The sequence below is a fragment of the Phycicoccus sp. Soil802 genome (assembly GCF_001429605.1).
Taxonomy (GTDB): domain Bacteria; phylum Actinomycetota; class Actinomycetes; order Actinomycetales; family Dermatophilaceae; genus Pedococcus.
Map to the genome: position 1 here is coordinate 1 of NZ_LMSS01000007.1, position 112813 is coordinate 112813.

Annotated in this window: 110 protein-coding genes and 2 tRNA genes (1 of these 112 cut by a window edge); 47 read left to right on the forward strand and 65 right to left on the reverse strand. The window is 71.1% G+C overall.

The genetic code is table 11. The features are described 5' to 3' along the window. The first annotated feature begins 13 nt into the window (after positions 1-13). The gene (locus ASG91_RS21475) at positions 14-490 is read left to right on the forward strand and encodes a BTAD domain-containing putative transcriptional regulator (protein WP_371262068.1); all 477 of its coding nucleotides are present in this window, start codon (positions 14-16) and stop codon (positions 488-490) included. Between the two features lie 738 nt (positions 491-1228). Then, entirely contained in the window at positions 1229-1708 is a 480-nt protein-coding gene (locus ASG91_RS16925; protein WP_162257550.1) for a signal peptidase II, read from the forward strand. Positions 1709-2010: 302 nt separating this feature from the next. Here the strand turns inward: ASG91_RS16925 and ASG91_RS20790 are convergent. The 3 genes from ASG91_RS20790 to ASG91_RS16935 all read right to left on the reverse strand — a co-directional run bounded on the left by ASG91_RS20790 (position 2011) and on the right by ASG91_RS16935 (position 5586). Beyond that, positions 2011-2118 (reverse strand) — tRNA-Val (locus tag ASG91_RS20790). A gap of 203 nt (positions 2119-2321) precedes the next feature. Continuing rightward, positions 2322-2398, reverse strand: a tRNA-Met gene (locus tag ASG91_RS16930). Between the two features lie 101 nt (positions 2399-2499). Then, positions 2500-5586, reverse strand: coding sequence for a UPF0182 family protein (locus ASG91_RS16935; protein WP_082594278.1), 3087 nt, complete (start codon positions 5584-5586; stop codon positions 2500-2502). A 140-nt stretch (positions 5587-5726) separates the two neighbouring features. Here ASG91_RS16935 and ASG91_RS16940 point away from each other — a divergent pair, with 140 nt between their 5' ends. Continuing rightward, entirely contained in the window at positions 5727-6263 is a 537-nt protein-coding gene (locus tag ASG91_RS16940; RefSeq protein WP_056923846.1) for a PPA1309 family protein, read from the forward strand. A 53-nt stretch (positions 6264-6316) separates the two neighbouring features. Here ASG91_RS16940 and ASG91_RS16945 read toward each other — a convergent pair whose 3' ends face one another. The 3 genes from ASG91_RS16945 to ASG91_RS16955 are packed head-to-tail and all read right to left on the reverse strand — an operon-like array spanning position 6317 to position 9065. After that, entirely contained in the window at positions 6317-7459 is a 1143-nt protein-coding gene (locus tag ASG91_RS16945; RefSeq protein ID WP_235545732.1) for a PDZ domain-containing protein, read from the reverse strand. Beyond that, entirely contained in the window at positions 7456-7908 is a 453-nt protein-coding gene (locus tag ASG91_RS16950; RefSeq protein ID WP_056923847.1) for a molybdenum cofactor biosynthesis protein MoaE, read from the reverse strand. The genes ASG91_RS16945 and ASG91_RS16950 overlap by 4 nt, the downstream gene beginning before the upstream one ends. Further along, positions 7905-9065: an NAD-dependent epimerase/dehydratase family protein gene (locus ASG91_RS16955; RefSeq protein ID WP_082594279.1), complete on the reverse strand. Its 1161-nt coding sequence runs from the start codon at positions 9063-9065 to the stop codon at positions 7905-7907. Before ASG91_RS16955 ends, ASG91_RS16950 begins: the two co-directional genes overlap by 4 nt. Positions 9066-9126: 61 nt before the next feature. Here ASG91_RS16955 and ASG91_RS16960 point away from each other — a divergent pair, with 61 nt between their 5' ends. Then, entirely contained in the window at positions 9127-10617 is a 1491-nt protein-coding gene (locus ASG91_RS16960) for a zinc-dependent metalloprotease (protein WP_235545734.1), read from the forward strand. Then, entirely contained in the window at positions 10614-11207 is a 594-nt protein-coding gene (locus tag ASG91_RS16965) for an NUDIX hydrolase (RefSeq protein ID WP_056923849.1), read from the forward strand. The genes ASG91_RS16960 and ASG91_RS16965 overlap by 4 nt, the downstream gene beginning before the upstream one ends. A 19-nt stretch (positions 11208-11226) precedes the next feature. On the opposite strand, the gene ASG91_RS16970 is transcribed toward ASG91_RS16965, so the two are convergent. From ASG91_RS16970 to ASG91_RS16990, 5 genes are all read right to left on the reverse strand, one after another. Continuing rightward, on the reverse strand, positions 11227-11796 hold the full coding sequence (locus ASG91_RS16970) for a M48 family metallopeptidase (RefSeq protein WP_056923850.1): 570 nt from the start codon (positions 11794-11796) through the stop codon (positions 11227-11229). Positions 11797-11867: 71 nt separating this feature from the next. Next, on the reverse strand, positions 11868-12941 hold the full coding sequence (locus ASG91_RS16975; protein ID WP_056923851.1) for a phosphotransferase family protein: 1074 nt from the start codon (positions 12939-12941) through the stop codon (positions 11868-11870). Further along, positions 12938-13699, reverse strand: coding sequence for an SDR family NAD(P)-dependent oxidoreductase (locus tag ASG91_RS16980; RefSeq protein ID WP_056923852.1), 762 nt, complete (start codon positions 13697-13699; stop codon positions 12938-12940). The genes ASG91_RS16975 and ASG91_RS16980 overlap by 4 nt, the downstream gene beginning before the upstream one ends. Further along, the gene (locus ASG91_RS16985) at positions 13696-14946 is read right to left on the reverse strand and encodes an acyl-CoA dehydrogenase family protein (RefSeq protein WP_056923853.1); all 1251 of its coding nucleotides are present in this window, start codon (positions 14944-14946) and stop codon (positions 13696-13698) included. Before ASG91_RS16985 ends, ASG91_RS16980 begins: the two co-directional genes overlap by 4 nt. 20 nt (positions 14947-14966) lie before the next feature. Next, on the reverse strand, positions 14967-15791 hold the full coding sequence (locus ASG91_RS16990; protein ID WP_056923854.1) for an enoyl-CoA hydratase/isomerase family protein: 825 nt from the start codon (positions 15789-15791) through the stop codon (positions 14967-14969). 132 nt (positions 15792-15923) lie between these two features. On the opposite strand from ASG91_RS16990, the gene ASG91_RS21110 reads away from it, so the two are divergent. From ASG91_RS21110 to ASG91_RS17000, 3 genes are all read left to right on the forward strand, one after another. Next, entirely contained in the window at positions 15924-16082 is a 159-nt protein-coding gene (locus ASG91_RS21110) for a DUF5679 domain-containing protein (protein ID WP_091788997.1), read from the forward strand. A gap of 118 nt (positions 16083-16200) precedes the next feature. Beyond that, positions 16201-17154 carry a hypothetical protein gene (locus ASG91_RS16995; RefSeq protein ID WP_056923855.1) on the forward strand — a complete coding sequence of 318 codons (954 nt, stop codon included), beginning with the start codon at positions 16201-16203 and terminating at the stop codon, positions 17152-17154. After that, positions 17151-18488: an AarF/ABC1/UbiB kinase family protein gene (locus ASG91_RS17000; protein WP_056923856.1), complete on the forward strand. Its 1338-nt coding sequence runs from the start codon at positions 17151-17153 to the stop codon at positions 18486-18488. The genes ASG91_RS16995 and ASG91_RS17000 overlap by 4 nt, the downstream gene beginning before the upstream one ends. 7 nt (positions 18489-18495) lie before the next feature. Here the strand turns inward: ASG91_RS17000 and ASG91_RS20795 are convergent, their stop codons facing one another. From ASG91_RS20795 to ASG91_RS17030, 8 genes are all read right to left on the reverse strand, one after another. Further along, positions 18496-18690, reverse strand: a complete 195-nt coding sequence (locus ASG91_RS20795; RefSeq protein ID WP_157606410.1) for a hypothetical protein — start codon at positions 18688-18690, stop codon at positions 18496-18498. Positions 18691-18692: 2 nt separating this feature from the next. Continuing rightward, positions 18693-19286 carry an HhH-GPD-type base excision DNA repair protein gene (locus ASG91_RS17005; protein ID WP_056923857.1) on the reverse strand — a complete coding sequence of 198 codons (594 nt, stop codon included), beginning with the start codon at positions 19284-19286 and terminating at the stop codon, positions 18693-18695. Between the two features lie 97 nt (positions 19287-19383). Then, complete coding sequence (locus ASG91_RS17010) at positions 19384-20865, reverse strand: alkaline phosphatase family protein (RefSeq protein WP_056923858.1); 1482 nt, start codon at positions 20863-20865, stop codon at positions 19384-19386. Between the two features lie 105 nt (positions 20866-20970). Then, the gene (locus ASG91_RS21380) at positions 20971-21102 is read right to left on the reverse strand and encodes a hypothetical protein (RefSeq protein ID WP_255358335.1); all 132 of its coding nucleotides are present in this window, start codon (positions 21100-21102) and stop codon (positions 20971-20973) included. A gap of 149 nt (positions 21103-21251) precedes the next feature. Further along, positions 21252-21539, reverse strand: coding sequence for a WhiB family transcriptional regulator (locus ASG91_RS17015; protein ID WP_056923859.1), 288 nt, complete (start codon positions 21537-21539; stop codon positions 21252-21254). A 255-nt stretch (positions 21540-21794) separates the two neighbouring features. Further along, on the reverse strand, positions 21795-22031 hold the full coding sequence (locus tag ASG91_RS17020; RefSeq protein WP_056923860.1) for a hypothetical protein: 237 nt from the start codon (positions 22029-22031) through the stop codon (positions 21795-21797). A gap of 148 nt (positions 22032-22179) precedes the next feature. Further along, a complete protein-coding gene (locus ASG91_RS17025) occupies positions 22180-24369 on the reverse strand; it encodes an ATP-dependent DNA helicase UvrD2 (protein ID WP_056923861.1) in 2190 nt (729 codons plus the stop codon). Between the two features lie 34 nt (positions 24370-24403). After that, complete coding sequence (locus ASG91_RS17030; protein ID WP_056923862.1) at positions 24404-24871, reverse strand: PPOX class F420-dependent oxidoreductase; 468 nt, start codon at positions 24869-24871, stop codon at positions 24404-24406. Between the two features lie 99 nt (positions 24872-24970). On the opposite strand from ASG91_RS17030, the gene ASG91_RS17035 reads away from it, so the two are divergent. Beyond that, on the forward strand, positions 24971-25240 hold the full coding sequence (locus ASG91_RS17035) for a glutaredoxin domain-containing protein (protein ID WP_056923863.1): 270 nt from the start codon (positions 24971-24973) through the stop codon (positions 25238-25240). Between the two features lie 76 nt (positions 25241-25316). On the opposite strand, the gene nudC is transcribed toward ASG91_RS17035, so the two are convergent. Then, complete coding sequence (gene nudC, locus ASG91_RS17040; RefSeq protein WP_235545736.1) at positions 25317-26294, reverse strand: NAD(+) diphosphatase; 978 nt, start codon at positions 26292-26294, stop codon at positions 25317-25319. A 41-nt stretch (positions 26295-26335) separates the two neighbouring features. Here nudC and ASG91_RS20800 point away from each other — a divergent pair, with 41 nt between their 5' ends. Next, positions 26336-27859 (forward strand): phosphotransferase, encoded by a 1524-nt coding sequence (locus ASG91_RS20800; RefSeq protein ID WP_056923864.1) that lies wholly within the window; start codon positions 26336-26338, stop codon positions 27857-27859. Between the two features lie 45 nt (positions 27860-27904). Here the strand turns inward: ASG91_RS20800 and ASG91_RS17050 are convergent, their stop codons facing one another. From ASG91_RS17050 to moeB, 4 genes are all read right to left on the reverse strand, one after another. Next, complete coding sequence (locus ASG91_RS17050) at positions 27905-31333, reverse strand: ATP-dependent DNA helicase (protein ID WP_056923865.1); 3429 nt, start codon at positions 31331-31333, stop codon at positions 27905-27907. Further along, positions 31333-34527 (reverse strand): ATP-dependent DNA helicase, encoded by a 3195-nt coding sequence (locus tag ASG91_RS17055; protein WP_056923866.1) that lies wholly within the window; start codon positions 34525-34527, stop codon positions 31333-31335. Before ASG91_RS17055 ends, ASG91_RS17050 begins: the two co-directional genes overlap by 1 nt. A gap of 135 nt (positions 34528-34662) precedes the next feature. Continuing rightward, complete coding sequence (locus ASG91_RS17060; protein WP_235545738.1) at positions 34663-35004, reverse strand: MGMT family protein; 342 nt, start codon at positions 35002-35004, stop codon at positions 34663-34665. Positions 35005-35047: 43 nt separating this feature from the next. Continuing rightward, positions 35048-36256, reverse strand: a complete 1209-nt coding sequence (gene moeB / locus ASG91_RS17065) for a molybdopterin-synthase adenylyltransferase MoeB (protein WP_056923868.1) — start codon at positions 36254-36256, stop codon at positions 35048-35050. Positions 36257-36332: 76 nt separating this feature from the next. Between moeB and ASG91_RS17070 the strand changes: the two genes are divergently transcribed. From ASG91_RS17070 to ASG91_RS17080, 3 genes are all read left to right on the forward strand, one after another. Continuing rightward, the gene (locus ASG91_RS17070) at positions 36333-36974 is read left to right on the forward strand and encodes a TetR/AcrR family transcriptional regulator (protein WP_056923869.1); all 642 of its coding nucleotides are present in this window, start codon (positions 36333-36335) and stop codon (positions 36972-36974) included. A 123-nt stretch (positions 36975-37097) separates the two neighbouring features. After that, positions 37098-37319 (forward strand): DUF3107 domain-containing protein, encoded by a 222-nt coding sequence (locus tag ASG91_RS17075; RefSeq protein WP_056923870.1) that lies wholly within the window; start codon positions 37098-37100, stop codon positions 37317-37319. Between the two features lie 191 nt (positions 37320-37510). Further along, positions 37511-37780, forward strand: a complete 270-nt coding sequence (locus ASG91_RS17080; RefSeq protein ID WP_056923871.1) for a GlsB/YeaQ/YmgE family stress response membrane protein — start codon at positions 37511-37513, stop codon at positions 37778-37780. Positions 37781-37942: 162 nt separating this feature from the next. Here ASG91_RS17080 and ASG91_RS17085 read toward each other — a convergent pair whose 3' ends face one another. Next, the gene (locus ASG91_RS17085) at positions 37943-38635 is read right to left on the reverse strand and encodes a ferritin-like fold-containing protein (RefSeq protein WP_056924233.1); all 693 of its coding nucleotides are present in this window, start codon (positions 38633-38635) and stop codon (positions 37943-37945) included. 214 nt (positions 38636-38849) lie between these two features. Here ASG91_RS17085 and ASG91_RS17090 point away from each other — a divergent pair, with 214 nt between their 5' ends. From ASG91_RS17090 to ASG91_RS17100, 3 genes are all read left to right on the forward strand, one after another. Beyond that, the gene (locus ASG91_RS17090) at positions 38850-40391 is read left to right on the forward strand and encodes a DEAD/DEAH box helicase (RefSeq protein ID WP_056923872.1); all 1542 of its coding nucleotides are present in this window, start codon (positions 38850-38852) and stop codon (positions 40389-40391) included. A 127-nt stretch (positions 40392-40518) separates the two neighbouring features. Then, positions 40519-40713, forward strand: a complete 195-nt coding sequence (locus ASG91_RS17095) for a hypothetical protein (RefSeq protein ID WP_056923873.1) — start codon at positions 40519-40521, stop codon at positions 40711-40713. A gap of 84 nt (positions 40714-40797) precedes the next feature. Next, positions 40798-41076 (forward strand): hypothetical protein, encoded by a 279-nt coding sequence (locus ASG91_RS17100; protein ID WP_056923874.1) that lies wholly within the window; start codon positions 40798-40800, stop codon positions 41074-41076. 60 nt (positions 41077-41136) lie between these two features. Here the strand turns inward: ASG91_RS17100 and ASG91_RS17105 are convergent, their stop codons facing one another. From ASG91_RS17105 to ASG91_RS17115, 3 genes are all read right to left on the reverse strand, one after another. Then, positions 41137-42183: an NAD(P)-dependent alcohol dehydrogenase gene (locus ASG91_RS17105; protein WP_056923875.1), complete on the reverse strand. Its 1047-nt coding sequence runs from the start codon at positions 42181-42183 to the stop codon at positions 41137-41139. 94 nt (positions 42184-42277) lie between these two features. After that, positions 42278-43606, reverse strand: coding sequence for a peptidoglycan DD-metalloendopeptidase family protein (locus tag ASG91_RS17110; RefSeq protein ID WP_082594281.1), 1329 nt, complete (start codon positions 43604-43606; stop codon positions 42278-42280). A 197-nt stretch (positions 43607-43803) separates the two neighbouring features. Next, complete coding sequence (locus tag ASG91_RS17115; protein ID WP_235543930.1) at positions 43804-44583, reverse strand: ParA family protein; 780 nt, start codon at positions 44581-44583, stop codon at positions 43804-43806. A gap of 228 nt (positions 44584-44811) precedes the next feature. Between ASG91_RS17115 and ASG91_RS17120 the strand changes: the two genes are divergently transcribed. Continuing rightward, positions 44812-45735 carry a hypothetical protein gene (locus ASG91_RS17120; protein ID WP_157606411.1) on the forward strand — a complete coding sequence of 308 codons (924 nt, stop codon included), beginning with the start codon at positions 44812-44814 and terminating at the stop codon, positions 45733-45735. Positions 45736-45808: 73 nt separating this feature from the next. On the opposite strand, the gene ASG91_RS17125 is transcribed toward ASG91_RS17120, so the two are convergent. The 3 genes from ASG91_RS17125 to ASG91_RS17135 are packed head-to-tail and all read right to left on the reverse strand — an operon-like array spanning position 45809 to position 48196. Then, the gene (locus ASG91_RS17125) at positions 45809-46711 is read right to left on the reverse strand and encodes a PD-(D/E)XK nuclease family protein (RefSeq protein WP_235545740.1); all 903 of its coding nucleotides are present in this window, start codon (positions 46709-46711) and stop codon (positions 45809-45811) included. Between the two features lie 10 nt (positions 46712-46721). Beyond that, positions 46722-47339 carry a MarC family protein gene (locus tag ASG91_RS17130; protein ID WP_056923878.1) on the reverse strand — a complete coding sequence of 206 codons (618 nt, stop codon included), beginning with the start codon at positions 47337-47339 and terminating at the stop codon, positions 46722-46724. Beyond that, entirely contained in the window at positions 47336-48196 is an 861-nt protein-coding gene (locus ASG91_RS17135; RefSeq protein ID WP_056923879.1) for a PHP domain-containing protein, read from the reverse strand. The genes ASG91_RS17130 and ASG91_RS17135 overlap by 4 nt, the downstream gene beginning before the upstream one ends. 40 nt (positions 48197-48236) lie before the next feature. Between ASG91_RS17135 and ASG91_RS17140 the strand changes: the two genes are divergently transcribed. After that, positions 48237-49298: a hypothetical protein gene (locus tag ASG91_RS17140; RefSeq protein WP_056923880.1), complete on the forward strand. Its 1062-nt coding sequence runs from the start codon at positions 48237-48239 to the stop codon at positions 49296-49298. 95 nt (positions 49299-49393) lie between these two features. On the opposite strand, the gene ASG91_RS17145 is transcribed toward ASG91_RS17140, so the two are convergent. Continuing rightward, positions 49394-49768, reverse strand: a complete 375-nt coding sequence (locus ASG91_RS17145) for a YciI family protein (protein WP_056923881.1) — start codon at positions 49766-49768, stop codon at positions 49394-49396. Between the two features lie 196 nt (positions 49769-49964). On the opposite strand from ASG91_RS17145, the gene ASG91_RS17150 reads away from it, so the two are divergent. From ASG91_RS17150 to ASG91_RS17185, 8 genes are all read left to right on the forward strand, one after another. Further along, the gene (locus ASG91_RS17150) at positions 49965-50483 is read left to right on the forward strand and encodes a MaoC family dehydratase (protein WP_056923882.1); all 519 of its coding nucleotides are present in this window, start codon (positions 49965-49967) and stop codon (positions 50481-50483) included. 56 nt (positions 50484-50539) lie between these two features. Further along, positions 50540-52063, forward strand: coding sequence for a glycerol kinase GlpK (gene glpK / locus ASG91_RS17155; RefSeq protein WP_056923883.1), 1524 nt, complete (start codon positions 50540-50542; stop codon positions 52061-52063). 3 nt (positions 52064-52066) lie between these two features. Continuing rightward, a complete protein-coding gene (locus ASG91_RS17160; RefSeq protein WP_056923884.1) occupies positions 52067-53785 on the forward strand; it encodes a glycerol-3-phosphate dehydrogenase/oxidase in 1719 nt (572 codons plus the stop codon). A 131-nt stretch (positions 53786-53916) separates the two neighbouring features. Then, positions 53917-55317 (forward strand): deoxyribodipyrimidine photo-lyase, encoded by a 1401-nt coding sequence (locus tag ASG91_RS17165; protein WP_056923885.1) that lies wholly within the window; start codon positions 53917-53919, stop codon positions 55315-55317. Beyond that, entirely contained in the window at positions 55314-56087 is a 774-nt protein-coding gene (locus tag ASG91_RS17170) for a CPBP family intramembrane glutamic endopeptidase (protein WP_056923886.1), read from the forward strand. Before ASG91_RS17165 ends, ASG91_RS17170 begins: the two co-directional genes overlap by 4 nt. A gap of 3 nt (positions 56088-56090) precedes the next feature. Further along, complete coding sequence (locus ASG91_RS17175; protein ID WP_082594282.1) at positions 56091-57155, forward strand: NAD(P)H-binding protein; 1065 nt, start codon at positions 56091-56093, stop codon at positions 57153-57155. 140 nt (positions 57156-57295) lie between these two features. Continuing rightward, positions 57296-57724 carry an SRPBCC family protein gene (locus ASG91_RS17180; protein ID WP_056923887.1) on the forward strand — a complete coding sequence of 143 codons (429 nt, stop codon included), beginning with the start codon at positions 57296-57298 and terminating at the stop codon, positions 57722-57724. Between the two features lie 21 nt (positions 57725-57745). Next, positions 57746-58729, forward strand: a complete 984-nt coding sequence (locus ASG91_RS17185; RefSeq protein ID WP_235545742.1) for a DNA topoisomerase IB — start codon at positions 57746-57748, stop codon at positions 58727-58729. 49 nt (positions 58730-58778) lie between these two features. Here ASG91_RS17185 and ASG91_RS17190 read toward each other — a convergent pair whose 3' ends face one another. Beyond that, on the reverse strand, positions 58779-59597 hold the full coding sequence (locus tag ASG91_RS17190) for a hypothetical protein (RefSeq protein ID WP_056923889.1): 819 nt from the start codon (positions 59595-59597) through the stop codon (positions 58779-58781). Positions 59598-59677: 80 nt separating this feature from the next. Here ASG91_RS17190 and ASG91_RS17195 point away from each other — a divergent pair, with 80 nt between their 5' ends. Next, positions 59678-61180 carry an aminopeptidase P family protein gene (locus ASG91_RS17195; protein WP_056923890.1) on the forward strand — a complete coding sequence of 501 codons (1503 nt, stop codon included), beginning with the start codon at positions 59678-59680 and terminating at the stop codon, positions 61178-61180. Here the strand turns inward: ASG91_RS17195 and ASG91_RS17200 are convergent. The 3 genes from ASG91_RS17200 to ASG91_RS17210 all read right to left on the reverse strand — a co-directional run bounded on the left by ASG91_RS17200 (position 61177) and on the right by ASG91_RS17210 (position 64000). Continuing rightward, entirely contained in the window at positions 61177-61920 is a 744-nt protein-coding gene (locus ASG91_RS17200; RefSeq protein ID WP_056923891.1) for a PIG-L deacetylase family protein, read from the reverse strand. The genes ASG91_RS17195 and ASG91_RS17200 overlap by 4 nt on opposite strands. A 139-nt stretch (positions 61921-62059) precedes the next feature. Beyond that, a complete protein-coding gene (locus ASG91_RS17205; protein ID WP_056923892.1) occupies positions 62060-62653 on the reverse strand; it encodes a general stress protein in 594 nt (197 codons plus the stop codon). 135 nt (positions 62654-62788) lie between these two features. After that, positions 62789-64000 carry an acyl-CoA dehydrogenase family protein gene (locus ASG91_RS17210; protein ID WP_056923893.1) on the reverse strand — a complete coding sequence of 404 codons (1212 nt, stop codon included), beginning with the start codon at positions 63998-64000 and terminating at the stop codon, positions 62789-62791. A 400-nt stretch (positions 64001-64400) separates the two neighbouring features. On the opposite strand from ASG91_RS17210, the gene ASG91_RS17215 reads away from it, so the two are divergent. Both ASG91_RS17215 and ASG91_RS17220 read left to right on the forward strand, forming a co-directional pair. Then, positions 64401-65237, forward strand: coding sequence for a serine protein kinase RIO (locus tag ASG91_RS17215; protein ID WP_056923894.1), 837 nt, complete (start codon positions 64401-64403; stop codon positions 65235-65237). A gap of 105 nt (positions 65238-65342) precedes the next feature. Then, positions 65343-66134 (forward strand): alpha/beta fold hydrolase, encoded by a 792-nt coding sequence (locus ASG91_RS17220; protein ID WP_056923895.1) that lies wholly within the window; start codon positions 65343-65345, stop codon positions 66132-66134. Here ASG91_RS17220 and ASG91_RS17225 read toward each other — a convergent pair. The 3 genes from ASG91_RS17225 to ASG91_RS17235 form a co-directional block, all read right to left on the reverse strand. Beyond that, the gene (locus ASG91_RS17225) at positions 66128-67018 is read right to left on the reverse strand and encodes a L,D-transpeptidase family protein (protein ID WP_056923896.1); all 891 of its coding nucleotides are present in this window, start codon (positions 67016-67018) and stop codon (positions 66128-66130) included. The two genes, ASG91_RS17220 and ASG91_RS17225, sit on opposite strands and share 7 nt — an antisense overlap. A gap of 369 nt (positions 67019-67387) precedes the next feature. Beyond that, on the reverse strand, positions 67388-68287 hold the full coding sequence (locus tag ASG91_RS17230) for a CoA ester lyase (protein ID WP_371262060.1): 900 nt from the start codon (positions 68285-68287) through the stop codon (positions 67388-67390). Next, complete coding sequence (locus tag ASG91_RS17235; protein WP_056923897.1) at positions 68268-69359, reverse strand: CoA ester lyase; 1092 nt, start codon at positions 69357-69359, stop codon at positions 68268-68270. The genes ASG91_RS17230 and ASG91_RS17235 overlap by 20 nt, the downstream gene beginning before the upstream one ends. A 51-nt stretch (positions 69360-69410) precedes the next feature. Here ASG91_RS17235 and ASG91_RS17240 point away from each other — a divergent pair, with 51 nt between their 5' ends. Genes ASG91_RS17240 through ASG91_RS17255 form a run of 4 tightly spaced genes read left to right on the forward strand, consistent with a single transcriptional unit; the run spans position 69411 to position 73083 of the window. After that, on the forward strand, positions 69411-70013 hold the full coding sequence (locus tag ASG91_RS17240) for a hypothetical protein (RefSeq protein ID WP_056923898.1): 603 nt from the start codon (positions 69411-69413) through the stop codon (positions 70011-70013). Between the two features lie 21 nt (positions 70014-70034). After that, positions 70035-71309, forward strand: coding sequence for a magnesium transporter MgtE N-terminal domain-containing protein (locus ASG91_RS17245; RefSeq protein WP_056923899.1), 1275 nt, complete (start codon positions 70035-70037; stop codon positions 71307-71309). Further along, positions 71302-71871 (forward strand): DUF1003 domain-containing protein, encoded by a 570-nt coding sequence (locus ASG91_RS17250; protein ID WP_056923900.1) that lies wholly within the window; start codon positions 71302-71304, stop codon positions 71869-71871. The genes ASG91_RS17245 and ASG91_RS17250 overlap by 8 nt, the downstream gene beginning before the upstream one ends. 9 nt (positions 71872-71880) lie before the next feature. Next, a complete protein-coding gene (locus tag ASG91_RS17255; RefSeq protein WP_082594284.1) occupies positions 71881-73083 on the forward strand; it encodes an Mrp/NBP35 family ATP-binding protein in 1203 nt (400 codons plus the stop codon). A gap of 72 nt (positions 73084-73155) precedes the next feature. On the opposite strand, the gene ASG91_RS17260 is transcribed toward ASG91_RS17255, so the two are convergent. The 4 genes from ASG91_RS17260 to sigE are packed head-to-tail and all read right to left on the reverse strand — an operon-like array spanning position 73156 to position 76493. Then, entirely contained in the window at positions 73156-73506 is a 351-nt protein-coding gene (locus tag ASG91_RS17260) for a twin-arginine translocase TatA/TatE family subunit (RefSeq protein WP_056923901.1), read from the reverse strand. A 13-nt stretch (positions 73507-73519) separates the two neighbouring features. After that, on the reverse strand, positions 73520-75223 hold the full coding sequence (locus ASG91_RS17265) for a S1C family serine protease (protein ID WP_056923902.1): 1704 nt from the start codon (positions 75221-75223) through the stop codon (positions 73520-73522). Continuing rightward, a complete protein-coding gene (locus ASG91_RS17270) occupies positions 75220-75849 on the reverse strand; it encodes a hypothetical protein (protein WP_056923903.1) in 630 nt (209 codons plus the stop codon). The genes ASG91_RS17265 and ASG91_RS17270 overlap by 4 nt, the downstream gene beginning before the upstream one ends. Continuing rightward, positions 75846-76493, reverse strand: a complete 648-nt coding sequence (gene sigE, locus ASG91_RS17275) for an RNA polymerase sigma factor SigE (protein ID WP_200961368.1) — start codon at positions 76491-76493, stop codon at positions 75846-75848. The genes ASG91_RS17270 and sigE overlap by 4 nt, the downstream gene beginning before the upstream one ends. Positions 76494-76659: 166 nt before the next feature. Between sigE and ASG91_RS17280 the strand changes: the two genes are divergently transcribed. Continuing rightward, a complete protein-coding gene (locus ASG91_RS17280) occupies positions 76660-77292 on the forward strand; it encodes an O-methyltransferase (protein WP_056923904.1) in 633 nt (210 codons plus the stop codon). A gap of 87 nt (positions 77293-77379) precedes the next feature. On the opposite strand, the gene ASG91_RS17285 is transcribed toward ASG91_RS17280, so the two are convergent. The 3 genes from ASG91_RS17285 to ASG91_RS20370 all read right to left on the reverse strand — a co-directional run bounded on the left by ASG91_RS17285 (position 77380) and on the right by ASG91_RS20370 (position 79534). Further along, entirely contained in the window at positions 77380-77736 is a 357-nt protein-coding gene (locus tag ASG91_RS17285) for a hypothetical protein (protein ID WP_056923905.1), read from the reverse strand. Further along, positions 77733-79256 carry a M17 family metallopeptidase gene (locus ASG91_RS17290; protein ID WP_082594285.1) on the reverse strand — a complete coding sequence of 508 codons (1524 nt, stop codon included), beginning with the start codon at positions 79254-79256 and terminating at the stop codon, positions 77733-77735. Before ASG91_RS17290 ends, ASG91_RS17285 begins: the two co-directional genes overlap by 4 nt. A 104-nt stretch (positions 79257-79360) precedes the next feature. Next, complete coding sequence (locus ASG91_RS20370) at positions 79361-79534, reverse strand: DUF3117 domain-containing protein (RefSeq protein ID WP_082592686.1); 174 nt, start codon at positions 79532-79534, stop codon at positions 79361-79363. Positions 79535-79688: 154 nt separating this feature from the next. Here ASG91_RS20370 and ASG91_RS17295 point away from each other — a divergent pair, with 154 nt between their 5' ends. Continuing rightward, positions 79689-80510: an enoyl-CoA hydratase/isomerase family protein gene (locus ASG91_RS17295; protein ID WP_056923906.1), complete on the forward strand. Its 822-nt coding sequence runs from the start codon at positions 79689-79691 to the stop codon at positions 80508-80510. Positions 80511-80591: 81 nt separating this feature from the next. Here the strand turns inward: ASG91_RS17295 and ASG91_RS17300 are convergent, their stop codons facing one another. From ASG91_RS17300 to ASG91_RS17330, 7 genes are all read right to left on the reverse strand, one after another. Continuing rightward, positions 80592-81866 (reverse strand): hypothetical protein, encoded by a 1275-nt coding sequence (locus ASG91_RS17300; RefSeq protein ID WP_056923907.1) that lies wholly within the window; start codon positions 81864-81866, stop codon positions 80592-80594. After that, positions 81863-83053 (reverse strand): hypothetical protein, encoded by a 1191-nt coding sequence (locus ASG91_RS17305; RefSeq protein ID WP_157606412.1) that lies wholly within the window; start codon positions 83051-83053, stop codon positions 81863-81865. Before ASG91_RS17305 ends, ASG91_RS17300 begins: the two co-directional genes overlap by 4 nt. Continuing rightward, a complete protein-coding gene (locus ASG91_RS17310; protein ID WP_056923909.1) occupies positions 83053-83634 on the reverse strand; it encodes a DNA-3-methyladenine glycosylase I in 582 nt (193 codons plus the stop codon). Before ASG91_RS17310 ends, ASG91_RS17305 begins: the two co-directional genes overlap by 1 nt. Next, positions 83631-84110: an SRPBCC family protein gene (locus ASG91_RS17315; protein ID WP_056923910.1), complete on the reverse strand. Its 480-nt coding sequence runs from the start codon at positions 84108-84110 to the stop codon at positions 83631-83633. The genes ASG91_RS17310 and ASG91_RS17315 overlap by 4 nt, the downstream gene beginning before the upstream one ends. Positions 84111-84114: 4 nt before the next feature. Then, positions 84115-84384: a DivIVA domain-containing protein gene (locus ASG91_RS17320; RefSeq protein ID WP_056923911.1), complete on the reverse strand. Its 270-nt coding sequence runs from the start codon at positions 84382-84384 to the stop codon at positions 84115-84117. Positions 84385-84421: 37 nt separating this feature from the next. Then, entirely contained in the window at positions 84422-84667 is a 246-nt protein-coding gene (locus ASG91_RS17325; protein ID WP_056923912.1) for a hypothetical protein, read from the reverse strand. Between the two features lie 103 nt (positions 84668-84770). Then, positions 84771-85568 (reverse strand): TIGR00730 family Rossman fold protein, encoded by a 798-nt coding sequence (locus ASG91_RS17330; protein ID WP_082592688.1) that lies wholly within the window; start codon positions 85566-85568, stop codon positions 84771-84773. A gap of 64 nt (positions 85569-85632) precedes the next feature. Here ASG91_RS17330 and ASG91_RS17335 point away from each other — a divergent pair, with 64 nt between their 5' ends. After that, positions 85633-86985 carry a serine hydrolase gene (locus ASG91_RS17335; RefSeq protein WP_200961351.1) on the forward strand — a complete coding sequence of 451 codons (1353 nt, stop codon included), beginning with the start codon at positions 85633-85635 and terminating at the stop codon, positions 86983-86985. An 81-nt stretch (positions 86986-87066) separates the two neighbouring features. Here ASG91_RS17335 and dapE read toward each other — a convergent pair whose 3' ends face one another. Next, the gene (dapE, locus tag ASG91_RS17340) at positions 87067-88158 is read right to left on the reverse strand and encodes a succinyl-diaminopimelate desuccinylase (RefSeq protein WP_056923913.1); all 1092 of its coding nucleotides are present in this window, start codon (positions 88156-88158) and stop codon (positions 87067-87069) included. A gap of 87 nt (positions 88159-88245) precedes the next feature. On the opposite strand from dapE, the gene dapD reads away from it, so the two are divergent. From dapD to ASG91_RS17355, 3 genes are all read left to right on the forward strand, one after another. Next, positions 88246-89178, forward strand: a complete 933-nt coding sequence (gene dapD, locus ASG91_RS17345; protein WP_056923914.1) for a 2,3,4,5-tetrahydropyridine-2,6-dicarboxylate N-succinyltransferase — start codon at positions 88246-88248, stop codon at positions 89176-89178. Beyond that, positions 89165-90055: a hypothetical protein gene (locus tag ASG91_RS17350; protein ID WP_082594286.1), complete on the forward strand. Its 891-nt coding sequence runs from the start codon at positions 89165-89167 to the stop codon at positions 90053-90055. The genes dapD and ASG91_RS17350 overlap by 14 nt, the downstream gene beginning before the upstream one ends. Positions 90056-90180: 125 nt before the next feature. Further along, positions 90181-90951, forward strand: coding sequence for a DUF559 domain-containing protein (locus ASG91_RS17355; RefSeq protein WP_056923915.1), 771 nt, complete (start codon positions 90181-90183; stop codon positions 90949-90951). Between the two features lie 66 nt (positions 90952-91017). Here ASG91_RS17355 and ASG91_RS17360 read toward each other — a convergent pair whose 3' ends face one another. From ASG91_RS17360 to fdxA, 3 genes are all read right to left on the reverse strand, one after another. After that, a complete protein-coding gene (locus ASG91_RS17360) occupies positions 91018-92313 on the reverse strand; it encodes a citrate synthase (protein WP_056923916.1) in 1296 nt (431 codons plus the stop codon). Between the two features lie 111 nt (positions 92314-92424). After that, complete coding sequence (gene dapC / locus ASG91_RS17365) at positions 92425-93585, reverse strand: succinyldiaminopimelate transaminase (protein WP_157606413.1); 1161 nt, start codon at positions 93583-93585, stop codon at positions 92425-92427. Positions 93586-93590: 5 nt separating this feature from the next. Then, the gene (fdxA, locus tag ASG91_RS17370; protein WP_056924243.1) at positions 93591-93917 is read right to left on the reverse strand and encodes a ferredoxin; all 327 of its coding nucleotides are present in this window, start codon (positions 93915-93917) and stop codon (positions 93591-93593) included. 21 nt (positions 93918-93938) lie between these two features. Here fdxA and ASG91_RS17375 point away from each other — a divergent pair, with 21 nt between their 5' ends. Together ASG91_RS17375 and ASG91_RS17380 are read left to right on the forward strand one after the other, a co-directional pair. Continuing rightward, on the forward strand, positions 93939-94973 hold the full coding sequence (locus tag ASG91_RS17375) for a GNAT family N-acetyltransferase (protein ID WP_157582172.1): 1035 nt from the start codon (positions 93939-93941) through the stop codon (positions 94971-94973). 81 nt (positions 94974-95054) lie between these two features. After that, on the forward strand, positions 95055-95468 hold the full coding sequence (locus ASG91_RS17380; RefSeq protein ID WP_056923919.1) for a VOC family protein: 414 nt from the start codon (positions 95055-95057) through the stop codon (positions 95466-95468). A gap of 71 nt (positions 95469-95539) precedes the next feature. Here the strand turns inward: ASG91_RS17380 and ASG91_RS17385 are convergent, their stop codons facing one another. The 8 genes from ASG91_RS17385 to ASG91_RS17420 all read right to left on the reverse strand — a co-directional run bounded on the left by ASG91_RS17385 (position 95540) and on the right by ASG91_RS17420 (position 106244). After that, positions 95540-96727 carry a hypothetical protein gene (locus ASG91_RS17385; RefSeq protein ID WP_056923920.1) on the reverse strand — a complete coding sequence of 396 codons (1188 nt, stop codon included), beginning with the start codon at positions 96725-96727 and terminating at the stop codon, positions 95540-95542. A gap of 470 nt (positions 96728-97197) precedes the next feature. After that, positions 97198-98382, reverse strand: coding sequence for a hypothetical protein (locus ASG91_RS17390; RefSeq protein WP_157606414.1), 1185 nt, complete (start codon positions 98380-98382; stop codon positions 97198-97200). 443 nt (positions 98383-98825) lie between these two features. Then, positions 98826-100505: a VanW family protein gene (locus ASG91_RS17395; protein ID WP_056923922.1), complete on the reverse strand. Its 1680-nt coding sequence runs from the start codon at positions 100503-100505 to the stop codon at positions 98826-98828. 13 nt (positions 100506-100518) lie between these two features. Beyond that, on the reverse strand, positions 100519-101082 hold the full coding sequence (locus ASG91_RS17400) for a flavin reductase family protein (RefSeq protein ID WP_369820388.1): 564 nt from the start codon (positions 101080-101082) through the stop codon (positions 100519-100521). Further along, positions 101079-101981: an N-acetyl-1-D-myo-inositol-2-amino-2-deoxy-alpha-D-glucopyranoside deacetylase gene (gene mshB / locus ASG91_RS17405; RefSeq protein ID WP_056923923.1), complete on the reverse strand. Its 903-nt coding sequence runs from the start codon at positions 101979-101981 to the stop codon at positions 101079-101081. The genes ASG91_RS17400 and mshB overlap by 4 nt, the downstream gene beginning before the upstream one ends. A gap of 4 nt (positions 101982-101985) precedes the next feature. Further along, positions 101986-103680 (reverse strand): ABC transporter substrate-binding protein, encoded by a 1695-nt coding sequence (locus ASG91_RS17410; protein WP_056923924.1) that lies wholly within the window; start codon positions 103678-103680, stop codon positions 101986-101988. Between the two features lie 54 nt (positions 103681-103734). Further along, complete coding sequence (typA, locus tag ASG91_RS17415) at positions 103735-105618, reverse strand: translational GTPase TypA (protein ID WP_056924245.1); 1884 nt, start codon at positions 105616-105618, stop codon at positions 103735-103737. A gap of 185 nt (positions 105619-105803) precedes the next feature. Beyond that, complete coding sequence (locus ASG91_RS17420; protein ID WP_056923925.1) at positions 105804-106244, reverse strand: (deoxy)nucleoside triphosphate pyrophosphohydrolase; 441 nt, start codon at positions 106242-106244, stop codon at positions 105804-105806. Between the two features lie 178 nt (positions 106245-106422). Here ASG91_RS17420 and ASG91_RS17425 point away from each other — a divergent pair, with 178 nt between their 5' ends. The 6 genes from ASG91_RS17425 to ASG91_RS17450 all read left to right on the forward strand — a co-directional run. Further along, positions 106423-108099: an ABC transporter substrate-binding protein gene (locus ASG91_RS17425; RefSeq protein WP_056923926.1), complete on the forward strand. Its 1677-nt coding sequence runs from the start codon at positions 106423-106425 to the stop codon at positions 108097-108099. Between the two features lie 165 nt (positions 108100-108264). Then, entirely contained in the window at positions 108265-109275 is a 1011-nt protein-coding gene (locus ASG91_RS17430) for an ABC transporter permease (RefSeq protein WP_056923927.1), read from the forward strand. After that, positions 109272-110291 (forward strand): ABC transporter permease, encoded by a 1020-nt coding sequence (locus ASG91_RS17435; protein ID WP_056923928.1) that lies wholly within the window; start codon positions 109272-109274, stop codon positions 110289-110291. The genes ASG91_RS17430 and ASG91_RS17435 overlap by 4 nt, the downstream gene beginning before the upstream one ends. 7 nt (positions 110292-110298) lie before the next feature. After that, a complete protein-coding gene (locus tag ASG91_RS17440; RefSeq protein ID WP_056923929.1) occupies positions 110299-111318 on the forward strand; it encodes an ABC transporter ATP-binding protein in 1020 nt (339 codons plus the stop codon). Continuing rightward, complete coding sequence (locus tag ASG91_RS17445) at positions 111315-112436, forward strand: ABC transporter ATP-binding protein (RefSeq protein WP_056923930.1); 1122 nt, start codon at positions 111315-111317, stop codon at positions 112434-112436. Before ASG91_RS17440 ends, ASG91_RS17445 begins: the two co-directional genes overlap by 4 nt. Before the next feature lie 141 nt (positions 112437-112577). Then, positions 112578-112813, forward strand: partial view of a 4a-hydroxytetrahydrobiopterin dehydratase gene (locus ASG91_RS17450; RefSeq protein ID WP_056923931.1) — the 5' portion only. The gene runs 73 nt beyond the window's last position; the window shows 236 of its 309 coding nt (coding positions 1-236); its start codon is at positions 112578-112580; its stop codon lies beyond the right edge, outside the window.

Here is a 112813-nt window from a genome sequence, read left to right on the forward strand (position 1 = left end):
CTTCGAGCACCTCCTGACGCGGGCTCGCGAGCTGCTGGCGAACGACGAGCCGGAGCGGGCCCGCTACGTCACCGGGCAGGCCAGGGAGCTGTGGCGGGGGGAACCGCTCGTCGACCTCGCAGACTGGGGCCCGGGGCGGGTCGAGGCCGAGCGCCTGGTCGAGCTGTGGCGCGACGCCGACGACCTCCCTTCAGCAGTTCCACTCCACCGCGGGAGGCCCTCCCACGTCATCCCCTCAGATCGAGGAGTCACACTCCCTCAACCAACGTGCCCGGTCAGTACAGCTAGGCCTGCTCTCGCGCACACGGCTTCCCCGGCCGCACCCCAAGGACTTGCACCCTTGCGCCTTCAGCCGACCTTCAGCGCCGCCGCGCACTGTTGGGCCACCAACCCCTCATCGCTCGCGAACGAAAGGACCGACGATGCGACCCACACTCAAGTTCCGGGGCTGCCCCCTGACACGGGAGCAGGTCACCGGCACTGCGAATAGGCACTCCGGGCCCTCGATTCCGACCGCTGCATGCAGGGGCATGGGGACGCGCGTCCGCCGCGACGCACCACGGCTTGGCCCCGCAGCCCGAGCCTGCAGGCGTCACCCACGTCGGCCCATCGGGTGAGGAGACCTCGCCTCCAGAGGCGCCGAAAGAAGCCAACTGACCCACGAAGGGAGGTGCGCAATGACCAGCAAGCCACGGGTGATCACCATCGCCGCGTGCGTCCTGTGGTTCGTCATCCAGACGGCCGGCATGTGGCGCCCGTAGAACAAACTCCAGACCCATCCAAAACACATGCCCCACGTCACTCAGGAAGGAGGTGAAGCGTCATGACCACACTGCGCACCAAGGCCACCACCGCGTTCGTCCTGCTGTCCTCAGTGGCTTGGCTCGCCATCGAGACCGCTCCACGTGTCCACTACTGAGACGCAGGCCGCGCGGGCAAACCACCCGCTGTGACGACACCCGGCGAGTCCCAACCCACCCGCTGACCCACCCGCTAAGACAGCCACCCAGAGGAGGTGAAACGTCATGACCACACTGCGCACCAAGGCCACCACCGCGTTCGTCCTGCTGTCCTCAGTGGCCTGGCTCGCCATCGAGACCGCCCCACACGTCCGCTGGTGACACCCCAACTCGGGGTCACCCCTATGCCCCGAACAGACCACAACCCGCGCGAAGGAGAAGCCATGCCGTCCTCAAACCACACAACGCAGAGGGCATTTAGCAGGCGGATGGCCACCGGAATGGTGCTCGTGTCAGCCGCCCTCGTCGTCGTCGTTGACCTGTCGACCAAGCACCTCGCGGCAACCTACGCCCGGCCACACACCGCCGGAGACGTCGCAGCCGTCGGGTTGGTGCGACCAGTGACCAACCCTGCGTTCAGTTTGGGCCTAGTAGGCGCGGCGCCGACCTCCGCCGTGCTTCTCATGGCCTTGGTTCTCGCCGCGGGAATGGCCGCATCGGTCATCTACGTGCGCAGGGCGGCCGCACCCCCGTGGGCGGTGGGACTGACGCTCGGCGGAGCCGCCGCCAACACCATCGACCGAGCCCTTCACAGGGCAGTCCAAGACTTCATCGTGACCGGCCCTATCGTCATCAACCTGGCCGACCTCGCTGTGCTAGTCGGCCTGATCGCCCTCGTACGACACCGTCCACCCCGTGGCAAGGAGCGGCCGCGGCCGCTCCTTGCCGGAAGCCTCGAAAGGAGGTGAACACCATGACCAAGAAGCTGAACCGCGCGATCCTGCCAGCCCTGTACTCCCTCGCAGGCATCGCCTACGTCATCATCGAGACCGCCGGAGGCAAACTCCCCTAAGCCGTACTCAACGCCTCGCGGTCAGTGATCGCCGCCCTGGGTGACCATCCGAAGACCGGGCTTCCCATCCGCGGGGACGCGGTCCGCCAGGATCCCGGCCGGCAACTGTAGTCACTTAGGGGCAGCATCCGTCGGACTCTGGGGCACATAACGAAGGGACCTCTGACCTGCGTTTCCGCAGGTCAGAGGCCCTGTTGCTGGTGGGCGATACTGGGTTTGAACCAGTGACCTCTTCCATGTCAGGGAACGCGCTGGCAAGGGGAGCGAGCTCCGGACTCTGCGGTCTGCACTGACCTGCGATCGCCCGGACATCGACCCGGAGACACCCCGAAAGGGCATCCAAGCCCGGTCATCGCGACGTCTCATGTGTTTCTGCCTTGTCCCAGGCGGCCCGTCCCGTCCGTCCCGTTCAAGACCGTCTCAGCGCCGGTTGGTTACACATTTGGCTACATGTGCCAATGCCAGAGGCCCTCTCCGAGATGGGAAAGGGCCTCTGACCTGCTACTTCGTGGTAGCGGGGGCAGGATTTGAACCTGCGACCTCCGGGTTATGAGCCCGGCGAGCTACCGAGCTGCTCCACCCCGCGTCGGTAGACACCACCTTACGGGAAGCCCTGCGCGCGAACCAAATCGGTGCGCTCGCAGGGCTTCCGCAGCAGGTCAGGCGGTGGACGTCACCCGCACCGGGTCAGGGTGTGGACGTCGTGGTCGGCGTCGCCGTGGGGGTGGCGGTCGTGGTCGGCGACGGCTTGACCGTCACCGAACCACCCTTGGGCGCCGCAGCGACCGCACGCTGGATGGCCTCGCTGAGCTGCTTCTGCGCAGTGCCGTATGCCGCGAAGTCACCGGCCTTGAGCGCCTTCTGTCCCGCGTCGTAGGCGGCCTGGATGTCGGCCAGCGCCTTGGCGAGTGCAGCCGAGTCCGTGGGCGGCGGGGTGGTCGGGGTGCTACCCGGCGTCGTCGGGGTGGGGGTCGAGCCCGAGTCCCCCGCCGTGGCTCCGGAGTTGCCACCGAAGAGACCGTCCAGCGCGCCGTCGAGCGTGTAGGCCCAGGCCAGCTTGTCACCGAACGCGACCACCGTGGCCCGCTGGAGCGGGAACGCCGAGTCACCCTGGGCCCGCACGTAGATCGGCTGCACGTAGAGCAGGCCGCCACCGACGGGCAGCGTCAGCAGGTTGCCCAGCGTGACGCTCGACCCGCTCTGGCGAGCGTTGTTGAGGAACTGGCTCAGGTTGAGGGCAGAGTCCGGCGAGGTGGCGTTGGACGAGCCGATCTCGTTCTGCACCTGGCCCGGGCCGCTGACCTGGCTGTCCTTGGGCAGCGTGAGCAGCCGCATCGTGCCGTAGTCGCTGCTGCGCTGCCCCTTCGTCGACCCGGCGTCCGCGTCGACCGCGAGGAAGCCGGTCAGGATCTGCCGGTCACCCACGGGCTTGAACGTCGTCGTGATCGAGAAGCGGGCGGCGTCCTGGTCGGGCATCTTGAGGGTCAGGTAGTAAGGCGGCTGCACGACGCTCGCGTCCTGCGCCGGGTCCTCGGGGATCTGCCAGTAGTCCTGGCCGCCGTAGAACGACGCGGCGTCGGTCACGTGGTACTTCGCCAGCATCTGGCGCTGCACCTTGAAGAGGTCCTCGGGGTAGCGGATGTGCGACATCAGGTCTGCGCTCATGTCGCTCATCGGGAGCACGGTGTTGTCGAACGCCTTGCTCCAGGCCTTGAGCAGCGGGTCCTTGTCGTCCCACGCGTAGAGCTTCACCGACCCGTCATAGGCATCCACGGTGGCCTTCACGGAGTTGCGCATGTAGTTGACCTGACCGCTCCCGATCGTGGTCACGGCGACGGACCGCGCGGTCACGGAGTCGGAGGTCGCACTGTCGATGTCCGTCAGCCGCGAGTAGGGGTAGTCGGCCGACGTCGTGTAGCCGTCGATGATCCACTGCACCCGGCCGTCCACGACCGCGGGATAGGGGTTGCCGTCCGGAGTCAGCCACGGGGCGACCCGCTCCACCCGCTCGAGCGGCTGGCGGTGGTCGAGGATCCGGCTCTTGTCGTTGACGGCGTCGGACAGCAGGAGGTTGAGCTCGCGGTACTTCAGCGCGTAGGCGAGCTTGCGCGGCAGTGAGCCCAGCGCGACACCGCCCTTGCCGGTGTAGGTGCTGTTCTTCTGCCCCGCCGCGCTGTTGTCCGGGTAGTCGAACTCGCGCGGGTTGCTGCCCGAGGCCGCGCCGACGATGGAGTAGGACGGCGACTGCTCACCGAAGTAGATGCGCGGCTCGAAGTCGGGCAGCTCGCCGGCCTGCGGGATGTTGCGCTCGTAGAACACCGGCTGGCCGTCGGCGGTGCGCTGGTTGCCGAACGCGGCGACCAGGCCGAAGCCGTGGGTGTAGACGGTGTGGTCGTTGAGCCAGTTGCGCTGGTTGGCCGGGATGCCGTCCAGGTCGAGCTCACGCACCGCCAGCACGGTGTCGCGGACCTTGCCGTCCACCTTGTAGCGGTCGACGTCGAGGGCGTCCGGGAAGGCGTAGTAGGACTTCACCGACTGCAGCTGCTTGAACGTCGGCGAGACCACGATCGGGTCGACCAGGCGGATGCCGGGGATGGTCTCGGCGTCGTCGCGCAGCTGTCCCTGGGTCGCCTCGGTCGTCGCGGTGTAGCCCTCGGTCTTCACGTCCGCGATGCCGTAGGCAGCCCGGGTCGCCTTGATGTTGCGGTCGATGTAGATCTGCTCGCGGGACTTCTCCGACGGCTTGACGATGAACCGCTGGTAGAGCGCCGGGTAGATGCTGCCCACGACGATCGAGGTGATGAGCAGCAGGGCCACCCCCACGATCGGCAGCCGCCACGAGCGCGACCAGATCGAGGCGACGAACAGCCCGACCGTCATCAGCGCGGCGATCGCGAGGATCGCCTTGGCCGGCAGGACGGCGTGCGCGTCCGTGTAGCCGATGCCCGTCAGCAGGCGAGAGTCCTTGGTGGACAAGGCATACCGGTCGAACCAGTACGTCGCGGCGCGCACCAGGACGAGCGCGGCCACGAGGATGGCCAGGTGGGTCCGGGCGGCGCGCGAGGTGCGCTCGGCGCGCGACTGGATCTGCAGTCCGCCGTAGACGTAGTGCGTGAAGGCCGCGGCCAGCGTCGCCATCACCAGCGCCATGGTGAGGAAGCCCAGCAGGAACTGGATCCACGGCAGCGTGAACATGAAGAAGGACAGGTCCTTGCCGAACTGCGGGTCCTTCGTGCCGAACGGCACCCGGTTGAGCCACAGCAGGTAGGTCTTCCACTGCCCTGCGGCGCCCGTGCCCGCGAGCAGGCCCAGGATCGCCGGGATCGCGAAGATGGCGACCTTGCGCAGCGGTTCGATGGCCTCGCGGTACTGGTCGAGGTTCTGCTGCTGGGCGGTGACCGGTGCGTAGATCGGGCGGGTCCGGTAGGCGACGATGAGGCTCGACGCCACGACCGCCGCCGTCAGCACGAACGCGACGACGAAGAGCAGGACCTTGGTGGTCAGCTCGGTGACGAAGACCTGCTGGTAGCCGACCGAGCTGAACCACAGGATGTCGGTCCACAGCGAGGCCATCAGCGAAACCACGAAGCCCAGCACGACCAGCACGACGAGGGTCGGCACCAATGGTCCGCGGCGCCTGCCGAAGGTCAGCGTCGGGGGACGCCGGCCACCGGGGCCGGACCCCCGCGGGGTTCCCTCCGGTCGGGCGCCCTCGGCACCCGGCTCGCCCTGGCCGAACCATTCAGAGGAAGAACTCACGCCACGCCCGATCATCCGTGCGACCGCCCGCGGTGGTCGCCTGCTGTAGTGGGTCCAACTTACCGAGCGCCCCCGGGGTTCCCACGGCCGCCTTGGACACGGATTGGCACCACCTGTGCACCGACTGGGTATGCCGCATACGGCACCATGGGCGCGTGAGCCAGACCTCCCGCCCCGTCGCCGACCCGCTGTCCATCGCCGCCCTGGACACCGAACGCCACGTCGCCGCCGCCGGGTGGGACCAGAACCCGCGGCTGTTCGCCCTCGTGCCCACCGCCGAGCTGCTCGAGCGCGAGCCGCACCTGCGGGCCCAGATGCGCGGATCCGACCTGGCCGCGGGTGCGCTCAGCGCGATCGAGCAGGAGGACCTCCCCCGCACCTCCAACCTCGAGAGCCTGCTCGGCGGGATCGCCTGGCCCGACAGCGTCGTGGGGGCGGCGCTCGCGGTCGAGCGCATTGTCGTGCCGCCGGAGGCCGAGCGCGACCTGCCGGCCCACACCGAGTCGGCGGTCGACGCCCTGGCCGCGCACCCCGGGCGACAGGACGTGCGGCTGCTCGTCGCCGTGACCCGCGACGGCCAGAGCCGCTGCCTGTTGCGCCAGCGGGCCAACGACCGCGACGACAAGGTCGCCCTCGGCGACGAGATCGCCCCCGGCCTGGTCCACGCGCTCAAGGCGACGCTGCAGGCCTGAACCGGCCGCGCGGCATACCCCTTGCGGTGCGAAGGGGGTTTGGGGTTGACGTGTTATCGCGTGCAGGTGGGGAGCGAGTCGGTGCGCCTGTCGGCGATCGCCTCGACCGCGGACCTGGCCTCGTCGAACGTCGCGATCCGGACCACTCGCAGGCCGTCGGGCACGTGGCCGACGACCTCGTCGCAGTTGTCGGCAGGAGCCAGGAACCACTTCGCTCCCCCGTCGTGCGCGCCGACGAGCTTCTGGCGGATGCCACCGATCGGCCCCACCTGGCCCTTGGCGTTGATCGTCCCGGTGCCGGCGATCTTCTGGCCGCCGGTCAGCGGTCCGGGCGTCAGGGTGTCGTAGACGGCCAGCGAGAACATCGTGCCGGCCGAAGGGCCACCGACGTCGCCGGCGTTGATCTTGACGTCGATCGGGAACTCGAACCGGACCCCGAGGAAGACGCCGACCGTGGCACGGCCCTCGGCCGCGCGGGTCTTGGCCTCGACCGTCACGGGCTTGCCGTCGCGCACCAGACCCAGGGCCACGCTCTCCCCCGGCTTGTGGGCCCCGACGGCGTCGCGGACGCCGCTCGAGTCGCTGATCGCCTTGCCGTCGACCGAGACGATCTCGTCACCGGCCTTGATCAGGCTCGCGGACGGCGCGTCCTTGGCGACCTGCGCGATGACGATGTGCTCGGTCACCTTCTGGCCGACTGCCTTCAGCGCCACCGCGACCGCCTCCTGCTGGGAGTCGATCATCTCGGCGGCGCTCTGCTCCTCGACCTGCTTGTCCGTCACGCCCTTGGGGAAGTAGAGCTCCTCGTCGACGACGTCCTCGCTCGGACGGATCGCGGCGCTCAGGAGGTCCCAGACGGTGACCTTGTAGCCGGGCCCTCCGGAGATCCGCACGGTGGTGAAGTCGAGGGCGCCCTGGGTCGGGTAGGTCGGGGCGCCGGAGACGGTGATCAGCTGCTTGCCGGAGAGCTTGCCGAGGGTGTTCGTGATCGGGCCGGGCTTCATGATGACGTAGGGCAGGCCGACCATGACCGACAGTGCGCCGAGGGCGATCGCCAGGAAGAACCCGACCAGGCTCACGGTGGACTTGCGGCTGAGGCGGTAGGGGTCGCTGACCGCCGAGCCGGTCGCGCCCGCCGGGCCGGTCGCGCCCGCCGGGGCGGGATGGTCGCCCTGCTGATGAGGAGGCGTCGTCACGGCAGCCCCACCCACTCGTCGGTGCCGTCGGTGAACAGCTGGTGCTTCCAGATCGGGACCGTCCCCTTCAGGGTGTCGATGAGGTCGCGACAGGCGTCGAAGGCCTGTCCGCGGTGTGGCGCCGAGACGGCCGCCACGACGGCGATGTCACCGATCTCGAGGTGACCAACCCGGTGCACGGCGGCGACGCGCGCGACCTCGTGCCGGCCGGCGACGTGGGCGCAGACCCGGCTCAGGGTGTCCACGACGCTGGGGTGCGCGGTGTAGTCCAGGGCGGACACGTCGGCGCCGTGGTCGTGCTCGCGCACCACCCCGACGAACAGGGCGATGCCCCCGCACCGAGGGTGTTGCACCGCCTTGAGCACCTCGTCGACGCTCAGCGGCTCGTCCCGGACGTCGCTGAGCACCACCATCGGGTCGCTGTCCAGCTCCCTGACCGGATCGGTCATGCCGTTGAACCTTTCCTGCGGCGTCGCCGCATGATTGCCGCCGTTCCCACCAGGGCCACCGCGGCGCTGGCCGCTCCCAGAGCGGCATCCTTGCGGTCCAGTCTGCGTGCCGCCACCGCGTGCGACCCCCGGATCGCCTCCAGGAGCACGCCGAGACACGTCTCGTTGTCGTGGACCGGCACCCAGCCGCGATCCCGCATCGTGCGGGCGGAGACCGCCCAGGGGAATGCCACGAAGGCGAGGTCGCTGGCAGGGGCCGGCAACACCCCAACGCGGTGGAGGCGGTCCGCAGTTCCCATCGCTGCCCCGAGGCTGAGCTCGACCCGGCGCATGCCGGTCAGCCGTTCGAGGTCGCGCTGGGTCAGGTGGCCCTCTGCCCCGACGGTGACGGCGCCACCCACGCCCTGGGCCAGGACCAGCGCCACCGCGGTCCCGAGGTCGTCAACGTGGCAGAACTGCCAGGCGGGCTCGGCGCCGCGCAGGGTGAGCAGCCGCGGCGCCTCGAAGTGACGGGTCACCACCGTGTCGACGCCGTCGCCCACCAGCGCGGCCGGCCGGACGGCGGTGATGGTCAGGCCGGGGTGGACGTCGCGGGCCACCTCGATGAGCTGCTCGACGTCCATCAGGTCGCCGACCTGCCCCTCGTCGGAGGCGGCCCGCAGCGGCGCGTCGTCCTCGAGTGGGACCGGGTTGTCGGCCCGGGCGCCGTAGGTCTGTGCCGAGGTCACGACCACGAGGTGCCGCAGTCCCGCGGCGGCCGCCGAGGTGATGACGGTCTGGGCGACGCGCAGGTTGCGCTCACGACGGGCCCGGGCGCCGATGGCCAGGTCGCGTGCGAGGTTGGTGCTCGTCGCCACGTATGCCGCGGCGTGGGCTCCCGAGAGCGCCGCGGCCAGGCTGGGGTCACCGGGGTCGGCGTGGCGGAACTCGACTCCCCCGACCACCGGGGACTCGGTGCCCAGGGCCACGACCCTGCCGATCCGGGCCTCTCCTTCGGCGCCGCCGGGCTGCGCCGTGGTCGTGCCCCGCGCGGCGGCCGACACCAGGGCGCGCACCACCGCACGACTCGCCGGGTCGGCCGTGCCGATCACCGCGACGTCGATCGCGCTACGCCGCGAGCGAACGGCGCCCCGTCCAGCCCGCCCGGGGGAACTCACTGTGGCCTCCGCGTGGTTGTCTAGTGAGAGACCATCCTCTCAGGACCGCTGAGGAGCAGTTGTGCCCGACCTTCCCCGTGACCATGACGACCAGTCCGACGACCAGTCCGACGACCAGTCGGACGACCCGCGCGACGAGTCCGGGCGACCGTCCGACGACGCCCTCGGCGACGCCCTGTCCCCGGAGATCGCGGAGGTCCTGGCGCGGCTGACCGGTGGCGAGGTCGACCCCGACCTGGCCAAGGCCCTCAAGGACATGGGCATCGACCAGGTCGACCCGGCGATGCTCCAGATGATGGTCGGCCAGATGCAGTCGATGTTCGCCAGCACCGACACCGACGCGTTCAACCTCACCCTCGCCACCGACACGGCCCGCAAGACCGTGTCCGAGGCGGGCGACGCGGTGGTCGGCGAGGCCGCGCAACGCCAGCTCGACCAGGCGGTCCAGGTGGCCGAGCTCTGGCTCGACGAGGTGACCGCGTTCGAGGCCCCCGGCATCTCGACCCACGCGTGGAGCCGGGCCGAGTGGGTCGAGGCCACGATGGCCACCTGGGGCACGCTCGTGGAGCCGGTCGCCGAGGGCGTGGGCCGGGCCGTCGGCGACGCCATGCGCACCCAGCTCCAGCAGCTCGGCGAGAGCGGCCTGCCCGAGGGCCTCCTGCCGGCCGGCATGGACCCCGCGGCCATGCTCGGCCAGATGGAGCCGATGCTGGCCAAGATGAGCGGGGCGATGTTCGGGCTGCAGGTCGGCCAGGCCGTCGGGGCCCTCGCCACCGAGACGGTCAGCGGCACCGAGGTCGGCCTACCCCTGGTGGCCGACCGGTCGGTCGCGCTGCTGCCCGCCAACGTCGAGGCGTTCGCCGAGGGTCTCGGTGTCGACCTCGACCAGGTGCGCATCTACCTCGCCGTCCGCGAGGCCGCCCGCGTGCGGTTGTTCTCCGAGGTCCCGTGGATCGGGCCGCAGCTGGTCGCCGCCGTCCGCGACTACGCCCGCGACATCAGCATCGACACCGACCGGATCGAGAGCGCGCTGCAGTCGGTCGACGCCAGCGACGCGACCGCCCTCCAGTCCGCCCTCCAGGACCAGCTGTTCCGCCCCGACCCCAGCCCCGCCCAGCGCGCCGCGCTGGCCCGGCTCGAGACCTACCTCGCGCTGGTCGAGGGATGGGTCGACGTCGTGGCCGACCGTGCCACCCGTGAGCACCTGCCCCAGTCCGCCGCCCTCGGCGAGGCCGTGCGTCGCCGGCGGGCCACCGGCGGTCCCGCCGAGAAGGCCTTCGCCGGTCTCGTGGGCCTGGAGCTGCGCCCTCGTCGACTGCGCGACGCCGCCAACCTCTGGGCCGCCCTCGAGGCCAAGCACGGACCGGACGGGCGCGACGCCGGGTGGGGACACCCCGATGTCGCCCCCACCGGCGCCGACCTCGACGACCCGCTCGGCTACGTCGAGCGCTTCGGCACCTCCGAGAGCGCCGACCTCGACGCGGCTCTCGACCAGCTGCTCCGCGAGGGCGAGACCCCCGGGGACGACGAGACCGGCGCGGACGGCCGGTGACCGGCGCACCTGCCGTGCCCGCGGCATACCTCGCGCTGCGGGAGGACGCCCAGCGCGTCCTCGAGGGCTGGACGGCACCCGACGCAGGGCAGGAACGGCTGCGGGTCGAGCTGCTCGCGCACTGCGCCGAGCACCCCGACGCGCTGTTGAAGCAGGGGCCGCCAGCCCACCTCACCGCCAGCGCCCTGGTGCTGAACCGTTCGCTCGACAAGGTGCTGCTCACCCTGCACGCGAAGGCCGGCCTGTGGCTGCAGTTCGGAGGGCACTTCGAACCGGGCGACGAGTCGGTCCTGGCCGCGGCGACCCGCGAGGCGCGCGAGGAGTCCGGCATCGTCGACCTCGAGCTGCACCCCGAGCTGGCGCACCTCGACCGGCACGCGTTGCGCGCCTCGGGATTCGGTCGGTGCAGCGAGCACCTCGACCTGCGCTACGTCGGGGTCACCGACGACGAGGCCGGGTATGCCGTGAGCGAGGAGTCGCTCGACGTCGCCTGGTGGCCCGTGGACGCGCTCCCCGAGGCCAGCCGCAACGCGATCGCACCCCTCGCCGAGGCGGCCAGGCGGCTGCTCGCCTCGTCGCTGCTGCGGTGACCGAGCAGGTCGCGCGGGGTCAGTCGCTGGGACCGAAGTCGAGGGCGGCCTGGCCGAGCTCGTCGGACTCGGTCTCACCGTCGGACAGGTCGAGGCCGGCGGTCGCCGCGACGCCCTCGAGGTAGCCGCGCGCCCGCTCGAGCCGCGGGTAGCCCTCCAGCAGCCGCCAGAAGTCAGGACCGTGACCGGGCGAGAGCAGGTGGGCCAGCTCGTGGAGGATCACGTAGTCGAGCACGAAGGCCGGCATGCCCCTGACCCTCGTGGAGATGCGGATGGTGCCGTCGGAGGGTGTGCAGGAGCCCCAGCGGGAGTTCTGGTTGGTCACCCAGCGGATGCTCGTCGGCTTGGCCTGGCCCCCGAGGTAGCGCTGCGAGAGCTCGGCCGAACGGGTGCGCAGCTGGGCATCGCTGGGCCGTCGCTTCTTGTCACCCTTGGCCAGTCGCTCGAGCATCGTGTCGACCCACTGCTGCTCCTCGGCCTTGGTGAACCGCGCGGGGATGAGCACGATGGTGCGACCGCCCTCGCGGTAGGCGCTCACGGTGCGGCGGCGCTTGCGGCTGCGCCGGACCTCGATGTCTGGACTCCCCATGCCACCACGATAGGCGAGCCGACCGACATGGCCGGTGACCCGCGCCGCAACCTGGGCGCCTCCTGGGGCGCTCAGGTTGCGGAAAGCAGCTTGGCCAGCCTGCGGTCGAGCACCTGCACGGCGGGTCCGAAGGCGGCATACGCCTCGTTCGTGGTCTGGCCGTTGGCATAGCGGTAGTAGATCTGCTGGGCGATGACGGCGAGCCGGAAGACCCCGTAGGCCTGGTAGAACACCGCGGCGTCGGCGCTGACCTCACGGCCGGCCCGTTCGCAGTAGCCCGCGATGAGCTCGGCCCTGGTGAGCATGCCGGGCAGGTGGGTGGGCACCCGCCGGAAGCTCTGGAAGTCGGCGTCGTCGTCGGCCTGCACCCAGTAGGCCAGCGCAGCGCCGAGGTCCATCAGCGGGTCGCCGACCGTGGCCATCTCCCAGTCGAAGATCCCCACGATGCGGGTGGGGTCGTCGGCGGCGAGGACGAGGTTGTCGAGCTTGTAGTCGTTGTGGATCACACAGCTGCCGACGTCGGCGGGCTGGTGCTCGTCGAGCCACGCCATCGCCGCCTCGAGATCGGGCTGGCCGGTCGTGTGGGCCCGGCGGTAGCGGCTCGACCAGCCCTCGACCTGCCGGCGCACGTAGCCCTCGCCCTTGCCCAGCGTGTCGAGCCCGGCTGCGGCCGGGTCGACCGAGTGCAGCTCGACGAGGACGTCGAGCATCGACTCGCAGAGCCGGCTCGCCTGGTCGCTCGACAGGTCGACCGGCATCTCGCGACGCGGCACCGTGCCGACCAGGCGCTCCATCACGTAGAAGTCGCCACCCAGCACTGCCGGGTCGTCGCACATCGCGACCATCGTTGCGACATAAGGGAAAACGGGTCCCAGCGCCGCCTGGATGCGATGCTCGCGACCCATGTCGTGGGCGCCCCGGGCCTTCGTGCCGCTCGGCCCGCGTCGGAGCACAAGGTCGAGGCCGGGGAAGCGCAGGAGGTAGGTGAGGTTGGAGGCGCCGCCCGAGAACTGCCGGACCTCCGGCTCCCCCGCCAGCCCCGCGGCATACCGCTGGTCGGCGTGGGAGCGCAGCCAGGCCACCGCCCCGTCGACGTCGAAGGCGTCCTCGGCGCGCACCGGTCGGGCACCGGCGACCTCGCTCACCGCTCCTCCGCGAGCCGCGACGCCTGGTGGCGCATCAAGGCGTCGTATGCCGCGCGGTCACCCCACTTGAGCGCGTAGGCCTGGCGGGCCGGCTCGTCGGGGACGATCACCTCGTAGCCGTGCGCGATCCCCTCGAGCACCGCGGCAGCCACCTCGTCGGCCGTCACCGTCGCCCGCTCGATCAGGCCGGCAACGACCCGCCCGACCCGCTGGTCGGAGCCGCGCATCGAGCTGAGCAGGTTGGTCTTGAAGTAGGACGGGCAGACGACGGATGCCTTGACACCAAAGGGATGCAGCTCGTGTCCGGTCGTCTCCGTGAAGGCCACCACCGCCGCCTTGACCGCGTTGTAGGAGCCCATGCCGGCGGCGTGCACCAGCCCGGCGAGCGAGGCGACGTTGACCACGTGGCCGGACCCCTGCTGCTTGAACATCGGCGTGAAGGTGCGGGTGCCGCGCACGACACCGAGGAGGTTGACGTCGATGATCCGCTGCCACTCGTCGATGGTCGACAGCTCGATCCGGCCACCCCCGGCGATGCCGGCGTTGTTGACGAGGATGTCGAGGCCACCCCAGCCCTGTTCGACGTGGGCCAGGGCTGCGGCCCAGTCGTCGTCGGACGTGATGTCGAGGACGAGGTCGACCCCGTCGGCGTCGTGCACGTCGGTGACCAGGACCTCGTCACCGGCCGCGCGGAAGGCGCTGACGAGCGCAGCACCCAGCCCCGAGGCTCCGCCGGTCACGAGGACCCGCCGGCTCACTGGTGCTTCCCGAGCTCGATGCGGCCGACCACGCTGCGGTGGACCTCGTCGGGACCGTCGGCCAGGCGCAGGGACCGCGCGCCCACCCAGGCGGCGGCCAGCGGGAAGTCGCTCGTCATGCCCCCACCGCCGTGCAGCTGGATCGCGAGGTCGATGACGTCGAGGGCCATGGTGGGCACCTCGACCTTGATCTCGCTGACTGCCGACAAGGCCTCGCGCGAGCTGCCCTGGTCGAGCAGCCAGGCCGCATGCATGACCAGCAGGCGTGAGCGGTTGATGGCGATCCGGGCGTCGGCGATGCGCTCGAGGTTACCGCCCAGCTTCGCGATCGGCTTCCCGAAGGCGGTGCGCTCGAGGGCGCGCTGACAGGCCAGCTCGAGCGAACGCTCGGCGAGGCCGATGGCCCGCATGCAGTGGTGGACGCGCCCCGGTCCCAGCCGACCCTGCGCGATCTCGTAGGCCCGCCCGGGGCCGAGCAGGATGTTCGCGGTGGGCACCCGCACGTCGGTGAACGACACCTCGCCGTGGCCGAGCGGTTCGTCGTGGTAGCCCATCGTGGAGAGCATCCGCTCGACCTTGACGCCGGGGGCGTCGCGCGGCACGAGCACCATCGTGTGGCGGGAGTGTCGGTCGGCGTCAGGGTCTGACAGCCCCATGAAGACGAGGATCTTGCACTCGGGGTTGCCGATGCCGGTGGAGAACCACTTGCGGCCGTTGACGACCACCTCGTCACCGTCGACGACCGCGGTCGCTGCCATGTTGGTGGCGTCGGAGGAGGCCACCTCCGGCTCGGTCATGCAGAAGGCGCTGCGGATCCGCGCGTCGAGCATCGGCTCGAGCCACTCACGCTGCTGCTCGGGGGTGCCGTACTTGAGCAGCACCTCCATGTTGCCGGTGTCGGGCGCGTTGCTGTTGAACACCAACGGCGCGATGGCGGAACGGCCCATCACCTCGGCCACCGGCGCGTAGTCGACGTTCGAGAGGCCCTCGCCGCCGTCGGTGCCGAACTCCGCGGCATACCGTCCGGCGTGCTCCTTGGGCAGGAACAGGTTCCACAGACCCTGCGCCCGCGCCTTGGCCTGGAGCTCCTTGACGACCGGCGAGGGCGTCCACGGGTCGCCCCCGCTCTCGCGCCGGGTCTGGATCTCGGCGTCCAGCGCGGCCTCGACCGGCTCGATCTCGGTGTCGAGGAAGGCACGGACGCGGTCGCGTAGGTCGGTGGCACGCGGTGACAGGGAGAAGTCCATGCGCCCGACCCTAGTGAAGGTCAGCGGCCGTGGAAGGTCGGCCGGCGTTTGGCTGCCGCGGCCGCGATTCCCTCGTGCAGGTCCTCCGTCGCGAGGGTCACGGCCTGGGCCAGCGCCTCCCACTGCAGGGCGTCCTCGAAGGTCGCGTGGCCGCCGTCACGCAGCGCCTGCAGCGTCAGCCGGGTGGCGACGGGCGCTGCCGCCGCGATGCGTTCGGCGGCGGCGATCGCCTCGGGCAGCACGTCGTCGACGGGCAGGGCGCGCGACACCAGCCCGAGCTGCGCCGCCTCGGTGCCGCTGACGACGCGATCGGTGAGCAGCAGGTCTCGAGCCACCGCGTGGCCCGCGACGTTGGGCAGCGACCAGGTCGTCGCCATCCCCGGGTGCAGCCCCAGGGAGGTGAACGGCACGCCGACCTGGGCGTCCGCGGCGGCATACCGGAGGTCGCAGGCGAGCGCCACGGCGAACCCGGCCCCGATCGCCGCGCCGTTGACGGCCGCGATCGTGGGCACCTCGAGGTCGCGGATCGAGAGCCACGAGCGGTAGAAGGCGAGCATCCTCGTCCGTAGCTCGCTGACCGGCGCGTCGGGGTCCTGGACGATCCAGGAGAGGTCGCCACCAGCGCTGAACGCCGGCGCCGCTCCGGTCACCACGACGGCCGCGAGCGCCACATCCGTGCGCAGGAGCCCCATCAGCCTCACCCACGACGCCGTCATGGCCGTGCTCATCGAGTTGCGTCGATCCGGCAGGTCGAGCGTCACCACCGCGATCCGGCGTCCCGAGGCCTCCCGGGAAGCCACCCGCAGGTCCTCGAACTGGGTCTCCCACCACGGCTGCGTGCTCATGGGGCGAAGACTAGGGGTGGGCCCTGAGCACGACGCACAGGCCCCCCTTGCGCGATTTTGTGCTCAGCATGGTCTAAGTTTGGCCGAAGTCCGACGGCGCACCGTGTGCCGTGAACAAGAGGAGACATGGCGATGGCTGAAGAGACCTACAAGGGCGAGTTCTACTGCGTGAAGTGCAAGGAGAAGCGCGAGGCCGAGGGCCGTGTCGTGGAGACCAACGGTCGCCGCATGGCCAAGGGCGTGTGCCCCGTGTGTGGCACCAACCTCAACCGCATTCTCGGCAAGGCCTGACACCAGGCTTTCGCACCGCGAGGGGCGGCACCGACCACTGGTCGGTGCCGCCCCTCGCGGCGTCCGGGCCTGTGGATGGCGGGTCGGGTCGCGAGTGCGCTGTGCGAGATTGGGCCGCGTGACTGGACGCACCCTGTTCAAGGCCCTGTGGCCGGTCCTGCGCCGCGGCGCAGGAAGCGTGCAGTTCGGCACCGACCCCACCCGTGCGCGGGTGGTGGAGGGACTGCGCGCTGACGAGCTCGACGCCCTCCAGCTGCTCGACGGCGCCCATGAGCTCCCCGCGGCGCTGCAGACCCCGACCGGTCGTGACCTGCTCGACCTGCTCCTCGCTCACCGGCTGGTCGCCGATGCCGCCCAGCCGGTGCCGCAGCCGCCGCCCACGCGGGTCCTGCTCGCCCACGACACGCAGGCGGTGCTGCGCAGCGCCCCCACCCAGAGCCAGGCGTATGCCGCGTTGGCCGGCCGCCGGGCGGCGCACCTCCTGGTCGTCGGGCGGGGTGAGCTGCCGCGCGCCATCGCGGAGCTGCTGCGCCGCGCCGGGATCGGCTCCGTGCGGCAGGGCGCCGACGTGGCGGACGACTGGGAGCCGCCCGCGCTCGTCGTCCTGGTCGGCTGGGGCGCGGTCGACTCGGCAGCCGCCACGCCGTGGCGAGCCCGCGGCACACCGGTGCTGCCCGTGGTGCTGCACGGGCTGGAGGCCGTCGTCGGCCCGGTCGTCGTGCCGGACGGACCGTGCCTGCGCTGTCTCGACCTCGCCCGCGCCGACCTCGACCCGGCGTGGCCCGCCCTGCTCGGGCAGCTCGTCCCGGTCACGGTCGGAGCCGGACCCGAGGTCAGCGGGGAGACCACGCTGGTCGCGATGACCGCCTCGATGGCCGCGATGGTGGCGTTGGCGGTGCTCGACGGCCACTCGCTCCCGACCGGTCGGTCGCTCGAGGCCTCGCTGCCCTGGCCCGGGGTCCGACAGCGTCAGTGGGCGGCGCACCCGCGGTGCGGGTGCGGGACGCGATCCGACCCGTTCTGCCGACCCGCTGACGGCGAGGTTGCCCCGCAGGTCAGAATGGCCGGGTGAACGAACTCCCTCGCCGTGCCGTCAGCCGCACGGCCCGACTGGCGAGCCTGCCCCTCGGCTTCGCCGGGCGCACCGCGGTGGGGTTCGGCAAGCGCGTGGGCGGCAAGCCCGCCGAGGCGGTCGCCGCCGAGCTGCAGGCCCGCACGGCCGAGCAGCTCTTCAAGGTGCTGGGCGAGCTCAAGGGCGGAGCGATGAAGTTCGGCCAGGCCATGTCGGTCATGGAGGCAGCCCTCCCGGAGGAGATGGCCGGCCCCTACCGCGCCACCCTGACCAAGCTGCAGGAGGCAGCCCCTCCCCTGCCGGCTGCGACGGTGCACAAGGTGCTGGCCGAGGAGCTCGGGCCCCGGTGGCGGTCCTCGAAGTTCCAGTCGTTCGACGACACGCCCGCAGCAGCGGCCTCGATCGGCCAGGTCCACAAGGCGGTCTGGCGCGACGGTCGCGAGGTCGCCGTCAAGATCCAGTACCCCGGCGCGGGCAAGGCCCTGTTGTCCGACCTCAACCAGCTCGCCCGGGTGGCCCGGCTGGCCGGCGGGTGGATCCCCGGCATGGACATCAAGCCGATCACCGACGAGCTGAAGTCGCGGATGAGCGAGGAGCTCGACTACAACCTCGAGGCCGCCAGCCAGCGCACCTTCGCCAAGGCGTTCCGCGGCGACCCGCACTTCGCCGTGCCGGACGTGCTGGTCAACAGCGAGCACGTCATCGTGTCGGAGTGGATGGACGGCATCCCGCTGTCGCAGATCGTCGCGTCGGGCACACCCGAGCAGCGCAACGCCGCCTCCGAGCGCTACATGGCGTTCCTGCTGGTCGGCCCGGCCCGCGCCGGGCTGCTCCACGCCGACCCGCACCCCGGCAACTTCCGGTTGCTGCCCGACGGGCGGCTCGGGGTGATCGACTACGGGGCGGTCAACCGCCTGCCGTCAGGGCTGCCGCCCGCGATGGGCACCCTGGTCAGCGCGGCGCTGCGTGGCGAGGCCGCCGAGCTCGAGCGGGGCCTACGCTCCGAGGGGTTCATCAAGCCGTCGATGTCCCTCGATGCCGAGGCGCTGCTGCACTACCTCGGCCCGTTCATCGAGCCCCTGTCACACGCCGAGTTCACCTTCAGCCGGCCGTGGCTGCGGGGCGTGGCCGCGCACGTCAACGACATCCGCCGACCCGAGTTCCTCGTCGGCATGAAGCTCAACCTGCCGCCGTCCTACCTGCTCATCCACCGGGTCTGGCTCGGCGGGATCGGGGTGCTGTGCCAGCTGGGCGGGACCGTCTCGGCCCGGCAGATCGTGGTCGACCACATGCCCGGCATGCAGCTCCGGCACCTTCCCCCACCCCTCGACTGACGTCGGGTCACCACCAGGCGGAGTCGAGCTTGCCCTCGATGCTGCGCAGGTGCTCGCGGCTGCAGCGGTCGCAGGTCCAGACCTCGCGGCCGTTCTCGGTGCCGCGGGTCCAGGTGATCGCGGCCAGGGCCGGGTCACCGGCGACGGTGCCGCAGGTCGAGCACACCGGAGGTGTCTCTGACGGTCCAGCCTGGTCAGCCACGGCTACTTCTTCGTCAGCGCGGCGTCCTTGGCCTTCGCCGCGGCCTTCGCGGCCTGCTTGAACTCCCGCACCTTGGCCAGCGACGCGGCGTCGACGACGTCGGCCACCGAGCGGTAGGAGCCGTCCTCGGCGTAGGGGCCGATGGCCTCCTGCCACCCCGCCGGCCGCACCTCGAGCTGCTTGCCGACCAGGGCGGCGAAGATGCGGGCCTTCTGGTCGCCGAACCCGGGCAGCGCCTTGAGCCGCTCGATCAGGTCGCGGGTGTCCGCGGCCTCGGTCCAGATCGTCTCGGCCCGGCCGTCGTACTGGTCACGGACGACGGTGGCCAGCTGCTGCACCCGACCCGCCATCGACCGGCCGTACCGGTGGATGGCCGGCGGCGTGGCGCACAGGTCGGCGAAGGACTCCGCCTCGGCCGCCGCGATCGCGTCGGGGGCCAGCGTGCCGAACCGGTCGAGGATCTTCCACGGTCCGCGGAACGCGTGCTCCATGGGGTACTGCTGGTCGAGCAGCATCCCCACGAGCAGCGCGAACGGGTCGTTGCTCAGCACCTCGTCGGCGGCCTCGTCCTGGGCGATCCGGATCTGCGTAGCCATGCGGACCAGCCTAGCCTGCAGGTTTCGTTCCAATTGGAGGGAAACCTGCAGCGGGGCGGTCCCCCTCCTTGCCGCTGGGTGGGCCCGCCCGGTGGCCTCAGAGCAGGTAGACGAACCCCGGGCCCTCGTCGCGGTAGGGGATGCCGAGCGCCTCGAGGGCCGGCGTCCACGAGCCGGTCACGCTCGGGTCGGCGCCCTCGAACCCGTGGTCGGCCGTCAGCAGGAACGTCACCTCGTCGAGCACCCCCAGCGTCTCGAGGTGGTCGAGGAACACCACGAGCCGGGCGTCGCTCTGCCGCAGCGAGTCCCGGGCGAGGTCCGACCGGGGCCCGCCGCCGTGGTGTCCGGCGTCGGTCACGACGTGCGCCCACCAGGTCAGCGTGGGCGCGTCGGCGGCGGTCTCCCACAGCTGGAGCACTTGCTGCAGGCCCATGTCGTCCACCTGCACCCCCCACCGGAAGTAGGGGTCCGCCAGGTGCTCGGGTCGCTGGACGAACGGGGACTTCTCCGGGTCCGGGAGCAGGTCACCCATCCCCGTGGTGGCCGACTCGAACCCGCCGGCAGCCCTCAGCAGCGCCATCGTCCCGTAGTCCGCACCGCGGTCGATGGCCTCGTCGACGCTGGCGGTCCGGGGCGAACCCTCTTGCCGCACATGGTCGTTCACCATCTCGAAGACGGTGCGCACGCCGGGCCGGAGCCATTCCGCGCTCCGGTGCCAGGTCTCCGCGTCGTTGGGGACGACCCGCTCCTGCCGGGACCGGTCGAAGTACACGTTGCCGAGCACGCCGTGCCGCCCCGGGCCGACGCCGGTCAGGATCGAGGTGTGGTTGGTGAGCGTCACGCTCGGGAACTCGGCCACCGCACCCCCACGCAGCGCCAGCCCGTGCTCGATGAGGCGAGCGACCCCCGGCAGCTCACCGGACTGGGCGAGGTGGAGCAGGTCACCGCAGTGCGCTCCGTCCCACAGGATGCCGACGACCCGCCGACGCTGCCCGTCCGCGGGTGGTTCGAGGTATGCCGTGAGGGCGCGGCCGTCGAGCTCGGCACCGTGCGCGTCGCGCAGGTCGTCGGACGGCACACCCGACAACACGGCGAGGGTCGGAGCCACGTCGACGAGGCGGGCGTGGTCGTCGACGAAGCCCAGCTTCGCCACTCCCGGGCCGGACATCACCAGCGGGGCGCGCGACTGGATGACGTCGAGCGACCCGTGCTCGCCTGCGTGGCCTCCCTCGTCGACGAACCAGTGCCGTGGGGTGTGGACGACCGCGACGTCAGGGCTGCGGTCGGCGTCGCCGAACAACGAGAGGATCCGTTGCGCGGCATACGGGTAGGCGTTGTCGGTGGACACCCGCGGGCCGGCAGCCGCGAGCTCGGCCTCGTAGGGCAGGAAGGCCATCGGGTCCTCGCTGGCCACGGGGTCGAGCCCCGACAGGACCTCGTGGCTGCCGTCGGTGTGCAGCCGCACCGTGCCCAGGTGGTTCGCGGCGTGCGCCACCCCGTCCTCGACCCAGACCGCCAGGTCGACCACGGCGGAGAGGTCGGGAGCGGTCAGGGCCTTGACGACGGCTTCGCGGGACATGTGCGGACGATAACGAGTCGAAGGCCGTGCGCAGGACCCCAGACATGAAAGAACCCGCCGGGACGACCTCCAGAGCGGAAGGTCCCGGCGGGTTCGGGCACGGGGTCACCGGGCCAGCATGCGAGGCATGGCGAGCAGCAACTCGTGCTGCGCCTGTGCCTCGAGCCGGCGCTGGTACTCCCGTTGACGGCGCCGTCGATGGGCGCGCGCCAGGTCGGCGTACAAGGCCTGGAACATGGTGGAACTCCTGGTCTGTGAAAAGTGGTGTTCAGTGCTGTGGGCGGGGTGACGGGTCGGTCCCGCGGGGCCAGCTCCTGCGGCTGGCCCCGCGTTCACCTCTCCGGTACCCCCGCCGGTGACGGTCTGGACGAATGCCGTGGACGACATCAGGCGGCGACCGGGTTCTTGCGCGGCCGGCCCCTGGGCCGCTTGCGTGCGACGACGACCCCCTGGACGAAGAGCTCACCGCCCCACACGCCCCACGGCTCGGACCGCTCGAGCGCGCCTGCGAGGCAGGCGGCCAGGGCCGGGCACGTGTGGCACAGCGACTTCGCGAACTCGACGTCGGCCGGGCTCTCGGCGAACCACATCTCGGCGTCGTTCTCTCGACACGGGATGCCGGCGCCGGCGACCGCGGCCTGCTCGTTCAGGTCGTGGAGTGCGCTCAGATGCATCGGGTGTCACCTCCCTCTCGTCGTCCCGCCACGGTGGTGGCGGATTTCCCTGTTTCCGTCTGGCCGGTGGGTCCTCGGTCGAGGGCCGGCCCGTTCTCTTCGGTGTCGGACTTCATCTCTGGTGGTGCTTCTTCCTGCTCGGTGTGGTGCGGAAGACTTGTGTTTGACCAACAACGGGTGTTCGGACAAACAGAAAGGCCGCGGATCCCGGATATCGGGTTCCGCGGCCTCGGAGAGGGCCTGCTGGCTGGTGGCCTAGACAGGTGGTTCTCCGAAGGGACGGAACGCGAGATCCTTGGTGGCACCGAAGCCGCCGACGTAGAACGTCGGAACCGGGGCATCGGTGATCACACGGGTGGCGATGGGCGCGGGCACAGTGGTCCCCTGGACCCATCCACGGCTGCCTGCGAGGAGGACACGGCCGACCTCGGGGCACACGGAACGGACGCGGGACATGTGAGTCGCGTCGATCGTCATCGTGAAGTTCTCCATTGGGACCTACCCTCCTTCGTGTGCTCGTGGACCCCAGCGCATCGCGCGCGACACCCTGGGCTGGTGTGTTGGTCCAGAGTACGGGACGCCCCTGCGGGGCAGCAACGCATTTATCGAGATTTCCTGCAAAGAATTGGTGAACGAACGCCTAGTCGTCGGAATCTGTTGCAGCAGAACGGGTTTCGAGCACAGATTCGACATCCTCACCGCTGATGAGGGCCAGCACCTGCGCGCCGTAGAGCCCGAGCTTGCGCGCCCCGACGCCGGAGATCTGGGCCAGCTCGCCCTCGGAACCCGGCTCGCGCTCGGCGATCACCGTGAGCGTGGCGTCGGTGAAGACGACGTAGGCCGGCACGCTCGTCTCCCGCGCGACGGCCAGCCGCCAGGCCCGCAGCCGCTCGAAGGTGGCCTCGGAGTAGGTCGGCGGACAGGTGTCGCAGCGACCGGTCTTGCGCTGCGCCGCGGTGGTCAGCTCGGTGCCGCACGAGCGGCAGTGCGCGGGGAGCGCCGGCTTGAGGGCCTTGCCCCGGCCGCCCTTGCCTGCTCCGACCTTCGCCGACCCCTTGGGCTGCGAGCGAGCGCCGTCGCCGAGGATGCTCGCCGCGCCGTCCAGGAACCGCGACGGCCGGCGGCTGGCCCGGGCCCCGGGAGTGCGGGCGCCGGACCACGACAGCCGCAGCTCGCGCCGCGCCCGGGTGACGCCGACGTACATGAGACGGCGCTCCTCCTCGATGGCCTCGGGGGTCTCGGCCATCATGATCGGCAAGTAGCCGTCGGAGACCCCGGCGAGGAACACGACGTCCCACTCCAGTCCCTTCGCGGCGTGCAGCGAGGCGAGCGTGACGCCCTGGACGGCGGGCGCGTGCTGGGCCGAGGCCCGCTCGTCCAGCTCGCGGATGAAGTCGGGCAGCCGGGCCTCGGGACTGGTCACGACCAGGTCGTCGGAGAGCGCGGCGAGGGCACTGAGCGACTCCCAGCGCTCCCGACCGGCGCCTCCTGAGCTCGGCGCCTCGCGGGTCCAACCGGCGCCGAGCAGGACGTCGCGCACGAGCTCGGGCAGCGGCTTGGAGGCGTCATCGGACCGGGCCGCACCACGAAGCAGCAGGATCGCGTCCCGCACCTCGCGCCGGGAGAAGAACCGCTCCCCGCCTCGCACGAGGTAGGGCACACCCTGGTCGGCCAGCGCGGACTCGAACGCCTCGGACTGGCCGTTGGTGCGGAACAGGATGGCGATCTCGGCAGGAGACACCCCGTCGGCGACCCGCTTGGCGACCTCCGCGGCGATCGCGGCGGCCTCGGCCGGGTCGTCCGGGTGAGCGGTGAGGACCGGGGTCGGCCCGTCCTGCCCCTGGGCCTGGAGCACCACCGCATTGCTGCGCATCGCCCCAGACGGCCCGCGCACGACGAGGTTCGCGAGCCCCACCACCTGCGGTGTCGAGCGGTAGTTGCGCACCAGCCTGACCACCTCGGCCTTGGGGTGCCGGGTCTGGAACTCGAGCAGGTGACGGGGGCTGGCGCCGGTGAACGAGTAGATCGTCTGGGCCGGGTCACCGACCACGCAGAGGTCGTCGCGCTCCCCCACCCACAGGTCGAGCAGCCGCTGCTGGAGCGCGTTGACGTCCTGGTACTCGTCGACGACGAAGTGGCGGTACTGCGAGCGCACCGCCCGCGCGATGTCGTCGCGCTCGGCGAGGATCCCGACGGTCAGCAGCAGCACGTCCTCGAAGTCGATGACCCCACGCTGGGTCTTGACCTGCTCGTAGGCCTCGAGCACCCGCGCCATCGCGGTGGCGTCGAGGCCGGGCGGCTCGCGGCGCGCGGCGCGCGCCCCCGCGGCATACGTCTCAGGGGTGAGCATCGACACCTTGGCCCACTCCACCTCGGCGGCCAGGTCACGGATGGCGGTGCGGTCGCGCGCGAGGTCGAGCCGCAGCGACGCAGCGGCCTGGGCGACCGCAGCGGCCTTCTGGCTCATCACCTCGGGGGCGGCGCCGCCGATCGCCTGCGGCCAGAAGTAGTGCAGCTGCCGCAGGGCCGCGGCGTGGAAGGTGCGCGCCTGCACCCCGGCGACGCCGAGGGTGCGCAGCCGGGTGCGCATCTCACCGGCAGCTCGGGCGGTGAACGTGACGGCCAGGACGCGTTGGCCCTGGTAGGCGCCGGAGTGGACGCCGTAGGCGATCCGGTGCGTGATCGCCCGGGTCTTGCCCGTGCCGGCGCCGGCGAGCACGACCATGGGTCCCAAGGGGTGCGCCGCGACCTCGCGCTGCTCGGGGTCGAGGGCGGCGAGGATGTCGTCGGCGGAGGAGTGCACGGGTATGCCGTGGGGCTGGGTGGGCATCGCCGAGATCCTGTCATGGGCGACTGACGGCGGGTTACTGGACCAGCCCGTAGACCCGGGTCACCCGCAGGCGCAGGATGCGACGACCGTCCTTCACCATCGCCCGGCGGTAGTCGTCCCAGTCGGGGTGGTCCTCGCCACGGATGGTCCGGTAGAGCTCGACCAGCTCGTCGACCACCTCGTCGTCCTCGGCCCCGGCGACCGGTGAGAACTCGGCGTCACCCTCGAGCACGGCATACGACCACCCCTCCGGCGAGGTGACCATGAGCGAGCCCCTCGGGTCGCGCAGGAGGTTCGCCACCTTGGCCCGGCCGTCGACGACCGACACCCGCACCGTGGGGGTGGCCGGGTCGCTGCGGTCGAGGGCGAAGTTGACCATCGAGAGCTGGGGCCGGCCGTCGCGCTTGAGCGCCGCGAGCGCGCCGAGGTTACGGCCGGCGGCCAGGGCGAGCAGGGCTGGGTCGAACGCGGGGGTTTGTCCGGATGCTGCAGTGGAGGCCATGGGACAATCATGGTCACAGAGGTCACACCCCGGCGCGGAAGAACGCGGGCCGGACCGTGGTTACATGGCTAGACAGTCTCCGACCCCCTGAAAGAGATCATGAGCGCCAGCGCCCTGAAGCACCCCGTCCCCGGTTCCGTGACCATGTTCAGCACCTCGTGGTGCGGCTACTGCAACCGTCTCAAGGCCCAGATGGGGCGCGAAGGCATCGCCTTCACCGAGGTGAACATCGAGGACGTGCCGGAGGCCGTGAAGTTCGTCATGGACGCCAACGACGGCAACCAGACCGTCCCCACGCTGCTCTTCCCGGACGGCTCGTCGGCGACCAACCCCTCGATCAACGAGGTCAAGAAGCGCCTCGCCTCCTGATCGGGAGCACCCGGACACCCACGAGACCCCGGCCACCGGCCGGGGTCTCGTCATGCCCGGCTCGCTTGCCGCGTCCTCAGTCGGGAGCGACCTCGGCCAGGTCGTGGCCGAGCCAGCGCTCGATCAGCCGGCGGGCGATGGACAGGCGGGTGGAGGGGCTGACCTCTCCCGCCGCGAGGATCTCGCGGTACTCCTCGCGGGTGAACCACCGGGCCTCGGCGATCTCGGCCTCCTGCAGCCGGAGCTCGTCGCCGGTCGCCCTGGCGGTGAAGCCGACCATGAGCGAGTTCGGGAACGGCCACGGCTGGTCACCGAGGTACTCCACGTCGTGGACCTGCAGGCCCACCTCCTCGTGGACCTCCCGGGCGACCGCCGCCGCGAGGCTCTCCCCCGGCTCGAGGAAGCCCGCGAGCACCGAGAAGCGACCCGTGCCCCAGCCCGCCCCTCGGGCGAGCAGCAACCGGTCGCGGTCGTCGACGACGGACATGATCACGGCCACGTCGGTCCGCGGGTAGTGCTCGCTGCCGTCCCGGTCACACCGGCGCAGCCAGCCCCCTTGGATCGGCTCGGTGGGAGCACCGCAGCGTGGGCAGTGGCCGTGGGTCGCATGCCAGTTCGCGAGCGCGAGTGCGGTCGCGAAGACCGTGGCGTCGCGGTCGGACAGGTCGGCGCCGACCTGGCGCAGCCCGCGCAGCCGCTCCCAGACGCCGCCGTCCGGCGCCTCCACCTCGGGTGCCGGGCGCGCCACGGCGAGGTATGCCGTGCCGTCGCCGTCCTGCCCGAGGAACAGGACCAGCGCATCGGCATCGGTGGGGACCGGCGCCCGCAGGTCCAGGGCCGGCGCGGTGCCCGCGCCGTCGTCGTCCGGCCGGTCTCCGTCGTCGGCGTGGCCCAGGAGCACCGGGACCTTGTCGCCGTGGACCTCCAGGACCCGGGTCGAGGGGTCGGCGAGCAGCCGGTCGAGCAGGTCCGGCTGCCCACGCAGCTCCGCGTGCCGGTCGAGACCGGGCCGGGCGAGCGCGAGATTCGGGAGAGTTTCGGTCAGGAGGCCCACACCTCCACCCTAGGCGCGCCCGCACGGCATACGGTGACCGTGTGGACCGCAGCCCCCTCTTCCTCGCAGCGCTCGCGAGCGCTGCCGTGCCGGGGCTCGACCCGGCCAGCGTCGAGGCGCTCCCCGGCACGTCCGACCACGGTGACCAGGCCTACGGCTACGACGTCGCCTTCGTGCAGGACACCCAGCACCGGCGCTGGGTGGTGCGGGTGCCGCGCAGCCAGGCAGCAGCCGCCCAGATGGAGTCCACCTTCGGACTGCTCGTGCTGCTGGCGCGGCGGCTCCCGTTCGGTGTGCCGACCCCGAAGGGCTTCGCCGCGCTCAAGGAGGGCGGCCGGGCCGCGATCTATCCCTACCTGCCCGGACAGAACGTCGACTTCGCGCAGCTGCCACCCGGGCCGGGCCTGGCCGCGGAGCTCGGGCGGTCGATCGCCGCGCTGCACAACGCCGACCACGGCCTGTTCGACGAGGCCGGGCTGCCGGCCTACGACGCCGACACCTACCGCACCCGACGGCTCAGTGAGCTCGACCGCGCGGCGGCCACGGGGCACGTGCCGACCGGCCTCCTCGCGCGCTGGGAGAAGCTGTTGGAGGACGTGACGCTCTGGCGGTTCGCGCCGACCCCGACGCACGGCGACCTGACCGGCGACCAGGTGCTGGTGGTGTTCGACGACGACGACGATGCTGCGAGCGGCCGCGTCAAAGCGTTCACCGGGTGGGAGGACGCCAAGGTCGCTGACCCCGCTGACGACTTCTTCGCCCTGGTCACGCAGACCGCGCCGAGGGCCCTGGAGACCCTGATGGAGGCCTACGCGCACGCCCGCGCCGAGCGCCCCGACTCCCACCTGCTCACCCGGGCCCGGCTCTCGGCCGAGATGCGCACGCTCTCGCAGCTGATGTCCGCCGTCTCGGGCGGCGACCGACTCCAGGTCGAGCGACTCGCCTCGGCCCTGCGTCGCCTCGACGACCGCGTGCACGCCGAGGAGGAGGCCGCCAACGACTACCGGCGGGCCGGCAGCGGCCCGACCACGAGCAGCCCGGTGCTGGTGCCCCCCGTCCTCGCGGACGCCGAGGACGACGACGAGGACGATGTCGAGGTGATGTTCGGCCGGACGGCCGACCCCGACGACAACAGCGACACCGACGACAGCGGCGACAGAGACGCCAGCGACAGCGACAGCGACGCGGTGTCACCGGGCCGGGTCGGCCACGCCGAGTTCGAGGGCGAGCTCGAGGGCGAGCTGGAGGGTGAGTTCGAGGGCGAGCTGGAGGCTGAGTTCGAGGGCGAGCTGGAGGGTGAGTTCGAGGGCGAGCTCGAGGATGAGCTCGAGACCCAGGGACAGCTCGCGGGCGAGGGCGAGCTCGACACCGAGGACCAGCCGGCGGCCGGGTCCGAGACCGAAGCCGGGTCCGAGACCGAAGCCGGCTCCGATGCCGAGCCCGAGACCGGGTCAAACCACGACGTCACGGCGGAGCTCGACGTCAGCTCGCTGCGCCGTCCCGAGGTCATCGAGGGCGACGACCCGGGCCCGGAGTTCGAGCCCGGCTACCACCCGCGCACCTAGCCCCCGCACCAAGTCGCCGCACCACGTCGCCAGGCTTGACCCGGTCTAGGCGTCGGGGACGGTCCCCAGCAGCGCGGCGAGTGCCGCGTCGTCGGGGAGCTCGGGCCAGACCGTCTCGCCGGTGCCCGCGTAGTAGAACGCCGCGTCGACCTCGTCGAGGCCCAGACCACGCAGTCGGGCGAAGCCGACCCGGTAGGCCGCCAGCTGGAGGGCCCGCGACCGTGCGGACTCGCCGCTGGGCTTGGACCCGGTCTTCCAGTCGACGATCGTGAAACCACCTCCCGGGCGCGGGAACACCGCGTCGATCCGCCCGCGCACCGCGATCCCGTCGATGACGGTTTCGACCGCGATCTCGATCTCCGCGGGGGTGCGGTGGGCCCACTCGCTGGCGAGGAAGCGCTCCTTCATGAGGGGCAGGTCCGCGTCGTCGCCGGGGTCGTCGTCCGCGCTGCCCGGCAGGTCGAGGATGTCGACCATCGCCGCCTGCGCGTAGTGCTGCTCGACCCAGGCATGGAAGGCCGTGCCACGGCGAGCGGCGAGCGCGGGCGGTTCGGGCATCGGTCGGCGCAGGGCCGAGGCAAACCGCGCCGGGTCCTGGGCCAGGCTCACGACGGCGGAGGCCGACAGGTGGCGCGGCATGAGGACCGTGACGTCACCACGGTGCGCGAGCCTGCGGCGCTCCTCGAGGAGCAGGTCGAGCTCCTCCAGCACGGTCAGGGCGTCACCCGGCAGCGGGAACCTGCCCTGCTCCGCCAGCGCTGGCGCAGCGCCCGAGCCGTCCACCTGTCCGGCGACCGCGGCGCGCACCGCCTCGGCTCCTGCGGCCAGCGCAGCCCGACGGTGGGCCAGGGGATCTGCGGGCCACTGCACGCTGACAGCGGTCGCGGCGGTCGGGTTGACGGCCTCGGCAGGCTCTGCGGGGTCGGGGAGGTCTACCCAATCGAGGCGGGTGACTGGCAGGGGTGGCTCGGCCTCGACGACCTCGAGCAGGAAGCGGGACGTCACCTTCGGCGTCTTGCCGTCGGTCCAGACCGGGGCGGACAGCAGCATGTCCGACCTCGCCCGGGTGAACGCGACGTAGGCGAGGCGTCGCTCCTCGTCGATGCCGTGGTCGCCGCCGGCCCGCAGGAACCGCTCGACCCGGGTCTCCATGTCCTTCCAGTCGCCGGCACCCTCCCAGTCGAGCAGTGGCAGACCGTCACGGTCTCCCCGCAGGGCGTAGGGGATCCCCCCGTCGGAGAGGCCACCGATCCACCCGCGCTGCTTGGGGTCGGACATCGTCCACGCCTCGCCGTTCGAACGACTCGCGGCCGAGGCCAGCGCCGGGAACGAACCCTCGACGAGCCCGGGGACGGCCACGGCGTCCCACTCCAGACCCTTCGCCGCATGGATCGTCAGGATCTGCACCGCGTCGGACGACGCCTCGATGTAGCCCTTGTCCAGCCCGCGCTCCTCCTTCAGGGCTGCGGCGAGCCAGGCCAGGAAGCCCCCGAGGTTGGGTCGGTCGGCGCTGACCGTGAAGGTCGCGGCGACGTCGGCGAAGGCGTCGAGGTGGGCTCGGGCTGCGGCTGGGGTGTAGCCCTCGCGGGCGAGCACCTCGATGTCGAGGCCGAGGGCGCGCTCGGCCTCCCCCACCAGGTCGGCCAGTGGCAGGGCGGACAACGAGCGCAGCCGGCGGATGGCCTGCTGCAGCCCTCGGAGCCGCCCCAGCCCCACGTCGCTGACCCGCTTGCCATCCCAGCTGGTCCAGCCCGGCCGAGGCGGGTCGTCGACCGCCTCGACGATGCTCACCCGGTCGGAGCTGTCCGGGGACTGGTCGCGCACCAGCCGGGCCGGGCCCGCGTCACCACTGCCGCTGCCGGCCGTTGCCGACCCGATGACCGCCCCTTCGGCATCGTCGTCGTCGTCCGGGGCCGACCGGTCGTCGATGCCCAGACGCAGGTCCTGCTGGTGACGGGCCCACGCCATCAGCCCGTCGAGGTCGGCCGCCCCCAGCCGGCAGAGCGGCCCGGTGAGCAGGCGCATGAGCTGGTCGCCGCGGCTGGGGTCGTGCACCACGTGGAGCAGGGCGGTGATGTCCTCGACCTCGGGCGTGAGGAGCAGCCCACCGAGCCCGACCACCTCGTAGGGCACGCCCTTCGTCTCGAGCGCGTCGATGAGTGGCGCGAACTGAGATCGCTTGCGGCACAGCACCGCAGCCGACTTCGCACCTGCCGCTCGTCGCTGCGCCAGCCAGTCGGCGACCAGCGCTGCCTCCTCACCGGCCGTCTCGACGCGCGCCGCCACGACCCGGCCCGGCCCGGCGCTCTCGCGGGCGACGAGCTGGTCGACCGGCACGGTCGAGCGCTCACGAAGCGGCTCGGCCACGGCGTTGGCGACGTCGAGCACGGCCTCGTCGTTGCGCCAGCTGGTGGCGAGCGGGAGCACGGGAGCCAGGCCCTCAGGTCCACCGAACGCCCGCCGGAACTCGCTGAGCGTGGTCGCACTGGCTCCCCGCCAGCCGTAGATCGACTGGTGCGGGTCACCGACCGCGGTGACCGGAGACGGCTCCCCCGGGGCCATGAACAACGACTGCAGCAGCTGGAGCTGGGCCGCCGAGGTGTCCTGGAACTCGTCGAGGAGCACGGCGCCGAACCGCTCACGCTCGATCTTCCCGATGTCCTCGAACCCGATCGCCAGCTTGGCGGCCAGCGCCATCTGGTCGGCGAAGTCCATCGCGTCGCGGGTGCGCTTGAGGGTGAGGTAGCGCTCCACCATGGGCAGCACCCCCACGCGGGCCAGGAGCTGCTCGCGCATCTTCTTCACCTCGCCGGGCAGGTCCTTGCCCCGCGCGCCGACGTGCGGCGGAAGCGCGGCCAGCGAGCCCAGCACCCGCTCGAGGTAGGCCGCCACGTCACCGACCTCGACGAGGTGCTCGGCCATCTCGCCGGCCAGGTCGACGACGGCTGCCGTGACCGTCGACTCCGCGAAGCGGACCTCGTCCATCGGGCCGTCGTACGCGGCCACGACCTCGGACGCGTACTGCCACGCAGCCGCCTCGGACAGCAGCCGCGACTCCGACTCGTAGCCCAGCCGCAGCGCGTGCTCACGGACCAGCCGACCGGCATACGAGTGGTAGGTCGACACGGTCGGCGTGCCGCCGAGGACCTCGGCCCCGGTCTCGGCGTCGTCGGTGCGAGGGTGCCAGACATCGCGCTGCTGGAGCAGCCGGAGCCGCGCACCGATGCGTTCGGACAGCTCGGTCGCGGCCTTGCGGGTGAAGGTCAGGCCGAGGACCTGGTCGGGCTCGACGAAGCCGTTGGCGACGAGCCAGACCACCCGACCGGTCATCGTCTCGGTCTTGCCGGACCCGGCGCCGGCGACGACGAGCAGCGGAGACATCGGCGCCTCGATCACTCGCACCTGCTGTTCAGTGGGCGGCGGCTGACCGAGTGCGGCCGCGATCTCCGTGGCGGACAACAGGGAACGCGTCATCACAGCACCCGCCCCTCGGGCTGGGCGGGGCACGACGCCCGCACCTGGCAGAGCTTGCACCAGTCGCCCACGGTCGCCTGGAACGTGGCGCCGGCCATCCCCTCGGCCGTGCTGGTGACCAGCTCGGCGGCCCACTGCGGCTCCGGGTCGGCACTCAGTGGGCCCTGGGTCTGCAAGGTCGTCTTCACGAGGGCCGCCTTGCCGACCTGGAGCAGCGCCGCGCCTGCCGAGCGGTCGCCCAGCTCGCCGAAGGCGCCCCGCTCGACGCCCAGCTGGTAGGCCCCCAGCTGCGGGTGCCGGTCGAGCTCCTCGGTGCGCGGCTTGCTGCTGCCGGTCTTGTAGTCGACCACCCGCAGAGCCGTGCCGTCGGGCGTGCCCTCGATCCGGTCGACCTTGCCGCTGAGCACCGCCCGACCGAGGACGACCTTCATGTCCACCTCGGCCCCGAGTCGGACCCACCCCCCGGCACGGGCCTCGTCGAAGTAGGTCGCGAGCCGCCGGACCATGCCGTGCGCCTCGTGGCGCTTGCGGTCCGAGACCCAGCCGGCCGGCATACCGAGGCGTCCCCAGCGGGCGTCCACCTCGGCCACGAGCGTGTCGGCGTCGACGTCGCCGAGCTCGGCGGCGATGTCGTGCACCAGCGTGCCGATGTCGGCAGCGCCGACCGACGGGCCGTCGCCCCCGACCGAGCCGAGCATCCAGCGCAGGCCACAGTTGCCGAACGACTCCACCTTGCTCGGCGAGACGCGCACCTCCTGGTCGGGCTCGCGCAGCGGTCGCTCGTCGGACAGCCCGCGCAGCACCCACCACTGCGCCGGGTCGGCCCCGGGGACTCCCTCGCGGGTCAGCCGGGCCAGCGCCGCCACCGCCGTGCGGCGCACCGAGGTGTCGTCGGAGACCAGCTGGCGGCGCAGCTCACCCACCAGGGTCGGCAGGGTCATCGTGCGCGCGACCTCGGCGAACGGTCGATCTCCTTGTGTCGCAATGGTTTCGGGGTCGACGACGTCGAGGTAGACCGACGGCTGCTCGTCGTCGGAACGCACCGCCGTCACGACCACCCGGTCACTCGCCCGGGTGAGGGCCACGAGGAACGACCTGGTCTCGTCGTAGCGCACGGCGGCCTGAGCGGCCCGGAACGTGCCCGCGCGCCCGGACATGACATCGACCAGGTGCTCCGACCCCAGCAGCGAGCCGCGGAGGCGCAGGTCGGGCCAGACGCCTTCCTGCACGCCCGCCACGACCACCAGCTGCCACTGCCGGCCGGCGGCGGCCTGGGGCGTCGTGACCGTCACCGACTCACCGACGGGCGAGCGCGCGACCAGGGTGTCGCCCGGGATGTCCTGGCTGCCGATGTGGGTGAGGAACTCCTCGGGACCGGCCTGCGGCAGGCGGTCGACGAACTTCGCCGCGGCGTCGAAGAGCCCGACCACGGCGTCGAGGTCACGGTCGGCACGACCGGCTCCGGGGCCGCCGGCGAGCGCGGTGGCCTGCCACTCCCCGCCCAGACCCGTCGCGGCCCACATGGCCCACAGCACCGACTCGGCGCTGACCCCCGGCTCCCACCGCCAGACCGGTCCGGTCGGGGTGTCGTCGGCCACCCCACGGGCCGCCTTGACCCCGGCGGCGATCGTCGCGGCGACGCGGCGGGCGGGATGCCCCTCGGCCCCCACCTCGACCAGGGCACCCGGCGCGAGCAGCGCCTCGGCGAGCAGCTCGTCACTGGTGCGCCCGCCACCGCTCTCGAGCTCGAGCCGGCGCAGCGCGCGCCGCAGCCGACGCAGCCCGACGGCGTCGGCACCGCCGATCGGCGACAGCAGGGTGTCGACGGCGATCTGGGGCGGCAGCGGCTCGTCGACGCCCCGGGCGCGGTCGAGCACGACCTCGAGCAGGGCCAGCAAGGGACGCACCGCCACCTCGTCGCGCACCGGCAGGTCGGTGGCGGTGCCGGCGACCGGCACCCCCGCAGCCATCAGCACCCGTCGCAGCGTGGACGTGCGCCCCTGGCCACGCACGATGACCGCCATCTCGGACCACGGGATCCCGAACCTCAGGTGCGACTCGCGCAGCTCGGCGGCGACGTGGCTGGCCTCCTGGCTCACCGCGCGCAGGAGCCGCACGTCGACGCGGCCCCCTGCTCGGCCTGCGGCCGCACCGCGCTGGACGCCGCCGGCCAGCGCACCGATCTTGGGTGCCACCCTGGCCGCCGCGTCGACGACCGCCTGCGGCAGCCGGTATGCCGTGGGCAGCACGAGGGTGCGCGGCTCACCGCCGGCGGACCTGGGGCCCTCCACCGCGCGGGAGCCGAGCTGCACCCATCCGTCGCTGAGGTGGCGGGGATCGGCGCCGCGGAAGGTCTGCACCGCGCTGTCGGGGTCGCCCAGCAGGACGAGGTCGAGCCCGGGCGAGGCGATGGTGCGCAACAGCCGGGCCGCCGCCGAGGTGAGCTCCTGGGCGTCGTCGACCACGACCAGGCGCAGCCCGTCGACGAGCCGGGCGCGGGCGGCCGGGTCCTCCTCGAGCAGGTCGGCCGCCGCACCGAGGATCCAGGCCGGGTCGTAGGCGCCGGGCGCGGACAGTGCCGTGACCTCGTCGTACTCCGCCAGCACCTCGGCCGCGGCCACCCACTCGGCTCGGTCGTGCTCCCGGCCGAGGCGGGCGAGGTCGTGCGGCTCCAGGTCGTGCTCGACCGCGCGCATCAACAGGTCACGCAGCTCGCCGCGAAACCCCCTCGTGCCCATCGCGAGGTGCACCCGCTCGGGCCAGGCGGGACCGGTGCCCTCGGCACCGTGTCCGGCCAGCAGCTCGCGCAGGATGACGTCCTGCTCGGGCCCGCTGAGCAGTCGCGGGGTGGGGTCACCGCGCATGGCCGCGGCCTGCCGCAGGATGCCGAAGCCGAGGGCCTGGTGGGTGCGGGCCAGCGGCTCGGTCGAGGTGCCGCCCAGCCGGGCCGTGACCCGCTCACGCAGGCTGCCGGCGGCGACCCGCGAGGAGGTGAGGATGAGGCACTGGTCGGGTGTGGCCTCGCCCGACTCGACCCGGGAGACCACGGCCTCGATGGCCGTGGTGGTCTTGCCGGTGCCGGGGCCGCCGAGCACCCGCAGCACTCCACCGCGGTGGGCGAGCGCGGCCAGCTGGACGTCGTCGAGCGGCGGCGCCTCGGCCACCACGCTCGGGGCGCGGCGGAGGTTCAGCACGGACCCATCCCACCATCCCCGACCGACATCTCCCCGCACCCCCCGCCCCAGCTTTATCGGGTCTAGGGAGAAGGTTGTCCTTCACCCCGGAAGGTTTCCCGGGTGAAGGTCAACCTTTCGGGGTGAAGCCACGCGTCAGCCCGGGGGTGGCGGGACTGGCGGCCGGGCCTCGAGCCAGCGCGCCCTGGTGAGGTCCACCCGGCGCCCGTCGACCTGACCGCGCACCAGCGGCGTCCCCTCCTCGCGGTAGTGCGCCAGGGCCTCGTCCTCGAGCCCCTGGGGGAAGTAGCCACCGGAGCGGATCACCCGCCACCACGGCACGTCGGAGCCGTAGCGCGCCATGACGTTGCCGACGCCTCGTGCCCCGCCACGCCCGAGCAGCTCCGCGATGTCGCCGTACGTCATCACCATGCCCTCGGGGATCGTGTCCACGACCTCGAGCACGTCGTCCGCGAACTCGCTGGGGGCACCACTCACCCGCCCCGCCTGCGTCACCATCACTGTCTCCCTCGGTCGCCGCTCAGTAGACCGGCAGGCTCGGGTCGACGTCGCGCACCCAGGCCAGCACCCCGCCGGAGAGGTTCGCGACCTCGGTGCGACCGGCCGCGGCCAGCAGTCCGGCCGCCTCCGCCGACCGGACCCCGGACTTGCACAGCAGCACCACCGGGGTGTCAGCCGGCAGCTCGTCCACGGCGGTCCCGTCCCGGAACCGGTCGAGGTGCAGGGCGCGCGACCCCGGGATGGACACGACCGCCCGCTCACCCGGCTCACGGACGTCGACCAGCTCGAAGGTCCGGTCGCCGCTCTCCCGCTCGGCCAGCATCTGGGCGAGCTCCTTCGCGGAGACGTCGGCGAAGCCGGGCACGGCACCCTCCTGCCCGTCGGGCACGTCGGAGGCACCCGGCATACCGCAGAACTGCTCGTAGTCCACCAGGGAGGTGACGGTCGGAGACTCCCCGCACACGGGGCAGTCGGGGTCCGCGCGCACCGTGAGGGAGTCCCAGGTCTGGCGCAGCGCGTCGTGGACGAGGAGGCGGCCGACAAGCGGATCACCTTGTCCCACAATGAGTTTCAACGCCTCAGCCACTTGGACGGACCCGACTGCCGCGCACAGCACACCGAGCACCCCGCCGGTCGCGCACGACGGCACGGCGTCCGGCGGCGGCGGGTCGGGGAAGACGCAGCGGTAGCACGGCCCGTGGCCGGCGAACCACACCGAGACCTGGCCGTCGAACCGGTAGATCGACCCCCAGACGTGGGGCAGACCCAGGAAGACGCACGCGTCGTTGACGAGGTATCGGGTCGGGAAGTTGTCGGCTCCGTCGAGGACCACGTCGTAGTCGGCCAGGATCTCGAGGGCGTTCTCGGAGGTGAGCCGCAGGTCGTGGCGCACGACGGTGACCAGCGGGTTGATCGCCGCGACGGTCTCGGCCGCCGACTCCGTCTTGGACCGCCCCACGTCGGCGACACCGTGCACGACCTGGCGCTGGAGGTTCGACGCGTCGACCACGTCGTCGTCGACCACCCCGATCGTCCCGACGCCGGCCGCCGCGAGGTACATCAGCGCGGGCGACCCGAGACCCCCCGCACCGACCACGAGGACGCGCGCGTTGGCCAGCCGTCGCTGGCCCTCGACGCCGATCTCGGGGAGCAGGATGTGGCGGGCGTACCGGGCCTTCTGCTCGGTGCTGAGCTCCGGTCCGGGCGCGACCAGCGGTGGGATCGCCATGTGATGCAGGTTACCCACCCGTACGATGTCCTCGACACCGCAGTCAGGCTGCACCACCGCCGAACAGAGAGTCCCCATGTCAGTTCGAGCAGTCCCAGGCACCGACAACGCCCGCGGCCAGCGCCTCCCCCGGTCGGCCCGCCGCGCACAGCTTCTCGAGGCCGCGCAGGCCGCCTTCGTCGAGTCCGGCTACCACGCCGCCGCGATGGACGACATCGCCGACCGGGCCGGCGTCTCCAAGCCGGTGCTCTACCAGCACTTCCCCGGCAAGCTCGAGCTCTACCTCGCACTGCTCGACAAGCACAGCGAGGCGCTCGAGCAGCTGGTCCGCGAGGCGCTCGCGTCCACCCACGACAACAAGGAACGCGTCTACGCGACCATCGCCGCGTACTTCGACTTCGTGTCGCGCGACGGTGCGGCGTTCCGGCTCATCTTCGAGTCCGACCTCACCAACGAGTCCGCGGTGCGCAACCGCCTCGACGCCGTCGGCCTGGTCTGCGCCGAGGCAGTCGCCGAGGTGATCGCCGAGGACACCGGGCTGACCGACGAGGACGCCTCCCTGCTGGGCATGGCCCTCACCGGACTCGCCCAGGTCAGCGCCCGGCACTGGCTCGCCCAGGGCTCCGACGTCCCCAAGGACGAGGCCGCGCTGCTCATGGGCGCACTTGCCTGGCGAGGGCTCGGGTCGTTCCCCAAGGTGGGCGGGGAAGGTTCCTGACACACCGCTCGTTAGCCTTGTCGACAGATCCGCACGCGCTCGTATGCCGCGTGCCCACCGTGGACCGTGACCTCCCCGTCAGGGGCGCCACCGCGGCCACACCCAGCACAGAGAGGAACCACCGTGGAGGTCCGCATCGGTGTCCAGAACGTCGCACGTGAGGTCGTCTTCGAGTCCAGCGAGGGCGCGGCGGAGGTCGCCGCAGCCGTGAGCGCCTCGCTCGAGAAGGGCACCGTCCTCACGCTGACCGACGACAAGGGCCGCCAGCTCCTGGTCCCCGCCTCGGTCCTCGGCTACGTGCAGATCGGTGAGTCCGAGAAGCGTGGTGTGGGCTTCGGAGTCTGACGACTCCAGCGCCTGACTGACCCCGGCGAGCCTCTGACCTGCACAAACGCGACGGCATCGTGTCCACTTCTTAATGCGGCACGCAGGCACGAAACGTGCGTTTCGAGGCGATTCGTGGTCGAGTTGGGGACGTACGGGCCCGATCAGGGCCCACGTCAGCACGGTTTGTGCCGTGTAGAAGGAGTGCAGTCATGGGAGCTGTGATTGGCACCATCATCTTCGGTGCGGTAATTGGATTCCTGGCGCGGCTCGTCCTCCCGGGCAAGCAGAACATCAGCCTGATCGTCACCGTCATCCTCGGCATCCTCGGCGCGCTCGCCGGGTACTACCTGTGGGGTGCCATCTCCGACAAGGGGGACACCTCGGGCATCGACTGGATCCGCTGGATCATCAGCATCATCGTCGCTGCCGTCCTGGTCGTCATCTACGGCGCGGTCACCGGCCGGAAGCAGGTTCGCTGACCCAGCAAGCCGGGTCTGTCCTGACCTGACCGAAGGGCCCCGTCCACCAGGACGGGGCCCTTCCGCATGCTCCCCCTCCCGCACTTCTGGCCACGCATGCCGCACCAGGCCCCCGTTTCCGGGCCCGCGAGCGACACCAGTGGCCCGAAGTCGCAGGTGGGGTCAGGCGGCGAGGCCGAGGCGACCCATCCGCCGGGTGTGCTCGTCGGTCAGCCGCGCGAACATCCGGCCCAGCTCGGCCAGGTCGGCGCTCGGCCGGTCGGGTCCGCCGACGCCACCGACGAGGAGGGAGGCCAGGGCGTCGCGTTCGACGGCCACCTGCTGCGCCTGCGAGAGCGCCTCGCCCACGAGGCGGCGACCCCAGAGCGCGAGGCGCCCGGCGATCTTCGGGTCGGCCTTGATGGCCTCGCGCACGACCTTCACGACGAACTCGGCCTGCCCGACGTCCTCCATCGCGGAGTGCACCAGGGCCTGGGTCGAGGGGTCGACGTAGGCCGCGATCTCCCGGTAGAAGTCCGTTGCAATGCCGTCGCCGACGTAGGCCTTGACCAGGCCCTCGAGCCAGCTGCTCGGCTTGGTCCGCTCGTGGAACGCATCGATCGGCGCGAGGAACGGGGCCATCGCGGCCTCCGGGTCGATGCCCATCTCGTCGAGTCGCGCGACGAGGATCTCGTAGTGCCGGAACTCGGCCACGGCCAGCCCGGCCACCGCGGCCTTGAGCGGCTGGCTGGGTGAGAGCTCGCTGTCCCCCGCCAGCCGGGTGAACGCCGTGAGCTCGCCGTAGGCCAGCACCCCGAGCAGGTCTGCGACCGCGTCGCGGTACTGCGGGTCGGCCAGCCAGTCGTTCTTGGTCATGTCGGTCACCCTAACGGCGCCCCTCGTGGGACGCCGTCGATGCAGGGATGTCACGCCCCCCGGGCTAGACTGCTGAGGTCAAAGGTGCCCGGTCGGCACGAATCAGCCGCGGACCCGCTCCGCGACCCCGCTCACAAGCATTGACGAAGACCTCCGATCGGCCCGCTTGCGCGAGCGCGCCCGCTCTGGGTGTGCCCCCGATCGAGAGAACTTCATGACTGAGACCACCACGGATGCTGTCGTGCCCGCAGCCCCGACCTTCGCGGACTTCGACGTCCACCCCGACATCGTCGCCTCCCTGAGCGATGCCGGCATCGTCTCGCCCTTCCCCATCCAGGCGATGACCCTGCCGGTCGCCCTCGGCGGCCACGACATCATCGGCCAGGCCAAGACCGGCACCGGCAAGACGCTGGGCTTCGGCGTCCCGATGCTGAACCGCACCATCGCCCGCGGCGACGACGCCTGGGACACCTTCCCCCACGCCGGCAAGCCGCAGGCCCTCGCGGTCGCCCCGACCCGTGAGCTCGCCGTCCAGGTCGCCAGCGACCTCGAGCGGGCCGGCAAGCGCCGTGGCATCCGCGTGCTCACCGTCTATGGCGGCCGCGCCTACGAGCCCCAGATCGAGGCGCTGCGCAACGGCGTCGAGATCGTCGTCGGCACCCCTGGTCGCCTCATCGACCTGGCCAAGCAGGGCCACCTCGACCTGTCGCACTGCAAGTCGGTCGTGCTCGACGAGGCCGACGAGATGCTCGACCTCGGCTTCCTGCCCGACGTCGAGAAGCTGCTCGCGATGACGTCTCCGGCCCGCCAGACGATGCTCTTCTCGGCCACCATGCCGGGCGCGGTCGTGGCCCTGGCGCGCCGCTACATGAGCCAGCCGACGCACATCCGCGCGATGGGCGACGACCAGGAGAACGCCCACACCGTGAAGGCCGTGGAGCAGTTCGTCTACCGCGCCCACGCGATGGACAAGGTCGAGATGCTGGCCCGCATGCTCCAGGCCGAGGGCCGCGGCCTGACCATCATCTTCAGCCGCACCAAGCGCACTGCCGCCAAGGTCGCCGACGACCTGATCGACCGTGGTTTCGCCGCCGCCCCGATCCACGGGGACCTCGGTCAGGGCGCCCGCGAGCAGGCCCTGCGAGCGTTCCGCAACGGCAAGGTCGACATCCTCGTCGCCACCGACGTCGCGGCCCGCGGCATCGACGTCGACAACGTCACGCACGTCATCAACTACCAGTGCCCCGAGGATGAGAAGACCTACCTGCACCGCATCGGTCGCACGGCCCGCGCCGGCAACACCGGCATCGCGGTCACCTTCGTCGACTGGGACGACCTGCCGCGCTGGGGCATGATCAACAAGACCCTCGACCTCGGCATCCCCGAGCCCGAGGAGACCTACTCCTCGTCCGAGCACTTCTACGAGCAGCTCGACATCCCGCGCACCGCCAAGGGCCGCCTGCCCAAGGCCGCGCAGAAGCTCGCCGGACTCGGCGCCGAGGTGCTCGAGGACCTCGGCGAGACCGGCAAGTCCAGCGGTCGTCGCCCGGCTGCCGGCGGTCGCGGCGCCCGCGACGGCGGTGGCCGCGACAGTGGCGGTCGCGACAGTGGTGGTCGTGGAGGCCGCGGTGGCGAGCGTCGCAGCGACAGCGCCCCGTCGGCCCCGAGCGAGGGCGGCGACGCCAAGCCGCGCCGCAACCGCAACCGCCGCCGCACCCGCGGCGGAGCGACCGGGGAGACCAGCACCCAGGCCTGACCGGCCCACCCACGACGAACAGGTATGCCGCGCGGCTGGACCGCGCGGCATACCTGTTTCGTCTCGGCGGGGTTGCGGATCGGTCACGCGCCCTCGCGCCGACCGACTCGCCTGCGAACATCGGCGCATGCGGGGGATCCGACAGCATCCACTGACCCAACCGGTCGCCGTCCTGGCCGCGGTCGTGCTCGTGTGCGTGGCCACGGTCGTGGTCCTGCGCACCGTGCCGCACCAGGCGCGCCTCGAGCGATGGCTGGAGAAGCAGCCGGGCGTCACCAGCGCGGGCGTGAGCGCCGGGCCGATCCGGGAGGCCAGCGACTGATCCCCGACAGCCTGGGTCGGCCTAGACGGCGAGCTCACCCCGGCGACGTACTCGCGGTTCGCGACCGCGTACGAGGGCTATCTGGTGGACCATGCGTGGGCTGGCACCTGGGGGCTGACGATCTCCAGCGGGACGGTGACGCTGCCGGTCGGGAACCACGCGGCCAACGTGGCCATGCGGGACCTGCTCGGCCGGATCGCCACCGACCCCCACGTGGTGGAGGTGAGGTTCGAGGACCGGTACATCTACGTAGTCGTCGTCGAGTCGGTGGACCCGGCCGCGACCACGGCCCACCTCGGCCCGACCCTGGCTTCCCACGACAGGGTGCGGGTCATCCGCCCCGGCGAAGTCCTGCACCCCTGAGTCAGTGCGGAAACGCCCGGAAACCCGGGCGTTTCCACACGAACTCGGCCCGGTCGGGAGTCAGGCGCCGATCGTGGCGGTGTCGATGACGAAGCGGTAGCGCACGTCAGAGGCGACGACCCGGTCGTAGGCCTCGTTGACCTGGTCAGCGCTGATCGTCTCGATCTCCGCGGCGATGCCGTGCTCTGCCGCGAAGTCGAGCATCTCCTGCGTCTGCGGGATGCCGCCGATGTTCGAGCCGGCGAGCACCTTGCTTCCGCCGATCAGCGAGAAGGCCCGGAACGAGCTCGGGTCGCTGGGCGCTCCGACGTTGACCATCGCCCCGTTGGGCTTGAGCAGCGCGAGGTAGTCGTCGAACGGCAGGTTCGCGCTCACCGTGTTGAGGATCAGGTCGAACTGGCCGCGCAGGTCCGTGAAGGTCGACCCGTCCTTGGTGGCGCGGTGGTCGACGGCGCCGAACCGCGTGCTGTCGGCCTGCTTGGCGGTCGACTGGCTGAGGACCGTCACCTCGGCCCCGAGGGCGGCCGCGAACTTCACCCCGAGGTGTCCGAGTCCACCGAGGCCGACGACGGCCACCTTGGTGCCGGGACCGGCCCCCCAACGCTTGAGCGGGTTGTACGTCGTGATGCCGGCGCAGAGCAGCGGGGCCGCGACGTCGAGCTCGAGGGCGTCGGGGATGCGGACGGCGAACCGCTCGCTGACGACGACCTGCTGGCTGTAGCCACCCATGGTCTCCTCGCCGTCGTAGCCCTTGCCGTTGTAGGTCATCACGGCACCCTTGGCGCAGAAGTGCTCCTGGCCGTCCTTGCAGTACTCGCACTCGCCGCACGAGTCGACCATGCAGCCGACGCCGACGCGGTCGCCGACCCGGTATCGAGTCACCCCGTCGCCGACGGAGGAGACGACCCCCGCGATCTCGTGGCCGGGGACCATGGGGAAGATCGCGCTGCCCCACTCCTCGCGGACCTGGTGGATGTCGCTGTGGCAGATTCCGGCGTAGGCGATGTCGATGGTGATGTCGTCGTCACGCAGGTCGCGGCGCTCGATGGTGGTCGCCGTGAGCGGGGCGCCTGCGGAGGCGGTGGACAGTGCGGCAGTGCGGGACATGAGTCTCCTCAGGGGTTCGGGTTTCAGTCACCGTCAGGGGACAAGTCCGCACCCCGTGCTGCTATTCCGCCCCGGGCGGCCGGGCTCCGCGGCTTCAGGCGGCCTTGGAGATGCTGCTCACCGTGGACCAGGCACTGGTGCCCATCCCATTGGTGGCGTTCACCCGGACCTGGCAGTAGGTGTACCCGGTCAGCCCGTAGTGGTTGTAGTAGATCACCGAGGGAGCCGTCGTGGCGCTCTTCCAGGCCTGCCAGACACCGCTCTTCAGGCAGCGGACCTGCGTCGTGTACTTGGTGACGGCCGCGCCGTTGGCCGTCGCGGCATACCAGCCGTAGTGGACGTAGGTCGGCTTGGGCGAGGTGAGGTAGCGCGGCGAGGGCGGAGCGGACGGCACGGTCGCCGGGATGACCGACTTGGCCGACGACCAGGCGCTGAAGCCCGAGCTGTTGCCGAAGGTGACGCGGAAGCGGTAGGTCCGTCCGTTGGTCAGTCCGGTGATCGTGGTGCCCGTCGTGGTGCCCGCAAAGGTCTTGTACGTCGGGTCGTGCCACCCGTTGAAGCTCGGTCCCCAGAGCTCGGTGGTCACCCGCACCGACGTCGTTCCGCTCGGCGGGGTGCCCCAGGCGAGCTTCGCCGAGGACGGTGCGCGGGTGGCGGTCAGGGTCGGCTGCGCGGGAGTCTTGTTCCAGACGTCCGTGATGCAGGACGAGTTGGTGGTCGGGGTCCGGTAGGCCATCTTGGGCAGGGTGTCGAACGACGTGCTCCCGTTGAAGATGGTCGGCATGACCACGGTCCCCGACGACGTGCAGGCGCGCAGCGTGCCGGGGTCGACACGGGTCCCCTTGATCCCGCCCTCACGCACCTCGAAGTGCAGGTAGTTGGTGGTGCAGGGGGCACTGTCGCCCCAGTGACCCATCCGCCCGATCATGGTGGCCGGTGTGACCAGCGCTCCCTCCGCGACGGCGATCGAGTCGAGGTGGGTGTACTTCGTCACCTTGCCGCCGCCGTGGTCGACCCAGGCCCAGGTGCCATCGGTCTGGGTGGTGGTGGTGCCGCAGGTCTGCTCGGTGGCGCCCACGTGGAAGATCCCGGCGCCGGCCGCGTAGATGCCGTCTCCGCGGGCACCGAGGAAGTCGATCGCCCAGTAGCCGTGGTAGTGCTCACCGTTCGAGCTCGTGCAGTTCGTCCTGACGCAGCTGATCGTGGCAGGGGACCGCAGGGGGGACCAGATCGGTGCGCTGAACGGGTGCGTCGAGCTCGCCGCAGGGGCCGTCGCCGTCGTCGTCGCTCCGGCCGCGCTGGTGTGGCCGTGCAGCAGACCAGCAGGTGACACCGCGAGGAGCCCGGCGGCGAGGGCGAGCACGGCGAGACGAGCCAGCCAGGACGTTCGCCCAGAAGGGCGGGGCGAAGTGGCAATGGACATGGACAGCTCCTCGGGGGCGTGAGCTCAGGCAAACAGCGGTCGCTGGAGACCGGCAGGCGGGGTTCACCCGATGGTTGCAGCCCATACACGTGGACGGGCGCCAACCGACGGATTCAGGGGTCGACGCCAGAGGATACGCCCAATCACACCCGTTCGGACGATGAGCGCAGTCGCCAGTTCAGGCGATGGCGATCTGCTCAGAGCTTCTTGGCGAGCGCAGCGGCCACGTCGCGGTAGGCCTTCGCGCCCTTCGAGGTGCGTGAGGTCGCCAGGATCGAGCGCCCCACGGCCGGCGCCTCCGCGAACCGCACCGTCTTCGGGATCGGCGGGTCCAGGACGGGGAGGTCGTACCGCTCGCCGACGTCCGCGAGGACCTCACGGGCGTGGTTGCTGCGGCCGTCGAAGAGGGTGGGCAGGATCCCCCACACCTCGAGGTCCTTGTTGAGGATCTTCTGGACGTCGCCCACCGTGTCGAGCAGCTGGCCGACACCACGGTGGCTGAGCATCTCGCACGGCATCGGGATGATCAGCGCCTGGCTCGCGGTGAGGGCGTTCAGGGTCAGCACACCCAGGCTCGGGGAGCAGTCGAGCAGGATCACGTCGTACTCGTCGCGCACCTCCTCGAGCGCCGTGCGCAGCACGTACTCCCGACCGGGCCGCGGCAGCAGCTGGGCCTCGGCGCCCGCGAGGTCGATCACGCTCGGCACCAGGTCGACCCCGTCGTCGCAGGCCACCCGCACGTCGGCGATCGTCGCCCTGCCGAGCAGCACCTCGTTGATCGAGCTGTCCACCTCGTCGGGGTCGACACCGAGGCTGAAGGTCAGACAGGCCTGCGCGTCGAGGTCGACGAGCAGCACGCGCTTGCCCTGTTCCGCGAACGCCGCGCCCAGCGAAGCGACCGACGTCGTCTTCGCGACGCCGCCCTTCTGGTTGGCCACGGAGACGATCGTGGCCGGCTTCGTGCGGGTGCTCGCCACCAGTGGCCGCCCTTCTGCTGTGCTTGCCCTCGGGAGATGGGTATGCCGGTGGGCCAAGTCTGTCAGGTGAGTGCGCCGTCCCCGTCGCCGCCCGTCCCACCGAAACCTGGGATTGTCCGTGAATCCCGCTTCCGCGTCTGTAAGGTTGAGGCTTCAAGAGCTTCGGTGCCGGGGGGCTGCATCGAGCCGACCAATCGGCAGGCAGCGCCCAGCGCAGGGGGTGGCAGCATGACATCAGGGGACGCCGTGGACGGCGCCACCCGGGACAGGCCGCGCCCGGGCGATCCGGACGCCTTCTCCGACGCGCTGCGCTCGGCCATCGCCGGGAGCGGCCGGAGCCTGGAGTCCCTGCGCCGCAGGCTGGCGGAGCGCGGGACCCCCGTCAGCATCGCCACCCTCAGCTACTGGCAGTCGGGTCGCAGCAAGCCGCAGCGCGGCTCGTCCCTGCGCGCGGTGCTGCACCTCGAGGAGCTGCTCCAGCTGCCGCACGGACACCTCCTGGACCGGATCGGCCCTCGTCGTCGACCGTTCCTGACCCAGCAGGAGGTCACCGCCGTCGGCCTGCCCATCGACCACCCCGACGCCGAGCTGGCCCTGGCCGACCTGGGCTTCGGGGCCAACCCGGGCCTGGTCGACGTCACCATCCACGACACCCTCGATGTCGACGATCACGGCGTCGAACGAGTGCGGACCATCCGCAACGTGGTGCGGGCCGTGCGACCGGGCGCCCAGCGCCTGCCCGCGCTGCTGACCATCGACGTGCCGAGCGGTGAGCGCGCCGAGTTCGTGCCGGTGAGCGGGTGCACCCTCGGTCGTCAGGTGTCGCGACCCGAGGTCGGCGTGTTCGCGGCCGAGCTGGTGCTCGACCGGCCGCTGCGGCTCGGGGAGACCGCTGCGGCCGAGCACCGGGTCCTGATCCCCCGCGACCTCGGCTCCAAGCACTGCATCGAGTACTACCTCGTGCGCGAGGTCACCGAGCTGATGATCTGGGTGCGGTTCTCCCCTGCCCGGCTCCCTGCACGGGTTGTGACCTACAGCACCCTCGGGGGCCGGACCATGTCCCGCCCGGTCCACCTGAACGGTTCGACGAGCGTGCAGCACGTCCTGCACCACGCCGGGCCGGGGGTCGTCGGGGTCCGCTGGGACTGGTGACACCAGCAACCTTTGGCTGGCAGAGCTTGCTGGTTGGTGGACAGGTTGCACCCTGTCCACCGAGAAACCGTGGCTAGGAGGGGTCCCGGGCAGCTGCGGGAGCCGGCTGCTCGAGGGCGGCCCAGTCGGACTTCTCCGGACCGAACGCCTGGCCCGCCGGACAGTGCGCCCGGAAGTCGCACCACTGGCAGATCGGGCCGACCTTGGCGGGGAACCGACTCGAGTCGACGCCGAGCTCCGCGTAGTCGTCCTCGGCCCGACGGGCCTCGCGGGCGATCGACTCGGCCTCGTCGATCTTGCGCTTGAGCGACTCACCAGAGTGCTCGTGGCTGGCGACCGACCCGCTCGGGAGGTGGTGGAGCTCGACGCGGACGCACTTGCGCCGGAACATCTTCCACACCGCCGCGGCGTAGAGGGCGAGCGGGAGCGACGTGCGCGCGTCGTCGTCGGTGGGCTCCCAGCGGCTCATCTTGTAGTCGACGACGGCCAGCTCGCCGGCGCGGTCGTCGAGGCGGTCGATGCGGCCCTGGAGCGTGAAGACCTCGGTCTTCAGCGAGACGGTGCGCTCGATGCCCAGCGGCTGGTGGGCCGGGTCGACGTCGTCGAGGTAGGCGACCACCTGACCCTGGGCCCGCTCACGCCACGCGATCGACTGGTCTGCGTCGCGGAAGCCCACGTCGATCCACGACGTGCGCACCAGCTCGGCCCCGGCCGCGGGCGAGCGCTGCTCCACCGGGAGGTCCCACCAGTCGCGCAGGGCGTTGTGCACGGCCACCCCGACCGAGGTGTGGGCCCGCTGCGGGCGCGACGGCGGGGCCGGGCGGTCGAGGTACTGCATGCGGTAGCGCCGGGGGCAGTCGACCCACGCCAGCAGCTTGCTCGGGCTGGCGCGGAACAGGCGACGCGGCATACCCACGAACTCCTGCTGGACGCCGCGCGCGCCGTGACCCTGGTCGCCAACTTCCCCCGTGCCCATGCCGACCACGCTAGGCGGTGCCGCTGACAAAGGCGCGGATGCTGTCGGCGACCATCTGGACCGCGATCGCGGAGAGCAGGAGGCCGGCGATCCGGGTCACCAGCACCGTGCCGCTGTCCTTGAGGACGCGGTGCACCTGGCTGGCGAAGCGGAAGAACAACCAGACGACGAACATCGTGGCGACCAGACCAGCCGCGACGGCGATGTAGTCACCCACGGCGTCGGCGCGCTTGACCTGCAGCATCGTCGCCACGATGGCACCCGGGCCGGCCAGCAGCGGGGTGCCGAGCGGCACCAGGGCGACGTTGACGCCGGCGTCGGCGTGCTGCTCCTGCTCCGACCCGGTCAGCAGCTGGAGCGCCACGAGGAGCAGCAGCAGACCGCCGGCGCCCTGCAGCGCCGGGAGCGAGATGTGCAGGTAGGTGAGGATCTGCTGCCCGAACACGGCGAAGAGGACGATCACGCCCAGCGCCACGAGGGACGCCCGACGGGCCGCCGCGACCTTCTGCTTCTGGGTGAGCGAGGAGGTCAGGGCGAGGAAGATCGGCAGGGCGCCGGGCGGGTCCATGATCACCAGCAGGGTCACGAAGACCGAGCCGAAGGTCTGGAGGTTGATGATGTCGTTCACGCTCGTGCCACCCTGACCACGTCGATGCCGCTGGTTGCCTGTTCCTCGATCTGCGCGAGCACTTCCGGGGTCGTGGTGTTCTCGCCGAGCCGGTTCTCCTTGCCCGCGCCGTGGTAGTCGCTCGACCCCGTGACGAACAACCCCAGCCGCGCCGCGAGCTCGACCGCGTGGGTGCGCTCTGCGGGCGTGTGGTCGCGGTGGTGCGCCTCCAGCCCGGCCAGCCCGGCGTCGGCCATCCGCTCGATGACCGAGTCGTCGACGGTCCAGCCGCGACCGTTCGCGAACGGGTGCGCCATCACGGGCACACCGCCCGCCGCGCGGACGAGCTCGACGGCCCGCACCGGGTCGGGGGCGTAGTGGGAGACGTAGTAGCGGCTGCCGTTGCGCAGGACGTCGGCGAACGCCTCGTCGCGGCTCCTCACGAAGCCGCTCGCGACGAGCGCGTCGGCGATGTGTGGCCGACCCATCGTCGTGCCGACACCTGCCTGCGCCCGCACCTCATCGATCGTCACGGGTATGCCGTCGGCGGCCATCAGCTCGACCATCCGGTCGATCCGGGTCACCCTCGAGTCGCGGGCCCGGTCCAGCTCGTGCAGGAGGCCGCTGGCCTCGGGGTCGACCAGGTAGGCGAGCAGGTGGACGCTGATCCCGCGCTGCGAGCACGACACCTCGACCCCGCGCACCAGGTCGACGCCGAGCTCGCCGGCGGCTGCCACGGCAGCCGGCCACCCGGCATACGTGTCGTGGTCGGTGAGGGCCACCACGTCGAGACCGGCTCGCGCAGCCTGCGCCACGACGACCTCGGAGGCTTCAGTGCCGTCGCTCGCGGTGGAGTGGGTGTGGAGGTCGATCGGCACGTGCCCAAGGGTAGGGCCCCGGCCGTGCCATCATCGCCAGGTGTCCTCCACCTCGCGACTGCCGATCCGCGATGCCGAGGGCGCGGACCGCTTCGAGGTCTTCCTCGTCTGCTCGGTGCTGTCGATCGCACTGACCCGGATGATCCTGGCCGCCACCGGCTTCCCGCAGCTGGGTGGCGGCACCCTGCACCTCGCCCACCTCCTCTGGGGCGGTCTCGGGATGCTCGTCGCGCAGCTCATGTTCATGCTGTTCCTCAGCCGGGCCGTGCGGAACGTCGCGACGGTTTTCGCGGGCATCGGGTTCGGGTTGTTCATCGACGAGGTCGGCAAGTTCGTCACGGGTGACAACAACTACTTCTACGAGCCCGTGGCCGCGATCATCTACGGCACGTTCGTCGGGATGTACCTCGTCGTCACGTTCGTCGTGCAACGGCATCCCCTGACCGATCGTGAGCGGGTCGTCAACGCCGTCGAGCTGCTGAAGGAGTCCGCAGCGCACGACATGGACCAGGCGGAGCGGCAGCGCGCGATCGACCTGCTGCGCGAGGTGGGCGACTCCGAGGCCTTGGCCGGGCCACTGCGCCGCACCCTCGAAGGGCTGCCGGTCACCGCGGTCTCCAGCTCCTTCATCGCCCGCGCCTACGCACGGGCGCGGCGGACCATCATCGGCCTGCCCCGGCTCGAGCTGGTCAAGCGCACCGCCGTCGTGGTGGTGCTCGTGTTCGTGGTGGCGTCGATGGTGCGCCCGCTCGTCCTCCTCGCCAGTGGCCCCACGACGAGCGACCTGATCTACGGGCTCTTCAGCGTCGCCTCGGCGGCTCTGGCCGTCGTGGCCACCGTCCGGTGGGTGCGCGGAGACCGGGAGCGCGCCCTGCGGATGTTCGAGATCGCGCTGCTCGCCGAGCTGTTCGTGGTGCAGTTCTTCCGGTTGCTCGACCAGGAGTTCGCCGGCTACCTGCTCGTCTTCATCAACCTCGCCCTGCTGGGGTTGTGCCGGGGGTTGCTGTTCGAGCACCGGAGCCCGCGCCAGACCGACGCGGACCCGGTCATCCCGGTCGGCGAGGACAGCGCCGTCGGGGAGGGGCCTCCCGGCGTCGTCTGACCCCAGAAGCGGCCAATTGCCCGCTTCCCCGGGCCAACACGCCGCGCGCGTCAGGAAAGTCGGCCAGTTGGCCGAGTCCTGACCGCGCCCTTGGGTCAGGTGGCGACCGGGCGGAGCTCGACGGTCTCGCCCGGTCCGGCGAACTTCTCGGCCACCTCCTCGGCCCGCTCCTGGCTGACGACGTCGATGAGGAAGAACCCGGCGAACTGCTCGACCGTCTCGGCGTAGGGGCCCTCGGTGATCTTGCGCCGCCCGGCGTGCCACCGGACCAGGCGCGCGTCGGCGGGGTCGCCGAGCGCCTGGCCGCCGAGCAGCTCGCCGTTGTCGGACATCTCCTGCATCACCGACTCGAAGTCGGCCTCGAGGGACGCCCGCTCCTCCGGCGACAACGCCTGGTGCTCGGCGACGAAGTCACTGGTGGGGTGACCCCACGGTTGTGGGTTGGAGTGGATGAGGATGACGTACTTCATGGTTGCTGCTCCCTGTCCGGGGATCGGGTGGCCGGGTGGCCCTGTCACTACCCTGACGGCCCGGAACCGACGGTCTCGATCTTTCGACCCGGAAATCTCGAGAAAGTTCTGCGACCAATCCCGACGCGTCCGCTGTGAGGGAACCCACGCGGCATACCGGTGTCCCTGCGCTGCGCGCATCGGCAGGATGGGGCCCATGCAATTCGGACGCAGCTACGAGGAGTTCGAGGTCGGCGCGGTCTACAAGCACTGGCCCGGCAAGACGGTGACCGAGTACGACGACCACCTGTTCTGCCTGCTCACCATGAACCACCACCCGCTCCACCTCGACGCCAACTACGCGGAGAACACCACGCAGTTCGGCAAGAACGTGGTCGTAGGGAACTACATCTACTCGCTGCTGCTGGGCATGAGCGTGCCCGACGTCTCCGGCAAGGCGATCGCCAACCTCGAGATCGAGTCGCTGCGCCACGTGGCCCCGACCTTCCACGGCGACACCATCTACGGCCAGACCGAGGTGCTCGACAAGTGGGAGTCGAAGTCCAAGGACGACCGCGGTGTCGTGCACGTCGAGACCAAGGGCTACAACCAGGACGGCACGCTCGTGTGCATCTTCCGCCGCAAGGTGATGGTGCCCAAGGACTCCTACCTCGAGGCGCGCGGCGGCGAGCAGCCCGGCCGCCCCGAGCTGGTCGAACCCGCCCCCAAGGACTAGCCGTCACGACCTCGGTATGCCGCGTGGCCGGCTTCGTGCCGCACTAGGGTCACCCCATGGCCGATTTCGTTGGTGCGGTTGACCAGGGAACGACGAGCACCCGCTTCATGGTGTTCGACCACGACGGCGCCGAGGTGGGCCGACACCAGCTCGAGCACGAGCAGGTGATGCCGCAGGCCGGCTGGGTCGAGCACAACCCGCTCGAGATCTGGGAACGCACCCAGACGGTGATCGGCTCGGCACTGTCGCAGCTCGACCTCCAGCCGTCGGACCTGTCCGCGCTCGGGATCACCAACCAGCGCGAGACCACGGTCGTCTGGAACAAGCGCACCGGCCGACCGCTGCACAACGCGATCGTCTGGCAGGACACCCGCACCGACCGCATCGCCCGGGCGCTCGACCAGTCCGGCAAGGGCGACGTCATCCGCGAGCGCGCCGGGATCCCGCCTGCGGCGTACTTCTCCGCCGGCAAGGTCCAGTGGATCCTCGACCACGTCGACGGCGCCCGGGCCGCCGCGGAGCACGGTGACGCCCTCTTCGGCACCATCGACACCTGGCTGCTGTGGAACCTCACCGGCGGCACCGACGGCGGGGTGCACGTCACCGACGTCACGAACGCCAGCCGCACCATGCTGATGGACCTGCGGACCCTCGACTGGGACGACGAGCTGCTCGGCTTCTTCGACATCCCACGGCAGATGCTCCCCACGATCCGGCCGAGCTCCGACCCCGAGTTCTACGGGCTGACGCGCGCCGGTGGCCCGCTCGGTGGTGAGGTGCCCCTCGCCGGAGACCTCGGCGACCAGCAGGCCGCGACCGTCGGCCAGGTCTGCTTCGCGCCCGGCGAGGGCAAGAACACCTACGGCACCGGCAACTTCATGATCCTCAACACCGGCGAGGAGATCGTGCGCAGCGAGTCGGGGCTGCTGACCACGCTCTGCTACCAGCTCGGCGACGCCAAGCCGGTCTACGCCCTCGAGGGCTCGATCGCGGTGACCGGGTCGGCGGTGCAGTGGCTGCGCGACCAGCTCGGGATCATCTCGGGGGCCGCGGACATCGAACGCCTCGCCAAGCAGGTCGACGACACCGGCGGCCTCTACTTCGTCCCGGCCTTCTCCGGACTGTTCGCGCCCTACTGGCGGCCCGACGCCCGCGGCGCCATCGTCGGCATGAGCCGGTTCAACACCAACGCGCACCTGGCGCGGGCCACGCTCGAGGCGATCTGCTACCAGACCCGCGACGTCTCCGATGCGATGACCAAGGACAGCGGGGTCGAGCTCGAGGTGCTCAAGGTCGACGGTGGCGTCACCGCGAACGACCTCTGCATGCAGCTCCAGTCCGACATCCTCGGCGTGCCGGTGTCCCGTCCCGTGGTCGCCGAGACGACCGCGCTCGGGGCGGCCTACGCTGCTGGTCTGGCCACCGGTTTCTGGTCAGGCACCGACGAGCTCCGCGCGAACTGGCAGGAGTCGAAGCGGTGGTCACCGACCTGGTCGGACCGGCAGCGCACCGACGGGTATGCCGGGTGGCGCAAGGCCGTGGAACGCACCCTTGACTGGGTGGACGTCGACGAGGGGTAGGACATGGGTCTGGCAGGCACCAACACGGCACTCTCGCCGCAGGGCCGCGAGCGCGCGATCGCCACGCTCGGCAGTGGCGAGGAGCTCGACCTGCTCGTGATCGGTGGTGGCGTGGTCGGCAGCGGTACCGCCCTCGACGCCGTCACCCGCGGCCTGTCGACCGGGCTGATCGAACAACGCGACTTCGCGAGCGGCACGTCCTCGCGCAGCAGCAAGCTCATCCACGGCGGCCTGCGCTACCTCGAGATGCTCGACTTCGCCCTCGTCCGAGAGGCCCTGCACGAGCGGGGGCTGCTCCTGACCACCCTCGCACCCCACCTCGTGCGCCCGGTGCCGTTCCTCTACCCGCTGACCCACCACGGCTGGGAGCGCGCCTACGTCGGGTCAGGCATCGCCCTCTACGACGCGATGGCCATGAGGTCGGGTCACGGCGCGGGTCTCCCCCACCACCGCCACCTGACCCGTCGCCAGGCGCTGCGCCTCATGCCGAGCCTGAAGAGCAGCGCACTCACCGGTGCGGTGCAGTACTACGACGCCCAGGTCGACGACGCCCGACACACCATGGAGCTCGCCCGCACGGCGGCCAGCTACGGCGCGCACGTCGCGAATCGCGTTGCTGCCATTGGCTTCCTGCGCCAGGGCGAGCGGGTGACCGGCGTGCGGGCCGTCGACAAGCTCACCGACCGCGAGTTCGTGATCAACGCCAAGCAGATCGTCAACGCCACCGGCGTGTGGACCGACGACACCCAGGCGATGGTCGGCGAGCGCGGCCAGTTCCACGTGCGCGCGTCCAAGGGCATCCACCTGGTCGTACCCCGCGACCGCATCCACTCCTCGACCGGGCTCATCCTGCGCACCGAGAAGTCCGTGCTCTTCGTCATCCCGTGGGGCCGGCACTGGATCCTCGGGACGACGGACACCGACTGGTCGCTCGACAAGGCGCACCCGGCGGCGACCCGGGCCGACATCGACTACATCCTCGACCACGTCAACCGCGTGCTGGCCACCCCGTTGACCCACGAGGACGTCGAGGGCGTCTACGCCGGCCTGCGGCCCCTGCTGGCCGGCGAGTCCGAGTCGACCAGCAAGCTGTCGCGCGAGCACGTGGTCGCCCACAGCGCGCCAGGGCTGGTCGTCGTGGCAGGCGGCAAGTACACGACCTACCGCGTGATGGCGAAGGACGCCGTCGACGAGGCGGCCCAGGCCATCCCCGGGCGCATCGCCGAGTCGACGACCGACACCATCCCGCTGCTCGGCGGCGTCGGCTACCAGGCGGCCTGGAACCAGCGCCAGACGCTCGCCCGCTCCTCCGGGCTGCACGTCGCCCGCATCGAGCACCTCCTGCGCCGCTACGGCGCCCTCACCCAGGAGCTCCTCGACCTCGTCGCGGAGCGGCCCGAGCTCGGCCAGCCGCTCGACGGCGCCGAGGACCACCTGCGGGCCGAGATCGTCTACGCGGCGTCGCACGAGGGGGCGCTGCACCTGACCGACGTGCTCACCCGCCGCACCCGGATCTCGATCGAGGCCTGGGACAGGGGGGTCTCGGCCGCCCCCGCCGCCGCCGCGCTCGTCGCGCCGGTGCTCGGCTGGGACGACGCCCGCACCAAGGAGGAGATCGAGATCTACCTCGGTCGTGTCGAGGCCGAGCGGATCAGCCAGACCATGCCCGACGACGCCAGCGCCGACGAGGCCCGTCGGAGCGGTCCTGACGGCACCCTCTGAGTGGTCGACGACGACTCGAGACACCTTGGACACACTTTGAACATCGCAGGTCAGACGGTTAGCGTGGGTGTTCCAGGCAGCTGAGCACACTCGATCCCCCGCCCTGGCCAGCCCGCCGAGAGGAGTGCCGCGTGTCGTCGCCGAGCATCCTCTGGCTGCGCCGGGACCTGCGCCGTGGCGACCTCCCGGCCCTGGGTGCGGCCCATCACGCGGCCACGAGTGCCTCGGGCACCGGGCCTGGCGAGGTGGCCGTCGTCTTCGTGCTCGACCCCACGCTGTGGAAGGGCGCCGGCGACGCCCGCCGTGCCTGGCTGGCCGAGAGCCTCAAGGCCGCCGACGCGGCATACGAAGGGCGGCTCTGCGTGCGGGAGGGTGACCCGGTGGAGGTGGTCCCGGCACTGGCCGCCGAGCTGGGCGCACACTCCGTCCACGTCTCCCGCGAGACCACGCCCGCGGGGCGACGCCGCGACCGCGCCGTGGCGGCGGCGCTCGGAGAGGCCGGCGTCGCCTGGGTCGAGACCGGCTCCCCTTATGCCTTGGGGCCGGGCTCGGTGCGCAACGGCTCGGGCACGGAGTACAAGGTCTTCACGCCCTTCTCGAAGGCGTGGCGCGAGCACGGCTGGCCCGCTCCGGCCACGGAGCCGAAGGACCTGCGCCTGGCACAGGTGCGGTCCGACCAGTCGGCCCTCACCACCCTCGAGGACGCCCGCGAGGCGAACGGCCTGCCCACTCTTCCCGCCGCGGGCGAGGCGGCCGCCCTCGAGCGGTGGGCCGACTTCCGCGACGGTGCGCTGGCCGACTACGACGGCAACCGCGACCGGGCCGACCTCGACGGGGTGTCGCGGTTGTCGCCGTACCTCAAGATCGGGGCCGTGCACCCCCGCACCCTCCTGGCCGACCTCGCGGACGGCCGCCGGAACCTCGGCCCGGGAGCCGACCGGTTCGCGACCGAGCTGGCCTGGCGCGAGTTCTACGCCGACGTCCTGTGGCACCACCCGGAGTCGGCGTGGCACGACCTGCGCCCCGCCCTGTCGGGGATGGACTACGACGACGGCGGCGAGGCCGTCGAGGCCTGGCGCGAGGGACGGACCGGCTACCCCGTCGTGGATGCGGCTATGCGCCAGCTGCTGCGCGAGGGCTGGATGCACAACCGGATGCGGATGGTCACGGCCAGCTTCCTCACCAAGGACCTGCACGTGTGGTGGCCGATCGGGGCCAGGCACTTCCTCGACCACCTGATCGACGGCGACATCGCCTCCAACAACCACGGCTGGCAGTGGGTGGCCGGCACCGGCACGGACGCGTCGCCGTACTTCCGGGTCTTCAACCCGATCACGCAGGGGCTGCGCTTCGACCCGCACGGCGACTACGTCCGTCGCTACGTGCCGGAGCTCGCCCACCTCGAGGGGCCGGCGGTCCACGAGCCCTGGAAGCACGACGATGGCTACGCCCACGACTATCCCGAGCGGCTCGTCGACCACGCCGACGAGCGCCGCGAGGCGTTGCGCCGCTACGCGTCGGTCCGCGGATGAGCGGGTCCACACCGGACGCCCACCGGACGCCTGCGGCGAACCGGGGACCGCACCCGGTCCGCGAGGTCCGCGACTTCATCCGCGCGGCCCTCGTGACGCCGGTCGCGCGCGACCACACCGAGAGCGACGCGGCCTTCCGCCGACGCCGCGTCGTCGCCCTCGTGACCCTCGTCGTCGGCGCGGCGGTGCTGGCGTTCGCGTTGCGCATCCAGCCGGGCGACCCGATGTTCTACGTCGCGACGCTCGGCCTCGCTGCCGTGTGGGCCACCGGGGCGTTCGCCTCTGGCCCCCTCCACCTCGGCCACGCCCACACCCGCGCCGGCGGACAGGACGCCCGGCCCATCGTCCAGTCCCTGGCGCTCGGCGCGCTCCTCCTGGCCCTGTTCCTCGTGGGGGCAGTGGTGGTGGCCCAGGTGCCGGTCCTGCGCGACCCCGTGCAGCACCTCCTCGACCACGCCCGCCTCGGCTCACTCGCCCTGGTGGCCGTGCTCACCGCCGTCAACGGCGTCGCCGAGGAGCTCTACTTCCGCGGCGCGCTCTACTCCGCGGTGGGCCGCCGGCACGCGGTGGCGATCACCACCGTCGTCTACGCGCTGACCACGGTCGGGGCCGGCATACCGCTGCTCGTCCTGGCCGCCGGCCTGCTCGGGCTGCTGACCGCCCTGCAGCGCCGCGTCACCGGTGGCATCCTCGGCCCGGTCGTCACGCACCTCACGTGGTCGCTCGGGATGCTCTTCCTCCTGCCCCTCGTCCTGTCCACCGGGAGCTGACGCATGACCGACTCCGTCCCCCGCAGCACACCACGCACGGCGCTCGTCACCGGCGCGACGGGCTACATCGGGGGCGAGCTCGTGCCCGCCCTGCTCGACGCCGGGTGGAGGGTGCGCGTGCTCACCCGCAGCAGCTCGCGCCTCGCAGGCCATCCCTGGCACGAGGACGTCGAGGTGGTCGAGGGAGACGCCACCTCACCCGACGACCTCGGCCGCGCCCTCGACGACACGGAGGTCGCCTACTACCTCCTGCACTCGATGGACGGGCGGGGCAGCTTCGTCGAGCGCGACCGCACCATGGCGCAGGGCTTCGCCGCCGCGGCCTCCGACGCGGGCACCACCCGGGTGGTCTACCTGAGCGGCCTGCACCCGTCGGGCAAGCTGTCCGAGCACCTCGCGTCGCGGGTCGAGGTGGGCGAGATCTTCCTGGCCGGCCCGGTGCCCGCCACCGTGCTCCAGGCCGGAGTGGTGCTCGGGGACGGGTCGGCGTCGTTCGACATGCTGCGCCACCTCACCGAGCGGCTGCCCGCGATGGTCGCGCCGAAGTGGGTCGACAACCGTATCCAGCCGATCGCCGTCGACGACGTCGTGCACTACCTGGTCGGTGCCGCCGATCTCCCGGCGGACAGCAACCGCACCTACGACATCGGCGGCCCCGAGGTGCTGACCTACGCCGACATGATGCAGCGCTACGCCGAGGTGGCCGGCCTGGGCCGTCGCCTGATCGTGTCCGTGCCGGTGCTGTCGCCCCGGCTGGCCGGACTGTGGGTCGGTCTCGTCACGCCGATCTCCGCCGGCATCGCGCGCCCGCTGGTCGGCAGCCTGGTCCACGAGGCGGTCTGCCACGAGGACGATGCGCAGACCGAGATCGGCCCCCCACCGGGCGGTCCTGCGGGCTTCGACACGGCCGTCCGGGCCGCACTGCGCACTGTCGACCCCCAGCAGTGGCGGCGCACGGTCCAGCGGACCGCCGGCGCCGCCGCCGGCGCCGCCGCCGGCGCGGCCGTCGGGGCCGCCATCGTGGCCGCGACCCTCCGGACGATCGGCCCGCACCGTGAGCGCGGGTGACCTCGCTGGACGTGTGGCGCCGGCCGGACGGGGTAAGGCCACCGGACTGCTCGCGTGTGCCGGGTGGCGCACCTTCGCGACCGCCCTCACCACAGCCATTGCCCGACGCAACCCGCGTCACTGACCACAGGAGCACGTGAATGCCCACCGTCCGGCGCACTGTCACCACCACCGCACCACCGACCCGGGTCCTGCCCTACCTGCTGGACTTCGAGAACGCCGTGGAGTGGGACGCCGGCACGGTCACCTGCGAGCTCCTCTCGGGCGACGGCTCCCCCGGCACCGTCTGGCACAACGTGTCGAAGTTCGCGGGCCGCACCGTCGACCTCGACTACACCCTCGAGAGCGTCGCCGACCACGGGTTCGTCATCGTGGGGCGCAACGAGACCACCACCAGCCGCGACACCATCACCGTGTCCCCCGACGGCGCCGGGTCGTCGATCGACTACACGGCGGAGTTCTCCTTCACCGGGCTGGGCCGGTGGCTGTGGCCGGTGGCGATGCCGTTGCTCAGCAAGCTCGGCAGCGACACTGCCCGCACGCTCAAGTCGGCCCTCGACAGGCTGTAGACCGTGCCCAGGTTGCGGAAGGTGTCACCCCAGTCGAAGGGCTGGCGGCGTCGCCGAGCAGGCAAGGGATTCGTCTACCTCGACGAGAACGGGGCGAAGCTGGGCGCCGCTGACGTCGAGCGGATCCGGTCGCTGGCGATCCCGCCGGCCTGGGAGGACGTCTGGATCTGCCCCCTGCCGCAGGGACACATCCAGGCCGTGGGCACCGACGTCGCGGGTCGGCGCCAGTACCTCTACCACCCGGTCTGGAGGCTCAAGCAGGACCAGACGAAGTTCGACCGGGTGCTGGCCGCCGCGGCCAAGCTGCCTGCGGCCCGACGACGCATCCTCGCGGACCTCGCGCTCGAGGGCATGCCCCGGGGTCGGGCGGCCGCGACCGCCGTACGCCTGCTCGACCTCGGGTACTTCCGCATCGGCAACGACGCCTACACCCAGGACAACGGGTCGTTCGGTCTCACCACCCTGGAGCGCCAGCACGTCCGCCGCCGCGGCGACGTCATCGTCTTCACGTTCGTCGGCAAGTCCGGGATCGAGCACACCATCGAGATCGACGACGCGGCCGCCATCGAGGCGCTGGACCGGATGCGGCGGCGCAAGTCGGCGAGCAAGCGGCTCCTGGCCTACCAGGAAGCCCGTCGCTGGGCCGACCTCGACTCCACCGCCGTCAACGCCTACCTGGGCGACCTGCTCGGCGGCGAGTTGACCGCCAAGGACTTCCGCACCTGGCACGCGACCGTGCTGGCCGCGGTCGCCCTTGCGGCGAGCGACGAACCGGGCGACACCAAGGCGTCCCGCAAGCGGGCGGTCAAGGCAGCCGTCGACGAGGTGGCGGGGTACCTCGGCAACACCCCGACCATCGCCAAGAACTCCTACATCGACCCGCGCGTGCTCGACCGCTACGAGTCGGGTGCCACCATCGACGTGGACCCGTCGCGCTACCGCACGCCCGAGCGTCGCCAGGCGGCGATCGAGAAGGCCGTGCTCGCGCTCCTGGCCGACGACTGACCCTCAGCCGGCGGCCCGGCCATTCCGTGCCCGTCCAGCGCGGGCGACGTCAGGCCGAGCAGGGTGGCGCCTTGGCGAGGGCAGCCGCGGCGGCGCGGTAGGCGGTCAGCGCGGGCTTGGCGTCCTCGACCATGCCGGCCCACCGGTCGAGGTACTCGGCTTCGCCCATGTGCTGCTTGTGGGCCATCATCGCCAGGTGGGCCGCCCACTGCCGGTGCACCACCGCGCCGGTGCGCGCCACCCGCGCCAGCGACGCCGACCGGGTCGTACACCGCTTCGCGGGCACCTCGACGGAGGAGCCGGACGTGGCGGCAGCGAGGCGGTCGCAGCCACCGCGGGCGCGCTGCACTGCCTTGACGGCTCGGGTGTACGCCGCCAGATCGGCCGGACCGCGCGCCTTCGAGGCCGCCCACTGCGCCTCGGTCTGCGCCACGGTGAACTCGCCGGAGTCGAACTTGCGCTGGGCATCGGTGTGCAGGGCCCAGTCCCGAGCAGATGCGGCCACCGCCCTGGCCAGCCCCTGCTGGGCACGCACCGTCGTGGTGCAGGACGCGAGCGCGGTCACGGCCGTGGCGTCGGTGGTCGCCGAGCCCGGCGCACTGGAGCTGGTCGAGCTCGTGGCGCTGGCGCCCGCTGCGCCGCTCGAGGAGGTGCTGCTCGACGGCGTACTGCCGGACGAGGTGCCGGACGAGGTGCTGGAGGACGTGCTGCTCGGGGACGTGGTCGTGGCGCCGGCTCGGCTCGGCGGTGGGGTGGCATCGTCAGCATTCATCACGGCATACACGCCTCCGACTGCCAGCGCCGCGACCAGCAGGACACCCGCGCCGATGACCACCGGGTGCCTGGCCTTGCCCCTGTGCCGTGCCATGGACCGATGCTGGCAAAGGACGTCTCGGACGACCCCCACCATTGGGGTGAGGCCGGGTGGTGCCATGGCACGATGGGCGGGTGAGCGAAGAGCAGAAGAAGTCGGAGAACCGCGCCCGCCCGACCACGGACGAGTTCCGTGCGTTTGTCGCCGAGGACTGGGCTCCACGGCCGCCCGGTCCGAGCGAGCTGAGCGAGGCAGCCCGGTATGCCGCGGCGCGTCGGGAGGCGGTCAGCGCCGCCTTCCAGGGCGACCGGCTGGTGATCCCCGCGGGTGGGCTCAAGGTGCGCAGCAACGACACCGACTACGTGTTCCGACCGCACACCGCGTTCGTCCACCTCACCGGGCTCGGCGGCGACCGCGAGCCGGATGCCGTGCTCGTCCTCGAGCCCCGCGACGACGGCACGCACGAGTCGATCCTCTACTTCCGTCCGCTGGCCGGGCGGGACACTGACGAGTTCTTCGCCGACGCCCGCTACGGCGAGTTCTGGGTGGGCGCCCGCCCGACCATCGAGGACGTGGAGATCGAGCTCGGCGTCACCGGACGCCACATCGACGAGTTCTCCGACGCGGTGGTCAAGGACGCCGGCGAGGTGACCGTGCGCCTGGTCCGGGACGCCGACCGTGACCTCACCCGCGAGCTGGACACCGCCCGCACCTCGGAGGCGGTCTCCGCCACCGCCGAGCAGGACGACCTCACCGAGGCCGACGACGAGCTCGCCCACTTCCTCTCGACCCTGCGGCTCACCAAGGACGAGTGGGAGGTCGAGGAGATGCGCAAGGCCGTCGAGGCCACCCACCACGGGTTCGACGCCGTGATCGCCGACCTGCCGGAGGCCGTCGCCAAGGGCCGCGGCGAGCGCTGGGTGGAGGGCGTCTTCGGCCTCACCGCCCGCCACGAGGGCAACGGTGTCGGCTACGACTCGATCGCCGCCGCCGGCGACCACGCCACGACGCTGCACTGGATCAAGAACACCGGTGAGCTGCGCGACGGCGACCTCATCCTGCTCGACGCCGGGGTCGAGGTGGACTCGCTGTTCACGGCCGACATCACCCGCACGCTCCCCGCCAACGGCACGTTCACCGATGCCCAGCGTGAGGTCTACGACGCCGTCTACGCGGCGCAGGAAGCGGGCCTGGCGGCGGTCAAGCCGGGCAACAAGTTCTCCGACGTGCACGCCGCCGCGATCAAGGTCATCGCCGAGCACCTGCTCGCGTGGGGCCTACTGCCCGAAGGCGTTTCGGTCGAGGACACCCTCGACAAGGAGCACGGCCAGTACCACCGCCGCTGGATGGTGCACGGCACGAGCCACCACCTCGGCCTCGACGTGCACGACTGCGCCCTCGCCACCCGCGAGGAGTACATGGACGCCGAGCTGCTGCCGGGCATGGTCCTGACGGTCGAGCCGGGTCTCTACTTCAAGGCCGACGACCTCAAGGCACCCGAGCGCTTCCGTGGCATCGGCGTGCGCATCGAGGACGACGTGCTGGTGACCGCCGACGGCCACGAGAACCTCTCCGCCGGCATGCCCCGCGCGTCGGCCGACGTCGAGGCCTGGATCCGCGAGGTCCAGAGCCGCTAACGGCGCTCGACGACGTCGAGGGTGAGGGCCTTGTCGACGCCGGCTGCCTGACCGCCCCACCCGAGGATCATGCCGATCAGCTCGGCCGGCTTGGGGAAGGTGTCGGGCAGCGCGTCGTTGTAGGCCCGGTGCGCCTCCAGCGACGCCACCGCCTGCTCGAAGTGGTCGCCCACATCGACGAAGTGCGTCGCGGTGGGCGACCCGCCGAAGCAGAGCCGCTTGACGTTCCAGGGCTCGAACCCCTCGTCGACCAGCTCGGGGAAGATCCAGCGGTTGCCGGCGTCGGCGACCGCGTCGACGGTGGCGAGCCCGACGGCGCGGTGGTCGGCCTGGTTGAGCATCCCCTGGACGAACCGGTCGCCGTAGTGGCCCGTGATCACGACGTCGGGCCTGCGTCGCCTGATCTCGCGGGAGATGTCGCGGCGCAGGTCCAGGCCGTACTCGACGTTGCCGTCGCGATGGCTGCCGAAGTCCACCTCGGTCACCCCCACGATGGCCGCCCCGTCGCGCTCCTCCTGCTCGCGGACGCCGGCCGCCTCGTCGGGGTGCATGGTGTCGATGCCTGCCTCCCCCCTGGTCAGCAGGAAGTACGTCACGGTCTTGCCGGCCGCGGTCCACTTGGCCACGGCCGCGGCGGTGCCGTACTCGATGTCGTCCGGGTGCGCCACGACGCACAGGACGGAGGTGAAGTCGTCGCCGAAGTCGGCGAGGGCGGGCTTGTCCCCTGCGGTCTCAGTCATGGGAGGGAGCGTATGCCGCGTGCCCGCGACCGCGCCTCCCCTCACTGACGGTTCTTCGGACGGACCGGGTCGCGACTCTGAAGGATCCGCCGGGTCCTGGCCCGCAGGATCCTTCAGAGTCGCGAGGTCGGCGCCGAGCTCAGACGGTGGGAGGCGGCGGGGGGCTCGCCTGCTCGGCGGCGGCGCGCTGACGCTCGGCCTCGCGGGCGGCGTCGACCTGGGCCTGGGCTGCCGCCATCGGGTCCATCTTGGTCAGGAGCTCACGGGCCTGGGCCGCGAACTTGTGCTCCACCAGGACCTCGTACTGGGTGGCGACGACCTGCATCACCGAGGTGAAGTCACGGTTGCCCCCGGTCAGGGCGTAGCCGATCAGCGCCCAGACCAGGCCGAAGATCGCCCCGAACGCCACCGTCAGCAGCACCCCGACGAACCCGGCGCCGTTGCTGCCCGTGTCGAGCAGCGAGAAGATCAGGCCCACGAAGAGGCCGAGCCACGCACCGGAGACGAGGCCGCCGACCGCGACCCGCTGCCGGGTCAGCCGACCCGTGACGCGCTCGAGCTGCTTGAGGTCGGTGCCGACGATCAGGACGTTCTGCACCGGGAACTGATGGTCGGAGAGGTAGTCGACGGCCTTCTGGGCCTTGTCGTAGGTGTCGTACCGTCCGAGCGACATCGGGTACTCCAGCGACAGGACCGCGCGGGACCTGGCCATGGCATTGGGCTGGGTGCTCATGGCACCAGTGTGTCAAAGCCCGCTGGGAGACCGCTGGACGGCACCCGATCGGGACCTGTGGTGCGCCGCGCGGCCGGCCACGCGGCATACGTCGCCCTCACTTCTTGAGAGCGCCATCACTTCTCGAGAGCGCCATCACTTCTTGAGAGCGAAGTCCTCGAGGAGGCGGCGGCCGATGATCATCTTCTGGATCTCCGCCGTGCCCTCGCCGATCAGCAGCATCGGGGCCTCGCGGTAGAGGCGCTCGATCTCGTACTCCTTGGAGTAGCCGTAGCCGCCGTGGATGCGGAACGACTGCTCGACCACGTCGGCACAGTTCTCGGCGGCGAGGTACTTGGCCATGCCGGCCTCGAGGTCGTTGCGCGCACCCGCGTCCTTGAGCCGCGCGGCCTTGACCATCATCTGGTGGCTGGCCTCGACCTTGGTCGCCATGTCGGCGAGGCGGAACAGGATGCCCTGGTGCTCGGCGATCTTCTTGCCGAACGTCTCGCGCTGCTGGGAGTAGGCGATCCCGAGCTCGAAGGCCCGCATCGACACCCCGCAGGCGCGGGCGGCCACGTTGACGCGACCCACCTCGACGCCGTCCATCATCTGGTAGAAGCCCTTGCCCGGCTCGCCGCCGAGGATCTGGGCGCTGGTGGTCTGGTGACCCTCGAGCACCATCTCCGTGGTGTCGACGCCCTTGTAGCCCATCTTCTCGATCTTGCCGGGGATGGTGACGCCCTGGGCGGTCTCGCCGAAGCCGGCGGTCTTGTCGATGAGGAAGGTCGTCATGTTCTTGTAGACCGAGTCGGCGCCGAGGTCCGTCTTCACCAGCACCGCAACGAGATTCGCGCTGCCGCCGTTGGTGAGCCACATCTTCTGTCCGGTGATCGACCACTGGTCGACACCGTCGACCGTGTCGCCCTTCACCGCCTTGGTGCGGATCGCCGACACGTCGGAACCCAGCCCCGGCTCACTCATCGAGAACGCGCCCCGGATCTCGCCGGTCGCCATCTTCGGCAGGTAGCGCTGCTTCTGCTCCTCGGTTCCGTGCTGCAGCAGCATGTAGGCGACGATGAAGTGGGTGTTGACGATGCCGCTCACCGACATCCAGCCGCGCGCGATCTCCTCGACCACCAGCGCGTAGGTGAGCAGCGACTCCCCGAGACCGCCGTACTCCTCGGGGATCATCAGCCCGAAGATCCCCATCTCCTTCATGCCCTGGACGATCTCGGTCGGGTACTCGTCCTTGTGCTCGAGCTCCTGGGCCACAGGGATGATCTGCTCGTTGACGAACTCGCGCACGAGCTTGACCAGCTCCGTCTGCTCCTCGGTCAGGCCGTCGGTCTGCTGGAGTCGGGACATGCGGTTCGCCACCTTGCAGCTGTAGGGATGCGATCTCGGGGATCAGGACCTCCCGCGAGTATGCCGAGTGGCCCAGTCCCAGCACAGGTTCCGACCGTGTGAGCCTCCCCACCCAGACCTCACCTTTATCGGGTCTAGGGACTTGTGTCGGCTTCACCCCGGAACGGTTCCGGGGTGAAGCCACCCTTTGTCCCTAGACCCGATAAAGCTGGGACTCGATAAATCAGTGGCGTGACCGACCGCGGGTCTGTCACGCTCTCCGGGTATGCCGCGTGGCAAGGCTCCGCGCGCACGACTCCCTCTCGGAGGGACGACTACATCAACCGAAGGAGGCACGAGATGTCCACGACTGTCCTGGGCGTGTCCACTGCCCTTTCCCTGCGTTCGATGGAGTCCACCCATGCAGTTCCAGGAGCACCTCTCCTTCTCGTTTGACAGCCTTCCCGACGCACCCCCCGAGGGTGAGCGTTGGTCCAGCTGGGACGGTGCGACGCACGGTCCGAAGCCCAGACCCGACTGGGTCATCACCGCCCTCGGTGCGGTCGAGTCCGACCTCGGCGTCCTCAAGACAGGCAAAGAGGCCGACGTGCACATCGTCCGGCGCTGGCTGCCGGACGGGACGACCACGCCTGCCGTCGACTCGTTCCTCGCCGCCAAGCGCTACCGCACCGGCGAGCACCGGCTGTTCCACCGGGACGCCGGCTACCACGAGGGCCGACGGGTCCGGCGCAGCCGCGAGATGCGCGCCATGGCCCGGCGCACCGAGTTCGGCAAGGAGCTGCTCTCGGGGCAGTGGGCCGTGGCCGAGTTCGAGGCGCTGGCCACGCTCTGGGAGATGGGCCTGCCCGTCCCCTACCCCGTGCAGCTCAGCGACCGCGAGATGCTGATGGAGTTCATCGGCGACCCCGGCGAGGCGGCTCCGCGTCTCGCGCAGACGCGCCCGTCGGCCGACCTGCTGCCCGAGCTGTTCGAGCAGCTGCGCACCTCGATGGTCACGTTGGCCAGGCGCGGCTCGACGCACGGCGACCTGTCCCCCTACAACGTGCTCCTGCACGACGAGCGGCTGGTCATCATCGACTGGCCGCAGATCGTCGACATCATCGGCAACCCGCGTGGCTTCGAGTTCCTCGAGCGCGACGTCGCCAACATGTGCCGGTGGTTCGTCAGCAAGGGGCTCGAGGTCGACGAGGGCGAGCTGCTCGGCGACCTCGTCGCCGAGGCGACCTCGCGCTGGTAGCCCGACACCCGCGGGGTGCCGGCCCGCGCCGGTGGCCGGCCACGTGTTGTTGGCCGGCCACGCGGCATACCGGAGTCCGGACCTGACCCGTCCTAGGGTGAGGCCATGGCCACGATCACCCGTCGCACCCTCCTCGCCGGGGCGGCGGGTGCGGGCGGGCTCGCCCTGGCCGGCTGTCGTGGCCCCGACGCCTCGGACGTGGCCGTGCGGTCCGGGTCGCTGCGCAGCAGCCACTGGCCCGGGCGGGACATCCACTGGCAGCTCGCACAGCAGACCAACGACGTCACCACGCCCGCCCCCGTGGTGGTCGTCCTGCACGGCAAGGGCGGCGACGCCTCGCACGCCTTCCGGATCATGAGGTTGCAGGAGCACGTGCGCTCGGCGGGCGTCACCCTGGCCTCGGTCGACGGCGGCGACTACTACTGGCACGCTCGCCGGGCCGGGGTCGACACCGGCGCCATGGTCGTCGAGGACTTCCTGCCGCTCGTCCGACGGGAGACCGGCTACCACGGCAAGGTTGCCTTCCTCGGCTGGTCGATGGGCGGCTACGGCTCGCTGCTGCTGGCCAGCGAGCTCGGTCCCGACCGGGTCTTCGCGGTGGTCGCCGAGAGCGCCGCGCTGTGGACCGACCCCGGGCTCAGCGCGGCGGGGGCCTTCGACGACCGTGAGGACTTCGAGGCCCACGACGTGTTCGAGCGCACCGACGTGCTCGCGAAGATCCCGCTGCGGATGGACTGTGGGCGCTCCGACCCGTTCGTCCCCGGCAACAAGGCCTTCGGCAAGGCCCTGCCCTCGGCTGAGCTCACCTTCGACAAGGGTGGGCACACGGCGGAGTACTGGACCAGCCACGGCGGCCCGCAGCTGGAGTGGGTGCGCGAGCAGTACGACCGTCAGTAGACGGTGACGCGCCCGCCGATCGGCATGATGTCGTTGGCCCAGATCATGTCCATGGCGGGGTTGCTGACCCGGGCGCAGCCGTGCGAGGCCGGGTAGCCGGGGACGTTGCCGGCACCGTGCACCGCGATGCCACCGTTGAAGTAGCGCGGGCGCCACAGGTCACCCAGCGGCCCCTTGTCGAGGTGGTTGACCGACCGGAAGGTGCTGAAGGTCCCTGCCGGGGTGAGCGCCGTGCGAGTGGAGCCCTGGCTGGTGTACCGCTCACCGCTGCCCGTGCTGGTGTTGAGGATCATCGTGACCCGGCCACCGCGCACGACGAGCAGGAGCTGGCGGGCCTTGTCGATCTCGATGCCGCTGCCCCCGATCCGCGACTGGGGGCGCACGCCGTTCTGCAGGGCACGTCGGGTGGCCGGCCCGAAGACGCCGTCCCGGCCGAGTCCGGCCGCCTTCTGCAGGGCCATCACCGCCTGCGAGGTCAGGCCGCCGTAGACCCCGTCGGCCGAGCCGTTCCAGTAGCCGAGGGCGGAAAGCCGCTGCTGCACCTGCTTGACGTAGGGGCCCGTGTCGCCCGAGTGGAGGGTGTCGCCCTCGGTCGGGACCGGCCTGGTGGTCGGCTTGGGTGGGGTGGGCTTGGTCGTCGGCTTCGGCGTGGCCGTCGCCGTGGTGGGCGGCGTGGTCGGGCCGGACGTGACCGTGCCGGGGTCCGTCGGCTCCGGCGTGGGATCGGTCGTGGCGGGATCGGTGGCCGACGTCGTGCCTTGGGCCGAGGGGGTCGCCGAGGTGTTCTTGCCGAAGGTGATGCCTCCGCACCCGCTCAGCGCGAGCGCGCCGACCAGCAGCGACGCAGCCAGCGCCACGCGTGATCCAGTCCGCCTGCGGTCCATCGAGTCCCCTTCCCTGGCCGGCGGACGCGGTCCGCAGGCGACGCCTTGTCAGTCATGGTGACGCACTCGACCGCATTTCGGTTGTCCACCGCGCCGAATCGTGACCATCGCGAGCTGCGAGGCTCCGGGGCGGCGCTCCCTCCCGCTCCGCCCCGGAGCCAGCCACCATGCCCCCCGGCATGGCGCGGTCGTCCTCGTCGAGGACGACCGCAAACACCCAGACGCGGCGGCGGGCCGAAAGGTTGCCCCCGTTGTCCTGTTGATTTCTCAACCGGACGCACTTCCGGCCACTGGTGTGGCGCGAAGGGCCCGGGAGCGGGCCGACCCGCACCACTGGTGGCCAGGAGTGCGGGGCCACGTAGCGCCGGGTCAGCCCTCGGCGAGCGCCGTGATGGCGTCGTGGATCGCCAGCACCCGCTGGGCGGTCTCGACGTGCAGGCTCTCGACCAGCCGTCCGTTGAGCGTCACGACACCAGCCCCGGCACCGGCCTCCCAGGCCGCGAGCACGGCCCGCGCGTCCTGCACGGCGGCCTCGCTCGGCGCGAACGCCGCGTTGCACGGCTCGACCTGTCCGGGGTGGATCAGGGTCTTGCCGTCGAAGCCCAGCTGACGCCCCTGGGTGCACTCGGCCTCGAATCCCTCGGCGTCCTTCACGTCGTTGTAGACGCCGTCGAGGATCACCGTCCCCGTCGCCCGGGCCGCCAGGAGGCACAGCGACAACCCGGTGAGCAGCGGCGCCCGACCGGCCACGTGCTCGGCGTGCAGCTCCTTGGCGAGGTCGTTGGTGCCCATCACGAGCACGGTGAGCCGGTCGGAGGCGCCGGCGATCTCCTCGCAGTGCAGCATCGCCTGCGGGGTCTCGACCATGGCCCAGAGCGCGGTGTGGTCAGGGGCGCCGGCCGCCTCCATGGCCGCGACCAGCGCGCGGACCTCGTCGCCCGACCCGACCTTCGGCACCACGACTGCATCCGGCCCGGCCGCGCACGCGGCCTGCAGGTCGGCCTCGTGCCACTGGGTCCCGATCCCGTTGACCCGGATCGCCAGCTCGCGCCGACCGTACTCACCGGACCGCGCCGCGGCGCAGGCGTTGTCACGGGCTGTGTCCTTCGCGTCGGGCGCCACCGCGTCCTCGAGGTCGAGGATCAGGGCGTCGACGGCCAGCGTCTTGGCCTTCTCCAGCGCCCGCTCGTTGGACGCCGGCATGTAGAGCACCGAACGCCGCGGCCGGTATGCCGTGGTGTCCACCACGTCACGCACCGTCGCCTTCACGGGTGGCCGGCTTCGCGGCATACAGCTGCGCGAGCTCGGGGTCGGTGGCGGCGAGCCGCTCGGCGAGCTCGAGCATCACCTGGCACTGCTTGAGGGACGCGTCGTCCTCCATCTTGCCGTCGAGCATCACGGCGCCCGTGCCGTCGCCCATCGCCTCGACGACCCGACGCGCGTGGGCGACGTCCTCGGCGGACGGGCTGAACACCCGCTTGGCGATCTCGATCTGCACCGGGTGCAGCGACCAGGTGCCGACGCAGCCGAGCAGGAAGGCGTTGCGGAACTGGTCCTCGCACGCGACCACGTCCTTGATGTCACCGAACGGCCCGTAGTACGGGAAGATCCCGTGCATCGCGCAGGCGTCGACCATCCGCGCGATCGTGTAGTGCCACAGATCCTGTTGGTAGGTCTGGCGGTTCGCGTTGACGGCGTCCTCGACGCCGGCCGGGGGGTCCTGCCGGACGAGGTAGCCGGGGTGTCCCCCGCCGACGCGCGTGGTCTTCATCCGTCGGTCGGCCGCGAGGTCGGCCGGGCCGAGCGAGAGACCCTGCATGCGGGGGCTGGCCCCGGCGATGGCCTCGACATTGGCGACGCCGCGGGCGGTCTCCAGGATCGCGTGCACGAGGATCGGGCGCTGGAGGCCGGCGCGCGCCTCGAGCTGGGCCAGCAGCCGGTCGACGTAGTGGATGTCCTCGGGCCCCTGCACCTTCGGGACCATGATGACGTCGAGCTTGTCGCCGACCTCGGTCACGAGGGTGGTGAGGTCGTCGAGCGCCCAGGGGCTGTCGAGGGAGTTGACCCGGGTCCACAGCTGGGTGGAGTCGCCGAAGTCGGTGCCGCGGGCGATCTCGACGAGCCCGGCCCGCGCGGCCTCCTTGCGGTCCGCCTTGACCGCGTCCTCGAGGTTGCCGAGGAGCACGTCCACCGTGCCGACCATGGCCGGGATCTTGGCGGCCATCTTCGCGTTGCTCGGGTCGAAGAAGTGGATCACGCGCGAGGGGCGCGAGGGCACCTGCGTGAGCGGGGTGGGAGCACCCACCGCCAGTGGGGCGAAGAAGTCCTTGGGGCTGCGCACGCGGCGACGCTAGCAGCGACAGTCTCACTGCGGTTATGACACAGTTCACGTGTGACCGAGCCCGCGCCCGAGCCTGCCGGAGGCGGCGCCGCGCCTGCGCCGCCCGAGCTCACCGCGAGCACGCCGCTCAACGTCACGCCGCTCAACGTCACCGCGCTGTTCGCCGAGGCGGCAACCAAGTCGGGTCTCATGTGGGTCCAGCCCCCCGGCGACCGCGCGTGGCCGTTCTGGCACGCGTGGGCGGACGAGACCGTGTATGCCGTGTCCGGACCGGGCGAGCAGGCGTTGCCCTGGCTGCCCGAGGAGGTGCTCCTCATCCTCCGGAGCAAGGACACCGGTGGTCGGCTGCTCACCGTGCAGGCCACCGTCCAGGAGATCGGCCCCTCCGACGAGGGCTGGGTCACGGCGACGGAGGCGCTGCGGGCCGGGCGGCTGAACGCGTCCGTGGACGCCGTCGAAAGGTGGGCCCGCGAGTGCACCGTGCGCGCGCTGCGGCCGTTCGGCACCCCCGTGGAGGGTCCGGGGTCCTATCCCACGACTTCCGGCGCCGCACCGCCGCCGCCCAGCGAGGCCACGACCGCGACCTGGCGCCCGTGGCACTGGCGCGGACGACCACGACGACGGCGCGGGAACCGCCTCCCGGACGACGGCTGACCAGCCGGATAACCTTGCGGCGTGAGCACTCCGTCGCGCGTCTTCGTTGGCCGCCTGACCAGCCTGAGCGTGTTCGACCCGCTCGGTGACCAGGTCGGTCGGGTCCGCGACGTCGTCGTCACGTTCGGGGCCTCCCGCCGCCGCCCCCGCATCATCGGCCTCGTCGTCGAGGTGCCCGGTCGTCGGCGGGTCTTCGTGCCCATGACGCGCGTGACGTCCGTCGACGGAGGGCAGGTCATCACCACCGGCCTGGTCAACATGCGCCGGTTCGAGCAGCGCACCAACGAGGTGCTCGTGATGGCCGAGATCCTCGAGCGACCGGTCACGGTCCACGACCCCGAGGGCGACTACGAGGCGACCGTGGAGGACGTCGCCATCGAGCGCGAGCGCAGCCGCGACTGGGCGATGTCGAAGGTGTTCGTGCGACAGGGCACGGCGCGCGGCACGCTCGGGCCCTTCCGACGCCGCCGCGGCGCCACCGTGCTGGTGCCCGTCGAGGACGTGACCGGCATCCACCAGTCCACCGCGGGGCAGTCGGCGGCGATGCTGCTCGAGACCTACGACGACCTGAAGTCCGCCGACCTCGCCGGCGTCATCCACGACCTGTCACCCAAGCGCCGGGCCGAGGTCGCCGAGGCGATGGACGACGACAAGCTCGCCGACGTGCTCGAGGAGCTCCCGGAGGACGACCAGGTCGAGATCCTCGAGACGCTGCCCGTGGAGCGGGCCGCCGACGTGCTCGAGGCGATGGAGCCCGACGACGCCACCGACCTGCTGCACAACCTCACCGCCGAGAAGCAGGAGGAGCTCCTCCAGCTCATGGAGCCGGACGAGGCGGCCGACCTGCGCCGGTTGCTGACCTACGACGAGGAGTCGGCCGGCGGCATGATGACCACCGAGCCGGTCATCCTCGGTCCGGAAGCCTCGATCGCCGAGGCGCTGGCCGTCGTGCGCCGGGCAGAGATCTCGCCGGCCCTGGCGTCCACCGTCTACGTCTGCCGGGCCCCCCACGAGACCCCCACGGGCAAGTTCCTCGGCATCGTCCACATCCAGCGGCTGCTGCGCGAGCCTCCGCACGGGGCGATCGGCGGCATCCTCGACAAGGAGATCGAGCCGCTGACCGCGGATGCCCCGCTGGGTCAGGTGACCCGGATCCTCGCCACCTACAACCTGGTCGGTGTCCCCGTGGTCGACGCCGACGGCCGGCTGATCGGTGCGGTCACCGTCGACGACGTCCTCGACCACATCCTCCCGGACGACTGGCGTGAGGACCGGCACGAGGTGACCCGTGGCTGAGCGCGACCGCCGGGTGGCATCCAGCCGGCTCGACCAGCCCCGCGAGACCCGCAGGGCGCTGCTGCCGCGCCCCACCATGAGCCAGGAGACCTTCGGGCGGTGGAGCGAGCAGTTCGCCCGCTTCATGGGCACCGCGGCGTTCCTCATCGCCATGACGGTGTTCGTCGTCTTCTGGGTGCTCTGGAACCTCGTGTCGCCCAAGGAGTGGCGGTTCGACAACTACCCGTTCATCTTCCTCACGCTCATGCTGAGCCTCCAGGCCTCGTATGCCGCGCCGCTGATCCTGCTCGCCCAGAACCGCCAGGCCGACCGCGACCGGGTCGCCCTCGAGCAGGACCGCGCCCGCGACGAGCGCAACCTCGCCGACACCGAGTACCTCACCCGCGAGGTCGCGTCACTGCGTCACGCGATGGGTGACGCCGCCACCCGTGACTTCGTCCGCTCCGAGCTGCGTGGACTGCTCGACGAGCTCGAGGAACGCGGCCTGGAGGTGCGCCGACGTGAGGCAGATGACAGCCGCCCGGGCGCGACCGGTTCTTCGAGGGACCACGGCGCGACCTAACATGGGGGCATGTGCCCCAGCCCCAGCGACACCTCGAGCGACGCCCAGAGCGACGCCGTCAGCGACAGCGGGTCTGCGGCCGCCCCGGTGACCGACGACGCCCTCCACCAGGCCCTGGCGACCGTCATCGACCCTGAGATCCGCAAGCCCGTCACCGAGCTCGGCATGGTCGAGAGCGTCACGGTCGATGCCGTCGGCCGGGTCGCCGTGACCATCCTCCTCACCGTCTCGGGCTGCCCGATGAAGGACACGCTGACCAAGGACACCACCGCGGCCCTGGCCAAGGTGCCCGGGGTCACCGGCGTCGACGTCACACTGGGCGTGATGAGCGACGAGCAGCGCGTGGCGCTGCGCCAGCAGCTGCGGGGTGGCACCGCCGAGCGCGAGATCCCCTTCGCGAAGCCCGGCTCGCTCACGCGGGTGTATGCCGTGGCCTCCGGCAAGGGCGGCGTCGGCAAGTCCTCGGTCACGGTCAACCTCGCCGCCTCTCTCGCCCAGAGCGGGCTGCGGGTGGGGGTGGTGGACGCGGACGTCTACGGCTTCTCGGTGCCGCGGATGCTCGGCGTCGAGCACCGGCCGACGCAGGTCGACGACATGATCCTGCCGCCGATCGCCCACGAGGTGAAGGTCATCTCGATTGGGATGTTCGTGCCCGGCAACCAGCCCGTGGTGTGGCGCGGACCGATGCTGCACCGCGCGCTCCAGCAGTTCCTCGGCGACGTCTTCTGGGGCGACCTCGACGTCCTCCTGCTCGACCTCCCCCCGGGCACTGGAGACATCGCCATCTCCGTGGCCCAGCTGATCCCGACCGCCGAGATCCTGGTCGTGACCACTCCGCAGCAGGCTGCCGCCGAGGTCGCCGAGCGCGCGGGATCCATTGCGCTGCAGACCCACCAGCGCATCGTCGGGGTGATCGAGAACATGTCCTGGCTCGAGCTGCCGGACGGTTCGCGCCAGGAGATCTTCGGGTCGGGTGGCGGTCAGGCCGTGGCCGACTCCCTCACCCGCGCGGTCGGCGCCGACGTGCCACTGCTCGGCCAGATCCCCCTCGACGTCAACCTCCGCGAAGGCGCCGACCAGGGCACCCCGGTCGTGCTGCGCAACCCGGAGTCGCCGGCCGCGGTGTCGCTGCGCGCGATCTCGCGTGGTCTGGCGACCCGGTCCCGCGGGCTGGCCGGTCGCTCGCTGGGCCTGTCCCCCGTCGGCCGCTAGCCGCCTTCCCGCGGTTCGAGGTGAACGCGCCCGGGACTCCCGGCGTGTTTACCTCGAACCGGTGGGGGTTCGTCAGGTCGCGTCGTCGTCGTAGGGCGTCGGCTTGGTCGCGTCGAAGCCGCCGGTGCTGGTGGCGTAGGTGGGCGGAGTCCGGTCGGCGTCGGCCGGGTTGGGGTCGAGCAGGGCCTCCCGGACGATGCGGCGCGGGTCGTACTGGCGCGGGTCGTACTGGCGCCAGTCGATGTCGTCGAACTCCGGCCCCATCTGCTCCCGCAGCTGGCCCTTGGCGCCCTCGGCCATCGCCCGCGCCTGGCGCACCAGGCGACCGAGCTTCGCGGCATACTCCGGCAGTCGTTCGGGACCGAGGATCACCACCGCCAGCACGATGAGGGCGATGAACTCCCAGCCGTTGATGCTCGCCATGGCGTGCCCTCTCCTACTTGCCCGAGCCGGACAGGGTCAGGGTGACGCTGATCGTCTCACTGCCGCGGCGCACCTTCATCGACACGTCGTCACCCACGCTCTTGGCCCGGATCGCCACGACGAGGTCGTCGGGATCGGTCACGCGGTGGCCGTCGAACTCGACGATGACGTCACCGGGCTTGATCCCCGCCTTGCCGGCCGGGCCCTGGGGGTCCACCGGCGGACCGCTCGTGTCGCTCTCCTTGGCCAGGATCCGCACCCCGTCACCGGTGAACTCACGGTCGAGCACCACCCCGATCACCGGGTGCTGGGCCGAACCGGTCTTGATGAGCTGCTCCGCCGTCTTGATGACCTGGTCGCTCGGGATGGAGAACCCCACGCCGATGTTGCCCGACTGGGTGTCGGTGGCTCCCGGGATGCGCGCGATGGCGGAGTTCACGCCGATCACCTGACCAGCCATGTTGAGCAGCGGTCCCCCGCTGTTGCCCGGGTTGATCGCGGCGTCGGTCTGGATCGCGTTGATGAACGACTGCTGGTTGCCGTCACCACCGGGGCTGACCGGTCGGTTGAGCGCGCTGACGATGCCGCTGGTCACGGTGGACTCGAGCCCGAGGGGTGCACCGACCGCGATCACCTGGTCGCCGACGACGACGTCCTTGGACGAACCCATCACCAGCGGCACGAGGTCGGTGCGGTCGGTCTTGAGCACGGCCAGGTCGTAGGAGCCGTCGCGGCCGGCGATGGTGGCGTCGATCTCGGTGCCGTCGGACAGCTCCACCTTGATCGTGCCGCGGCTCGCGGCGCTCGCGACCACGTGGTTGTTGGTGATGATGTGGCCGTCGCGGTCGAGCACGAAGCCTGATCCGGTGCCACCACCGTCGGCACCGTCGACCTTGATGGTCACGACGCTCGGCAGCGCGTTGGCCGCGATGTTGGCGATCGACCCCGCAGGCCGGGCGGTCGAGCCCGCGCCGGCCGAGGGGATCGACGAGGGCGTGCGGTCGAGCCGGCCGAAGTCGACCCGTCCGGTCGCCCCCAGCCAGCCACCGAACACGCCACCGAGACCCGCTGCCACCAGGGCGGCGACGGCAGCAACGGCCACCAGGGCACCCCAGCCGGGTCCCTTCTGCTGGGGAGCCGTGGCCTCGGGCGGGCGCTGCCCGACCCACGGGGTCGGCTGGCCGACATACCCGGCGTCCGCGGTGGGGCTGCTGATCGGGTCCCAGCCTTCGCTCGTGGCGGGCTGGGCGGAGGCGTATGCCGCGTGGCTGGCCGGCTCGGTCGGGAAACCGGTCGGCGCGGGCGCCGAGGACGCACCGACGGGGACGTCCGCGCTGTGCGCCTGAACGTCGTCGAAGGGCCACCCGGTGGGCTCCGCGGCCCAGACGGGTCCACTGCCGGGGGCGTCGGACGTCGACGGCGCGCCGGTCGTCGCGCCGTCGGCGGCACCGTGGACTGGCTGGCCCTGGAGCTCCCGGGTGTGCGTCAGGTCGACGGGCTGGGTGTGGTCTCCGCCGCCACGTCCGGGCGGGGCCCAGGGGTCCCAGACCGGTTCGCTGACGGGAGCGGGAACCTCAGGGGTCAGCTCGGCGGTGGGCTCGGAGGTCGGGTCGGAGATCGGCTCGGCCGTGGGCTCGGGACGGACCTCGGGCGAGTCGGCGGCGGGGTCGGCGGGCGTCGGCCGGTCGTGGCCTGCCGGGTCTCGCTCGTCGCTCATGGAGACGATTGTGCCGAACGACCACGCACCGTGCCCACAGAGGGTGTGGCAGAGGGGCTGGACGCGGAACCGCCGAGCCCGGGCACCGTGAAGGCAGCTGTCGCGAAGCCGGGGCTGACCGGCTTGGCGCGTTGCACGACAGGGGGTGTGGTGGGGTTGGTCGAGGTCAGGCCACCGCTCACCACGAGGCTCAGCGCCGCGGCGGCCGTGGCCCCGGCGGCGAGCCCGGCGTAGACGGTCGCCCGACCGGCCGACCGGTGCAGCGCGGGGGTGCCGCGGTCGACGACCGGGACCGGCGCCACCGGGATGGGCGGGAGCAGCGGGGCCCGGGTCGCACTCGTGCCGTCGGGGCCGGAGGACGGCATGTGCGTGGCGAGGGCGAGGAGCATCCCGCGCAGGTCACCGGGGATCGGGGAGCCGGCCGAGGAGCGCAGCGCGGAGAGGACCCGGCGTTCCTCGTCCACAGCGGCGCGGCAGCACTGGCAGGCCACGACGTGGCGGTCCCAGCGCAGCAGGGTCGCGTCGTCCATCGCCCGGTCGGCATAGGAGGTCAGCTGGTCGCCGAGGCACCGGCCGCGCGCGCTGAACGAAGCACTCGCGACGCCGGTCCACCCGGGGCGGCTCACCGTGATCCCGGCACCGCCCGGCCGAGCACCGGGATCCGGCGCTTGGTCACGGGCGCACGGTCGGCGTCCACGGCGGGACGGGCGAGCTTGGGGTCACGGTGCGCGAGCGCCTCGCGCAGCTGGGCGCGGCCACGGTGGATCCGCGAGCGCACGGTGCCGAGCTTGACGCCCAGCGTCGCAGCGATCTCCTCGTAGGACAGACCCTCGATGTCGCACAGCACCACGGCAGCCCGGAAGTCCGGCGACAGGGCGTCGAGCGCGCGCTGCACGTCGTCGTCGAAGTGGGTGGCCTCGAACGCGGCCTCGGGACCGGCCTCACGGGTGGGCAGGCGGGCGGCGGACTCGTCGGACAGCGCGTCGAAGCGGATGCGCTGCTTGCGCCGCATCTTGTCGAGGAACACGTTGGTGGTGATGCGGTGCAGCCAGCCCTCGAAGGTGCCCGGCTGGTAGCTGTGCAGCGAGCGGAACACCCGGATGAAGACGTCGTGGGTGAGGTCCTCGGCGTCGTGCGGGTTGCCGGTGAGCCGGTAGGCCAGGCGGTAGACGCGGGCCGAGTGCTGCTCGACGATCTCTTCCCAGGTCGGCGGGACCCACGCAGGTCCCTCCTGGGCGTCCCCCTGGACGTCCTGCCGGGCCGTACCGATCGTGTCGGTCGCGGTCACGTCCCTCACCTCCGTCGAGCGCCGGGCGGCGCACACCTGTCATTCGGTCCAGACGACCGAATGGCTTGCATCGTTCCCCAACAACCTGAGCGTTCCCTGTATGCCGCGGTGCCCGGTTCGCGGCGTTCGCGGCAGTAGGGTTTGGCGCATGAGCGCACAGAAGCCGGCCAGCTGGGCCTACGCCGAGGAGTTCGTCACCGAGAACGAGGTGATCGAGTCGGCGCGGCGCCGGGGCGAGGAGCTGGGGGCCACTCCGGTCGGCAACGGCGCGGGGGTGCTGCTGCGACTCCTCGCGGCTGCGGTCAAGGCCAAGTCGGTCGTCGAGGTGGGCACCGGCGCGGGCACCTCCGGGCTGTGGATGCTCCAGGGCATGCCCGAGGACGGCATCCTCACCACGATCGACGTCGAGGCCGAGCACCAGGGCGTGGCGAGGAAGGCCTACGCCGAGGCAGGGATCGCCCACCAGCGCACTCGCGTCATCACGGGTCGGGCGCTCGACGTGCTCCCCCGCATGACCGACGGCGCCTACGACATGGTCGTGATCGACGGCGACAAGGTGGAGTACCCGGAGTACGTCAGCCACGGCATCCGCCTGCTGCGCTCCGGTGGCGTGCTCGTGCTCGACAACATGCTCTGGCACGACAAGGTGGCCGACCCGGCTGCACGCGACGAGCAGACCTCGGTGCTGCGCGACCTCGGCAAGGCGCTGCGCGACGACGAGCGCCTCATCCCTGCGCTGCTGCCCGTGGGCGACGGCGTGCTGGCGGCCGTCAAGCGCTGATCCCCCACCGCTTGCTCCTGTTGGGAGGGGAACTACCGGATCTCCGGTAGTTCCCCTTCCAACAGGAGCGCAGATTTGCGGGAAGGGTCAGGCGGTGCCGGGGCCGGGGCCGCGACGGAACCGTCCGGGGCCCTCGGCGATCGCGACGACCTCGAAGGGCTCGATCAGGGTCGGCGCCGAGCCGATGATGCCGCTGCCCGCCGACTCGGCGGCCGTGGCGGAGAACTCGCGCTGGAAGTCGTCACGGTAGACCTTCTCGTCGAAGACGTAGGTGCCCTCGAACCACTGCCCCTCGACCATCCGCCAGGTCTTGAAGGCAAGGCCGTCGAGGAACATGAACTTGGCCATCGAGGTGCCGACGACGTAGTCGCGCAGCTCCTGTTCGACGCCTTCGGGGGCGGACTCCAGGGACCAGCGCACGCTCAGTCCGTATCCCGCGTTCATGACATCTCCTCCAGCCAGGTGAGCAGCAGGCGGGCACCGAAGCCCGTCCCGCCCTTGGTGAGGAGTCCGCGGTCGACGTCGGAACGACCCACCCCGGCGATGTCGAGGTGTGCCCAGCGTCGCGCACCCACGAACTCGCGCAGGAACAATGCTGCCGAGATCGAGCCGCCACCGCCTCCCATGCCCGCGATGTGGTTGATGTCGGCCACCTCGCTGTCGAGGTGGGCGCGGTAGTCCTCCACCAGCGGCATCGGCCAGAGCAGCTCGCCGGTCGCCTCCCCCGCCGCCACGAGCGCACGGGTGAGGCCGTCCTCGGTCGCGTAGACCGGGGCCATCGACCGACCGAGCGCCACGCGGGCGGCGCCGGTGAGGGTGGCGATGTCGAGGAGCACCGTGGGGTCGAGGCGCAGGTCCGCGTAGGCGAGGGCGTCGGCCATCACGATCCGCCCTTCCGCGTCGGTGTTGCCGATCTCGACGGTCCGCCCGCCGTACTGGGTGACGACGTCACCGGGCCGGTATGCCGCGCCGCCGACGCCGTTCTCGGCGAGGGCCAGGAGCCCGGTCACCCTCACCGGCACCGCGAGCTCACGGCAGGCGGCCAGCACGGCCAGCACGATGCCGGCGCCACTCATGTCGGTCTTCATGGCGAGCATGCCGTCGGCGGGCTTGATGTCGAGGCCGCCGGTGTCGAAGGTGATGCCCTTGCCGACCAGCACGACCCGCGGCGTCCGGGTAGTGGCACCTTCGGGTGCGTAGTCGAGCTGCACGAGGCGCGGAGGGGTCGCGGAGGCGGCGCCGACCGCCAGCAGGCCCCCGAAGCCCTCGGCCTTCAGCTCACGCTCGGTCCAGACGCGCACGTCGAGCCCATTGCGGCCCGCCAAGGTCCTGGCCTGGGCGGCGACCCAGGCGGGGTTCTTGGTGTTGGAGGGGACGACGGCGAGGTTGCGGGCGAGCATGGTGGCGCGGGCCCGCACGACCGAGTGCCGCACGGACGGCTCGTCGTAGGAACCGACGAGGGCGACCTGCGCGGCAGGGGTGGAGGCCGGCGTGGCGTCGCCGCGGACCCACCGCGGGCTGGAGTAGCCGCCGAGGGCCAGACCCTCGGCGAGCGCCGCCTGGCCGGCCCGGGACGTGCCACCGCCGACCGTCGTCACCAGCGCCGCGTGGCCCTTGCCTGCTCGGCCGAGCGCGGCACCGGCAGCGCGCAGCTCGGCAGCACTGGCTGCGGCCACCCCCACGAGGAGCACCTTGCGGGCTGGACGCTCGCCCGGTGGGAGCGGGATGGTCGTGACCGACCCGGCCTCGGACTTGGGCTCGTAGGTGGCCGACACCTCGGCGGCGTCCAGGCCGACCAGGGCCAGCGCCTTGGCGGTCGCCCCCGTCGGGGGCACTCCCCCGGTGGGCACCGGGAGGGCCAGCAGCAGGTCGACGGGGTCGAGGTCGGCCAGGACGTCGGCCAGCGGCTCTGCCGAGATGGTCCAGTCGCTGGCTGCGGGGTCGAGCAGTTCGGGTGCACGCACGGACTCGACCCTACCCACCTGCCTCTCGCCCGCGGCATACCCTGCACGCGCGAGGACCCCCGCCGGCAGCTGCCGATGGGGGTCCTCGAAACGTGCGGTGGGGACTACTTCAGGCCCTCGCAGTTGGTGATCGCGTCGCCGAGGGCGCGGACCTCGTCAGGAGTCATCTCGACGACGAGTCGGCCGCCACCCTCGAGGGGCATGCGCAGGACGATGCCGCGACCTTCCTTGGTCACCTCGAGCGGGCCGTCGCCGGTCCTCGGCTTCATTGCCGCCATGAGTGTCCTTCCGTTTGGCGTGGTCTGCTGCTGGCCACGCGGATCCACGCCAGTGCCTGTGATCAGTCCCGCGCGCGCCAGATTTGCTCCATTATCCCGTGAACCACCTCACAGGCGAAATCCGGGTCCGACGACGGTCCGGCAGGATGACGGCATGACCGACACGACCACCGACGCGACCACCCAGCCGAGCTCCCTCGTCCTCGTCGAGCGCGACGGCGGGGTGGCCACGGTCCGCCTCAACCGGCCCGAGTCGATGAACTCCCTGGACATCGCCACGAAGGACGCGCTGGTCAGCGCCCTGACGGAGGTCGCCGAGGACCCCAGCGTGCGCTGCGTCGTCCTGACCGGCAGCGGTCGCGCCTTCTGCGTCGGGCAGGACCTGCGTGAGCACATCACCCTCCTCCAGAACGACGACCCCTCGCTCTGGGACACCGTGGCCCGGCACTACAACCCCGTCGTCGAACTGCTGGCGACGATGAACAAGCCGGTCGTCGCGGCGGTCAACGGGGTGGCGGCAGGCGCTGGGGCCGGGTTCGCGCTGGCGGCCGACTTCCGGGTGATGGTCGACACCGCCGGCTTCAACCTGGCCTTCGCCGGGATCGCCCTGTCGTGCGACTCCGGCACGTCGTGGTCGCTGCAGCGGTTCGTCGGCCCCGCGAAGGCCAAGGAGCTGTTGCTGCTCCCGCGCACGGTCCCCGCCGAGGAGTGCCTGTCCCTGGGCCTGGTCACGACCGTCGTCCCCCCGGACGAGTTCGACGCCGCGGTGGGTCAGCTGGCCACCAGGCTGGCCGCGGGGCCGACGCTCGCCTACGGCTCGATCCGCCGCGCCGTCGCGTTCAGCGCCGGTCACGGCCTGAGCGACTCACTGGCCAACGAGGGTGACTACATGACGCTGACCGGCGGGACGGCCGACCACCGCGCGGCCGTCGCCGCGTTCCTCGCCAAGGAGGAGCCGGTCTTCACCGGCGAGTGACCCCTCCGCGACCGCGTCTTTTGGAAGTGGAACTACCGGATATCCGGTAGTTCCACTTCCAACAGACGCACAGTCGTCTGGTCAGGGTGGGGCGGAGGCCCAGGGCGTGTAGGTCAGCAGCGTGCAGGTGAACCAGAAGAGCCCCACGAGGAGCACCAACGCGACCACGCCCACCCGCCGTCGCCAGTGCGCCACGACCTTGGCGCCCGTGGACGTCCGCATCGCCACGGAGGCCACCACGGCCGCCAGCGGGAAGTCGAGCAGCAGGAAGCGCCACATGCTGGTGATCGGGCGCACCACGGCGAGCAGGTACAACGGGTACGCCAGCGCCCAGACCCGCAGCTCCACCGCCAGCCACCGGCCGTGCCGACCGAGGATCAGCGCGATGTAGGTCGCGACCAGCCCCACGAGGATGACCACCCCGACGAGGCCGTGCGCGTCCCACGCCCAGGACAGCCAGAGCACGAACGGGCCGGACTCCGGCTTCTGCCCCCACGCGGCCTGCACGTCGAAGAACGCCCTCGGCAGGCCGCTGGTGATGCCGACCACGACCGGCCACGCGACCGACGAGACGCCGGTCGCGACGAGCATGAGGGCGGCCGTCACCCGCTGGCCACGCAGGGGTGACACCCCTGCCGCGCGGTCGTCGCGCCACCGCAGCACGAGGTGGGCGATCGCTGCGCACGCGATGCCGGGCGCCGCCGCCCGGGTGAACCCGAGCGCGAGCACGAGGACGACGACCCAGGCGTAGCGCCGCTGCATCAGCAGGAGCAGCGACCCGGCGATCAGCACTCCGGCCAACGCCTCGGTGTAGGGCATCACGAGGATGCCCGTGGCCGGGTAGAGGCACCAGAGCGCGCCGGTCACGAGGGCGAGGCGTTCGCGGGCCGGCTGGGGTGAGGCGTGCAGCGCGAAGTTGAAGCAGCGCCAGACCAGCAGCGTGCAGACGGCACCCAGCACGAGGTTGAGGCCCACCCCGGCCACCTCGAACGAGACGCCGGTGAGCATCAGTCCGCGGACCAGCAACGGGAAGGCCGGGTAGAAAGCCCACGCGCTGTAGGTCAGCAGGCCCGTGTCGGGGTCGGCCGGCAGCGGGACGGGGTAGCCCTGGGTCGCGACGCGTCGGTACCAGATGCTGTCCCAGTTGCCGAGGATGTCGCCCACGGTCGGGTCGAGGTGGCCCACCCCGGCAGGGGTCTGGAACCACGTCGCGGCCACCCACATGGCGACCAGCGCGATGACCCGGGTCACGGCATACACGAGGAGCAGGAAGACGACGGGACGCCGCAGTGCCCACTTCCCCACTGCGCTGCGCCCCTGGGAGGTCACGACGGCGCGCAGCCCGGTCACGGTCACGGCGGGTAGTCCGAGGGTGGCACGTAGACGAGCAGCTTCCAGATCCACATGGCCTGCCCGGCGATGCCGATGGCGACGAGGAGGCTGACCTTCGTCCAGAGGTGGCGGGCTCCCCGCTCGACCCACGCCCCGCCGAGGACCACCGCGACCAGCGGGAAGAGCGGGATGGCGTAGCGGAAGATGCTCGTGAACGGGTCGAGGACGACGGCGAGGTAGGCCGGGTAGGCCAGGCACCAGGCGCGCAGCTCGGGGCCCAGCCTGGTCGCCCAGGGGCCACAGGTGAGCACGATGATCGTGGTGGCCAGGGCAGCGAGGGCGACGGGACCGTAGACGTCGCCCTTCGCGAAGTCGCGGAAGGTCCACTGGGACATGCCCAGCCACGGCTTGAACGGAGTGATGACGTTGCCGACCCGCCAGGCCGCCATGGTCTCGGTGTAGGCACTGCGCACCCCGGTCACCTGCCAGGCGATCAACGGCCACGCCACCGCACCGACGGCCGAGGCGACGAGGGCGAACGCCCCGGCGGCGTACTCACCGGGCTCGACCGGGTCGACGGCGCGACGACGCCATCGCAGCAGCAGCACCAGCGCCACGACGACCGCCACGGGCACGGCGATCGGTCGGGTCACCCCGAGCACGAGGGCCAGGGCGCCGGTCACCACCCAGTTGCGTCGCACCAGCGCCCAGAGCAGGCCGCAGAGCACCAGCATGGCGATCGCCTCCGTGTAGGCGATCTGCAGCGAGACGGCTGCGGGGAAGGCTCCCCACACCGCGACGGTCCCGAGCGCCACCCGCGGGCCGACGCGGTCGGCCAGCAGCTGACCCATGATGAGCGCCGCCCCCAGGCCACAGAGCAGCGAGAGGGTGGCGGCCACGACCGGGAAGCCGAGGTGCGTCACGGACATGAGCATCCGCGCCAGGATCGGGAACAGCGGGTAGAACGCCCAGGCGTTCTGGGACACGTGACCGTTGCCGGGGTCGACCGGCAGGACGTGCGGGTAGCCGTGCTCGGCGATGTAGCGGTACCAGCTGCCGTCCCACAGCACGGTCATGTCGATCGGCTCGACGGTCGGCCCGGTCCAGTCGGGCATGACGACCTGGTCGCGGCTGGCCAGGACGAGCAGCACCGCCGACACGGCCCGCAGCGCGAGGTAGACCACCGCCACCCTCACACCGAGGGTGCGCATCATCGGGCTCCGCCCGCCCGGTGGCAGCCGGCCAGGTGGTCGTCCACGAGCCCGCAGGCCTGCATCGCGGCATACATCGTCGTGGGGCCGACGAAGACGAAGCCGGCCCTCTTCAGCGCCTTGGCCAGCGCAACGGACTCCGGCGAGGTCGCCCGGAAGTCGGCCGTCGTCTGCGGTGGGGTGTGGTGCTCGGGCGCGTGCGACCAGACCAGCTCGTCGAGCCCGCCTGCCTCGCGCAACGCGAGCACCGCTGCGGCGTTCTTGATCGCGGCGTCGACCTTGAGCCGGTTGCGGACGATGCCGGTGTCGGCCATCAGCCGGGCCCGGTCGTCGTCGTCGAACCGCGCCACCACCTCGGGGTCGAACCCGGCGAAGGCTGCGCGGAACCCCTCGCGCTTGCGCAGGATCGTGATCCACGCCAGGCCCGACTGGAACGCCTCGAGGGTGAGCCGCTCGTAGAGGGCTCGCTCACCGTGGACCGGCACCCCCCACTCGGTGTCGTGGTAGTCGAGGTAGTCGGGCGTCGACCCCGCCCAGGCACAACGCGCGATGCCGTCCGCGCCGACGACGAGTCCGCTCACCGCCGTTCCTCCGAGCCCGCCGACTGCGCTCGCTGCTCGGCGCGCGCCAGCATGGCGTCGATCGCCCGACCGTAGAGACGTTCACTCGCGCGGGTCAGCAACGGCGCGAACAGCCGCTTGAACGGCAGCGGCCGCACCACGACGTCCTCATGCCACTGCAGACGGGTGCCGGCCCCCTCCGGTTCGACCAGGACCTCGGCCCAGCCGCCGAGCAGCCGTCCCGTCTTGACGACGCGGAACGAGCCGCGCCCGTCGTCACCCGGAGGCGCCCACGCCGACACCAGCATCGAGTCGGAGAACCTCACGCGCCCCACCCCGCTGACCCCCGTGAAACCCCAGCCCAGCCGGGGTCCGCCCGGGTCGACCCGCATGCGGGTCAACGGCATCCAGTCACCGTATGCGGCGAAGTCGGTCACGACGTCCCACACCATCGCGGGTGGCGCGGCGCACAGGCGGGTGAGGTGGAAGTCGGCCATGGGGTCAGCGGTGCTGGTCCCCGGCCTCGAGCTCCGCGATCCTGGTCTGGAGCTGGTCTAGCACGGCGTCGACCTGGTCCATGCGGTAGCCACGCAGGGCGGTGTCGAAGCGCACCGCTGCGATCTCCCCGGCGCCGAACTCCTCGGACAGCACCGGGTCGGCCTGGGTCGTGGTGGCTTCGGACAGGGGGTCGTAGCCGACCCGCCCCACGATGAGCGCGGCGAACCCCCCGACGAGGAGCACGCCGACGGCGATGAAGAGGACCCAGATCACCGGCCGATCGTCGCACGAGTTGCTGACGACGACCTAGTCAGCCCGCCGTACCGAGGTCACGGACGTCGTCGTCGGACTGGCTGATCGCGGTGCGCGTCAGCATCTCGACGAACTGGGGGACGTCCTCGGGGGCGAGGCGCAGGGTGGCCCGGCACACGGTGTCCTGCCAGATCGACAGGACCACCCGACCGGCCTCCGGGTGACCGGAGATGCGCAGCGTGCGACCAGCGACGTCCCGACCGACGATGACGTCACCATGACGCGGCAGCGGCGAGATGGTCACGGACCCATCATCGGCTGAGCGGACCGGTCCCGTCCATCCCCCGATCTCCGAGTCGTGGGCGTGAGGACGCGCCAGGGCGGGCCCGGACGCACGACTCGGGGGTCTACTCGGGGCGCTTCGGTGCGACGTCGTCGTCGGCCTCGGTCACGAGCCGGACCGCCTCGTCCACGTCGTCGGTGAGGTGGAGCAGGTCGACGTCCTTGGGGCTGACGGTGCCGGCCTCGAGGACGGTGCCGCGCAGCCAGTCGAAGAGGCCGCCCCAGTACTCGGTGCCCATCAGCACGATCGGGAACGACGTGACCTTCTGGGTCTGCACCAGCGTCACCGCCTCGAACAGCTCGTCCAGCGTCCCGAAGCCACCGGGCAGGACGATGAACCCTTGCGCGTACTTCACGAACATCGTCTTGCGGGCGAAGAAGTAGCGGAAGTTCACCCCGAGGTTCACGTGTTCGTTGAGTCCCTGCTCGAACGGCAGCTCGATGCCGAGGCCGACCGACGCGCCCCCGGCGTCACGGGCACCTTTGTTGGCCGCCTCCATGGCGCCGGGCCCGCCACCGGTGATCACGGCATACCCCTGCTCCACGAGGCGACGCCCCACCTGGGTGGCCAGCTCGTAGAAGGGGGTGCCGGGCTTGGTGCGTGCCGACCCGAAGACGCTCACGGCGGGCCCGAGCTCGGCCAGCGCCCCGAAGCCCTCGACGAACTCGCTCTGGATCCGCATGACGCGCCACGGGTCGGCGTGCACCCAGTCGGTCGGGCCGCGGCTGTCGAGGAGCCGCTGGTCGGTGGTCGTCCCCGGCACCCGCGAACCACGCAGGGTCACCGGACCCGTGTGGTAGTCGAACCCGGGATAGTCGTCGTCGCGCTCGGTGGCGCCGGAGGTCTGGGTCTCGTCGGTCACGGAGCCAACCTACGCGAGCGGCGCGGGCCCGCCTGCGCGGACCGTGGTCGCTAGGGTCGATGGCGTGGACACCACCTTGCAGGACACCACCATCCGACGGCTGCGCGACATCGCCATCGACCGCCAGCGCACCGGTCGGGTGCCCGGCCTCGCGGCAGCCGTCGTCCGCCACGGCGAGCTCCTGTGGTCCGACGGGGTCGGCACCGTCGACGTGGCCACCCCCCGCGTGCCCGGCCCGGACGACCAGTTCCTCGTCGCCTCGAACACCAAGACCTTCACGGCCGTGCTCGTGATGGCGCTGCGGGACGAGGGTCGGCTCGACCTCGACGACACCCTCGACCAGCACCTGCCCGAGGTGAAGCACCGGGCGACCGTGCGTCAGGCCCTCTCCCACGCGACCGGCCTGGCCCGCGAACCACTGGGGGACGTCTGGGAGACCCTCGACCAGCCCGACGCCGCGACCCTCGTGCGCGACTTCAACTCGATCGAGCGCGTCGGTCGGCCGCACGACCACTGGCACTACTCCAACGTCGTGTATGCCGTGTTGGGCCAGCTCGTGGAGCGCCTCGACGGCCGCGCCTGGGAGGAGTCGCTGAAGGCGCGGATCCTCGACCCCCTGGGCATGACCCGCACCACCGTGGGCTTCGACGACGGACCCCGGGCGACCGGCTACCACGTGCAGCCGTTCCACGACGTGCCCCGCGTCGAGCCCGTGGTCGACCTGCGGGCGATGGGTCCGTGCGGTGCCCTGGCCAGCACCGTCACCGACCTCGCGAAGTGGTCGGGCTTCGTGGCCGACCCCGACTCCGCCGTCCTCTCGCCCGACACCCTCGAGGAGATGTGCCAACCGCAGCTGATGGTCGACCCGGACGACTGGGGCGGTGCGATGGGACTGGGCTTCTTCCTGATGCGCTCGCCCGGCAAGCGGACCTGGGTCGGGCACACCGGAGGGATGCCGGGCCAGGTGACCGGGCTGTTCACGCACCGCGAGAGCGGCACCGGCGGGATCGTCCTGATGAACAGCTCGTCCTCTCCCGACCCTGCTGCCTTCGCGATCGCCCTCGGTGAGCACGTCCTTGAGCACGACCCGGCGGAGGCCGAGCCGTGGCGGCCGGGCACCTCCGTGCCAGACGACCTGGCTCCCCTGCTGGGCCGGTGGTTCTCCGAGGGGTCGGGCTACACCTTCTCGGTCCGCGAGGGCCGGCTCGAGGCGCGGGCCGACAACGCACCAGCAGACCGCGCTCCGTCGGTCTTCGAGCGCATCGACGACAGCACGTTCCGTACCGTCTCGGGTCGCGAACGCGGTGAGACGCTGCGGGTCACCTACGACGCCGACGGCGCGGTGGCGAAGCTGAACTGGGCGACCTACCTCGTCAGCCGGGCGCCGCTGGGGTTCGGCGAGCCGCTGGACGGGTGACGCCGCGCCGGGGCCGGCCCCGGCGGCATACTCCTCGCGCCTGGGCGGCGCCGCATCAGCGCCGCATCAGGCGCCGCGGCGTCAGGCGAGCCAGCGCAGCAGCGCGGCCTCGGCCGACTCGAGCTGACCCACCGGCACCCGCTCGTCGTCGTGGTGGGCGAGGTTGGGGTCACCCGGCCCGAAGTTCACGGCGGCGATCCCCATCTCGGAGAACCGCGCCACGTCGGTCCAGCCCTCCTTGGCGATGACCGGCACCGCGAGCGCGTCGACGAAGGCCTTGGCTGCTGGCAGGTCGAGGCCGGGGCGGGCGCCGGGAGCGTTGTCGAGGCAGAGCACCTCGTAGCCCTCGAACAGGTCCTTCACGTGGACCAGGGCCTCGTCGGCGGACTTGTCGGGGGCGTAGCGGTAGTTGACCGTGATGACGCACTCGTCGGGGATGACGTTGCCGGCGATGCCGCCGCGAATGCCGGTGGCGTTCATGGCCTCGTGGTAGTCGAGCCCGTCGACGGTCACGGTCGAGGTCTCGTAGGCGGTCAACCGGGTCAGCACCGCGGTCGCGTCGTGGATGGCGTTGCGGCCGTTCCACGGACGGGCCGAGTGGGCGGCGACACCCTTGACCGTCACGTCGACGCGCAGGGTGCCCTTGCAGCCGCCCTCGACCTGGCTGGCCGTCGGCTCCAGCAGCACCGCGAAGTCGGCGTCCTCGATCAGCTCAGGGCGCTGCTGCTGCACGTGGAGCAGGCCGTTGAACTGGCTGTCGATCTCCTCGCCCTCGTAGAACACGAAGGTGAGGTCGCGACTCGGCTCGGCGACCAGGGCCGCCTTGAGCTGGACCGCCACGCCACCCTTCATGTCGACGGTGCCCCGGCCCACCAGGTCGTCGCCGTCCCGCCGGGTGGGCAGGTTGGCGGGCGCCTTGGTGAGCGGGACCGTGTCGATGTGGCCCGCGAGGACGACCCGTTCGTCGCGACCGAGCTCGGTGCGGGCGACCAGGGTGTTGCCGATCCGCGTCACGGCCAGGTGTCCGAGTGGGGCGAGCGCCGCCTCGATGGCGTCGCACACGGCCGCCTCGTCGCGGCTCACTGACTCGATGTCGCACAAGGCCGCCGTGAGGGTGACGATGTCCGCGGACAGGTCGAGGGCAGGAGTCGCGGTGGTCGTGGGGTTCGCCATGCCGCCACCATATCCACCGTGCGCGAGCGCGCCGACCGGCAGTCGGACCTGGCTCGGGCACCCGACCGCGTCTCGTAGGCTTGACCCATGAGCAGCGCACGCACGGCCTGGGGCCACGGACTCGCGACGATCCACGACAGCGGCGCCGTCCTCGACACCTGGTACCCACAGCCCGTCCTCGGCGACCGGCCGGCAGACGCCGCGGCTCCGGCCGAGCTCGACGCGCTGGTCGGCAAGGATGACGTGCGCAAGGTCCGACGCGAGGTGGTCACGACCGAGATCGACCTCGACGCCGCCCCCGTCGACGCGGCCGACGCCTACCTGCGCCTGCACCTGCTCTCCCACACCCTCGTCGCCCCCAACACCATCAACCTCGACGGCCTGTTCGGCGTGCTGGTCAACGTCGTCTGGACCACCCAGGGGCCGTGCGCGGTCGACGGTTTCGAGCTCACCCGGGCCGGTCTGCAGGCCAGGGGGGCGGTGCAGGTCCTGGGCGTCGACAAGTTCCCGCGGATGGTCGACTACGTGGTGCCCGCCGGCGTGCGGATCGGCGACGCCGACCGCGTCCGCCTTGGCGCCCACCTCGCCCCCGGGACGACCGTCATGCACGAGGGCTTCGTCAACTTCAACGCCGGCACCCTCGGACACTCCATGGTCGAGGGTCGGATCAGCCAGGGCGTCGTGGTCGGCGACGGCTCCGACATCGGCGGAGGGGCCTCCACGATGGGCACCCTGTCGGGTGGCGGCACCGCCCGCGTGAGCATCGGCGAGCGCTGCCTGCTCGGGGCCGAGTCCGGCCTGGGCATCGCCCTCGGCGACGACTGCGTGGTCGAGGCCGGCCTCTACCTCACGGCCGGCACCAAGGTCACTCTCACGGACGGCCGGGTGGTCAAGGCCCGCGAGCTCTCCGGCCAGTCCAACCTGCTCTTCCTGCGCAACTCGGTCACCGGCACCGTGGAGGCGCGCGCACGTGACGGTCACGGCATCGTCCTGAACTCGGCCCTGCATGCCAACGACTAAGCGCGGCGGCGTCGTCCTCTCGGAGCAGCGTCCCCCTTCGCGGACCCGCAAGCTCGTCACCCGTCTGGTGCTCCTGCTGTTCGTCGCCGGTCTCGCGGTCGCCGGCGTGGTCGGCGCCCGCGGGCTCGTGACCAACTTCGGCAGCCCGCGCTGCCAGGCGACCGCCGCCGGTGCGAGCGTCGACTTCGACCCCAGCCAGACGGCATACGCGGCGACGATCGAGGCGGTCGCCGAGAAACGGGGGCTGCCCGCGCGCGCCGCCACCATCGCGATCGCGACGGCGATCCAGGAGTCCAAGCTGCGCAACCTCAAGTACGGCGACCGCGACTCCGTCGGGCTGTTCCAGCAGCGGCCGAGCCAGGGCTGGGGCACGGTCGACCAGATCCTCGACCCGGTCTACGCCACCAACAAGTTCTACGACGCGCTGGTGAAGGTCGACGGCTACGAGCACATGCGGATCACCGAGATCGCGCAGGAGGTGCAGAAGAGCGCCTACCCCGAGGCGTACGCCGACCACGAGACCGAGGGCCGGCTGCTCGCCTCGACCCTCAGTGGCCACTCCCCCGAGGGCATGGGCTGCCGGCTCGACGACGCCACGTCCGGCGACCCCGCGGCGCTGAAGTCCGCGCTGTCGAAGGAGCTGGGCGTCAAGGCCACGGTGAGCGGTCGCACCCTGACCGTCGCGGCCGGCTCCCAGCGCGCGGCGTGGAGTGCCGGTGCGTATGCCGTGGCGAAGGCCTCGGTGCACGGCGCCACGTCGGTGCAGGTCGGGACGCGGGAATGGACCCGGACGCGCAACTCCTCCGGCTGGGAGTGGCACGACGCGAAGAAGCAGCGCGGCACGGCCAACACCGTGACCGTCACCTTCGCCCCCTGACCCCTGACCCCGCGCGCCTGGGGAGTGAGCGCCAACCAACTCTCCGGACCACCCCGAGAGTTGGTTGGCGCTCACTCGCCTGCCGCCGGCTCCGCTCGGGCGACCTGCACCGACCGACCAAGGGCGTGCGGTCCCACCGCGGGGCGACCACCCTCGACGACCTGGCGGCCGACCTGGCACTGGCCCTCCCGCCGCCTTGGGCGTGGTCGCACCTCACCGCTGCCCGGCTCTTCCGGCTCCCGCTCCCCTCGGAGTGGACCGGGGCAGAGCCGCTGCACGTGCTGCGCCCCACCGAGTGCGCCCAGGTCCGCAGGCCCGGTCTGGTCGGACACCGGGGACTCGAGCACCGCCAGACACTGACACTGCGCGGGCACCCGACGACAACCGCCGTATGGACGTGGTCCGATCTGGCGAGCCTGCCGGAGCTCTCCGTGACTGACCTCGTCATCGCGGGAGACGCGCTCGCGACTCGCGACTCGGCTCTGTTGGAGCAGCTGGTCGCCATGGGTCGCGCGGGCGGGTCTCGTCGTGGGTCCCGAAAGCTCCGGGCCGCTGCGGAGCTGTTGCGGTCCGGGAGCGGATCACCGATGGAGACGCGGGCGCGGCTGGCGTTCCTCGCTGCCGGGCTCCCCGAGCCCGAGCTCAACGCGACCGTCCACGGACCTGACGGTCACTTCCTGGCACGGGTCGACTTCCTCTGGCGTGCGGCGGGCGTCGTGGTCGAGTACGAGGGCGACCAGCACCGGACGGACCGACGGCAGTGGCAGAACGACATCGCCCGGGTCCGCCTCCTCGAGGAGAGCGGGCTGCGGGTCATCCGGGTCACCAGCCTCGACCTGTTCGACGCGAGCCGGCTGCGGGTCCTCGTCGCGATGCTGAGGGGACTTCTCACGTGAGTGAGCGCCAACCCACTCTCACGACGTGCCGGAGAGTCGGTTGGCGCTCACTGGGCGCGGGGTGGGTCAGCGCGTGGTCATGGCGACGTAGTCGCGTTCGGTGGCACCGGTGTAGATCTGGCGCGGACGGCCGATCTTGGTCTGCGGGTCCTCGATCATCTCGCGCCACTGGGCGATCCAGCCGGGCAGCCGGCCGAGCGCGAAGAGCACGGTGAACATCCGCTCGGGGAAGCCCATCGACTTGTAGATGAGGCCGGTGTAGAAGTCGACGTTCGGGTAGAGCTTGCGCTCCACGAAGTAGTCGTCCTCCAGCGCCCGCTGCTCGAGCTGCATCGCGATGTCGAGCAGGGGGTCGGAGACGCCGTCCTTGGTGAGGATCTTGTCGGCCGTCTTCTTGATGATGGCGGCGCGCGGGTCGTAGTTCTTGTAGACCCGGTGGCCGAAGCCCATCAGCTTGACCCCGTCCTCCTTGTTCTTGACCTTCTTCACGAAGGTGTCGACGTCGCCGCCGTCCTGGTGGATCGTGTTGAGCATCTCCAGGACTGCCTGGTTGGCGCCACCGTGCAGCGGCCCGAACAGAGCGTTGATGCCGGCCGAGACCGACGCGAACAGGTTGGCGTTGGACGAGCCCACCAGCCGTACCGTCGACGTCGAGCAGTTCTGCTCGTGGTCGGCGTGCAGGATGAGGAGCAGGTCGAGCGCCTTGACCATGTCCTCGTCCATGTCGTACGGCTCGGCCGGGAAGCCGAACGTCATGCGCAGGAAGTTCTCCGGCACGGACAGGGAGTTGTCGGGGTAGAGGAACGGCTGCCCGACCGACTTCTTGTAGGCGTAGGCCGCGATGGTCGGCAGCTTGGCCAGCAGGCGAACCGTGGAGATCTCCACCTGCTCCTTGTCGAACGGGTCGAGACTGTCCTGGTAGAAGGTCGAGAGCGCGGACACCGCGGATGACAGCACCGGCATCGGGTGGGCGTCGCGGGGGAAACCGCCGAAGAAGGCCTTGAGGTCCTCGTGCAGCAGCGTGTGGCGCCGGATCTTCTGGTCGAAGTCGTCGAGCTGGGCCTGGGTGGGCAGCTCGCCGTAGATGAGGAGGTAGGAGACCTCGCTGAAGGTCGACTTCTCGGCGAGCTGCTCGATCGGGTAGCCGCGGTAGCGCAGGATCCCCTCGTCGCCGTCGATGTAGGTGATGGCGCTGCTGCACGATGCGGTGTTGACGAACCCGCTGTCGAGCGTGACGTTGCCGGTCTCCTTGAGGAGCTTGGAGACGTCGTAGCCGTTGTTGCCCTCGGCAGCCTTGACCAGGGGGAGGTCGAGGGTCTTGCCCCCGGCCGTCAGGGTGGCGCCACCAGTTGCGTCAGTCATGCGAAATCCATCCTCCAACGTGATGCGGGCGCCCGGATCCGTGTCCCACCGGGCGCTTCCCGCGCACTGCGACGCTACCCCACCACCACGGGCCTCAGGGAATCGACCCGACTAGCCCGCGAGACGCTCGGCCGCTGCGGCGATGCGCTCGTCGGTGGCGGTGAGGGCGATCCGCACGTGCTCACGACCGGCTTCGCCGTAGAAGCTGCCGGGTGCCACGAGTATGCCGCGCGCGGCCATCGCGTCGACGGTCGCCCAGGCGTCCTCGCCCCGCGTCGCCCAGAGGTAGAGGCCCGCGTCGGAGTGGTCGACCCGCATCCCGAAGCCCTCGACGGCGGCCCGCAGCGTGGCGCGCCGCGCGGCATACCTGGCCTTCTGCTCGGCCACGTGGACGTCGTCACCGAGGGCGACCGTGAGGGCCTGCTGCACCGGCCACGGCACGATCATCCCGGCGTGCTTGCGGACCTCGAGCAGCCGTCGCACGAGGGCCACGTCGCCGGCGATGAACGCGGCCCGGTAGCCAGCGAGGTTGGACTGCTTGCTCAGCGAGTAGACGGCGAGCAGGTTGTCGTGGCTACCGCCGCAGACCCGCGGGTCGAGGATGCTCGGCGTGGTCGGCGAGGAGCCGTCGCGCTCGCCATCCGGTCGCCAGTCGAGCTCGGCGTAGCACTCGTCGCTGGCCACGACGACGCCGTGCTGGCGCGCCCAGGCGACCACCTTGGCGAGGTGGTCGATGCCGAGCACCCGCCCGGTCGGGTTGCTCGGGCTGTTGAGCCACAGCAGCTTGGGCGTCGTGGCGGTAGTCAGCGGGCCCAGCGCAGCGAGGCCGTCGACCACCTGCGGCCGGGCCCCCGCGAGGCGGGCACCCACGTCGTAGGTCGGGTAGGCCACTCCGGGGAAACCGACGATGTCGCCCTCCCCCAGCCCCAGGAGGGTCGGCAGCCACGCGACGAGCTCCTTCGAGCCCACCGTCGGCATGACCCCGTCGGGGTCGAGGTCCGGCACTCCGCGGCGGCGGGCGAACCAGGTCGCCACCGCCTCGCGGAGCGGGGGCGTGCCGTAGGTCTGCGGGTACCCCGGCGCGTCAGCGGCAGCCCGCAGCGCCTCCTGCACGACCTGGGGCGTGGGGTCGACGGGGGTGCCGACCGACAGGTCGACGATGCCGCCACCGGGCTCGCCGGACGAGCCGGGCACACCGACAGCGAGACTCGCCCGCTCCTTGTACGGAGCGAGCGAGTCCCAGGGAAAGTCAGGCAGAGCGCGCGGGCTCACACCGCTCACTCGTCGTGGACCTGCGGCGGCAGGTCGGCGATCAGCGGGTGGTCCTTCGGGATCAGGCCGAGCTTGGCCGCACCGCCCGGGCTGCCGAGGTCGTCGAAGAACTCGACGTTCGCCTTGTAGTAGTCGGCCCACTGCTCGGGGGTGTCGTCCTCGTAGTAGATCGCCTCGACCGGGCAGACCGGCTCACACGCACCGCAGTCGACGCACTCGTCGGGGTGGATGTAGAGGGACCGCTCACCTTCGTAGATGCAGTCGACCGGACATTCCTCGATGCAGGCCTTGTCCTTGAGGTCCACACAAGGCTGGGCGATCACGTACGTCATGCCGCACATACTATGCGGCTCATGTCGGCCGACGTCAGCAACCTCCCCCTCGGGTCCCGAGTCGTGGTCAGGTGGCGGCTGGCGGCCCCCGATCCGGCGACCGGCGCGACCCTGACCGACGCCGTCGGCACGCTCCTCGCGCGCGACGCCGAGACCGTCCGCGTCGAGACGTCCCGCGGCGTGGTGACGATCGAGCGCGCGCGGGTCACGGCCGCCAAGGAGGTGCCGCCGAAGCCGTCGCGGCGGGGCGCGGCCCACCTCGCGCTGACGATCGAGGACCTGCAGCGGGTGATGACGCCCGCCTGGGGCGCGGTCGAGCGGGCGGCCGTCGGCGACTGGGCGCTGCGCGCCTCCGCCGGCTACACCCAGCGTGGCAACTCCGTGGTGCCCGTCGGCAGCCCCGGCAAGCCCCTCGCCGACGCCGTCGCCGACGTCGAGGCCTGGTATGCCGCGCGCGGACTCCCAGCCAAGTTCGCCCTCGCCGGGCCCGAGGGTTTCGACCCCGCCGACGACCCGTTGGGCACGCTCCTGCTCGGCCGGGGCTACGTCGTCGGCAGCCGCACACTGAACCTCACGGCCGCCCGCGAGACCATCGCGGCGGCCGATCCTGGCGGCCCGGCGGTGACCATCGGCAGCGAGCTGACCCCACAGTGGCTGGAGGCCTACCGGCTCACCCGCGCCACCGTGCCGGGCGCCACCGAGGCGGTCCTCCGGGACAGCCCGCGAGTGGTCTTCGCCAGCATCACGCCCGGCGGAGGCCTGTCGCAGCAGCTCGGTCTGCGCGCGGCCGATGCCGCAGGCACGACGCCGATCGCGTTGGCACGCCTGGGGATCGGCGCGGGCTGGGCCGGCCTCGGTGCGGTCTGGACGGACCCGGCATACCGAGGTCGCGGACTGGCCGCGCACCTCACCGCAGCCCTCGCAGCGCACCTGCGCCAGGAGGACATCGCCCTCATCCACCTCCAGGTGGAGCACGACAACGACACCGCGATCCGCCTCTACCGGCGGCTCGGCTTCGACGTGCACTCGTCGTACGCGTACCTCACCCAGGGCTGAGGACCCGAGGCGTCGGTCCCCGGTCCCGGGCGCCGGAAAACCTGCTGGCGCGCAGCCTGCCGAACCGGCCAGAGTGACGCCATGACCTCACGCATCTCGCACACCAGCATCGACTCCCGCAACGCCTACGAGCAGTCGATCTGGTGGTGTGGCGTGCTCGGCTTCTCCGAGGACCCTCGCGACCCCAACCTCCCGGGTCACGAGGAGTGCATGATCTTCTCGCCGGACGGGCGCCAGCGGGTGCTCTTCATCGAGGTGCCGGAGGGCAAGTCGGTCAAGAACCGCGTGCACTTCGACCTCTGGCCGACCGACCGCACCATGAACGAGGAGGTCGAGCGGCTGTTCGAGGCCGGCGCCACGCTCGTCCACGACCTGCGCGACCAGCACGGGCCCGGCACCGGCTGGGTCACGCTGGCCGACCCCGAGGGCAACGAGTTCTGCGTGCTGCGCAGCGAGTCCGAACGACCGGACCCCTACGCCCACCTCGTGAGGTAGTCGCAGGGGGTCCGGACTGTCCGGCGGCGCCGACCGGTGGCGGCCGGAGGAGCGGCCGGGTGTGGCTGCGGTCAGGCTGCCGAGACCGACGCGTCGGGTACGAGCGTCCCACCGGTGCGTGACACCCGAGGCTTGCCGGTCCAGTTGCCACCCATGCCCATGACCAGGTTGACGTAGGCGGTGCCGCCGGACACCGAGACGACCGGGACCGACTCGGGAGTGGCGCTGGCGCGGTTGGTCCAGGTGTTCGTCAGCAGGGCGGTGCCGCCCTGGACCATGATCAGGCCGGTGTCCCTCTGGTCGGTGAAGTCCGACGGACGGGCCATGCCGAAGTTGAGCTTGGTGTTGGTGAACGACACACCGCCACCCTTGACGACGATGAGGGCACCCATGGCCGGGTCGCCCGCGTTCTGGCCCTCGACGACGCAGTCGGAGAAGTCGAGACCACCCTGCTGGGAGTCCGGGCCCTCGACGAGGATCGCGCGGGACCCGCCACGCGCCGTGAGGTAGAGGTGGCGGACCGCGGTCTTGGACAGGTTGGAGAAGCGCATCAGGTAGCGGCCACCGTTGGCGCCCTGCCACCCGTAGTTCATGTCACCGGCGACCCACAGGAAGTTGTCGGAGCCCCGCAGCGAGAACTGCGTGTCCTGGACCGCGACACAGGTCCACGAGCCGCGCGTGGTGACCAGCGTCATCGAGAACGGGTCTGCGGGGGTGCCCAAGACGTGCTTGAAACCGTAGAACGAGAGCGTGTCCAGCGTGGTGGCGTAGGACGTGCCCGCGCTGTACGGGTGGTGGTAGAACTGCGTCACCGCGTTCGAGGACTTGAACGTGATGCCCGCGACCATGACGTTGTAGGTGGTCTGGGTACCCACGAGCCAGGAGCTCGCGCCGTTGCCGCAGTTGAGGGTCACGTTGCACTGCGGGAGCGCTCCGGCCGTGTTGGCGATCTCGGGGTTCTGCCACCCGACGTTCGGGCCGAGGATGCGCAGGCCGGAGAACGTGGTGCGGGTCTGGCTGAACGTGTGGCTGCGGGGAGATAGCCGGATCGGTCGACGCGGGCTCGAGTTCCGAGCCAGGTCGAGCGCTGCGGTGAGCTTCTGGTCGTCGGTGCCGCTGAACGAGTCGAGGAGGATGTCGTCCTCGCCCGACGCCGTGGCCGCCGACGCCGAGGCCGTTCCGTTCAGGACGGCGGCCCCCGTCGTGACGACTGCGGCAGCGCCGAGGCGCTTGAGGATGGTTCTGCGGGGGGTGGGCATGCTTCTCCTTCGGCCCCGGGGGGAGGGGGCTCTGGCTACGGGGGTGGCTCGCCGAGGGACGGCCCAGCGAGCACCGACCAGCACCAGTCACGCCATGCGGCGTCACTGGTCACTGAAGGCGGTGGCGTCCTCGAGGACGCGCTTCCGACGGCCACCTCCCTGCAGGAGGCTCCGGACACCGGTCCAGCGGTGCGGATTCCCACACGCGGATCGATGAGGCAGGAGACTACGCAACGGCACGGCGCCCGCGAAATCGCGTCCACGGTGGATGTGCCGAAAATCAGGACATTCGGGACACCACAACCCCCGGCCACGTGACGGATCGCCGACGGTGCCAAGCGACGGACAACCCGCTGACCAGCGACGTCACGACCCGCTACGTCCGACACGCCCGCAACGTCGGAAGCCCGACAATGGTGGGGAACGCGGGGCCGTCGCCGTCGCTGGCCCATGCCTTGGCCGAGCCGCTGCTAGCCGGTCCTGAGTGACTGGTCCGCGACGAGGGTCCCACCGGAGGCCTTGGCCAGAGGCTTGGTCGCCCAACCGGAGCCGCACCCGATGACGGTGCTCACGTAGGCGGTGCCGCCGCGGACGTCGACGACCGGGACGGTCTCAGCGACCTGCGTCGACGTGCCGGGCTTGTTCGCCTTGTTGACCCAGACGTTGGCGATGAGCGCGGTCCCGCCGAGCACCATGATGTAGGCGGTGTCGGCCTGGTCGGTGAAGTCCGACGGTCGCGCCATGCCGAAGTTGAGCTTGATGTTGGTGAAGGACGCCTGCCCCTTCGTAACGATCAGCGCGCCCATCGCCTGGTCGTTGGCGTTCTGGCCCTCGATCACGCAATCGCTGAAGTCCAGACCGCCTTGGGCGGTCGCCTCGACGAGGACGGCTCTGGAGCCGCCGCGGGCCGTGAGGTAGAGGTGCTTGACAGCGGTCTTCGACAGGTTGCTGAAGCGCATGAGGTACCGACCCTGGTTGGCGCCCTGCCAGCCGTAGTTCAGGTCGCCGGCGACCCACAGGAAGTTGTCGGACCCGCGCAGCGAGAACTGGGTGTCCTGGACCGCGACACAGGTCCACGAGCCGCGCGTGGTGACCAGCGTCATCGAGAAGGGGTCGGCCGGGGTGCCGAGGACGTGCTTGAAACCGTAGAACGACAGCGTGTCGAGCGTCGTGGCGAAGGACGTCCCGGCGCTGTAGGGGTGGTGGTAGAACTGCGTCACGGCGTTCGAGGACTTGAACGTGATGCCCGCGACCATGACGTCGTAGGTGGTCGCGGCCCCGACGAGCCACGAATTGGCACCGTTGCCGCAGTTGAGGGTCACGGTGCACTGCGGGAGCGCGCCGGCGGTGTTGGCGATCTCGGGGTTCTGCCACCCGACATTGGGACCGAGGATCCGCAGCCCCGAGAACGTGGTGCGGGTCTGGCTGAACGTGTAGCTGTGTGCGGACAGGCGAATGGGCCGGCGCGGGTTCGAGTTCCGCGCCAGGTCGAGTGCAGCGGTGAGCTTCTGGTCGTCGGTGCCGGTGAACGAGTCGAGCTGGATCTCCTCGTCGCCCACGGCCGCCGACGCAGTCGTCCTCCCTGCAACTGCGACCCCCGTCGTGACGACGGCGGCTGCGCCGAGGCGCTTGAGGACTGTTCTGCGTGTGGACATCAGGTTCTCCTTCGGCCCCGAGGGGGCACTGGGTACAGCAAAGGGTTCGCTGGCGCGCGCAGAAGCGGCGACAGACGATGTCGATCCTCACCAGGTACAACCCCGAGGGTGTACTGATCGCTCGGAGTCTGGGAGCGTCGCGACGGCGGCATTTCCAGGCGGCCGTCCCCCTGCAGGAGGTTCCGGAGCACCGTCAGGCGTGTGGCGTTCCACACGCAGATCGACGTTGCCGACAGTAGCCGTACGCAACTAAGGAGTCGAACCATCCCTTGTGTGGCACAACCCGTCAAACTCCGGGCAAATCAGACATTTGGGGATAGCTCACGTGGCGGATGACCGACGAGACGTTCATGACGAATGTCCCTGACCTGCCACGACACCCGCACCTGCGGGTCGTTTAGCCCTCGGCGGAGGGCCGCCACCCCCCGACGACCCCGAACGGGTCAGTTGGCCTTCGGATGGGTGCAGGTGACCTTGTCTTCGGGGATGTAGTGCGTGGTGAAGGTGGATGACCGGATCGTCTTGCCGGCCTTCTTGAAGATCCGCGTCACCGTGACGTCGAAGCCGGTGCTCGGGGACTGGGTCACGCACCCGGGCTTGTCGTCCACGATGGTCTTCGGCTGCACGACGTTGCGCCGCGGGCTCTTGACGCTCTCGATGTCCCACACCTTGGTGCCGTGGAACGTCACCGTCACGGACCCGTTGGAGACGAAGGCCTGGATGAGGATCCCGTAGCCAGTGTCGTTGGTCCACTTCTGGTCGACGTCGGGCCAGGAGATCGTCGCCTCGCGACCCTCGGGGTAGCGCGAGATGTAGAAGCTGTGCGCGAGGTACTCGTCGATCCGGACGCCGGAGAAGAACGCGGCGTTGAACGTCGTCGTCGACAGCTGCGAGATGCCGCCGCCGTAGTCGGTCGTGAGGCGACCGTTGTTGATCACCGGGGCGGGGTTGTAGCCCTTGGCCGCGGTGCGCTGGCCGAGCACCTTGTTGAGGCTGAACTGCTCGCCCGGGCCGACGTAGGTGCCGTTGAGGGTGCGCGCCGCGATGGTGATGTTCTCGGTGCGCGGCGGGTTGTACGGGAAGTACGTGGTGAAGGTCGAGACCACCTCGCGCGGCTTGATCTTCTCGGCCTCGGCCGTGGTCAGCTTGGGCTGCAGCACCGCAGTGGTGACGGTCGCGGTGCGGGTCGACGAGGTCAGGGCAGGGACGAAGGTCGACACCACCGATTTCTCATCGAGGGTCGCTCCGGCTGCGGACGGCACCACGACCGGCGTGGTCCCCCTGAAGGTGATCTTGGCGTCACGGGGCTTCGCCTCGAGTCCCGCAGCGGAGGCCGACTTCCGCACTGCCGCAACGAGTTTGGCGTTGTCGATGGCAGGAGCGAGCTTGCCGGCCGGGTCAGGCCTCATCGCCAGGGCAGGCGCGAAGGCCGCTGGCGGCACGGCGAAGGTCCTTGCCCCCACCTTGACCGTGACCGGCGCGGACACCGCGGGCGAGGCGAACTCTGCGACCGCACGGTCCACCTCCTGGGCGCTGACCGCGGGGGCGACCCGGTCGACCTGCGGCGTGATCGGCGTGGTGCTCGGCCACCGGGCCGCGACCTCGTCGGCGGTCTTCTCCAACGACAGGGTCGCCCCCTCGACCGGCTCGACGACCTTGACCTTGCCGGCCGGGAAGGTCACCGATCCCTGGACGACCTTCGTGTCGAGGGTGGCCTCCGCGCCCCGGAGCGCGGCGAGCAGCTTGTCGCGGTCGACGCTGATCTCGAGCTTCTCGGCGGACCCGCCGGACAGGTTGTTCCAGACGTCGGCGGGGTTGAGGCTGAACCCGGAGAGCCCGTCGACGGTGCCCGCGTAGTCGATCGCCAGACCAGCCACCTTCGGGTCGAGCTGGAAGGTCTTGTCGCCTGCCTGCAGCGTGACCTTGGCGCCCTCCCGCGAGGCGAGTGCGCGGCGCAGGGTGTCCTCGGCGGACTTCGGAGCCATGCCTCCCACGGGCACCCCGGCGACGGTGGAGTTGGAGGGGATGTGACGTCCCAGGAACCACGCCATGCCGAGGTAGCCGGCCAGCAGCACCGCGACGGCGATGCCGAGGCGCAGCCCAGCCGAACCGCTGTCCTTCACGGGCGGACTCCCATCACTTCAGCGCCTGGTATCGGCTTCGGTAGTACACCAGCGCATCTGCGGGGTGCTCGGTGCTCGCCAGCGAGACTACTTCGCCGACCACGATGCTGTGGTCACCGGCGGGGTGAACTGCCGTCGTCCGCACCTCGAGGGTGGCCAGTGCGTCGTCGAGGAGGGCGACTCCGGTCGCGCCCCCGCGGTGGTGGGCGATGCGGTCCAGCTGCCCGTGCAGCGGCCGTCCCTGCGTGGAGAGCCACTGGGCGACCGGTCGCTGGTCGGCGCCGAGCACGCTGACGCCCCAGACGCCCGAGTCGACGATCGCGTCGTGGAACCGCGCGTCGACCTCGACACAGACCAGCACCAGCAGCGGGTCGATCGAGACCGACGTCAGCGCGTTGGCCGTCATGGCGTGGTCGTGCCCGGCGCTGAAGGTGGTCAGCACCGTGACGCCGGTGGCGAACCGGCCCATCGCCAGGCGGAACTGGTCGCCGTCCACGGGCGGGAGCGGTGTCCCCGGTGCCACGGCACCTGGGACGTCGTCGGCACCCACCGGGAGCGCCGCGTCGGCGGGACTCATCGGTCACCGCGCAGGAGATCGGTATGCCGCCTGCTCGCCTGCGTGTCGGGCGGTGCGAGCCGGCCGGTGGTCGGGTCGAGGCGGGAGAAGCCCTCGCGCCCCGGGATCCGGGCGGCGATGTCGTTGGAGAGCGCGTAGACGTCCCCGGACTCCGCCACGGTCACCTGCGTGACGTGTTCGCGCAGGGCCGCGGCCTGCACGGGCACCAGCTCCGGGCTGACCACCTCGTGCGTCACCAGGTCGTCGGCCACGACCGACGGTGGGTAGTCACCGTCCGGGTCGGGGAGCTCCCAGCCGGTGCCGGTCGGCGGGTGCTCGGCGAGCCACACGCGGTCCTCGCGCGCCCACGACTCCGGCACCAGCACGGCATACAGCTCCGGGCGCTGCTCGGGGGGCAGGGAGGCGACCGCCGCGCAGGTGACGCGGTGGGTCTGGACGTGGTCCGGGTGGCAGTAGCCACCGTGCTCGTCATAGGTGACCACGATGGCCGGTCGCACGCGCCGGACGACGTCGGCGACCAGGGCCGCAGCTTCGTCGACGTCGGCGTTCACGAAGGCGTCGGGGTTGGCCGCGCTGGGGGTGCCCGCCATGCCGGAGTCGCGGTAGCGCGACAGGGCACCCTCGGCGAGATCCGCCCCGAGCACCTCGTGGGTGGCACCGAGGACGGCCATCGCAGCCCGCAGCTCCTCGAGGCGGTGGGCGCCCAGGACGTCGTCGTGGGCCGCGTCGAGGTGCCGCAGCTCGGGCGGGATGACCTCGCCCTCCTCCCCCAGGGTGCACGTGAGCACGTGCACGCGGTGACCGTCGCGCACGTAGCGGGCCATGGTCAGGCCCGCGGTCAGGGTCTCGTCGTCCGGGTGGGCATGGACGAACAACAGGCTCTCGGGCTGGGCGCTCACGTCGCTATTCCACACCCAGGGTCGCGAGGTCGACGAACCCGCCCAGTGCCTCGTTGGCCGACAGACCCGTCACCGAGCTGCCCGCCACGAACAGGGACCTGCGCTGGGCCAGCGCCACGAACACCCCACGCTCGGCCAGCGAGGCGTCGAGTCGGCTCCAGGCATCGGCGCGGGTGGTCGCGTCGGACAGCGTGCCGATGCGGGTGATCTCGGCGTTGACCGCGGGGTCGGCGAAACCACCGAAGTCGCGACCCTTGCCGCTGTCGGACAGGTTGAGGCGGCTGTCGAACAACGGGGGGATGACGGTCGAGGCCGACGGCCACGCCGGAGCCCAGTTCGCCCAGAAGACGTCGGTCTGCGCGGAGCGGGCCGGCTTGGACACCTCCGCGAAGTAGTCCTTCTCGATCGGCTGGAGGGAGACGGTGAAACCGGCCGACTCCCAGCCGTTGACCAGCGCGGCCATCGCCTTGTCGGCGGTCGGCGTCGAGCGGTAGGACACCCGGATCTGCACGGGCAGCGTCAGACCCGACTCCTGCAGCGCCGCCTTCGCTGCGCCGGCGTCGCCCGCGGGGCCCGCGCCCACCGGGTCGGAGTCGGTGTGCCCGGGCAGCGCCGCAGCGATGAGGGAGTAGGCCTCGGTGGCGGCGCTGGCCCCGCCCAGGGCGTTGACGTAACCCTCTCGGTTGGTGGCCAGAGCCAGGGCCTGGCGGACCTTGGCGTTGCGCATGACGCCCGTGCTGACGTTGGGCGCGAGGTAGTCGAGGAACTGCGCTGACGGGTTCACCGAACGGGTCTTGAGGGCTGCGTCGGTGAGGACGTGCTGCTGCATCGCCGGCGGCGCGGAGTCGAGCGTGACCGCTCGACGGTGGACGCCGGAGTCGTTGATGACCTGCTGCACGGCGGTCTGCGACTCGGTGCCCTCCACGTAGTCGATGGAGGTGGGCTTTGCCAGCCGGATCGGGTCAGAAGCCTTGTCCCACCGGGGATTTCGCTCGAAGGTGCCGCCCGCACTCGGGTTCCAGGCACCCTTGAGCTGGTAGGGGCCGTTGGAGAACACGGCATACGTGCCGTCCGGGCCCTTGTCCTGCGACTGCTTGACGGGCGCGAACACCGGCAGCGCGACGACCTGGTTGAAGTCGGCCATCGGCGTGCTGAGCCGGAACGTGACCGTCGTGCCTTCGCAGGACACCGCCTTGTCGAACTCCGCCTGGCCCTTGGTGTCCTTGACGAACGGCCCGGCGTAGAGGGACGACCCGTCGGCCTTGCGCGGGATGTCCAGGTAGGCCAGGGGGAAGTTCAGCCCCTCCGACGCGAACGGGTCGGCGAACGACCGCGAGACGCCGTAGCGCACGTCCTCGCAGGTGACCGGCGAACCGTCCTGCCAGCTCACCCCGTCACGCAGCGTGAAGGACCACCGCTTCAGCGTGGAGTCCACGGTGCCGGCGGTGGTGGCCAGGTCGCCCTCGACCGCTCGCTGCCGGGCGGCATCCGCGCCGGCGGGGAAGGCCGTGAGGGTGCGGGTGAACACCCGGCCCGCGAACGCGATGTCCTGGGGGGTCGAGATCCGTTGCGGGTCCCAGGTGGCCACCGGTCCCAGGGACAGGACCGTCAGCTGTCCGGCCGGGCCGGCCTCACTTGACCCGTCGCTCGCGACGCCGGTGCAGGCCGACACCGTGAGCGCAGCTGTCGCTGCGCCCACGGCGAGGACCGTGGTCCTCCGTGGTCGGCGGTCCTGCATCGAGGGCCGCACGCCTCAGGCGTTGCGCGCCCGGGCGGCGCTACGGGCGCGGACGGTCTGGTCGAGCTCGACCTTGCGGATGCGGACGGCCTCGGGCGTCACCTCGACGCACTCGTCCTCGCGGCAGAACTCGAGCGACTGCTCGAGGCTCAGCTTGCGCGGCGGCACGATCTTCTCGAAGTTGTCCGAGGAGGAGGCGCGCACGTTGGTGAGCTTCTTCTCCTTGGTGATGTTGACGTCCATGTCGTCGGCGCGGGAGTTCTCGCCGACGATCATGCCCTCGTAGACCTCGGTGGTCGGGTCGACGAACAGCGTCCCGCGCTCCTGGAGGTTGACCATCGCGTAGGCCGTGACCACACCGGTGCGGTCGGACACGAGCGAGCCGCTGGTGCGGGTCGTGATGGTGCCGAACCACGGCTCGTAGTCCTCGAACACGTGGTGGGCGATGCCGGTGCCGCGGGTCTCGGTGAGGAAGAGCGTGCGGAAGCCGATCAGGCCGCGGGACGGCACCAGGAACTCCATCCGGACCCAGCCGGTGCCGTGGTTGGTCATCTGCTCCATGCGGCCCTTGCGGGTGGCCAGGATCTGCGTGATCGCGCCGAGGAACTCCTCGGGCGTGTCGATCGTGAGGCGCTCGACCGGCTCGTGGGTCTTGCCGTCGACCTCGCGGGTGACCACCTGCGGCTTGCCGACGGTCAGCTCGTAGCCCTCGCGTCGCATCTGCTCGACGAGGATGGCCAGGGCGAGCTCACCTCGACCCTGCACCTCCCAGGCGTCGGGGCGCTCGGTGGGGAGGACGCGCAGCGAGACGTTGCCGATGAGCTCCTTGTCGAGGCGGTCCTTGACCATCCGCGCGGTGACCTTCGAGCCACGCACGCGACCCACCATGGGGCTGGTGTTGGTGCCGATGGTCATCGAGATGGCCGGCTCGTCGACGGTGATGACGGGCAGCGGGATGGGGTTCTCGGCGTCGGCGAGGGTCTCGCCGATCATGATCTCCGGGATACCGGCGATGGCGATGATGTCGCCGGGGCCGGCGGACTCGGCCGGCTTGCGCTCCAGCGCCTCGGTCATCAGCAGCTCGGTGATCTTGACCCGCTCGACGGTGCCGTCGACCTTGCACCACGCGACGTGCTGGCCCTTGCGGATCGTGCCGTTGTGCACGCGGAGCAGGGCCAGGCGGCCGAGGAAGTTGGAGGCGTCGAGGTTCGTGACGTGCGCCTGCAGCGGCGCCTCGTCGTCGTAGACCGGCGCGGGGATCGTCGAGAGGATCGTCTCGAAGAGCGCCTCGAGGTCCTCGGCGTCCGGCAGGCCGCCGTTCTCCGGGCGGTTCATCGACGCGCGGCCGTTCTTGGCCGAGGCGTAGACGATCGGGAACTCGATCTGGTGCTCGTCGGCGTCGAGGTCCATGAACAGCTCGTAGACCTCGTCGACGACCTCGGCGATGCGTGAGTCGGGACGGTCGACCTTGTTGATGCAGAGGACGACGGGCATCTTGGCGGCGAGCGCCTTGCGCAGCACGAACCGGGTCTGCGGGAGGGGGCCTTCCGACGCGTCCACGAGCAGCACGACGCCGTCGACCATCGACAGCCCGCGCTCGACCTCGCCACCGAAGTCGGCGTGGCCGGGGGTGTCGATGATGTTGATCGTCGCGCCATCGGGCAGGCCCGCCTCGGCGGCCGCCTTGCCGGCGTAGTGGATGGCGGTGTTCTTCGCGAGGATGGTGATCCCCTTCTCGCGCTCCAGGTCGCCGGAGTCCATCGCCCGCTCGTCGACGTGCTGGTGCTCGCCGAACGCACCGGCCTGCCAGAGCATCTTGTCGACCAGCGTGGTCTTTCCGTGGTCGACGTGGGCAACGATGGCGACATTGCGGATGTCACCGCGGGTCTTCATGGGCATGAGCACCATTGTCTCAGGCTTTCGAGCACGCCCTGACCACAGCGAGCGCACGCATCCGCACGCAAACCACCGAAGGTGAGGTATGCCGCGGGGCTGCCCCCGCGGCATACCTCACCTTTATCGGGTCTAGCAGGAAGGTTGACCTTCGCACCGGAAGCAAAGTCGAGTGAAGGTCAATGTTCCCCCTAGACCCGATAAAGATGGGGGGCGATCGCGTCGACGATGGGGAGGTCCGCAGGGAGCCACGGCACGGCATGGAGCTCGTCGACGGCCAGCCAGCGCAGCTCGTCGTGGTCCTCGATCGGTGCGGGCTCGCCGGCCGTGACCGTCGCGAACCACACGGCCATCGCCCACGACTCGCCGAGCGGCCACCGGCCACCCTCCAGCGGTCCGGGCACCCGCTCCCCCAGCGCCACCGCGACACCGAGCTCCTCGCGCAGCTCGCGGTGCAGCGCCTCCTCGGGCGTCTCGCCGGGATCGACCTTGCCGCCGGGGAACTCCCACCCACCCGCGAGCGCAGGCGGTTCGGTGCGCCGGGCGGCCAGCAGCCGCGTGGGGCGAGCCAGGTCGTCGACGACCGCGGCGCCCACGACCTCGCGGACCGGTCCTGCTGCCATTTCGGACATGTGTCTCACTTTTGTTAATTTCCGCGGCGCACGGGTTCAGCGACCGCAGTTCTCGCTAGGGTCTGCCGACAACCGCAGAAGGATTGCGCACGCACTCTTCCTGCGGAGGAGCACCACCCAGCACCACCCTTGGCGCCCGACCGGGTCGACCAAAGATCGCACATCAAGCGAGGTATACATGAAGCTCACGCGGAAGGCGGCCCCGGTCGCCTTGGCGACGACGCTGGCCCTCACGCTGGCAGCCTGTGCCCAGTCCGACCGAACCTCCGACGGCAATGCGTCGAGCGGCGGTGGGGACGTGAAGGACACCATCACCTTCGGCGCCGCCGGCGCCCCGGAGCTCTTCGACCCCTTCTACGCCACTGACGGTGAGACCTTCCGGGTCACCCGCCAGATGATGGAAGGCCTGGTCGGCATCAAGCCCGGCACGGCCGACATCGAGCCGGAGCTGGCCACCAAGTGGGAGGCTTCGGCCGACGGCAAGGAGTGGACCTTCTCCCTGCGCGAAGGCGTGAAGTTCTGGGACGGCGAGGCGTTCAACGCCGCAGCGGTCTGCTACAACATGGAGCGCATGTCCGACCAGAACGAGGTCGCGGCAGGCGGACCGGCCGGCTACTGGGCCGACGTCATGGGCGGCTTCAAGAAGGACGGCGCCGACGCGCTCTACCAGGGCTGCACGGCCAAGGACGACATGACGGCGGTCATCAAGATCAGCCGCGCGACGTCCAAGTTCCCGACGGCGCTGTCGCTCGACTCGTTCTCCATGCAGTCGCCCAAGGCACTCAAGGCTGGGGACGCCAACAACGTCACCAAGCAGGGTGACGGCTTCGGCTACCCGGCGTACTCGAAGAACCCGGTCGGCACCGGCCCCTACAAGCTCGACAAGTACGACGAGGCCAACAAGACGGTCACGCTCGTGCGCAACGACGCCTACTGGGGCGAGAAGGCCAAGACGGCCAAGCTCGTGTTCAAGATCATCCCTGACGAGAGCACCCGTCGCCAGGAGCTCGAGGCCGGCAGCATCGACGGCTACGACCTCCCGAACCCGGCCGACTGGAAGGGTCTGAAGGACTCGGGCAACAACGTGCTCGTGCGCCCCGCCTTCAACATCCTCTACATGGGCCTCAACCCGGCCAAGAACCCGAAGCTGAAGGACCTCAAGGTCCGGCAGGCTCTCTACTACGCCCTCAACCGGGAACAGCTGGTCAAGACCCAGCTGCCCGAGGGCGCCCAGGTGGCGACGCAGTTCATGCCCGACACCGTGGCCGGTTACAACAAGGACCTGAAGCCCTACGCCTACGACAAGGCCAAGGCCCAGTCCCTGCTCAAGGAGGCCGGCGCCGAGGGCATGACCCTGACGTTCGCCTACCCGTCCGAGGTGTCGCGCCCGTACATGCCGGACCCGCAGAAGATCTACGAGGCGCTCCGTGGCGACCTCGAGGCGGTCGGCATCAAGGTCAACGTCGTCACCAAGCCGTGGAACGGTGGGTACCTCGACACGGTCGACAACGGTGGCTACGACGCGTGGCTGCTCGGCTGGACCGGTGACTACAACTCCCCCGACAACTTCATCGGGACGTTCTTCGGTGGCCTCAAGACGAACGACTTCCACACCAGTGCGACGTCGTACGGCGCGAAGCTCTCGGCGGACCTCGCTGCTGCGGACGCCATCGTGGACGAGGGCCAGCGCGCCGCCGCCTACGAGAAGCTGAACCAGGAGATCATGGAGCAGGACCTGCCGGGTCTGGCGATCAGCCACTCCCCGCCGGCCCTGGTCGTCAGCGCCAAGCTGAAGGGCCTGGTGGCCAGCCCGCTGACCGCTGAGACGTTCTCCTCGGTGACGGTCAGCAAGTGACCTGAGGCTCGCCTCAGAACAGCAATTCCAACGACTGTGGCCGTCCCAGCAGATTCGCTGGGGCGGCCACAGTCGTGTACAACCGACGATCGGTTGTGTCGGATCGTCGAACGTGATCGACTCCGGTCGTCCGAAACTGTCGCCAGTGAAGGAGATTGAGCCACCGTGCTGAGATTCATCCTGCGAAGGCTGCTGCAGATGATGGGCGTCGTCATCGTCCTGTCGCTGCTGGTCTTCCTGTGGTTGCGCAGCCTGCCGGGGGGCACGGTCTCCGCGATCCTCGGCGAGAAGGCCACCCCCGCGCGGCGGGCGGCCCTCGAGAAGGCGCTCGGCCTCGACGAACCGCTCTACGTGCAGTACTGGGAGTTCGTGAAGCGGGCGGTCAAGGGCCAGTTCGGGTCGAGCACGGGTGTGCTCCCCGGCGTGGACGCGTTCCAGATCTTCCTTCAGCGGTTCCCCGCGACCGTCGAGCTGAGCATCTTCGCGCTGGTCCTCGCGGTCGCGCTCGGCATCCCCCTGGGCTACATGGCCGCCCGACGCCGGGCGAGCTGGTTCGACAACCTCTCCGTCGTCGGCTCGCTCATCGGCGTCGCCGTGCCGGTCTTCTTCCTCGCCTTCCTGCTCAAGTACGTCTTCGCGGTCAACCTGCACTGGCTGCCGGTGTCGGGACGCCAGGACCCCGGCCTCGACGCCACCCGCGTCACCGGCTTCTTCGTCCTCGACGGCCTGCTGACGCGGGAGTTCGACGCGGCGTGGGACGCCATCAAGCACCTCATCCTCCCCGGCCTCGCCCTCGCGACCATCCCGTTCGCGGTGATCTTCCGCATCACCCGCGCCGCGGTGCTCGAGGTGATGGACGAGGACTACGTCCGCACCGCCGAGTCCAAGGGCCTGACCGCCCGGGTCATCCGCGGCCGCCACATCCTGCGCAACGCCCTCCTGCCCGTGGTGACCACCATCGGCCTGCAGACCGGTGGCCTGCTCGTCGGCGCGGTCCTCACCGAGCGGGTCTTCTCCTTCGGCGGCCTCGGCGAGGCCACGGCGCTGTCGTTCGAGCGGAAGGACTACGCGGTGCTCCAGGTCCTCCTGCTGATGTTCGCGGTGACCTTCGTCATCATCAACCTCCTGGTCGACATCGCGTATGCCGTGATCGACCCCCGGATCCGGACGAGGTGACCCCCGTGCCCAACCCCCTCAACCCCCGCGCCCGCAAGCAGCGGATCGACGACCTCGCCGCGAGCTCCGCCACTGGCTCCCGCTCCGGCGGGGTGGCCGTCGACGACCACGTCGTCGACAGCGCCGGCCACGTCGAGGAGGGTGCCGGTGTCTCCCTCATCGCCAGCGCCTGGCGCCGGCTCCGCCGCAACCCGGTCTTCCTCCTCGGCCTGGCGATCAGCGCGCTGTTCATCCTGCTGGCGATCTTCGCCCCCCTGATCGCTCCGCACGACCCCGCGGCACGTTTGCTCATCGACCAGGTCCGACCCCAGAGCAACCCGATTCCCGGACCACAGGCGGGCTTCCCGCTGGGCGCCGACAACTCCGGTCGCGACATCCTGTCCCGGCTCATCGTGGGCTCGCAGCAGACGCTGCTCGTCGGCGTGATGGCCACCTCGTTCGGCTTCCTCGGGGGCCTCACCCTGGGCACCATCGCCGGCGCGTTCGGCGGCTGGGTCGACTCGGTCGTCATGCGACTCGTCGACGTCATGCTGTCGATCCCGTCGCTGCTGCTCGCGGTCTCCATCGCCGCGCTGGCCTCCCAGCCGAGCCAGTGGACCGTCATCATCGCCATCGCGACGGTGCAGGTGCCGATCTTCGCGCGACTCCTGCGAGGGTCGATGCTCGCGCAGCGGGCCAGCGACCACGTCCTCGCCGCCCGGGCCCTCGGGGTCAAGCGGTCGGCGATCGTCTTCCGGCACATGCTGCCCAACGCCCTCGGGCCGGTCATCGTCCAGGCCACCCTCGTCCTGGCCGGAGCCATCATCGACGCGGCGGCGCTGTCCTTCCTCGGTGTCGGCAACCCCGACGACCGCAAGCCGGAGTGGGGACAGATGCTCGGCAAGGCCCAGCCCTACATCTACGACCACCTCACCCTCGCGGCCTACCCGGCGCTGTGCATCATCGTCGTGGCGCTCGGCTTCACCCTGATGGGTGAGTCGCTGCGCGAGGCCCTCGACCCCAAGAGCAGGAGGTAGGGCGACCATGACCGAGACACTCGAGAACGTCCAGACCCGTGGCAACCGGGAGGAACCCCTCCTGTCAGTGCGCGACCTGCGCGTCACCTTCACCCGGCAGGGCGAGGAGCCCTTCGTCGCCGTCGACGGAGTGAGCTTCGACGTCCGACCGGGGCAGACGGTGGGCCTGGTCGGCGAGTCCGGCTGCGGCAAGTCGGTCACGTCCCTGGCCATCATGGGCCTGCTCCCTCAGCGCGGGGTCAGGGTCGAGGGCGAGGTCCTCTACGGCGGGACGAACCTGCTCACCCAGACCCGCGAGCAGATGCGTGACCGGCGCGGTCGTGACCTGGGCATGATCTTCCAGGACCCGCTGTCGTCGCTGAACCCCGTCGTGCCGATCGGGCTGCAGGTCACCGAGGTCCTCGAGCGCCACAAGGGGCTGTCCCGCAAGGCGGCCACGCCACTGGCCCGCGAGATGCTCGAGAAGGTCGGCATCCCCGACCCGACCCGACGCCTCAAGGACTACCCCCACCAGCTGTCCGGCGGCATGCGGCAGCGGGCCCTGATCGCGATGGCGCTGGCCTGCGAGCCCCGCCTGCTCATCGCCGACGAGCCCACGACCGCCCTCGACGTGACGATCCAGGCCCAGATCCTGGCGCTGCTGAAGGAGCTCGTGGAGGACAGCGGCACGGCCCTCGTGATGATCACCCACGACCTCGGCGTGGTCGCCGGCCTGGTCGACCGGGTCAACGTCCTCTACGGCGGGCGCATCGTCGAGCGAGGCGACCGGCACCCGCTGTTCGCGGCGCCCCGGCACCCGTACACCCACGGCCTGCTCGCCTCGATCCCCCGGCTGGACGGGTCGCGCGGCGAGAAGCTGACACCGATCCCGGGCTCGGTGTCCGACAACCTGCCGTGGGCCAACGCCTGTGCCTTCGCCCCGCGCTGCTCACAGCCGATCGACGTGTGCGTCCAGCGCACTCCCGAGCTCGTCGAGGACGGTGCGCGAGCGTTGCGTTGCCACAACCCCGTGGAGGTGACCCGATGACCATCAGCGACGAGATCCTGGTCGACGTCAAGGGAGTGAAGGTCCACTTCCCGATCCGCAAGGGCGTCATCTTCGACAAGACCGTGGGGCACGTCTACGCGGTCGACGGGGTCGACCTGCAGATCCGCAAGGGTGAGACCTACGGCCTGGTCGGCGAGTCCGGGTGTGGCAAGTCCACGCTCGGCCGGGCGATCCTCAACCTCGAGCCGCCCACCGCCGGGTCGGTGGACTTCGAGGGGGTCGACATCGCCTCGCTCAAGGGTGAGGAGCTGCGCCACAAGCGGCAGGACATCCAGATGGTGTTCCAGGACCCGATGGGCAGCCTGGACCCGCGCCAGACGGTCGAGTCCCTGCTGCTCGAGGGCATGAAGGCGCACGGCCTCGCGAAGGACGCCAAGCAGGCCGGCAAGCGGCTGCGCGAGCTGCTCAAGGCGGTGGGGCTGCCCGCGGCGGCGCTCAAGAAGTACCCGCACGAGTTCTCCGGCGGCCAGCGGCAGCGCATCGGGATCGCCCGGGCCCTGTCGGTGAACCCGAAGCTGATCGTCGCCGACGAGCCCGTCTCGGCGCTCGACGTGTCGGTGCAGGCCCAGGTGATCAACCTGCTCGAGGAGCTCCAGGACGAGTTCGGCCTCACCTACCTCGTGGTCGCCCACGACCTCGCCGTCGTGCGCCACATCAGCGACCGGATCGGCGTGATGTACCTCGGGGCCCTCGTCGAGGAGTCCGACGCAGAGGATCTCTACACCAAGCCGCTGCACCCCTACTCGCGAGCCCTGATGTCCGCGGTGCCAGTGCCGGACCCGATCATCGAGGACCGCCGCGAACGCATCCTGCTCACCGGCGACCTGCCCTCACCGGCCAACCCGCCCAAGGGCTGTCGCTTCCACACCCGCTGCCCGTGGCGGCAGGAGACCAGGTGCGACACCGAGCGCCCCGAGCTGCGCGTCATCAGCATCGACGGCGTGCCGGCGAGCCACCGCGTCGCCTGCCACTTCGCCGAGCAGATCTCGGCCGGCGAGCTGAAGCCCCACGAGGTCAAGGCCCAGATCACGACCCAGGAGGAGCACGGTGACGACACCGACTTCATGGGTCCCGCCTCGGTCCAAGAGGCCCTCTGACCGCCCCGACCACCACGGCAGGTATGCCGCGTGCGCACCGAGCGCACGCGGCATACCCGTGCCTGGGGCGCGGTGACGTCGTGAGGTGAGGTGAGGCTGGGCTTCGATGACAGGCGCGGACTTCCTTGCCAGAGTTGGGCCATGAGCCGACTGCTGACCGACGAGGAGATCGGGCGCCAGCTGGGCGACCTGCCCGGCTGGACCCGCGAGGGTGACGAGATCAGGGCGAGCTACGAGGCGCCGGACTTCCCGACGGCGATCCGCCTGGTCGACGAGGTGGCCGTCGAGGCGGAGGACATGGACCACCACCCCGACATCGACATCCGTTGGCGCACAGTCACGTTCGTGCTCTCCACCCACTCGGAGGGTGGACTGAC

Excerpts from the sequence above, each read along its gene's own strand:
- ASG91_RS17210 (WP_056923893.1), bottom strand. The coding sequence starts at position 64,000 with ATGTCCCGACTCCAGCAGACCGACGGCCTGACCGAGGAGCAGACGGAG.
- ASG91_RS17080 (WP_056923871.1), top strand. The coding sequence starts at position 37,511 with ATGGGAGCTGTGATTGGCACCATCATCTTCGGTGCGGTAATTGGATTC.
- ASG91_RS16935 (WP_082594278.1), bottom strand. The coding sequence starts at position 5,586 with ATGATCGGGCGTGGCGTGAGTTCTTCCTCTGAATGGTTCGGCCAGGGC.
- ASG91_RS17015 (WP_056923859.1), bottom strand. The coding sequence starts at position 21,539 with ATGCATCTGAGCGCACTCCACGACCTGAACGAGCAGGCCGCGGTCGCC.
- ASG91_RS17440 (WP_056923929.1), top strand. The coding sequence starts at position 110,299 with ATGACCGAGACACTCGAGAACGTCCAGACCCGTGGCAACCGGGAGGAA.
- ASG91_RS17285 (WP_056923905.1), bottom strand. The coding sequence starts at position 77,736 with ATGAACGCGGGATACGGACTGAGCGTGCGCTGGTCCCTGGAGTCCGCC.
- ASG91_RS17220 (WP_056923895.1), top strand. The coding sequence starts at position 65,343 with ATGGCCACGATCACCCGTCGCACCCTCCTCGCCGGGGCGGCGGGTGCG.
- ASG91_RS17175 (WP_082594282.1), top strand. The coding sequence starts at position 56,091 with ATGACCGACTCCGTCCCCCGCAGCACACCACGCACGGCGCTCGTCACC.
- ASG91_RS17125 (WP_235545740.1), bottom strand. The coding sequence starts at position 46,711 with ATGGGCACGGGGGAAGTTGGCGACCAGGGTCACGGCGCGCGCGGCGTC.
- ASG91_RS17110 (WP_082594281.1), bottom strand. The coding sequence starts at position 43,606 with ATGTCCATTGCCACTTCGCCCCGCCCTTCTGGGCGAACGTCCTGGCTG.
- ASG91_RS17200 (WP_056923891.1), bottom strand. The coding sequence starts at position 61,920 with ATGACTGAGACCGCAGGGGACAAGCCCGCCCTCGCCGACTTCGGCGAC.
- ASG91_RS21110 (WP_091788997.1), top strand. The coding sequence starts at position 15,924 with ATGGCTGAAGAGACCTACAAGGGCGAGTTCTACTGCGTGAAGTGCAAG.
- ASG91_RS17360 (WP_056923916.1), bottom strand. The coding sequence starts at position 92,313 with ATGACTGACGCAACTGGTGGCGCCACCCTGACGGCCGGGGGCAAGACC.
- ASG91_RS17390 (WP_157606414.1), bottom strand. The coding sequence starts at position 98,382 with ATGTCCACACGCAGAACAGTCCTCAAGCGCCTCGGCGCAGCCGCCGTC.
- typA (WP_056924245.1), bottom strand. The coding sequence starts at position 105,618 with ATGCCCATGAAGACCCGCGGTGACATCCGCAATGTCGCCATCGTTGCC.
- ASG91_RS17400 (WP_369820388.1), bottom strand. The coding sequence starts at position 101,082 with ATGAGTCCCGCCGACGCGGCGCTCCCGGTGGGTGCCGACGACGTCCCA.
- glpK (WP_056923883.1), top strand. The coding sequence starts at position 50,540 with ATGGCCGATTTCGTTGGTGCGGTTGACCAGGGAACGACGAGCACCCGC.
- ASG91_RS17375 (WP_157582172.1), top strand. The coding sequence starts at position 93,939 with ATGTCGGCCGACGTCAGCAACCTCCCCCTCGGGTCCCGAGTCGTGGTC.
- ASG91_RS17380 (WP_056923919.1), top strand. The coding sequence starts at position 95,055 with ATGACCTCACGCATCTCGCACACCAGCATCGACTCCCGCAACGCCTAC.
- fdxA (WP_056924243.1), bottom strand. The coding sequence starts at position 93,917 with ATGACGTACGTGATCGCCCAGCCTTGTGTGGACCTCAAGGACAAGGCC.
- ASG91_RS17280 (WP_056923904.1), top strand. The coding sequence starts at position 76,660 with ATGAGCGCACAGAAGCCGGCCAGCTGGGCCTACGCCGAGGAGTTCGTC.
- ASG91_RS17050 (WP_056923865.1), bottom strand. The coding sequence starts at position 31,333 with ATGACGCGTTCCCTGTTGTCCGCCACGGAGATCGCGGCCGCACTCGGT.
- ASG91_RS17170 (WP_056923886.1), top strand. The coding sequence starts at position 55,314 with ATGAGCGGGTCCACACCGGACGCCCACCGGACGCCTGCGGCGAACCGG.
- ASG91_RS17090 (WP_056923872.1), top strand. The coding sequence starts at position 38,850 with ATGACTGAGACCACCACGGATGCTGTCGTGCCCGCAGCCCCGACCTTC.
- ASG91_RS17105 (WP_056923875.1), bottom strand. The coding sequence starts at position 42,183 with ATGTCCCGCACTGCCGCACTGTCCACCGCCTCCGCAGGCGCCCCGCTC.
- ASG91_RS17260 (WP_056923901.1), bottom strand. The coding sequence starts at position 73,506 with ATGGCGAGCATCAACGGCTGGGAGTTCATCGCCCTCATCGTGCTGGCG.
- ASG91_RS17095 (WP_056923873.1), top strand. The coding sequence starts at position 40,519 with ATGCGGGGGATCCGACAGCATCCACTGACCCAACCGGTCGCCGTCCTG.
- ASG91_RS17295 (WP_056923906.1), top strand. The coding sequence starts at position 79,689 with ATGACCGACACGACCACCGACGCGACCACCCAGCCGAGCTCCCTCGTC.
- dapE (WP_056923913.1), bottom strand. The coding sequence starts at position 88,158 with ATGGCGAACCCCACGACCACCGCGACTCCTGCCCTCGACCTGTCCGCG.
- ASG91_RS17350 (WP_082594286.1), top strand. The coding sequence starts at position 89,165 with ATGCCAACGACTAAGCGCGGCGGCGTCGTCCTCTCGGAGCAGCGTCCC.
- ASG91_RS17420 (WP_056923925.1), bottom strand. The coding sequence starts at position 106,244 with ATGTCCGAAATGGCAGCAGGACCGGTCCGCGAGGTCGTGGGCGCCGCG.
- dapD (WP_056923914.1), top strand. The coding sequence starts at position 88,246 with ATGAGCAGCGCACGCACGGCCTGGGGCCACGGACTCGCGACGATCCAC.
- ASG91_RS17265 (WP_056923902.1), bottom strand. The coding sequence starts at position 75,223 with ATGAGCGACGAGCGAGACCCGGCAGGCCACGACCGGCCGACGCCCGCC.
- ASG91_RS17005 (WP_056923857.1), bottom strand. The coding sequence starts at position 19,286 with ATGGCTACGCAGATCCGGATCGCCCAGGACGAGGCCGCCGACGAGGTG.
- ASG91_RS17025 (WP_056923861.1), bottom strand. The coding sequence starts at position 24,369 with ATGCCCACCCAGCCCCACGGCATACCCGTGCACTCCTCCGCCGACGAC.
- ASG91_RS17305 (WP_157606412.1), bottom strand. The coding sequence starts at position 83,053 with ATGCGCACCCTCGGTGTGAGGGTGGCGGTGGTCTACCTCGCGCTGCGG.
- moeB (WP_056923868.1), bottom strand. The coding sequence starts at position 36,256 with ATGGCGATCCCACCGCTGGTCGCGCCCGGACCGGAGCTCAGCACCGAG.
- ASG91_RS16925 (WP_162257550.1), top strand. The coding sequence starts at position 1,229 with ATGGCCACCGGAATGGTGCTCGTGTCAGCCGCCCTCGTCGTCGTCGTT.
- ASG91_RS16970 (WP_056923850.1), bottom strand. The coding sequence starts at position 11,796 with ATGGGGAGTCCAGACATCGAGGTCCGGCGCAGCCGCAAGCGCCGCCGC.
- ASG91_RS17120 (WP_157606411.1), top strand. The coding sequence starts at position 44,812 with ATGACATCAGGGGACGCCGTGGACGGCGCCACCCGGGACAGGCCGCGC.
- ASG91_RS17315 (WP_056923910.1), bottom strand. The coding sequence starts at position 84,110 with ATGGCCGACTTCCACCTCACCCGCCTGTGCGCCGCGCCACCCGCGATG.
- ASG91_RS17215 (WP_056923894.1), top strand. The coding sequence starts at position 64,401 with ATGCAGTTCCAGGAGCACCTCTCCTTCTCGTTTGACAGCCTTCCCGAC.
- ASG91_RS17180 (WP_056923887.1), top strand. The coding sequence starts at position 57,296 with ATGCCCACCGTCCGGCGCACTGTCACCACCACCGCACCACCGACCCGG.
- ASG91_RS17425 (WP_056923926.1), top strand. The coding sequence starts at position 106,423 with ATGAAGCTCACGCGGAAGGCGGCCCCGGTCGCCTTGGCGACGACGCTG.
- ASG91_RS17445 (WP_056923930.1), top strand. The coding sequence starts at position 111,315 with ATGACCATCAGCGACGAGATCCTGGTCGACGTCAAGGGAGTGAAGGTC.
- ASG91_RS17030 (WP_056923862.1), bottom strand. The coding sequence starts at position 24,871 with ATGGCCTCCACTGCAGCATCCGGACAAACCCCCGCGTTCGACCCAGCC.
- ASG91_RS17070 (WP_056923869.1), top strand. The coding sequence starts at position 36,333 with ATGTCAGTTCGAGCAGTCCCAGGCACCGACAACGCCCGCGGCCAGCGC.
- ASG91_RS20370 (WP_082592686.1), bottom strand. The coding sequence starts at position 79,534 with ATGGCGGCAATGAAGCCGAGGACCGGCGACGGCCCGCTCGAGGTGACC.
- ASG91_RS17085 (WP_056924233.1), bottom strand. The coding sequence starts at position 38,635 with ATGACCAAGAACGACTGGCTGGCCGACCCGCAGTACCGCGACGCGGTC.
- ASG91_RS17160 (WP_056923884.1), top strand. The coding sequence starts at position 52,067 with ATGGGTCTGGCAGGCACCAACACGGCACTCTCGCCGCAGGGCCGCGAG.
- ASG91_RS16985 (WP_056923853.1), bottom strand. The coding sequence starts at position 14,946 with ATGGACTTCTCCCTGTCACCGCGTGCCACCGACCTACGCGACCGCGTC.
- ASG91_RS17145 (WP_056923881.1), bottom strand. The coding sequence starts at position 49,768 with ATGAAGTACGTCATCCTCATCCACTCCAACCCACAACCGTGGGGTCAC.
- ASG91_RS17225 (WP_056923896.1), bottom strand. The coding sequence starts at position 67,018 with ATGGACCGCAGGCGGACTGGATCACGCGTGGCGCTGGCTGCGTCGCTG.
- ASG91_RS17205 (WP_056923892.1), bottom strand. The coding sequence starts at position 62,653 with ATGAGCACCCAGCCCAATGCCATGGCCAGGTCCCGCGCGGTCCTGTCG.
- ASG91_RS21380 (WP_255358335.1), bottom strand. The coding sequence starts at position 21,102 with ATGTTCCAGGCCTTGTACGCCGACCTGGCGCGCGCCCATCGACGGCGC.
- ASG91_RS17255 (WP_082594284.1), top strand. The coding sequence starts at position 71,881 with ATGTGCCCCAGCCCCAGCGACACCTCGAGCGACGCCCAGAGCGACGCC.
- ASG91_RS16990 (WP_056923854.1), bottom strand. The coding sequence starts at position 15,791 with ATGAGCACGCAGCCGTGGTGGGAGACCCAGTTCGAGGACCTGCGGGTG.
- ASG91_RS17190 (WP_056923889.1), bottom strand. The coding sequence starts at position 59,597 with ATGGCACGGCACAGGGGCAAGGCCAGGCACCCGGTGGTCATCGGCGCG.
- ASG91_RS17035 (WP_056923863.1), top strand. The coding sequence starts at position 24,971 with ATGAGCGCCAGCGCCCTGAAGCACCCCGTCCCCGGTTCCGTGACCATG.
- ASG91_RS17010 (WP_056923858.1), bottom strand. The coding sequence starts at position 20,865 with ATGTCCCGCGAAGCCGTCGTCAAGGCCCTGACCGCTCCCGACCTCTCC.
- ASG91_RS17385 (WP_056923920.1), bottom strand. The coding sequence starts at position 96,727 with ATGCCCACCCCCCGCAGAACCATCCTCAAGCGCCTCGGCGCTGCCGCA.
- ASG91_RS17020 (WP_056923860.1), bottom strand. The coding sequence starts at position 22,031 with ATGGAGAACTTCACGATGACGATCGACGCGACTCACATGTCCCGCGTC.
- ASG91_RS16950 (WP_056923847.1), bottom strand. The coding sequence starts at position 7,908 with ATGACCGATCCGGTCAGGGAGCTGGACAGCGACCCGATGGTGGTGCTC.
- ASG91_RS17150 (WP_056923882.1), top strand. The coding sequence starts at position 49,965 with ATGCAATTCGGACGCAGCTACGAGGAGTTCGAGGTCGGCGCGGTCTAC.